Genomic DNA, 113,039 nt, shown 5'->3' with positions numbered 1-113,039 from the left:
CCTTCTTCAGGCTGCGAGGCATTCTCCGTACTCCCTATCAGCGCTTCTTGCCGGTACGCCGACGGCGCACGATGAGCTTGTCGCTCGGCTTGCCCGGGCGACGGGTGCGGCCCTCGGGCTGACCCCAGGGGCTCACCGGGTGGCGACCACCGGAGGTCTTACCCTCACCACCACCGTGCGGGTGGTCGACCGGGTTCATGGCGACACCACGCACGGTCGGGCGCTTGCCCTTCCACCGCATGCGGCCGGCCTTGCCCCAGTTGATGTTGGACTGCTCGGCGTTGCCGACCTCACCCACGGTGGCGCGGCAACGCGCGTCCACGTTGCGGATCTCGCCCGAGGGCATCCGCAGCTGGGCGTAGGGACCGTCCTTGGCGACCAGCTGCACGGAGGCGCCGGCCGAACGAGCGATCTTCGCTCCCCCGCCGGGGCGCAGCTCCACGGCGTGGATGACCGTACCGGTGGGGATGTTGCGCAGCGGCAGATTGTTGCCGGGCTTGATGTCTGCCCCGGCTCCCTGCTCGATCGGGTCGCCCTGCTTCAGGCGGTTCGGCGCGATGATGTAGCGCTTCTCGCCGTCGGCGTAGTGCAGCAGCGCGATGCGCGCGGTGCGGTTGGGGTCGTACTCGATGTGCGCGACGGTCGCGGGAACGCCGTCCTTGTCGTGACGACGGAAGTCGATCACACGGTAGGCGCGCTTGTGCCCGCCGCCCTTGTGACGCGTGGTGATCTTGCCCGAGGAGTTGCGGCCACCGCTCTTGCTGAGCGGACGGACCAGCGACTTCTCCGGCGTCGACCGCGTGACCTCGACGAAGTCGGCGACGGAGGATCCCCGCCGTCCCGGCGTCGTCGGCTTGTACTTACGGATTGCCATTGCTGTGCGTCCTTCTCTCCTCGACGGCCTCAGCCGACCGGTCCGCCGAAGATGTCGATGGTGCCCTCGCGCAGCGTGACGATCGCGCGCTTGGTGTCCTTGCGCTTACCGATGCCGAACCGGGTCCGACGGGACTTGCCCGGGCGGTTCAGCGTGTTCACGTCGGCGACCTTCACACCGAAGATCTTCTCCACGGCGACCTTGATCTCGGTCTTGTTCGCTCGCGGGTCCACCAGGAAGGTGTACTTGCCGACGTCGAGCAGGTTGTTGCTCTTCTCGGTGATGACCGGCTCGAGCAGAACGTCGCGCGGGTCCTTGTCGATGGCGCTCACTTCGCGTCCTCCTTCGCCGTGGTGGCCTCACCGAGGAACGCCTCGAGGGCGGCCTTGGTGAACACGACGTCGTCGTTCACGAGCACGTCGTAGGTGTTGAGCTGGTCCGGCGCGATCAGGTGGATCTCGGGGACGTTGCGCAGGCTGACCCACGCGAGGTCCTCGTCACGGCCCACCACGGCCAGGATGCGACGGGCGTCGGTGACGCCGCGCAGCACGGTCAGCGCGCCCTTGGTGGAGGGCTTCTCGAGCGCCAGCTCGGAGACGACGCCCACGCGGCCGGCGCGTGCACGGTCGGACAGGGCGCCACGCAGGGCGGCGGCCTTCATCTTCTTCGGGGTGCGCTGGCTGTAGTCACGCGGCTGCGGGCCGTGCACGGTGCCACCGCCGGCGAACTGCGGCGCGCGGGTCGAACCCTGACGCGCACGACCGGTGCCCTTCTGGCGGTACGGCTTCTTGCCGCCACCACGGACCTCGGCGCGGGTCTTGGCCTTGTGCGTGCCCTGACGGGCAGCCGCGAGCTGGGCCACCACAACCTGGTGGATCAGCGGCACGTTGGTCGTGACGTCGAACACCTCGTCGGGCAGCTCGACCGAACCGGCCTGCTTGCCCGCGGCGTCGATGACGTTGACGGAGGTCATGTCACGCCCCCTTCACGGCGGTACGGATGACGACGAGGGAGTTCTTGGCGCCGGGGATGGGACCGGCGACGAGCACCAGACCCTTCTCGGCGTCCACGGCCTGGATCGTCAGGTTCTGAACGGTCTTGCGGGCGTTGCCCATGCGGCCGGCCATCCGCAGGCCACGGAACACGCGCGAGGGCGTCGAAGCGCCGCCGATCGAGCCCGGCTTGCGGTGGTTGCGGTGCGCACCGTGCGAGGCGCCGACGCCGGAGAAGCCGTGACGCTTCATCACACCGGCGGTGCCCTTGCCCTTGGTGGTGCCGGTCACGTCGACCGCGTCGCCCGCGGAGAACGCCTCGGCGGTGATCTCCTGACCGAGGGTGAACTCGGCGGCGTTCGCGGTGCGGATCTCGGCGACATGGCGGCGCGGGGTCACGCCGGCCTTGGCGAAGTGGCCCTTGACGGGCTGCGTCACCTTGCGGGGGTCGATCTCGCCGAAGGCGAGCTGGACGGCCTCGTAGCCGTCGGTCTCGGCGGAACGGACCGCGGAGACGACGTTGGTGCCGACCCGGACGACCGTGACCGGGACAAGGCGTCCCTCGGCGTCCCAGACCTGGGTCATGCCCAGCTTGGAGCCGAGCAGCGCGGTGACCGCGCGTGCATTGGTGGTGGAAGTCATGATCGGATCCTCAGAGCTTGATCTCGATGTTGACGTCCGCCGGCAGGTCGAGTCGCATGAGCGAGTCGACGGCCTTCGGCGTCGGGTCAATGATGTCGATGAGGCGCTTGTGCGTGCGCATCTCGAAGTGGTCGCGGCTGTCCTTGTACTTGTGCGGAGAACGGATGACGCAGTACACGTTCTTCTCCGTCGGCAGCGGCACCGGGCCCACCACCGTCGCACCAGCGCGAGTCACCGTGTCGACGATCCTGCGCGCCGAACTGTCGATGACCTCGTGGTCGTAGGACTTGAGCCGGATGCGGATCTTCTGTCCCGCCATGGCTGTCTGACTCTCTCTCTCGTTACCGCTGACAACTACCTGACCGACCCCCGCGCTCGGGCGTGTCGCTTTCGCGACCCACCCGCGCGGTGCACTCGCGTGCTCACGAGTCGGTGCTCGAGTCGGGGTCTACACCCGCGGATCCACCCGGACCGGCAGCGGATTCCTCCGCCCGATGTCCCGGCATTCGTCCGTGGGCATGTTTTGCCTCCGGTCGCGGGTCCGGCTCGCGCAAGGCGCACGCCGAACCCCGCCCCAACGAGGCAACCTGAACAGTCTGCCACATCGGGCCGCACAACGCCAGCCGGATAGCGGCCTGGCCTGGATGACCTGCGGCACAGCGCGCGAAGGCGCACGCCGCTGCCAGACATGGGTGTGGGCCCGGCAGCAACGCTGCCGGGCCCACACTCCTGACGTGCCTGCCCCGTGGGGCGGGTGGCTCAGGCCAGGATCTTGCTCACGGTGCCGGAACCGACGGTACGGCCACCCTCGCGGATCGCGAAGCCCTGGCCCTCCTCCAGCGCGATGGGCTGGATGAGCTCGACCGTCATCTCGGTGTGGTCACCCGGCAGGACCATCTCGGTGCCCTCGGGCAGCTCGATGACACCGGTCACGTCCGTGGTGCGGATGTAGAACTGCGGGCGGTAGTTGGAGTAGAACGGGTTGTGACGGCCGCCCTCCTCCTTCTTCAGGATGTAGACCTGGCCCTCGAACTTCGTGTGCGGGGTCACGGAACCCGGCTTCACGACGACCTGACCACGCTCGACGTCCTCGCGCTTGATGCCACGCAGCAGCAGACCGCAGTTCTCGCCGGCCCACGCCTCGTCCATCTGCTTGTGGAACATCTCGATGCCGGTGACCGTGGTCTTCTGCGCGGCGCGCAGACCCAGGATCTCGACCTCGGAGTTGATCGCCAGCTTGCCGCGCTCGACCTTGCCGGTCACGACGGTGCCGCGGCCGGTGATGGTGAAGACGTCCTCGATCGGCATCAGGAACGGCTTGTCCATGTCACGCACGGGCTCCGGGACGTTCTCGTCCACGGCGTCCATGAGCTCCTCGACGGACTTGACCCACTCCGGGTCACCCTCGAGGGCCTTCAGGCCGGAGACGCGCACGACCGGCGCGTTGTCGCCGTCGAACTCCTGCGAGGACAGCAGCTCACGGACCTCCATCTCGACGAGCTCGAGGATCTCCTCGTCGTCGACCATGTCGGACTTGTTCAGCGCCACGAGCAGGTACGGCACGCCGACCTGACGCGCGAGCAGCACGTGCTCACGGGTCTGGGCCATCGGACCGTCGGTCGCGGCGACCACCAGGATCGCGCCGTCCATCTGGGCGGCACCGGTGATCATGTTCTTGATGTAGTCGGCGTGGCCGGGAGCGTCGACGTGGGCGTAGTGACGCGCCTCCGTCTGGTACTCCACGTGCGCGATGTTGATCGTGATACCACGCTGCTTCTCCTCCGGCGCCTTGTCGATCTCGTCGAACGGCGTGAAGGGGTTCAGCTCCGGGTACTTGTCGTGCAGCACCTTGGAGATGGCAGCGGTCAGCGTCGTCTTACCGTGGTCGACGTGACCGATCGTGCCGATGTTGACGTGCGGCTTGGTCCGCTCGAACTTGGCCTTCGCCACTTTCGTTCCTCCTGGAACTCGGGTAGTTCGTCACCGTGCAGGGTATCTGCAGGCGGTGTCCCTACGGGTCGGTGTATCTGGTTGGTGGAGCTGACGCCCCGTGGGACTACTCGCCCCGGGTCTTCTTGATGATCTCCTCGGAGACGTTCCGAGGAACCTCGGCGTAGCTGTCGAACTGCATCGAGTACACCGCACGACCCTGGGTCTTGGACCGCAGGTCGCCGATGTAGCCGAACAGCTCCGAGAGCGGCACCTGTGCGCGAATCACCTTAACGCCACTCGCGTCCTCCATCGACTGGATGAGGCCACGACGGGAGTTGAGGTCGCCGATGACGTCGCCCATGTACTCCTCGGGCGTACGCACCTCGACCGCCATGACGGGCTCGAGCAGCACCGGGTCGGCGCGCTTGATGCCCTCCTTGACGACCATGGAGCCGGCGATCTTGAACGCCATCTCCGAGGAGTCGACGTCGTGGTAGGCACCGTCGATGAGGGTCGCCTTCACGCCCACCATCGGGTAGCCGGCCAGCACACCCGAACCGAGGGCGTCCTGGATTCCGGCGTCCACACTCGGGATGTACTCACGCGGCACGCGGCCACCCGTCACAGCGTTGGCGAACTCGTACATCTCGCCGTCCGTGGTGTCCAGCGGCTCGAAGGTCACCTGGACCTTCGCGAACTGGCCGGAGCCACCCGTCTGCTTCTTGTGGGTGTAGTCGACCTTCTCGACCTTGCGGCGGATGGTCTCGCGGTAGGCCACCTCGGGCTTACCCACGTTCGCGTCCACCTTGAACTCGCGCTTCATCCGGTCGACCAGGATGTCGAGGTGGAGCTCGCCCATCCCCTTGATCTTGGTCTGGCCGGTCTCCGGGTCGAGCATGACCTGGAAGGTCGGGTCCTCTTCGGCCAGCTTCTGGATGGCCACGGAGAGCTTCTCCTGGTCACCCTTCGTCTTCGGCTCGATGGCGACCTCGATGACCGGCTCGGGGAAGGTCATCGACTCCAGGATGATCGGGTCGGACTGATCGCACAGGGTGTCACCCGTGGTCACGTCCTTCAGCCCGATGAAGGCGTAGATGTGGCCCGCCACGGCCTCCTCGATCGGGATCTCCTTGTTGGCGCGCATCTGGAACAGCTTGCCGATGCGCTCCTTCTTGCCCTTGGTGGCATTCAGCACCTGGGCGCCCGGCTCGACACGGCCGGAGTACACCCGGACGTAGGTCAACTTGCCGTAGAAGGGGTGGACGGCGATCTTGAAGGCCAGCGCGGAGAACGGCGCGGTCTCGTCGGCGGGACGGGTCAGGGTGATCGACTCGTCCTTCACGTCGTGACCGTGCACATTGTCGACGTCCAGCGGGGAGGGCAGGTAGTCGATCACGGCGTCGAGCATGGGCTGGACGCCCTTGTTCTTGAACGCCGAGCCGCACAGCACCGGGTAGGCCTCGGACTTCACCGTGAGCTCACGGATACCGGTCTTGATCTCCTCGATCGTGAGGTCCTCACCGCCGAGGTACTTCTCGAGCAGTTCCTCGCTGGTCTCGGCCACGGCCTCGATGAGTTCCGCGCGGTACTCCTCGGCCTTGGCCTGCAGGTCCGCGGGGATCTCCTCGGTGTCGTAGGTCTCCCCCAGCTTGGTCTCGCCGTGCCAGACCTTCGCGTTCATCTCCACGAGGTCCACGATGCCGATGAAGTCGTTCTCGGCACCGATCGGCAGCTGGATGACCAGCGGCTTGGCCTTCAGACGGGTCTTGATGGTGTCGACCGTGAAGTAGAAGTCGGCGCCCAGCTTGTCCATCTTGTTGACGAAGCAGATGCGCGGGACCTCGTACTTGTCGGCCTGCCGCCACACGGTCTCCGACTGGGGCTCCACGCCCTCCTTGCCGTCGAACACCGCGACCGCACCATCGAGCACGCGCAGCGAACGCTCCACCTCGACGGTGAAGTCGACGTGCCCGGGGGTGTCGATGATGTTGATCTGGTTCTGCTTCCAGAAGCAGGACACCGCGGCCGAGGTGATCGTGATGCCGCGCTCCTTCTCCTGCTCCATCCAGTCGGTGGTCGACGCGCCGTCGTGCGTCTCACCGATCTTGTAGTTCGCCCCTGCGTAGTACAGGATCCGCTCGGTCGTGGTGGTCTTGCCCGCATCGATGTGCGCCATGATGCCGATGTTGCGGACATGGCGTAGGTCGGTACGCACGTCGGTTGCCACAGATGCTCTCTTCTGGTCGTGATGAGCGAAGGACGTGACCGCACGGCGTGCGGTCGGAGGGTGAGGCCGGCGGGGCATGCCCCGCCGAGCGGATCACCAGCGGTAGTGCGCGAATGCCCGGTTGGACTCGGCCATCTTGTGCGTGTCCTCGCGACGCTTCACAGCGGCACCGAGGCCGTTGGAGGCGTCGAGGATCTCGTTCATCAGACGCTCGGTCATCGTCTTCTCGCGGCGCTGCCGCGAGTAGTCCACGAGCCACCGCATCGCCAGCGCGGTCGCGCGGGCGGGACGGACCTCGACGGGCACCTGGTAGGTGGTACCACCGACGCGGCGGGACTTCACCTCGAGCGAGGGACGGACGTTGTCGAGTGCGCGCTTGAGCACGACCGCGGGGTCGCCCTGCGTCTTCTCGCGGACACCCTCCAGGGCGTCGTACACGATGCGCTCGGCGACGGACTTCTTGCCGTCCAGCAGCACGCGGTTGACCAGCTGCGTCACCGTGGGCGAACCGTAGACCGGGTCGACGACGACGGGGCGCTTGGGTGCGGGACCCTTACGAGGCATTACTTCTTCTCCTTCTTGGCGCCGTAGCGGCTGCGAGCCTGCTGACGGCCGCGGACACCCTGGGTGTCGAGCGCGCCACGCACGATCTTGTAGCGGACACCGGGCAGGTCCTTCACACGACCGCCGCGGACGAGCACGATCGAGTGCTCCTGCAGGTTGTGGCCCACACCCGGGATGTAGGCGGTGACCTCGATGCCGGAGGAGAGCTTCACGCGTGCGACCTTGCGCAGCGCGGAGTTCGGCTTCTTCGGGGTGGTGGTGTACACGCGGGTGCACACACCGCGGCGCTGGGGGGACCCCTTCAGCGCCGGCGTGTTCGTCTTGGCGGCCTTGGCCGACCGGCCCTTGCGGACCAACTGCTGGATAGTGGGCACTACATCTCCGTCGTGAGTGGTGATTCGATACGCCCTGGGGTGGGCCGCCGTGTCACGCTGCGCTCGACGCTGGGCGCACCGCGAGGGTCAGGCCGCTCGCCGGGGCGCCGGTGACATCGAGCCACACTGTGACCGCGACCGACGCCCCGAGGGGTACCGTTCAGGCTCGCGTTCACGCGCACACAGAAGCCCGCCGTGGCGGGCACCGGAGGAAACACTACCCGCACCTGGTGACCGCGTCAACTGCCCTCTCCCCGGGCGCGGGTCGCCACCCGGCAGAGACGACGGCGGCCGGCCACCCTGAGGTGACCGGCCGCCGTGCTGGTGTTCACCGGCTGGTGCTCACCGCGCTGCGCGCGGTGGGTGATCAGCGGTAGTCGTCGTACCCGCGACCGAGGTCGAGTTCCTCGAGCTGGACAGCCTCACCCGAGCCGGAACCCATGGGCAGGTAGTCGATCTCGTCGTACCCGAACGCCGGGTAGAGCTCGGCCTTGGCCTCCTCGGTGGGCTCCACCGAGACGTTGCGGTAGCGGGCCAGACCCGTACCGGCCGGGATGAGCTTACCGAGGATGACGTTCTCCTTCAGGCCCAGCAGGGAGTCACTGCGGCCGCTCATCGCGGCCTCCGTGAGCACCTTGGTGGTCTCCTGGAAGGATGCGGCCGAGAGCCAGGAGTCCGTGGCCAGCGAGGCCTTGGTGATCCCCATCAGCTCCGGACGACCGGAGGCCGGCGTGCCACCCTCGGACAGCACGCGACGGTTCTCGTCCTCGAACCGGCCGCGCTCGGAGAGCTCGCCCGGCAGGAGGGCGGAATCGCCCGCCTCCAGCACGGTGACGCGCCGCAGCATCTGCCGCACGATCACCTCGATGTGCTTGTCGTGGATCTCCACACCCTGGCTGCGGTAGGTCTCCTGCACCTGGTCCACGAGGTGGCTCTGCGTGGCCTGGGGACCCAGGATGCGCAGCACCTTCTTCGGGTCCACGGCGCCGGCGACGAGCTGCTGCCCGACCTTGACGTGATCGCCGTCCTGCACGAGCAGGCGCACGCGCTTGGTGACCGGGTAGGCCACCTCCTCGCTGCCGTCGTCGGGGGTGACCACCAGGCGTCGAACGGACTCGCTGTCGTCGACAGCCACGCGACCGGAGACCTCGGTGATCGGGGCCTCACCCTTGGGGGTGCGGGCCTCGAACAACTCCTGGACACGCGGCAGACCCTGCGTGATGTCCTCCGCCGCGGCAATACCGCCGGTGTGGAAGGTACGCATGGTCAACTGGGTGCCCGGCTCACCGATGGACTGCGCCGCGATGATGCCGACGGCCTCGCCGACGTCCACCATCTTCCCGGAGGCCAGCGAGCGGCCGTAGCACTTCGCGCAGGTTCCCACGCGGGAGGCGCAGGTGAGCACGGAGCGCACCTTGATCGTCTCCACCCCGGCGGACACGAGCTTCTCGATCAGCACGTCGCCCACGTCGGACCCGGCCTCGGCGAGCACCTCGCCCTCGAGCACCACGTCCGTGGCGAGGGTGCGGGTGTAGGCACTGGTCTCGACCTTCTCCGAACGCATCGGACGGCCCTCGGAGTCCTTCTCCGCGATCACGGTCACCAAGCCACGCTCGGTGCCGCAGTCCTCCTCGCGGATGATGACGTCCTGCGAGACGTCCACCAGGCGACGGGTCAGGTACCCGGAGTCGGCGGTACGCAGCGCGGTGTCGGCCAGGCCCTTGCGGGCGCCGTGCGTGGCGATGAAGTACTCCAGCACCGAGAGACCCTCGCGGTAGTTGGAGATGATCGGGCGCGGGATGATCTCACCCTTCGGGTTCGACACGAGTCCACGCATACCGGCGATCTGACGCACCTGCATCCAGTTACCGCGGGCGCCCGAGCCCACCATCCGCTGGATGGTGTTGCGCTCGGGGAAGTTCTCCCGCATGGTGTCCGCCACCACGTTCGTGGCCTGGGTCCAGATGTCGATGAGCTCGCTGCGACGCTCCTCGTCGGTGATCAGACCGCGCTCGTACTGACCCTGGACCTTGGCCGCCCGGGCCTCGTAGTCGGCGATGATCGCCTTCTTGGCCTCCGGTGCCACGACGTCCGAGACGGCGATGGTGATCCCGGAGCGCGTGGCCCAGGAGAACCCGGCCTCCTTCAGCGCGTCCAGGCTCGCGGCCACCGCGACCTTCGGGTAGCGCTCGGCCAGGTCGTTGACGATGACCGAGAGCTCCTTCTTGCCCACCACCGAGTTCACGAACGGGTAGTCGGTGGGCAGGGTCTCGTTGAACAGGGCCCGTCCGAGCGTGGTGGTGAACAGCACCGGGGTGCCGGCCTCCCAGCCCTCCGGGGCCTCCCAGCCGACCGGCGGCACGAGGTCGTCCATCCGGATGTCCACCTCGGCGTTCAGGTCCAGCTCGCCGTTGTCGAACGCCATCATCGCCTCGGCCACCGAGGAGAACGCACGGCGCCCGCCGCGCACCGGGTCCTGCGCACCCTTGGCGTCGCTACGGTCGCACGTCAGGTGGTGCAGCCCGATGATCATGTCCTGCGAGGGCATCGTCACCGGACGGCCGTCGGACGGCTTGAGGATGTTGTTGCTCGAGAGCATCAGGATGCGGGCCTCGGCCTGCGCCTCGGCGCTCAGCGGCAGGTGGACCGCCATCTGGTCACCGTCGAAGTCGGCGTTGAAGGCGCCACACACGAGCGGGTGCAGGTGGATCGCCTTGCCCTCCACCAGCTGCGGCTCGAATGCCTGGATGCCCAGTCGGTGCAGCGTGGGGGCACGGTTGAGCAGCACGGGGTGCTCGGTGATGACCTCCTCCAGCACGTCCCACACCACCGAGCGCGCACGCTCGACCATCCGCTTGGCGCTCTTGATGTTCTGCGCGTGGTTCAGATCGACCAGGCGCTTCATCACGAACGGCTTGAAGAGCTCCAGCGCCATCTGCTTGGGCAGACCGCACTGGTGCAGCTTCAGCTGCGGACCCACCACGATGACGCTACGGCCGGAGTAGTCCACACGCTTACCGAGCAGGTTCTGACGGAACCGACCCTGCTTGCCCTTGAGCATGTCCGAGATGGACTTCAGCGGGCGGTTGCCCGGGCCCGTCACGGGGCGACCACGGCGGCCGTTGTCGAACAGCGCGTCCACGGCCTCCTGGAGCATGCGCTTCTCGTTGTTCACGATGATCTCGGGCGCACCGAGGTCGAGCAGGCGCTTGAGGCGGTTGTTGCGGTTGATCACACGGCGGTACAGGTCGTTGAGGTCGGAGGTCGCGAAGCGGCCACCGTCGAGCTGCACCATCGGACGCAGGTCCGGCGGGATCACCGGGATGCAGTCCAACACCATCCCCATCGGGGAGTTGTCGGTGGTCAGGAACGCGTTGACCACACGCAGCCGCTTGAGCGCGCGCGTCTTGCGCTGCCCCTTGCCGGTGCGGATCGTCTCGCGCAACGACTCCGACTCCGCGGCCAGGTCGAAGGTCTCCAGGCGACGCTTGATCGCCTGGGCACCCATGGACCCGGAGAAGTAGTTGCCGTACCGGACCTCGAGGTCGCGGTACAGCAGTTCGTCACCCTCCAGGTCGGCGACCTTCAGGTTCTTGAAGCGGTCCCAGACTCGCTCCACGCGAGCGAGTTCGGCATCGGCGCGCTTGCGCAGCTGAGCCATCTCACGCTCGGCGGAGTCCTTCACCTTGCGTCGGGCATCGGCCTTGGCACCCTCGGCCTCGAGCTCGGCGAGGTCCGCCTCGAGCTTCTGCGCGCGGGCCTCGATGTCGAGGTCACGGCGCTTCTCGATCGTGCCCTTCTCGATGTCGATCTCGTTCTGCAGGCTCGGCAGATCGGCGTGGCGCTTCTCCTCGTCCACGTCCGTGACCATGTACGCGGCGAAGTAGATGACCTTCTCCAGGTCCTTCGGCGCGAGGTCGAGCAGGTAGCCCAGACGCGAGGGCACACCCTTGAAGTACCAGATGTGCGTCACGGGGGCGGCCAGCTCGATGTGGCCCATGCGCTCGCGGCGCACCTTGGAGCGGGTGACCTCCACGCCGCACCGCTCGCAGACGATCCCCTTGAAGCGCACGCGCTTGTACTTGCCGCAGTTGCACTCCCAGTCGCGGGAGGGCCCGAAGATCTTCTCGCAGAAGAGCCCGTCCTTCTCCGGCTTCAGCGTGCGGTAGTTGATCGTCTCGGGCTTCTTGACCTCGCCGTGCGACCAGGTCCGCACCTCGTCGGCCGTGGCCAGGCCGATACGCAGCTCGTCGAAGACATTGACGTCGAGCAAGATGTCCTACTTCCTTCGGTGTGTCACCGGTAAAGAGTTGTGATGATCCGAACCGTGCCCCGGCGCGCCACGTGGCGCGCCGGGGCGAGCGGGCTCAGATCTCGTCGACGCTGCTCGCGTCGGGGCGACGGGACAGGTCGATACCGAGCTCCTCAGCTGCCCGGTAGACCTCCTCGTCGGTGTCGCGCATCTCGATGAGCGTGCCGTCGGCCGAGAGCACCTCGACGTTCAGGCACAGGGACTGCATCTCCTTGATGAGCACCTTGAACGACTCCGGGATACCCGGCTCCGGGATGTTCTCACCCTTGACGATGGCCTCGTACACCTTCACGCGGCCGGGCACGTCGTCGGACTTGATCGTCAGCAGCTCCTGGAGCGCGTAGGCGGCGCCATAGGCCTCCAGCGCCCATACCTCCATCTCGCCGAACCGCTGGCCACCGAACTGGGCCTTACCGCCCAGCGGCTGCTGCGTGATCATCGAGTACGGACCCGTGGAGCGGGCGTGGATCTTGTCGTCCACCAGGTGGTGCAGCTTCAGGATGTACATGTAGCCGACCGAGATCGGGTCCGGGAACGGCTCACCGCTACGACCGTCGAACAGCCGCGCCTTACCGGTGTGGTTGATCATCCGCACGCCGTCACGGTTGATCAGCGTGGAGTCCAGCAGACCCGCCAGCTCGTCCTCACTCACACCGTCGAAGACCGGGGTGGCGACCGGGGTCCCCGGCTCGGCCTTCAGCACGGAGTCGGGCAGGTTCGCGGCCCAGGCGGGGCGGATGCCCGTCTTGGCCTGCTCGATCCCGGCGTCCCAGCCCTGCTTGGAGACCCACCCGAGGTGCGTCTCCAGCACCTGGCCCACGTTCATGCGGCCCGGCACACCCAGCGGGTTGAGCACCACGTCCAGCGGCGTCCCGTCCTCGAGGAACGGCATGTCCTCCACCGGCAGGATCTTGGAGATCACGCCCTTGTTCCCGTGACGCCCCGCCAGCTTGTCACCATCGGTGATCTTGCGGCGCTGGGCCACGTAGACCCGCACGAGCTGGTTCACACCGGGGGGCAGCTCATCGCCGTCCTCCCGGTTGAACTCGCGCACCCCGATGACCGTGCCGGACTCACCGTGCGGCACCTTGAGGGAGGTGTCGCGCACCTCGCGCGCCTTCTCGCCGAAGATGGCGCGCAGCAGACGCTCCTCCGGGGTCAGCTCCGTCTCACCCTTCGGGGTGACCTTGCCGACCAGCACGTCGCCGGCGCCGACCTCGGCGCCGATGCGCACGATGCCGCGCTCGTCCAGGTCAGCGAGGACCTCGTCAGAGACGTTCGGGATGTCCCGCGTGATCTCCTCCGGACCCAGCTTCGTGTCGCGGGCGTCGACCTCGTGCTCCTCGATGTGGATCGAGGAGAGGACGTCCTCCGAGACGAGGCGCTGGGAGAGGATGATCGCGTCCTCGTAGTTGTGACCCTCCCAGGACATGAAGCCCACGAGCAGGTTGCGTCCGAGGGCGAGCTCCCCCTCGTCGGTGGCGGGACCATCGGCCAGCACGGAACCGACCTCGACCCGCTGCCCCTCGTCCACCAGCACGCGCTGGTTGTAGGAGGTGCCCTGGTTGGAACGCTGGAACTTCGCCACCCGGTAGGTGAACGTGGTCGCGTCGTCCTGCTCCACCACGATCGCATCGGCCGAGACCTCGGTCACCACACCCGGCTTGGTGGCCACGATCACGTCGCCGGCGTCCACCGCGGCACGGCGCTCCATCCCGGTTCCCACGAACGGGGCCTCGGAGCGCACCAGCGGCACCGCCTGGCGCTGCATGTTCGCACCCATGAGGGCTCGGTTGGCGTCATCGTGCTCGAGGAACGGGATCATCGCCGTGGCCACCGACACCATCTGGCGCGGGGACACGTCCATGAAGTCGACGTCGCCGGCCGGTGCCAGCACCGCCTCCTCACCGCCGGCGCGCACAAGGACGCGCTCGTCGGCGAAGTGGAAGTCCTCCGTGAGCGGCGCGTTGGCCTGCGCGATGACGTGACGGTCCTCGTCGTCGGCCGTCAGGTAGACCACCTCGTCGGTGACCAGACCGTCCACGACCTTGCGGTAGGGCGTCTCCACGAAGCCGAACGGGTTGATGCGCGCGTAGGTCGCGAGGGAGCCGATCAGACCGATGTTCGGACCCTCGGGGGTCTCGATCGGGCACATCCGGCCGTAGTGCGAGGGGTGGACGTCTCGCACCTCCATGCTGGCGCGGTCACGGGAGAGACCACCCGGGCCCAGGGCCGAGAGTCGCCGCTTGTGGGTCAGACCCGCGAGCGGGTTGTTCTGGTCCATGAACTGCGAGAGCTGGCTCGTGCCGAAGAACTCCTTGATGGAGGCCACGACCGGGCGGATGTTGATCAGGGTCTGCGGCGTGATCGCCTCGACGTCCTGCGTCGTCATCCGCTCGCGGACCACGCGCTCCATCCGGGACAGGCCCGTGCGGACCTGGTTCTGGATGAGCTCGCCCACGGCGCGGATACGCCGGTTGCCGAAGTGGTCGATGTCGTCGGTCTCGACGCGGACCTCGTCCTCGCCGTCGCCCAGCGCGTAGGAGGTCTGCCCCTGGTGGAGCGCGGCCAGGTACTTCACCGAGGCCACGATGTCGGCCAGGCTCAGGACGGACTCCGCGAGCTCGGCGTGCCGGCCCAGCTTCTTGTTCAGCTTGTAGCGACCCACCTTGGCCAGGTCGTAGCGCTTGGGGTTGAAGTAGAAGTTCTCCAGCAGCGCCTGACCGGCCTCCACCGTGGGCGGCTCGCCCGGACGGATCTTGCGGTAGATGTCCAACAGCGCCTCGTCCTGGGTGGACGGGGCATCCTTCTCCAGGGTCTCCAGGACCACCGGGAAGTCGGCGAACTCCTCGCGGATCTCACTCTCGGTCATCCCGAGCGCCTTGAGGAAGACGGTGATGGACTGCTTGCGCTTACGGTCGATGCGCACACCGACGGCGTCGCGCTTGTCGATCTCGAACTCCAGCCAGGCGCCGCGGCTCGGGATCACCTTCGTGGTGAAGACGTCCTTGTCCGAGGTCTTGTCCGCCACCCGCTCGAAGTAGACGCCCGGGGAGCGCACGAGCTGGGAGACGACCACACGTTCGGTCCCGTTGATGACGAACGTGCCGCGGTCGGTCATGAGCGGGAAGTCGCCCATGAACACCGTCTGCGACTTGATCTCGCCGGTCGTGTAGTTGACGAACTCCGCGGTGACGAAGAGCGGTGCGGAGTAGGTGAAGTCCTTCTCCTTGCACTCCTCGGCCGTGAACTTCGGGGGCTCGAACCGGTGGTCGCGGAAGGACAGCGACATGGAACCGCCGAGGTCCTCGATCGGGGAGATCTCCGCGAAGATCTCCTCGAGGCCGCTGGTGGCGGGCACCTGCTGCTTGTGCTTGGTAGCGTCCTCCACACGAGCGCGCCAGCGCTCGTTGCCGAGGAGCCAGTCGAAGGAATCGACCTGGAGGCCGAGCAGGTCTGGGGCCTGCAGCGGCTCGGAGATCTTGGCGAAGGTAACCCTTCGCGAGGCAGTTCGGTTGGCGATGGCGTCAGCGATCGAAGGGTTGCTCGAGGCAGCCAAGAGGGATCCTTCCCTACGATAAGGGTGTTCTCGCGCGCCACCCCGCGACCGCGGCGGTCCGAGCAGCAGGCGCGATCCACACGGATCGAACACGGGCAGGGCAACGCCAGGGGCACAGTGCAGCGCAAAGCGCGAGCATACCGCTCGTGCGAAGCAGAGTCAAACACATGGTCTCGTGCGGCGTGGCACAGTCGGGCCGACGACCGAGACCTAAGGCAAGGCCCGGACCGCGCGGGTGGCGGTCCGGGCCTTACCGAATGCGGCACGTGGCGCCGCAGGAGAAGCGATCAGATCACTTGACGGTGACCTTGGCGCCGGCGCCCTCGAGTGCCTCCTTGGCCTTGTCCGCGGCCTCCTTGGTGGCGCCCTCGAGCACCGGCTTCGGAGCGCCGTCCACGAGGTCCTTCGCCTCCTTCAGGCCGAGACCCGTGATGGCGCGCACCTCCTTGATGACGGCGATCTTGCCGGAGCCGATCTCCTCGAGGATGACGTCGAACTCGGTCTTCTCCTCAGCGGCCTCCTCGGCGCCGCCACCGGCACCCGGGGCGGCCACGGCCACGGCGGCCGGAGCAGCAGCGGTGACCTCGAAGACCTCCTCGAACTTCTTCACGAAGTCCGACAGCTCGATGAGGGTGAGCTCCTTGAAAGCCTCGATGAGCTCGTCGTTGGTGAGCTTCGCCATGATGGGCGTTCCTTCCTAGTCTGGTCGGGCGCACAGCGCGACCCGCCTGATCTGTGTGGGTGATTCCGCCGTCAGGCGGCGTCGGCCTGCTTCTCGCGAAGGGCCTCGATGGTGCGGACGGTCTTGGACGCGGGAGCGTTGAAGAGCGCAGCCGCCTGGCTGAGCTTGGCCTTCATCGCGCCGGCAGCCTTCGCCAGCAGGACCTCGCGCGACTCCAGGTCGGCGAGTCCTTCGAGATCGGCAGGAGCGAGCTCCTTGCCTTCGAGCACACCGGCCTTGAGGACCAGTGCGGGGTTGGCCTTGGCGAAGTCGCGCAGACCCTTGGCGGCGTTGACGGGGTCACCCGTCACGAACGCGATGGCGGAGGGACCCGCCAGCTTGTCCGCGAACTCGGTGTACCCGACCTCGCGCGCCGCGATCGCGGTCAGCGTGTTCTTCGCCACGGCGTAGTGCGTGTCGGCGCCCAGGGCGCGTCGAAGCTCCTGGAGCTGTGCGACCGTCAGGCCGCGGTACTCCGTGAGGACGACGGCGCTGGAGTCGCGGAAGAGCTCAGTGAGCTCAGCGACTGCTGCGGCCTTGTCCGGCCTCGCCATGGCATTCCTTTCGTGTGGACGACCCCAGGACCACAGCGTCGGACCATGAGAAAAGCCCCGCACACAGGGCGGGGCTCACACTCACGGCGCACGGGGCACCACACGGCGGAACTCGCACCTGCGTAGGCTTCCTCACGGAATTTCACCTCACGCAGGGCAGCGTGAGAGACCGACGGTCTTGGGTACGTGTCCGAGAGTACACACCCCCGGCGCGGGCGCCAAATCGTGTCCGGCCGGATCCTCACGCGCCGGTCGCGGTGCCGCCGCGGCCTCCCCGCCCAGGCGCAGGCGCCCGGACGAGCGCCGCACGCCGCGGGGACGACGCAGGCCCGGACCCCCACGGGATCCGGGCCTGCGCTGCAGCGTGGTGCCTCAGGCGGCGTCCTCGCTGGTGAGGTTGCGGGTGCGCGCCACGTCCAGCGGCACACCGGGGCCCATCGTGGTGGAGACGGTGCCCTTGATCAGGTAACGGCCCTTGGAGGAGGCGGGCTTGAGTCGCTGCAGCTCCTCGAACAGCGCGGCGTAGTTCTCGGCGAGCTTCTCCACCGTGAACGAGGCCTTGCCGATGATGGCGTGCAGGTTGCCGTTCTTGTCGACTCGGAAGTCGATCCGGCCGCCCTTGATCTCCCCGACGGCCTTGGCGACGTCCATGGTGACGGTGCCGGTGCGCGGGTTCGGCATCAGGCCGCGCGGACCGAGCACGCGACCGAGACGACCCACCTTGCCCATCAGGTCAGGCGTGGCGATCGCGGAGTCGAAGTCGGTGTAACCCGCCGCGACCTTCTCGATCAGCTCGTCGCCGCCGACCTCGTCAGCGCCCGCGTCCAGGGCCTGCTGCGCCCGCTCACCGACGGCGAACACGAGCACGCGGGCGGTCTTACCGGTGCCGTTGGGCAGGCTGACGGTTCCGCGGACCATCTGGTCCGCCTTGCGGGGGTCGACACCGAGGCGGAAAGCGACCTCGACCGTCTGGTCGAAACCGGTGGACGCTGTCTCCTTGGCGAGGCGGATCGCCGTCGCGGGAGCGTAGAGGGCGGTGCGGTCGATCCGCTCCGCCGCCTTGCGGTAGTTCTTGCCGTGCGTGGCCATGCGTACTGCTCCTTGTGGCAGGTGTGGTGCGGGTCCACGCGGACCCTCCCACGGGGTGAACCCCCCGGGCGGCTGCCCGGGGATCGATTACTCCGAGACCGTGATCCCCATCGACCGAGCGGTGCCGGCGATGATCTTCTCGGCGGCCTCGAGGTCGTTGGCGTTGAGGTCCGCCAGCTTCGTGGTGGCGATCTCCCGCACCTGCTCGCGCGAGAGGTTGGCGACCTTGGCGGTGTGCGGGGTCGCGGAACCCTTGGCCACACCGGCGGCCTTCTTGATGAGCTCAGCGGCCGGCGGGGTCTTCAGGACGAAGGTGAAGGAGCGGTCCTCGTAGACCGTGATCTCCACCGGCACCACGTTGCCGCGCTGCGACTCGGTGGCGGCGTTGTAGGCCTTGCAGAACTCCATGATGTTGACGCCGTGCTGACCGAGCGCGGGGCCGATCGGCGGCGCGGGGTTGGCCGCACCGGCCTGGATCTGGAGCTTGATGAGGCCAGAGACCTTCTTCTTGGGAGGCATGCGAGTTTCCTTCGTGGTGGTGGGCCGACGCCATGGGCGATGACCCGGTTGCATCGGACGGCGGGTCCGCCGCCCGGGTGCTCAGAGCTTGGCGACCTGGCCGAACCCGAGCTCGACCGGGGTGTCCCGGCCGAAGATGGACACGAGAACCTTGAGCTTCGCGGACTCCGCCTCGATCTCGGAGATCGTGGCAGGCATTCCCTCGAAGGGACCGTCGGTGACCGTGATCGACTCGCCGACCTCGAAGTCCACCTCGATCTCGCGGGCGGAGCCCTGGGAACCCGACTCGGCGCCCGTGGCCGCACCGCCGCTCGCCGGCGCCTGCTTCTCCAGCGTGGGCGCGAGCATCGAGATGACCTCGTCCGGCGTGAGCGGGACGGGCTGGTGGGTGTGCCCCACGAACCCGGTCACGCCGGGGGTGTGGCGCACCACACCCCACGACTCGTCGGTGAGGTCCATCCGCACCAGGACGTACCCGGGGATGCGAACGCGCTTGACGACCTTCTGCTGGGCGTTCGCCTTGACCTCCACGACCTCCTCCATCGGCACCTCGATCTGGAAGATCTCCTCTTCCATGTTCAAGGTGGTGATGCGGGTCTGGAGGTTGGACTTCACGCGGTTCTCGTAGCCGGCGTAGGAGTGGATGACGTACCAGTCGCCGGGCATCGCGCGCAGTTCGCGCCGGAACTCCTCGACGGGGTCGACGGCGGCGCCGCCGTCCTCGACGGGCTGCGACTCGGTGGTCTCGGACACGTCCGACCTGCTTTCTGTTGAGAACCTCGCGTGAAACTCGGCTCGGCTGCGTTCAGCCGGCACCCCCTGAGCACCGGCGCACCCGGTGCAAGGGACGGCTCGGATCCGCTACTGCCCGAACGCCCACAGCACGAGGCGGCCGAACACGAAGTCGAGTCCGAACACGAACGCCATCACGATCAGCACGAACACGATGACGACGATCGTGTAGTTCACCAGCTCCGACCGCGTGGGCGTGACGACCTTGCGCAGTTCGGCCACGACCTGGCGGATGAACAGGGCGATGCGCGCAAACAGTCCGGCGCGCTGCTGCGGCGCCTTGCTCGCGCCGGTCGCGGTGGACTCGCTCATCCGTGCTCTTCCTCGCCGTCGTGTCACTGGATCGTTGTGCGCAGGGCAGGCGGGACTCGAACCCACAACCGCCGGTTTTGGAGACCGGTGCGCTACCAATTGCGCCACTGCCCTTCGATGGCCCCGACCCCGCAGCAACGGCGCCACGGGGATTCTCCGGCCGGAGAACCAGCCGCGGTGACGCATGGCTGAGCAGGGCGGTGTAACACCACCGGGGGACTACTGTACGCGACGCGGGGCGCGAGGTCGAACCGGGTCCACCCGCCACGAGATCGCGAGGCCCTCGCACGCTGCCCGCGCGTGGGCCCGGGGCCGCTGTACCCACCCGCAGCGAGCGTGCTCGTGCCACGATAGGACGCGTGAGTACGCCATCGACGGACCCTCAGCCCACCCCCCGCCGCGTCTCGGCCCGGCTCGGCGCGATCGCCGAGTCCGCCACCCTCGCTGTGGACGCCAAGGCCAAGGCGCTGCGCGCGGCAGGCCGGCCGGTGATCGGTTTCGGGGCGGGCGAACCGGACTTCCCCACGCCACCGCACGTGGTGGAGGCCGCGGCGGCAGCGTGCCTCGACCCTGCCAACCACCGCTACTCCCCCGCCGCCGGCCTTCCCGCCCTGCGCGAGGCGATTGCCCAGGCCACGCTGCGGGACAACGGCTACGAGATCGACCCGACCTCGGTGCTGGTGACGAACGGCGGCAAGCAGGCGGTCTTCCAGGCCTTCGCCGCCGTGGTCGATCCCGGCGACGAGGTGCTGCTGCCCGCCCCCTACTGGACCACCTATCCCGAGGCCATCCGGCTGGCCGGCGGCGTGCCCGTGGAGGTGTTCGCCGGCATCGAGGCCAGCTATCTGGTGAGCGTGGACCAGCTCGAGGCGGCCCGGACCCCGCGGACCCGCGCGCTGCTGCTGAACTCCCCCTCCAACCCCACGGGGGCGGTCTACTCACCGGAGCAGATCGCGGCGATCGGTGCCTGGGCACTGCGGCACGGCATCTGGGTGATCACCGATGACATCTACCAGCACCTGACCTACGACGACGCCGTCTTCACCCCGGTGCTGCAGGCGGTGCCGGACCTCGCCGAGACCACGATCGTGTTGAACGGCGTGGCGAAGACCTACGCGATGACCGGGTGGCGCGTGGGGTGGATGCAGGGACCGAAGGACGTCATCAAGGCCGCCACCAACTTCCAGTCGCACCTGACCTCGAACGTCGCCAACGTCTCCCAGCGGGCGGCGATCGCGGCCCTGGCCGGCGGCATGGACGCGGTGGAGGAGATGAAGGTGGCCCTCGACCGGCGACGGCGCGCGATGGTGGCCTCGCTCGACGCCATCGACGGCGTCGACTGCCCGACCCCCCTCGGCGCGTTCTACGCCTACCCGGATGTGCGCGGGGTGCTGGGTCGCACGATCCGCGGGACCACGCCGACCACCTCGGCGCAGCTCGCCTCCCTCATCCTGGCCGAGGCCGAGGTCGCGGTCGTGCCCGGGGAGGCGTTCGGCCCGAGCGGCTACCTCCGCCTCTCCTATGCGCTGGGTGATGCGGACCTGGCGGAGGGTGTGGGGCGCATCGCGGCGCTGCTCGGCGAGGCCTCCTGACCGCAGGCGGCCGGCCACGGCACCACGTCTCTCATCTGCGTCTCATGCAGCGCTGACACACTGCTGGCATGACGGCAGCCGAGGATCCCGCAGCCGACGACGACGCCTCGCCCCGTTCCGGGGCGGGGGTCCGAGGCCGCACGCTGGCCGTGGCCGTGGTGGCGGCGCTCGTACTGGCAGTTGCGGCTCTCGCCGTCGCCGGCGGCCCCGGCCAGGAGGTGCGCGAGGTCGGCGACGCCGTCATTCTGCCGGAGCCAGTCGGCACCGGGACTGCGACCCCCGTCAGCACGCCACCCGCCTCCACGCCGCCCGCCACCACGCCGTCCCCCGCGACCCAGTCCCCCACCGCAGGGTCCCCGGCGCCCTCCTCCCCCACGCCGTCCTCTCTGCCATCCCCCCCGCCCAGGACACCCGTGGCCGTTCCGCCGGCCCCCCACGTCGAGGACGACGACGATGATGACGACGACGACTGGGACGACGACTGGGACGACGACGACGACGACGACGACGGCGACGATGACGACGACTGGGACGACGACGATGACGATGACGATGACGACTAGCCCGCGCACCTTCCCATGAGCGAGGGGTCGTGACCACCGCACCGGACGCGGATCCCGAGCCGGGCACGGCACGCCGCCGATGGTGGGGCTCCCTGCGGGCCCGGATCGTGCTGGCGACGACCGGACTGACCGCGCTCGCCCTGATCTGCGCCGGCGCGGTCCTCTACCTCCTGGAACGGGAGCGACTGGAGACCCAGATCGACGACTCCCTCGAACGCACCGTCGCCGAGGTGCGCGCACTTGCCGAGACCGAGATCGATCCCCGCACGCAGGCGCCCTACGCCTCAGCCCAGGATCTGCTGTATCAGGCCCTGCAACGTTTCGTACCGAGCGCGAACGAGGGTGCCTTCACCATCGACTCCACCGGGGTACTGCAGTACGCCGAACTGAACGCCCTGACGCCGCAGGAGGACATCGGACTCATCGACGCGATCGGCGAGCCGTGGGAGTCGGGCCGGGTGGTCCTGGCCAGCGCCCACACCCCCGTGACCACCTACCGCTACGTCACGGTGCCCATCCAGGTCGGCACGGGCCCGCCGGCCGCCCTGGTGGTGGCCTTCGATGCACAGGCCGAACTCAGGTCGTTGACGACCACCCTGCGCATCTACGGCGCCGTGGCCCTGGCCGCGATCCTCCTCATCGCCGCGGTGAGCTGGACGATCGCCGGGCGGATCCTGCGCCCAGTCGCGCTGGTCAGTCGCACAGCGCGGGAGGTGAGTTCCGGCGACCTGACCCGTCGCGTGCCGGTGGTGGGCAGCGACGACCTGGCTGACCTCACCCGGACCGTCAACGCCATGCTCGCCCGCTTGGAGGGCACGCTCGAGGCCCAACGGCGGTTCATGTACGACGTCGGGCACGAACTGCGTACCCCGCTCACCGTTGTCCGCGGTCACCTGGAGCTGATGGACGCCGGCGATGTGGCCGACGCCACCGCCACGCGCGAACTGGCCCTGGACGAACTCGATCGGATGAACCGGCTGGTGGACGACCTCGCGACGATCGCCCGGGCGGAGCGTCCGGACTTCGTGCGAGCGCAGCCGACCGACGTCGCCGAACTGCTCGACACCGTGCTCGCCAAGGCACGGGGACTCGGGCCCCGCCGCTGGCGGCTGGATGCCCTGGCCGAGGGGACGGCGCTCCTGGACCGCGAGCGGGTGACCCAGGCACTCCTGCAACTCGCCTCCAACGCCGTGCGCTATTCGGCACCGGACACGCACGTGGCCATCGGTTCCGCCTGGGAGGGAGCCGCGCTGCGGCTGTGGGTCCGTGACGAGGGCATCGGGATCCCCCCTCAGGAACACGACCGGGTCTTCGATCGCTTCGTCTCGGGGCGCGGGGCGCCCGCGGACTCCACGGGCCTCGGCCTTGCCATCGTCGCCTCGATCGCGTCCGGGCACGGCGGTGACGTGCACCTAGACAGCGCGCCGGGTCTCGGGACACGCGTCACGATCACGCTGCCGAGCGCGGCGATCGTGGACGGTGCGGGGAGCAGTGGCGACCGTGCGGCGGGCCGGGCGGCCCCCACACAGGAGGAGGAGTAGCGCGTGAGCCAGATCGTGATCGTGGAGGACTCCGAGCGCATCGCGGCGTTCGTGGCGAAGGGCCTACGCGCCGCCGGGTACCAGCCGACCGTGGTGGGCACGGCCGCCGAGGCGGTCGAGGCGGGACTCGGCGGCGCCTTCGACCTGATGATCCTGGACCTCGGCCTGCCCGACGGCGACGGCATGGAGGTGGCGCGGACGCTGCGCCGCCACGGGAGCTCGATCGCCATCATCATGCTGACGGCCCGCGACTCGGTGACCGACACCGTGGCGGGCCTGGAGGGTGGCGCCGACGACTACATGGCCAAGCCGTTCCGGTTCGAGGAACTCCTCGCACGGGTACGACTGCGATTGCGTTCGTCCGCCGTCAGCGAGAGCGATGCCGTCATCCGATGGGGGGACATCGCCCTCGACATGCGCTCCCGCCGGGCGCGGGTCGGGGACCGCGAGGTGGAACTCTCCGCCCGCGAGTTCGCCCTCGCCGAGGTGTTCCTGCGCCATCCCGGGCAGGTCCTCAGCAGGGAGCAACTGCTCTCCCGGGTCTGGGGATACGACTTCGACCCCGGTTCCAACGTGGTCGATGTGTACGTCCGGTACTTGCGACGCAAGCTCGGTACGGAACTCATCACCACCGTGCGAGGGATGGGCTACCGCTGCGGCTGACGCCGGCGCGGGTACCGGCGTCAGCCGGATCGTCAGTCCGCCGACGCGGGGCTGGCCGGCGACGCGGGGCTCACCGGCGACACGGGGCTGGCCGGCGACGCGGGGCTCACCGGCGACACGGGGCTGGCCGGCGACGCGGGGCTCACCGGCGACACGGGGCTGGCCGGCGAGACCGTGCTGACCGGCGACGCGGGGCTGGCCGCCGACGCGGGGCTCACCGGCGAGACGGGGCTCACCGGCGACACGGGGCTCACCGGCGACACGGGGCTCACCGGCGACACGGGGCTCACCGGCGACACGGGGCTCACCGGCGACACGGGGCTCACCGGCGACACGGAGCTCACCGGCGAGACCGGCGAGACCGGGCTCACCGGCGACGCGGGACTCACCGGACTCACCGGACTCACGACGGACGTGACGCTGACTGTCGTGACCGCCGATGTCGGACCCGTCGTGGTCGCAGTGAGGTCGGCCGTCGACGGCGCGGTCTCCATGGCCGCCTCCGTCCGGGTGAGATCACCGCCCGCGGCAGCCCGCGTGGTCCCGGCCGTGGTGGCCGGATCCTCCTGCGCTGCTGCGGTGCCGAAGCCCACGGCGGCGAGAGCGCCGAGCGTGCCGGTGGCGATCCAGATGCGCTTGCTCATGATGCGTCCTTTCGCTGGTGCCCGCGGCGCAGGTACGCGTCCGCGAGGTCGAGAACGGACGGGACGGTCCCGTCCGGGCAGACCCCCGCGAGCGCCAGGATCGACGCCGCGGTCCGGGCGGCGAGCGCCGCCGGGTCGGTGTGGCGCCGCAGCGCCGGGTGCATCGCCTGCCGCCACCACGCCTGGGCGGCAGCCGCCAGGTGGTCGCGGGCCGCGCCGTCGTTCATAGCGGCGCTCACCTCGGTGTGGGCGAGCAGGCAGGCCACGTCGTCCAGGAGGAACCCGGGGCCGCAGCGGTCCACGTCCAGGACGCCGCAGGGCCGACCGGCCGCGTCCACGATGACGTTGTCCCCGTGCAGATCACCGTGTGTGAGCACCACGGGTCGTGGTGCGGCACTCGCCGCCAACGCACCGTGGAGATCCCGGCTGAGGTCCAGCAGGTGGCGGCGCTGCGTCCCGACCACGCGCGGCTCGATCATCCGGACGTGCTCGGACAGCCGCTCCGAGACGGGCGGGACCCTGGGGATCGCCGCGGCCCCCGGGACCGGTGCGCCGATCAGACGCGCCAGCGGCACGGGGGCACCCCCGGCGGCGACCCATGCGGCCAGCGTCCCGCCTGCGAGTGGCTCGAGCGCCAGCACGCCGGGAGCGGGGCTGCCCAGCACCCGGGGAGCCCCCGGGAACCCGCGGTGCCGCAACGCGAGCGCGGGTGCCGCCGCCGGTCGCACCACCTTGAGGTAGGCGAGCGGCCCCTGCCGGCCCGTCACCTTGATCACGGCGCGGCGCAGCGCGCGGTACGTCATCAACTCCAACCCACGGGCCTCGGGCAGCCAGGCGCGCACCCGTTCCAGGTCGCATGCCTCGGCCAGGCCCGGCAATTGGGGGTCGCCCGGGTGCGACCACACGGCCACCCGGAGTTCGTGAGTATTCGTGGTCACCACAACCGGGGCCGTGGCGAGCGCGGCGGGCACCGTGGACGCCATCAGATAGCACCGCCCGACCGGGGCGTCGACCTGATAGCCCACGCTCACGCCGTCGGGGCGGGCCTGCACGCGCTCCACGTGAACCGACAGCGGGGTGGGGCGGCGCAGGTGCAGCGCCGCGCGCACCAGGGCGGTGCGCTCGGCACCGGTCAGGAGGGTGCGGTCCTCGCCTGGGCTGGTCATGGCATCCAGTTCGCCGCACCCGTGTGAGAGGTCGGTGAGGTGCGGATGAGACTCCTCTCATCTCGCGTCAGGCCCCCGGTCGCCGCGTGGGTCCTCGCGCCCCGGCCATGGCCGGCCCTCCCGCGCCCGGCAGAGGGGTGGGGGTTCGGGGTGCGGGGTGCGGGGTGCGGGGTGCGCGAGCCCACCGTGCGCCACCCGGCCTACAGTGGGCCGTGATGCGTGACCTGATCGCCCTGCCGAAGGCGCACCTGCACCTGCACTTCACGGGATCGATGCGTCCGGAGACCCTCGTCCAGCTCGCCGCCGAGCAGGGCCTGCGGCTGCCGTCGGCACTGGTGGACGATGTGCCGGACGTCCCCGCGGACGCCCGCGGCTGGTTCCGGTTCCAGCGGCTCTACGACGCGGCGCGCGCCGTGGTGCGCTCGGAATCGGCGATGCGCCGGATCGTGCGCGAGGCGGTCCTGGACGACGTCGCGGAGGGTTCGCGGCGCCTGGAGATCCAGGTGGACCCCACCTCCTACGCCCCGCACGTGGGCGGCCTGACACCAGCGTTGGAGATCGCGCTCGACGAGGCGCGGAGCGTCTCGTCCCTCACCGACATCTCGGTGGGTGTGGTGGTCGCCTCCTCACGGATGCGCCATCCCCTGGAGGCCCGTACCCTCGCCCGCCTGGCCGCCCGGTACGCGGGCGACGGTCCCGGCCAGGTCGTCGCCTTCGGGTTGTCCAACGACGAGCGGCGCGGCGACACCAGCGCCTTCGGCCCCGCGTTCGCGATCGCCCGACGCGCCGGCCTGCCCGGCGTGCCACACGGCGGGGAACTCCTGGGACCGCAGCACGTGCGCGAGGTGGTGCAGCACCTGGATCCGGTCCGGCTGGGTCACGGAGTGCGCGCCGCCGAGGACCCTGCACTGCTGGAGGACCTGGCGAGACGCGGGATCGCGTGCGAGGTGTGTCCCGCCTCGAACGTCTCCCTCGGGGTCTACCGGGAGAACCGTCAGGTGCCGCTGGGTTCGCTGCGGGAGGCCGGGGTACCGATCGCCCTGGGCGCGGACGACCCCCTGCTCTTCGGCTCCCGCCTCGCGGCACAGTACGAGGCCGCCCGCCACGTGCACCATCTGGACGACGCCGCGTTGGCCGACCTGGCCCGCGACTCCATTCGCGCGAGCCTCGCACCCGAGTCGATGCGCCGCCGCTGGCTGACGGAGGTCGACGCCTGGCTCGCCACCCCCGGCTAGGGCCCCGGTCCAAGGGTCCACGCCAGAGATCCAAGGCCAGAGAGGCGATTCAGTGGGCGCCGCGGCTACAGGCTGACGCCGAGCAGCACGGGCTCCGGCTCCAGGCGCACCCCGAAGGCGCGCTCCACACCGTCGCGCACCTCGCGGGCGAGGCGCACCAGGTCCACTGCACGCGCTCCGCCGCGGTTCGTCAGCGCGAGGGTGTGCTTGGTGGACAGCGCCGCCGGCCCCGGCAGCCCGTGACCCCGCTCGAAGCCGGCGTGGGAGATCAGCCAGGCCGCGGAGGTCTTCACCCGGCCCTCCCCCGCCGGGAACCGGGGGGCGACCTCGGGGAGCCGGGCGGCGTCCTCGGGCGCCAGCAGTGGGTTGGTGAAGAACGACCCGGCGCTCCAGGTGTCGTGGTCCGCGGCGTCCAACACCATGCCCTTACCTGCGCGCAGGCCGAGCACGGCCTCGCGGACGGCGGCGGACTCCACCCGCTCCCCCACCTCCACGCCCAGGGTGCGGGCGAGTTCGGCGTAGCGGACGGGGGCGCTGCGGGTGGCCAGCGGGAGCTGCAGACCCACCTCGAGCACCACGTAGCGGGGGGTCGGTGACCAGGCCCGGCCCTCCTCGTCTGCCGTGAAGGAGCGCTTGAGCAGGGAGGTGCGGTAGCCGAGGTGGAGCTGGGCGTTCGCGAAGGTACGGATCCGGCCCGCGCCGCGGTCCCAGGTGCGCACGAAAGCGAGCACGTCGCCCACCTCCTGCCCGTACGCACCGACGTTCTGCACGGGTGTGGCCCCCATGCTGCCGGGGATGCCGCTGAGCGCCTCGATACCGGACCAGCCCTCGGCGACCGCTCGCACCACGACCTCGTCCCACACCTCCCCGGCCGGGACCACGATGTCGGCGCCACCACAGGCGGAGGACTCCCGCACCCGCACCCCGCGGCGGGTGTCGCGGACGACCACCCCCTCGAAGGCCTCGTCCGAGGCCAGCACGTTGGATCCCCCGCCGAGCACGAGCAGCGGCTCATCGGCGTCGTCGGCCTCGGCGATCACCGCGAGGAGATCTGCCTCGGAGTCGATCTCGACGTAGCGGGCGATCTCGCCCCCGGTGCGCAGGGTGGTCAGCTCGGCGAGTGTCGTCACACCCCGAGCCTACGACCCCCGGGTCGCCCCGTCCGCGGTTGCCGTCACCCGGGGCGGCCGCGCGGCCCCGGTCACGAGCAGGCTGATCAGCAGCGGTACGGCGATCACCAGCAGCGCGTGGCGCAGCCCCACGTGCTCCGCGAGCAGGCCGAGCAGCGGCGGGCCGGCGAGGAACGCCGTGTAGCCGATCGTGGAGACCACCGAGAGCCGGGCCGCCGCGTGGGCAGGCTCGTCGGAGGCCGCCGACATCCCGACGGGGAACCCGAGCGCCGCGCCGATGCCCCACAGCACCACGCCGATGATCGCGAGCCAGGGCACCGGCGCGAGCGTGAAGGCCAACAGGCCGAGGAGAGCCGCGGCGATGCACACCCGTAGCACCAGCACCCGGCCCCAGGCGTCCAGCAGTCGGGTGCCCACCAACCGCATCGCCGTCATCGCCACGAGGAAGACGGCGAGCACCAATGCCCCCTGGGAGTTGTCCAGTCCGAAGGCGTCGATGCTGGCCAGGGTGAGCCAGTCGTTGGCAGCACCCTCGGTCAGCGCCGCGGAGAGCACCATGAGGCCGATGAGCAGGGTGCGCGGCTCCAGCCATGCGGCGAGCGCTGCGCGCGCACCCGCGCCCGCGCGATGGGCGTTCGCTGCCTCGCCGTCATCCCCGAGCCCACCCGTGCCACCACTGTCAGCCGTGCCATGCCCCTCGGGGGCCGCGCTCGGCTGGGGGAGGAAGCGCCGCACCGCCGCCGCCACCAGGAGCACCGCGAGGGCGGCGGCGCCGAGCAGATGGACCGCTACCGGCACGCCCAGGTGTGCCATGAGAGCCCCGAGTCCCGCGCCGAACACCGTTCCGCCGGAGAAGGCCGCATGGTAAGCGGGCATGATCGCCCGGTGCAGGGCCTGCTCCACCCGGGTGCCCTCGAGGTTCATCGCCACGTCCCACGCCGCGATCCCGGCCTGGGTGAGGGCCAGCAGCGCGGCCATCGCCACGACGGATGACGCGCCGAAGGCGATCATCACCCCGAGCAGTCCCACCGATGCGAGCAGGGCGGCGCCCGCCACGGTGCGGGCGGTCCCCCACCGGGTCACCACCGTGCCGGCGAGGGGAAGAGCGATCACCGACCCGAGGGAGCCCACCAGGAGGAGAAGGCCGATGGTCGAGGGCGTGAGGCCGAGGTCGTCCCGGATGGCAGGAAGGCGGGACAGCCAGGAGGCGAACACGAACCCGTTCAGGGCGAAGACGGTCACCGTGGCCCAGGACGCGGCTCGGACGGAGGTGTGCGGCGAGCCCTTCGAATCGATTCGAGACATGTCGACTAGTGTGGGCCACACCTGGGAGCGCGACCACCAGCACGTGCTCCGACCGCCCGGAGGGAGACGGCATGGCGAGAGCCACACTGGCGGATGTCGCTCGCCTCGCGGGGGTCTCCCCCTCGACGGCCTCACTGACGTTCTCCGGCTCGGGGCCCGTCTCCCCCGCCACCCGCGAACGTGTGCTCGCCGCGGCCGCCGAGCTGGGCTACACCGGCCCCGACCCCCTGGCCCGCTCCCTACGGCGCGGCGCGAGCGGCGTAGTGGGAGTCCTCACCCACGGCGAGCTCGCCTCCTCCTTCCGCGACCCGGTGGCCGTGCGCGTGCTCGACGGCATCGCCGATGCGCTGGGCGCGCACGACCTGGGAATGCTGCTCATCCGTGCCTCCTCCTCCCACGAGGGCGCCGCCATCGCCCGGCGTGCGGCCATGGACGCCGCCATCGTGCTGTCCCCCACCGGCGGTGAGAACCCGGTCGTGACCGCGCTGCGCGAACGCGGCCTGGGGGTGGTGCTGGTGGAGGGTGAGGCCCCCGCGAACGCCCCGGAGGTCGTCGTCATCGGCCTGGCCGACACCTCGGCCATGCGGACGCTCGGTGAGGCCGTCCGCGCGCGCGGTCACGAGCGGATCGCCCTGGTGACGATGGCCTGGGACGAGGACGTGCCCTGCGGGCTGTTGCCCGAGGGCACGAACGATCCCACCTACCCGTTCACGGCGCGTCGGCTCGCGGGGGTGCTGCGCGCCGGGATCGAGCCCGCACATGTCTACGTGACACGCGGATCCTTGGTGGAGGAGGGCTATGAGGCGGCGAAGGCGCTGCTCGCCCAGGCCCCACGGCCGACGGCGATCATGGCCTTCTCCGATCTCCTGGCCGCTGGTGTTGTGCTCGCGGCACGCGAACTCGGGCTATCGGTTCCCGGCGACGTCGCGGTGACCGGGTTCGACGGTGTGGACCTGCCCTGGCTCGCGCCGGATGTGGTGGAGAGCATGTCGCAGCCCGCGTTGCAGAAGGGCAAGCTCGCCGCGCGCGCCGCGATCGCCCTGCTGAATGACGAGTCGGCGGACTCGGTGGAGTTGGAGATCACGGCGCGGCCCGGCACGACCCTGGCCGGCTGACCGGGCGGCTCCTGCCGCGCGGGCGGAAGGTCAGGCGCGGGAGACGAACACCTGGGCCTTGGCGAGCACCGTCACGCCAGCAGCCTGCGCCCGCAGGTCGATGCGCACGCAGGGCACGCCGTCGACGTCCGCATCCAGGGCGCCCACGGTCCCGGTGACCGTGAGTTCGACCTCGCCCGTGGCGGGCACGGGGATCGGCCGGGAGAAGCGGGTGCCGTAGCGCCGCACGCGCGCGGCGCCGCCGGGCGCGAGGGATTCCAGCCAGTCGGTGAGTACGGAACCGGCCAGGCCCATGGTGAGCATCCCGTGGGCGATGACACCGGGTAGGCCCACCGAGGTGGCCACCGTGTCGTTGTAGTGGATCGGGTTGAAATCGCCGCTCGCGGCCGCGTAGCGCACGAGCCGGTCCCGCGAGAGGGCCACGGTGCGGGTGAAGACCTCAGCGCCCTGCTCCAGGTGGTCCAGGATGCCGGTCATTCCTGCGCTCCTCGGATCGCCAGGGTGGAACCGACGGTCGCGACGGCTGCGCCGTCCGCATCGGTGATCTCCGTGCGGGTGGTGACCATCGTGAGGCCGCGGCGCTCCACGATGTCGTCCACGTGCACGGCGGCGCCCAGCGCCTGGCCGGCCACGATCGGGCGGTGGTGGGCGAAGGACTCCTCCGCGTGCACCACCCGGGAGAAGTCGATGCCCGAGGCCGGGTCGGCCACGTACTGGGCCTCGGCCTCCTGCGCGATCACGACCGCGAAGGTCACCGGAGCGAGCAGGTCCGGATAGCCCGCAGCCCGGGCCGCCGCGAGATCGCGGTGGACCGGGCTGGTGGCACCCACCACGTCAGCGAACTGCTGGACGTGACGGCGTGAGACCTCGAAGGCGGGCGTGCCGGTGAAGACCGACCCGATCCGCGAGGAGTCGACTGCCACGTGGGCTCAGCGGGTCTCGCGGTGCGCCGTGGAGGTGTTGCAGCGCGCGCAGTACTTCTTCAGCTCGAGACGGTCGGGGTTGTTCCGACGGTTCTTCTTGGTGATGTAGTTCCGCTCCTTGCACTCCGAGCAGGCGAGAGTGATCTTCGGGCGGATGTCAGAGGTCTTGCTGGCCACGGCCGTGTCCTTTTCGTCGCGTTGCTGCCCGGGCTCACCGCTCGCCGGTGCAGCGGCCGACGCGCGGGACGAAGTGCACCCCGGCGGGGCACACGTGGTAGCGGGAGCGGGGCTCGAACCCGCGACCTCACGATTATGAGTCGTGCGCTCTGACCAGCTGAGCTACCCCGCCACGGTCCTGACCACCGCGAGTGCGGTGGCACGACCAGAGCCCCGAAAGGGAATCGAACCCTTGACCTTCTCCTTACCATGGAGACGCTCTGCCGACTGAGCTATCGGGGCAGCCATGCGAGAGTACACAACTTCTGGCCAGACGCGAAATCGGCTCCACGTGGGCCTCGCCACGCCGCTCTAGGCTGAGCACGTGGCCGCTCCCCTCCCCAGCCGCTGGGGCCTTCCCGCCGGCATCTCGGCGTACCTGCTGTGGGGCCTGATGCCCCTGTACATCGCGGCCCTCGCGCCCGCCGGCGCGCTGGAGGTGGTGGGCCACCGCGTGGTGTGGAGCCTGCTGCTGTGCGTGCTGCTGCTGGCCGTGATGCGCTCCTTCTCCCAGGTGCGAGCCGTGCTGCGCAGCCCCCGTCTGATGCGGCTGCTCATCGCCGCCGCCTTCCTGGTCGGGACGAACTGGACGGTGTACGTGATCGCCGTCTCCACCGGCCGTACCGCGGATGCGGCACTGGGGTACTTCATCAACCCGATCGTGACCTCCCTGCTCGCGGTCCTGCTGCTGCGCGAACGGCTGGTCCCGGCCCAGTGGATCGGGCTCGCGTTGACGGCGCTCGCCGTGCTCGTGATCGGTGTGGGATACGGCACATTCCCGTGGATCGCCCTCACGCTCGCGGGAACGTTCGGACTGTACGGGTTGATGAAGAACCGGGTGGGCGCCGATGTCGCCGCGCTGCCCGGGTTGACCGTGGAGACGATGGTGCTCACGCCCCTGGCCCTGGGGTATCTGGTGTTCCTCGCGGTGACCGGACAGGGCGCCTTCGGCGGCCCCGGCCAGAGCACCGGGCCCGGGTGGTACGCCGTGCTGCTGATGCTGTCCGGACCCGTGACGGCGGTCCCCCTCCTGCTGTTCGCCAGCGCCGCTCGTCATCTCCCCCTGGCGACGGTGGGGACCCTGCAGTACATGACGCCGATCATCCAGCTCACCCTGGCGGTGGTGGTGCTCGGCGAGGAGATGCCCGTGGCCCGCTGGGTCGGGTTCGGCCTGGTCTGGGTGGCACTGGTGCTCATCACGATCGACGGCGCCCGCCGGGTGCGCGCCGAGCGCGCGCTGCGCCGCGCCGAGCGCGCCCTGCACCGCGCCGCCCGCGTCGCGGGTGCGGGCGCGGGCGCGGGTGCGGGCGCGGGCGCCGCGGTCGGTCCTTCGGGCACCCCGGCGGGTGGCGCGCCGGGCGCATGAGGCGACCTGCGCCGTCGTGGATTTCGCATCTCGGGCTCTCGGGGGCTATGATCGACCGGCCCGCGAGGGCACTGGCAGGTTGCCCGAGCGGCCAAAGGGAGCTGACTGTAAATCAGCCGCGGAATGCTTCGGGGGTTCGAATCCCTCACCTGCCACGCCAGGCCCGGACCGCAAGGTCCGGGCCTTCTGCGTTCCCCCACCCCCGCCGACCAGGCCCTTAGGCAGCCCGCCAGCGCGCGAACCCTGCGCAACCACACCCTCGGCGAGGTGGGTGGTGCGCAACCACACCCTCGGCACACCACACCCCCGCCGACCGTGCCCTTAGGCAGCCCGCCAGCGCGCGAACCCTGCGCAACCACACCCTCGGCGAGGTGGGTGGTGCGCAACCACACGCTCGGCGCGCACGGGGGCCGCCTGAGCGCGAGGACGACTACCGTGGGTGGCCACAACCCATCGCGCAGCACGCGTGACCAGCCCAGCCCAAGGAGGCACGAGATGGCCGACTCCTCGTTCGACGTCGTCAGCAAGGTCGACCGCCAGGAGGTCGACAACGCCCTGAACCAGGCCGCCAAGGAGGTGTCCCAGCGCTACGACTTCCGCGGTGTGGACGCCTCGATCGCCTGGAGCGGGGAGAGCATCCTCATCCAGGCGAACTCCGCCGAGCGCGTCACCGCGGCACTGGACGTGCTGGAGACCAAACTCGTGAAGCGGGGCGTGTCCCTGAAGTCGATCGACTTCGGCGAGGACAAGGAGCCCACGCTCTCCGGGAAGCTCTATCGGCTCGCGGGCTCCCTGCGGGAGGGCCTGGGCTCGGAGAACGCCAAGAAGGTCGGCAAGCTCATCCGCGACGAGGGCCCCAAGGGCGTCAAGGCGCAGATCCAGGGAGATGAGGTCCGGGTCAGCAGCAAGAGCCGTGACGACCTGCAGGCCGTGCAGCAACTCCTGCGGGGCGCCGACCTCGACTTCGCGGTCCAGTTCGTCAACTACCGCTGAAACCCTGACCGCAGACACGACGACGCCCGGGAACCGAGGTTCCCGGGCGTCGCGTGGTTCGTCAGCAGGTCAGGCGGCGGCCTTCTCGGTCGCGGCCACCTTGCCGGCGTGACGCAGACCGAACACCCCGAGGATGGCCAGGGCGACGGCGCCGACGAAGCAGACGACCGCGGCGATACCGGCGATGGAGCCGATGGTGGCGAACGCGTACCCGTACAGCAGCAGCCCGCGCAGCGTGTTACCCGTGAAGAGCGTGTCCATCCGGAAGTCGGAGACGGCCTGGGTGGCTTCGGCCTTCACGTCGTCGGACAGGGACTCGTCGGCCTCGATCGCGCTGGAGACGGTTCCGGCGCTGGAGTAGGTGAGCGGGAGCTCCCAGGCGGAGGTGTCCACGCCCATCTCGGACACGGTGGCCTCGAGGCCGTAGGAACCGGCGTTCATGTGGGCCTGGATGTAGTGGTCGGCGTAGGCGCGGGCCGCGGGGCCGGTCACCATCTCCTTGCCGGCGAACGGGTACAGCGCGTCGGCGTCCTCCTGGCTGAGGCGGCCGCTCTCGAGCTGGGCGTCGATGGCCTCGGAGGTGGGCATCGTGATGTCCTGCGCGGAGAGCTGGCTGTTGACCTGGTCACCGACGAAGACGGAGGCCCAGGTCAGCAGGCCACCGGCGACGAGGAGGACGGCGGCCATGCCGAGGCCGGTCCAGGAAATGAGCTTGTCGAATGCGGAACGCATGAGGTGGTTCTCTTTCTAGAATGGGGGCCGGAGTGTCAGTGGTGGATTGCTCAACCACTGACGTCCACGCTATTGGCCGCATCCGCCCACCGCCTGGGCCATGGGTCCCAGACGGATAACTTTTGGGTCACGGTGTCGTGACCTGCCGCACACCGAGGGTCGCTACCGGACGCCGGCCTGGGACTCCAGTCGCGCAATGCGGTCGGCCATCGGAGGGTGCGTGGCGAACATCCGGCTCATGCCACCGCCGCGGAAGGGGTTGGCGATCATGAGATGGGAGACGTTCTCCGTCTGCTGACTCGCTCGCATCGGCGCGGCGGACACCCCTGCCTCGATCGCCCGCAAGGCGGACGCGAGGCCGAGCGGGTCACCCGTGAGGCGAGCACCGTCCTCGTCGGCGTCGTACTCCCGGGTACGGGAGATCGCGAGTTGGATCATGGAGGCCGCGAACGGGGCGAGCAGGGCTGCCAGCAGCATCCCGATCATCGCGATCGGATTGCCCTGGCGGTCCCGGCCACCGCCCCCGAAGAACAGCATGAACTGCGCCACCGAGGTGATGACGCCCGCCACGGCCGCGGCAACGGATGAGGTCAGGATGTCCCGGTTGTACACGTGCATCAGTTCGTGGCCCAACACCCCGCGCAGTTCGCGCTCGTTCAGCAGCCGCATGATCCCCACCGTGCAGCACACGGCAGCGTTGCGTGGGTTGCGGCCCGTCGCGAACGCATTCGGGGTCTCGGTGGGCGCCACGTACAGGCGCGGCATCGGCTGCCCGGCCCGGGCGGAGAGCTCCTCCACGATCCGGTAGAGCGTGGGCGCCTGCTCCCGCGTGACGGGCTGCGCGCGCATGGACCGGATCGCGATCTTGTCGGAGTTCCAGTAACTGTAGGCGGTCGAGAGCAATCCGATACCGGCGAAGACCCAGATGAACGCGGAGTTGCCGGTGCCCCCTGCCAGGAGCGCGCCGAGCACAAGGAGCACCGCCCAGAGCGCACCGAACAGCAGCGCGGTCTTGGCAGCGTTGTGGTGGGAGTGGCCGGGTGCGAAGGGGGTGGTCACCCTGCCATTGTGCGGCAGGAATGCTGGGAGTCCCCTGGAGGCGGGCGGTCCGTGGGCAGACGGCGCTACTCGCCGGCGCCCACCGGGGCGCCGGCGCGGGAGATCGCCACCATCTCCTCGCGGGGAACCACCTTGATGCGCTCGCGACCCTCGGCCTCACCGAGCGCCCTCTCGTGCGCCTCGAGCAGTTCCCAGCCCTGCCAGGTCGTCACCTCGACGCCGCGCTCCGCCAGGAGGGCGAGCACGTCGGCATCGTCCTCGGAGCCTTCGACCACCGGGCGCAGACCGATTCCCTCACGCAGGTCGGCGACCAGGTGGCTCACCGTCTCCCGCGCATCGGACTTGGTGGAGCCGATGAGCCCGACCGGGCCGCGCTTGATCCAGCCGGTGGCGTACATCCCGGGGATCGGCGACCCGTCGGCGCCCAGCACCCGCCCACCATCGTTGGGAATGACACCGCGCGTCTGGTCGAAGGGAACATCGGGCAGCGGTGAGCCGAAGTAGCCCACGGCCCGGTAGAGCGCCTGGACCGGCGTGGTGACCATCTCACCGGTGCCCGTGACCGACCCGTCGCCCACGAGGACCGTGCGCTCGGTGACGAGTCCCGCCACGTGACCGGCACCGTCGGAGACGACCTCCACCGGACGGTGCAGGAAGTGCAGGTGCAGCCGGCGGGAGGCGGTGGACTCCGCCGGGTCGTTCAGCGCCCAGTCGGTGAGGGTGGTGACCACCTGGCGGACCTGATTCGACTCCTCCATCGCCGCCTGGGAGCCCTCGTCGAAGTCGAAGTCCTCGGGGTAGACCACCACGTCCACGTCCGGGACGTGGCCCAGCTCTCGCAGCTCCAGCGGCGTGAACTTGGCCTGTGCGGGCCCGCGCCGGGCGAAGACGTGCACATCGGTCACCGGGGAGGCCGCCAGACCCTGCGCCACGTTCGCCGGGATCTCGGTGGACGCGAGGTCCTTCGGGTGCTTGGCCAACATCCGCGCCACGTCCAGCGCCACGTTCCCCGCGCCGATCACCGCGATCTCCCGTGCCTCCAACGGCCACGTCCGCGGGTAGTCCGGGTGGCCGTCGAACCAGGAAACGAAGTCGGCGGCACCGAAGGAGCCGGTCAGGTCGATACCGGGGATGTCCAGCGCCGCGTCATGGATCGCCCCGGTGGCGAAGATCACGGCGTCGTAGTGCGCCGCCAGGTCCGCCTGCGTCAGGTCGGTGCCGATATCGACGTTGCCCAGCAGGCGGATGTCACCGCGGGCGAGCACTTTGTTGAGCGCGGACACGATCCCCTTGATGCGCGGGTGGTCGGGTGCGACGCCATAGCGCACGAGACCGTAGGGTGCCGGGAGACGGTCGAACAGATCGATCGCGATCCCCGGGATCTCGCGGGAGAGGATGTCGGAGGCGTAGATGCCGGCGGGACCGGCTCCGACAACGGCGACACGCAGACTCAAACGGAACTCCTAGCAGACGGGCATCGGGCGACTGACCACGGGTGGAGTCTACGCGCCGCAGGCAAGGTAACCCTCACCTGGGCCGGCCGAGAGGTCAGGCCATTCGCTCCACGACGAGGTCCGCGAACTCCTTCATCGCGTCCTTCGTGGCGGATTCGGGCAGCACGTCCAGTTGCGCGACCGCGTCACGCGACCACTGCCGCGCCATCTCGCGGGCCTCCTCCATGACAGGGTGTGCGGACAACCGCGCCACCACGTCCGCCAGCACCGCGGGCTGCGCCAGATCGCCGGACTCGCCATCCAGGGCAGCCAGGATGGCCACGCCCTCGGCGTCCCCTGCATCCGCGCCGCTCGCCGCGATACGGCGCCGCAGGAGCAGGACCGGCATCGTGGGAACACCCTCGCGCAGATCGGTGCCGGGCGTCTTCCCGAGCACCTCGGCGGAGGAGGTCAGATCGAGCACATCGTCGGCCAACTGGAAGGCGACGCCCACCCGCTCGCCGTACTCCACCACGGCCCGCAGCGCGTCCCCGGTCACGCCAGCGAACAGCGCGCCGTAGTGCGCGGAGGCGGCGATCAGCGATCCCGTCTTCCCGGCGAGCACACCGATGTGGTGCTCCACCGGGTCGGTCTCGCCCTGCGGCCCGATCGTCTCGTGCAGCTGCCCCACGCACAGCCGCTCGAACGTCTCCGCCTGGATCCGCACCGCCACCGGGCCCAACCCCGCCACGGTCTGGGAGGCACGGGCGAACAGCAGGTCACCGGCCAGGATCGCGACCGAGTTCCCCCACACGTGGTGGGCGCTCGGGGCGCCGCGCCGAGTGCTCGCGGAGTCCATGACGTCGTCGTGGTACAGCGAGGCCAGGTGAGTGAGCTCGACCCCGACCGCGGCCTCGAGGACCTCCTCGGATGTGCCGGTGCCGAGCTGGGCGGCCAGCAGCGCCAGCGCCGGGCGCATGCGCTTGCCGCCCGCGCTCAGCAGGTGGCTGGAGGGCGCATCGTCCAGGACGCTGGTCCGGCTGACCGCCACGGCCAGCCGCCTCTCGATCTCCGCCAGTCCCTCGACCAGGATGTCCTCGAGACCCGGGTCGTGCAGCGGCAGGGGTGTGGTGCTCACACCACGAACATAACTGCCCGGGAGAGCAGATCGAGAACCGGCGCCGGGAACACACCGAGAATCAGCGTCAGCGCGGCGCACACCGCCACCGTGGTGGTGGTGAGCGCCGAGGGCGCCACGACCGTGGCCCCGGGCATCTCCGACTCCTCCGGCTGGGTGAAGAACATCAGCACGATCACCCGCACGTAGAAGAACGCGGCTGCCGCGGAGGCGAGCACGGCGACGAGCACGAGCGGCCAGGCTCCGCCGTCCGCAGCCGCGCTGAACGCCTCGAACTTCCCGATGAAGCCCGCGGTGAGCGGGATCCCCGCGAAGGAGAGGAGGAACAGCCCCATGGCGGAGGCCAGCATCGGGTGCCGACGCCCCAGACCCGCCCACTGCGACAGGTGGGTGGCCTCACCACGCACGCTGCCGGTCTCGTCCTGCTCCCGGACCACGGTGATGACCGCGAACGAACCGACTGTCGCCACCCCGTACGCGAGCAGGTAGAACAACAGTGCTGTGGGGCCCTGCGCCGAGAGCCCCACGAGGGCCACGAGCGCGAAGCCGGCGTGAGCGATCGAGGAGTAGGCCAGGGTGCGCTTGATGTCCGTCTGGACGATCGCGAGCACGGTGCCGAACACCATCGAGAGGATCGCCACGCCCCACAGCAGCGGCGCGAGGTCCCACCCGAGACCAGGTGCGGCCACGTACAGCACGCGGGCGATGGCGGCGAAGGCTGCAGCCTTGGTGGCGGCGGCCATGAAGCCGGTGACCGGGGTGGGTGCGCCCTGGTAGACGTCGGGCACCCACGCGTGGAAGGGCACCGCGCCCACCTTGAACAGCAGGCCGACCAGGAGCAGCACGAAGCCGACAACGGCCATACCCTCCATGCCGGCCGTAGCGCTGGCCGCGGTGGCGAGGTCGCCGTAGATCAGCGAACCGGAGTAGCCGTACAGCAGCGCGATGCCGAACAGGAAGATCGCCGAGGAGAACGCCCCGAGCAGGAAGTACTTCAGCGCAGCTTCCTGGGAGAGCAGTCGACGACGGCGTGCCAGGGCACTGAGCACATACAGCGGCAGGGAGAGCACCTCGAGAGCCACGAACAGCACGAGCAGGTCGTTGGCCATCGGGAACACGAGCATCCCGGTCAGGCTGAACAGCAGCAGCGGGAACACCTCGGTCTGCTGCAGCCCGGCGCGGTTGGCGGCCTCCTCGTAGTCCGACCCGGGAGGCGCGGCGCCCTGCGGCGCGAACGCCTCCTCACCACCCACGCGGGCCGCCACGACGGCGAAGCCCACCAGTGCGATGACGAGGATCACGAGCTGGGCGGCCAGGGCCGGACCGTCCTCGGCGAGCTGGCCGGCGGCGATCACCGACTCCCCGGTGCCCACCACGACCACCCAGCGCCACACCACGAGCAGCAGTGCCACCACCGTGGTCAGGAAGGTCAGAGCGACCTGGATGTCCCGGCGGATGCCGGCTGGTACGAAGACCGCGACGAACACCGCGATCACGCCGCCGAGTGCGGTGGCGATCACCGGGGCGAGTGCACCCCAATCGATGTCGGGGGCGACGAAGGTGGTCACTGGGCGCCTCCCATCACGAGCACCTGCGAGATCGGCGTCAGCACGTCCAGCACCGGACCCGGCACGAAGCCCAGGACCAGCATGGCGGCGACGATCGGAATGAGGGCCCAGCGTTCCCGCGCGAGCAGGTCACGCAGCCCACCGGAGGAGACCTCGGCCACCCGGTCCGGCGGCGGGGGTCCGGTGAACACCCGCTGGTAGACCAGCAGGAAGTAGAGCGCGGCCAGCACGACGGCCAGCGTGGCCACGACCGCGGCGGGGATCGAGACCTGGAAGGAGCCCATCAGCACGAGGTACTCCCCCACGAACCCGGACAGGCCCGGCAGGGCCACGCTCGCGAGACCGGATACCAGGAACAGGCCCGCCAGCACCGGGGTCACCCGCTGCCAACCGCCGTAGGCGTCGATGCGCCGCGAGCCGCCCCGCTCAGCGAGGAAGCCCGCGAGCAGGAACATCCCGGCGATCGAGAGTCCGTGAGCGAGCATGTAGAACATCGCCCCGGTCATGGCGACCTCGGACCCGATGAAGATGCCGAGCACGATGAAACCGAAGTGCGAGACGGACGTGAACGCGGTGAAGCGCATCAGGTCCTGCTGCCCCATCGCCACCAACGCGCCGTAGAGAATCGAGATCAACGCCAGCACCACGATGACACCCGCGGCGTCGGCGGCGGCCTGCGGGAAGAGCGGCAGGCACAGCGCGATCATGCCGAAGGTACCGACCTTGTCCAGCACACCCACCAGCAGGGTGGAGGTCCCCGGTGTGGCGGCGGCGGTGGCATCCGGCAACCAGGTGTGTACCGGCCACATCGGCGCCTTCACCGCGAAGGCCACGAAGAACGCCACGAACAGCCACATCTGCAGCGTCGGATCGGTGATCGAGCCGGCGAGGTTGTCCAGCAGGAAGCCCTGCTCACCACGGGGCCCGTTGAGGTAGGTCACCACCACACCGAGCAGCATCACCAGCCCGCCCGCGAGGGAGTAGACCAGGAACTTCACGGCCGCCTGGCGCCGGTTCGTGCCCCCGAACATCCCGATCAGGAAGTACACCGGGAGCAGCATGACCTCGAAGACCACGTAGAACAGGAACAGGTCCCGCGCGGCGAACACCGCGACCATGAGCCCCGCGAGCATGAGCACGAGGGACACGAACGTGGCCTGGCGCCGGTCGCTGAGGTCACCGTCGTCGGGGACGGCGTTCCAGTCGGCCGCGATGACGATCGGCACCAGCGCGGTGGCGAGCAGCACCATCACCAGCCCGAGACCGTTGAGCCCGACGGCGTAGCTCACCCCGATCTGTGGGATCCACGCCGCCAGCTCGGTGAACTGGTGGCTCGAGGCATCGGCGATGTCGAAGGACGCCGCCATGATGACGGCCACGGCGAGCACGACCAGGGAGACCGTCAGTCCGATGGCGCGTGCGTGCTTGTGCAGGACCGGCAGCACCCACAGGGCGATGGCGGTCAGCACCGGGACAGCAATGAGGACCGTGATCCACGGGAACTCGCTCACGTCTCCTCCGCTCACATTCTCACGAGGTGCAGGACGATGCCGGCGACGACGACGCCGGCCAGGATCAGGGCGGCGTAGCTGCGCACGTAGCCGTTCTGCAGCTTGCGCCAGGACCTGCCCAGGGAAACGGTGCCGCGCGCCAAGCCGTTGACGGAGCCGTCCACCACGGCGGTGTCGGCGTACACCAGGGTTCTGGTCAGGTGCTGACCTGGTCGCATCGTGAGGGCCTCGTTCACATCGTCGGCGTAGAAGTCGCGGCGGGCCGCGCGGGTGAGCACGGAACCGTGCGGGGGCGTGAGCGGTACGGGGTTCATCCCGTACTGGCGCCAGGCCAGCAGGATCCCGAGCGCCACCAGGGTCAGGGTGGTGGTCATGATGAGCCACAACGGCATGACCGGTTCGGCGTGATGCAGCTCGGACTCCCCGACCACCGGCGCGAGCCAGTGCTCGATCGCGGAGTCCCAGGCGAGCAGCATCCCGAGGAAGGTCGCTCCGAGCGCGAGCACGATCATCGGGATCGTCATGACCAACGGGGATTCGTGCGGGTGGCGCACCGGCCGCGGGTCGTCCGGTCCGAGCTTCTCGGCGGAGTCCACCCAGCGCTCCTTGCCGAAGAAGGTCATGAAGAACATGCGGGACATGTAGAACGCGGTGATCCCGGCGCCGATCAGCGCTGCGCCGCCCAGCACCCAGGGCTGCCAGCCGGAGCCCACGAACGCGGCCTCGATGATCTTGTCCTTGGAGTAGAACCCGGAGAAGGGTGGCACGCCCATGATGGCGAGCCAACAGGCCGCGAACGTGAGCCAGGTGATCATCATGACCTTGCGCAGGCCACCGTAGTGGCGCATGTCGGTGGAGTCGTCGTTCGCGTGCATCAGCGATCCCGCACCGAGGAAGAGCCCGGCCTTGAAGAAGCCGTGCGTGACCAGGTGGAAGATCGCGAACGCGTACCCGATCGGTCCGAGGCCGGCGCCGAGCACCATGTAGCCGATCTGGGACATCGTCGAACCGGCGAGGGACTTCTTGATGTCGTCCTTCGCGCAGGCGATGAAGGCACCGAGCAGAAGCGTGAAGGCACCGATCACGGCCACCACCAGCCGGGCGTCCGGCGCCGCGGAGAAGATCGCGTCCGAGCGCACGATGATGTACACCCCGGCGGTGACCATGGTCGCCGCGTGGATCAGCGCGGAGACCGGTGTCGGGCCCGCCATCGCGTCACCGAGCCACGCCTGCAGTGGGAACTGTGCGGACTTACCCACCGCCCCGAGCAGTAACAGGAGTCCCATGGCGGTCAGGACACCCGCGGAGAGGCCGGGCACCGCGGCGTCGACGTCGGCGAAGCTCACCGAGCCGACGTTCGCGGCCATGAGCCCCATCGCGATGATGAGGCCCATGTCCCCCACGCGGTTCATCACGAACGCCTTCTTGGCCGCGACCGCGTTCTCGGTGTGCTGGTTCCAGAAGCCGATCAGCAGGTAGGACGCCAGGCCGACGCCCTCCCAGCCGAGGAACAGCCCGGCATAGGAGTTGGCGAGGACCAGCGTGAGCATCGCGGCGACGAACAGGTTCAAGTAGGCGAAGAAGCGCCGCTTGTCCGCGTCGTGCTGCATGTAGCCGAGCGAGTAGACGTGGATCAGCGTGCCGACGAATGTGATGAGCATCACGAACGTGAGCGAGAGCGGGTCGATCCGCATCCCGAGGTCCACGGAGAAGTCCCCGGCCGGCAGCCAGCTGTACAGCGTGACGTCGTGGATGCGGTTCTCCGCCTCCTCGCCCAGCACGGTGAACAGGGTCAACAGCCCGACCACGAAGGAAGCGGTGCTCGCGGCGATGGCGAGGTAGGGCCCCCAGGCGTCGCTGCGACGCCCGAGCAGCAGCAGGACGGCGGCGCTGAGCGCCGGAATGGCGACGAGCAGCCAGCTCGCGTCGATCATCGTGGTGCCCCTCCTAGTTCTTCAGCAGGCTGGGCTCGTCGACGGAGACCGTCCGACGCGAGCGATAGAGGGACACGATGATCGCCAGCCCCACCACGACCTCGGCGGCGGCGACGACCATCACGTAGAAGGCCATCACCTGCCCCTCGAGGCCGCCGTGTACGCGGCTGAACGTCACCAGGGCGAGGTTGCAGGAGTTGAGCATGAGCTCCACCCCCATGAACGCGAGGATCGCGTTGCGGCGGGTCAGCACCGTCACGGCGCCGACGGCGAACAGGATGCTGGCCAGCACCAGGTAGTGCACGAGGCTCACCGGTCGGTCTCCTTGTCCAGATCGGTCCCGGTATCGGGGGCGCCATCGCGATCGGCCCGTGGCTGCAGGAACGCGCCCCGGGAGATCTCACGGACGTGACCATCGACCTCGGCGGGCGAGACCTCCTGGCCGCGGATGCGCAGCACACGCGGCACCGAGGACTCGATGGGCTTGCCGTGGGCGTCCATCGCGGGGACATCGGCCGCGTTGTGTAGGGCGTAGACACCGGGTGCCGGCGGCGGGGTGAGCACCTCACCGCCCTCACCGCGGGCGTAGGCCTGCATCCGCAGCGTGACGGTCTCGCGCTGGTCCAACACGGGTCCGAGCCGCTCGCGGTGAGTGAGGGTGATGGCGCCCAACGCGGCCACGATCAGCAGCACGCCCACGAGCTCGAGTGCGAAGACGGTCTGGCCGAAGATGACGTACGCGACCCCGACCGGGTTGGTCACGGCGTTGGCTGCGTCGAGGCCGGTCGCGTCCGGCATCGTCGCGGTGAGGATCACCCCGCCCAGCACGACCACCAGGCCGGCGCCGAGCAGGAACGCGATCCACCGTTGTCCCTTGATCGTCTCGGCCACCGAGTCGGCGGCGTCGACGCCCACGAGCATCAGCACGAAGACGAACAGGATCATGATCGCGCCGGTGTAGACCACCACCTGCGCGACGCCGAGGAACGGCGCCTCCAGCGCGGTGTAGAGGAAGGCCATCCCGATCATCACGAAGATCAGTCCCACGGCGGCGTGCACCGGCTTGCGCGCGAACAGGAGCGCGAGGGAGGCCAGCACCATGAGCGGCCCGATGATCCAGAAGAGCACCTGCTCCCCACCGGACCCTACGACGTCGGTCATTTCACGCCCTTCCCGCTGGTCGCTGCGCGGCGCGCTGCCTCGAGGGTGGGCTCATCGGGACGATGCTCGGCGACCCAGTCCACCTGCGTCTGCGTCGGCCCGGTGACCTCGCCCCGGTAGTAGTCGTCGTCTGTGGTGCCCTCCACCATCGGGTGCGGCGCCGCGAGCATCCCCTCGTTCAGGGGTGCGAGCAGTTCCTCCTTGGTGAAGATCAGTCCCTCACGCGTGGGCCCGGCGAGCTCGAACTCGTTACTCATCGTCAGCGCCCGGGTGGGGCACGCCTCGATGCACAGCCCGCAGAAGATGCACCTCAGGTAGTTGATCTCGTACACCCGCCCGTACCGCTCCCCCGGGGAGTGCTGCTCATCGGCCGTGTTGGAGGCGCCCTCCACGAAGATCGCATCGGCCGGGCACGCCCAGGCGCACAGCTCGCAGCCGATGCACTTCTCCAGGCCGTCCGGGTAGCGGTTGAGGTGGTGCCGGCCGTGGTAGCGGGGGGCTGTGGGGTGCTTCACGAAGGGGTACTGCTCCGTGACCATGGGTCGGAACATGTTCGAGAAGGTCACGCCGAAACCGGCGACGGGGGCGAAGAAGTCGCCCAGGGCCTTGCCCAGTCCCCCACGCTCGGGGGTCGACTCCTGCGGGTCAGCCATCGGAGTTCTCCTTCGGTGCCTCGGGTGCGGGATCGGCGTCTGTGGCGGTGGCGGAGCCGGCCTGGACCGAGACCCGGCGGCGCCGCGGTGCCTCCGGCATCACCTGACCTGGCAGCGGCGGTACGGGGTAACCCCCCGCGAACGGGTCGAAGACACTCGCCTCTGGATCGGGCTCGCTCTCGGGCGGCTTGCGTGCGGGCCAGACCAGCAGGATCACCACCAGCACACCCAGCGGGATCCCGATCCACAGGAGCAGTTCGTTCAGGGGCACGTCGGCGAACTGCCGCACCGCCTGCACACCGGCCACGAGCACGAGCCACACCAGGGCGACGGGCATGAGGACCTTCCACCCCAGGTTCATGAACTGGTCGTACCGGAAGCGCAGCAGGGTTCCGCGGACCCAGAAGAAGAAGAACATGAGCGTCCACATCTTCAGGAAGAACCACAGGAAGGGCCACCAACCCTCGTTGAACATGCCGTCGTTGATCGCGGAGATCGGCCACGGCGCGCGCCACCCACCAAGGAAGACGGTGACGGCCACCGCTGAGACGTTGAACATGTTGATGTACTCCGCCAGGAAGAACCAGGCGAACTTCATCGACGAGTACTCCGTCATGTGACCCGCCACTAGTTCGCCCTCGGCCTCGGGGAGGTCGAAGGGCAGGCGGTTGGTCTCGCCGACCATCGAGATGATGTAGACGACGAACGCGGGCAGCAGTGCCAGCGCCCACCAGAAACTCGTCTGTTCCTCCACGATCCGGGAGGTGGACATCGATCCGGTGACGATGAAGACGCTGACCAGCGCCAGACTCATCGACAGTTCGTAGGAGATCACCTGTGCGGTCCCGCGCACGGAACCCAGCAGTGGGTAGGTGGAGCCGGAGGCCCACCCGCCCAGCATGATCCCGTAGAAGCCGAACGAGGCCACCGCGAGGATGTAGAGGATCGCGACCGGCAGGTCGGTCAGCTGGATCGGCGTCACGACGCCGAACATGCTCACCTCCGGGCCCATCGGGATCACCGCGAACACGAGGAGCGCGGAGAACACCGTGATCAGCGGCGCCAACAGGTACACGAAGCGGTCCGCGGCGCGGACGGTCATGTCCTCCTTCAGCAGCAACTTCATCGCATCGCCCAGGGACTGCAGCAGCCCGAGCGGGCCGTGCACGTTCGGGCCCGGGCGAATCTGCATGCGCCCGAGGATCCGGCGCTCCGCCCAGATCGCGATCAGCACGTTCAGCAGCAGGAACACCAGGATCCCGACGGCCTTGATGACCCAGATCCACCAGACGTCGTTCGAGAAGTCCGCCGCAACGTCGTGGTTCATCGCACGACCTCCACCATCTCACCGATCCTGACGCCCAGTGCGGCGATCGGCGCCGCGTCCTCCCGCGGGTTCGCGGGCACCCACACCACACCGTCGGCCACGTTCGTGACCAGCAGCGGGTAACTCGTCTCGCCCGCCGGCCCGCGCAGCGTGACGCGCTCGGCGCCTTCGACCCCGAGGTCGGCTGCCGTGGTCGGCGACATCATCGCGACGGACCGCCGCGCGGTCCCTGCCAGGTGCGGTTCGAGGTCCTGGCCGCGCGCACCGTCGAGCATGAGGCGCCAACTCGCCAGGATCGCCCGTCCAGGCCCTGGGGAAGGTGGCGGCGGCGCGCTGACCGACGGCTTGGCGACCCGGGTGCCGCGCCAGGCGGTGGCCGGGGCGGTCCCGAGGGTCACGCCGAGTTCGTTCGCCAGCATGGCGAGTGCGTCGGCGTCGCTCTGTGCGGGCGTGTCGAAGACTGCCTGGAACGAGCGGGGACGGCCCTCCCAGGTCAGGAAGGTCCCGGACTTCTCCACGGGTGGCGCGACGGGGAAGACCACGTCAGCCAACTCGGTGACCTCGCTGGCGCGCACCTCCAGGGACACGATGAGACCACCGGCCTCGCGCACCGCGAGCAACGCCTCGCGCGCCGCCACGGGATCGGGCAGGTCGCCCAGTTCCACGCCGCCGACCACGACTCCGGCGAGTGCGCCGGAGCGCAGCGCGGCCAGGATCCCCGCGAGATCGCGTCCGGGTTCGGTCGGGATGTCCCCACCCCACGCCTCGGCGACCTCGGAGCGCGCCGCGGTCTGCGTCACCGGGCGTCCGCCCGGCAGCAGCGAGGGCAGCAGCCCCGCTTCCACGGCGGCGCGGTCGCCGGCGCGGCGCGGCACCCAGGCCAGCTTGGCGCCGGTGCGCTGCGCGAGTCGCAACGCCGCGGTGATGGCACCGGGCGCGGCGGCGAGCCGCTCCCCCACCAGGATGATGCCGGGCTGCTCGGCGCTGCCGAGGGAGGCCACGGCGTCGAGCACCTCCGCCTCGGTGCCGGGCACCGAGGCGAGCAGGTCGGCGCGCATCTTGGTGGCGCCACGGGAGCGCAGTGGCGCCACGGTGGTCACGCGCGCCGTGCCGGCAAGGACACCCTTGCGCAGGCGGAGGAAGATCGTCGGGGCCTCCTCCTCTGCCTCCAGGCCGGCGAGCAGCACGTGGGCGTGCTCCAGGTCGCCGTAGGTGACGGTGAGGCCGGATCCGGCGACGTGCGAGGCGAGCAGTGCTTCCTCCTCGCGACCGCCGTAGGCGCGGGAACGGAAGTCGACGTCGTTGGTCCCCAACACCCGACGGGTGAAGGCGCTCCAGGCCTGGGCATCCTCCAGGGTGCCGCGTCCGCCCGGGAGTGCGGCCAGGGAGCCGCGGCGCGAGGCCAGTTCCGTGGCGGCGACGTCCAGGGCGTCGGCCCAGCTGGTCTCGACCAGTTCGCCGCCATCGCGCACCATCGGCGCGGCGAGCCGATCGTGCGCCGCCTGCCAGCGGAAGGCGAACCGGTCCCGGTCGCTGGTCCACTCCTCGTTGACCGCCGGGTCCTCACCCGCCATCCGGCGCACCACCACGCCGCGGCGGTGGTCGATCCGGATCGCGGCGCCGCAGGAGTCGTGCTCACCGATCGAGGGGGTGGAGACCAGGTCGAAGGGCCGCGCGCGGAACCGGTACGCGGCCGAGGTCAGGGCCCCGACGGGGCAGATCTGAATGGTGTTCCCCGAGAAGTAGGAGGCGAACGGGGCGCCGGCGGCGTCGAGCTCGCTGGCCCCCACCGGGGCCTCGCCGGTGAACCCGAGAACGGTCTCGTCGAATGTGCCGATCTGCTGGCGAGCACCACGCATCTGCAACTCGATGAACGGGTCGCCGGCGATCTCGTCGGAGAACCGGGTGCACCGCTGGCACAGGATGCAGCGCTCGCGGTCCAGCAGCACCTGGGTGGAGATCGCCAGGGGCTTCGGGTAGGTGCGCTTGACGTCGTGGAACCGGGTGACCGGGCGGCCGTGCTCCATCGCCTGGTTCTGCAGCGGGCACTCCCCACCCTTGTCGCAGATCGGGCAGTCCAGCGGGTGGTTGATGAGCAGGAACTCCATCACCCCGCGCTGCGCCTTGTCGGCGGTCTGAGAGGTGAGCTGGGTGTTGACGACCATGCCTGGTGCCACGGTCATCGTGCAGGAGGCCTGCGGCTTGGGCATCGGGCGGACGTTGCCCTCCCGATCCGGCATCGCGACGTCCACGAGGCACTGGCGGCAGGCCCCGGCCGGCTTGAGCAGCGGGTGGTCGCAGAACCGCGGGATGGCGATCCCGAGGTCCTCCGCGGCGCGGATGATCAGCGTGCCCTTCGGCACCTCGGTCGTGATGCCGTCGATCGTCACCTCGACCAGGGGCACCGGGGCGGTGGCGCCCGGCGAGGGCTGGGTGGTGGTCATGCCGGGACCTCCTGGCTGGCCGCGGGGACGATGAGGGACGCACGGGGCGGGAAGAGTTCGTCGGCCGGGGTGTGGGTCCCCGCCTCGAACTCCTCCCGGAAGTACTGCAGGCCACTCTGGATCGGGGTGGCCGCGGCGTCACCGAGGGCGCAGAAGGAACGGCCCAGGATGTTGCCGGCGGCGTCGGAGAGGGTCTCGATGTCCTCCGCCGTGCCCTTGCCTGCCACGAGCCGGTGCATGATCTGCTGCAGCCAGAAGGTGCCCTCCCGGCACGGGGTGCACTTCCCGCAGGACTCGTGCTTGTAGAAGTCGATCCAACGCGCCACGGCACGCACCACGGAGACCGTCTCGTCGAAGATCTGCAGCGCACGGGTGCCGAGCATCGACCCGGCACCGGCCACACCCTCGAAGTCCAGCGGCACGTCGAGGTGCTCGGCCGTGAGGATCGGGGTGGAGGAGCCGCCGGGGGTCCAGAACTTCAGTTCGTGTCCCTCCCGGATGCCGCCGGCGAGCTCGAGCAGTTCGCGCAGCGTGATGCCCAGCGGCGCCTCGTACTGCCCGGGACGGGTGACGTGACCGGACAGGGAGAAGATGCCGTGGCCCGTGCTCTTGGCGGTGCCCATGCCGGAGAACCACTCCCCGCCGCCGAGCACGATGCCGGGTACGGAGGCGATGGACTCCACGTTGTTGACCACGGTGGGCCGGGCGTACAGGCCCGCCACCGCGGGGAACGGCGGCTTGAGTCGCGGCTGACCGCGACGGCCCTCGAGGGAGTCCAGCAGGGCCGTCTCCTCACCGCAGATGTAGGCCCCGGCGCCGGCGTGCACGGTGATCTCCAGCGACCCGAGCAGGCCCGCCTCCTTCGCCTCGCGCACAGCCGCGAGCAGGCGGCGATAGACGTGCACGACCTCGCCGCGCAGGTAGATGAATGCGTGGTCACAGCCGATCGCGTGGCTGGTGATCGCCACGCCCTCCACCAGCACGTGGGGATTGGCCATCATGAGCGGGACGTCCTTGCAGGTGCCCGGCTCGGACTCGTCCGCGTTGACCACGAGGTAGCGGGGTCCGCCGTCCGGGGCGGGCAGGAAGCTCCACTTCAGGCCGGTGGGGAACCCGGCGCCGCCGCGGCCGCGCAGGCCGGAGCCCTTGACGGCGTTCACGAGGTCCTCGGTGGACATCCCCCGCGCCTTGGCCAGTGCCCGGTAGCCGCCGCGGTCGCGGTAGACCGGCAGCGTCCAGGCCCGGGGCACGTCCCAGGAGTCGGTGAGGATCGGGGTGAGCCGGTCGGTCATGACTGCGTCCCTTCCTGGTGGTCCGCGGAGGAACCGGGCTCCCCCACGGCCTCGGTCCCGGCCGTCGGGTCGGCCTCGGGTGCGCCCGGGTAGGCGGGGGCGCGCCAGCCGTGCTCGCGGGCGATCTCCAGACCCACCAGGCTCGCGGGTCCGGCGGTGGGACCGGAGTCCACCAGGCCGTCCTCGAAGCCGGCCAGCACCCGGGAGACCGCGCGGAAGTCCTGCACCACGGGGCCACGGGAGGCGGTGACCTCACGGCCCGCCTGCAGGTCGTCCACCAGCGAGATCGCGCTCGCCGGGGTGACGTTGTCGAAGAACTCCCAATTGACCATCACCACGGGGGCGTAGTCACAGGCGGCGTTGCACTCCACGGCCTCGAGCGTGATCGCGCCGTCGCTCGTGGTCTCCTCGTTGCCGATCCCGAGGTGCTCGGACACGGCGCCGAAGATCTCGTCCCCGCCCATGACTGCACACAGCGTGTTCGTGCACACTCCGACCGTGTAGCGCCCGTTCGGCTTGCGCTTGTACTGGGAGTAGAACGTGGCCACCGCGGAGACCTCGGCACGGCTGAGGTCGAGGGCCTCGGCGCACCAGGCGATCCCGCGCGGCGAGACGAAGGAGTCCACCGACTGGATCAGGTGCAGCAGCGGCAACAACGCGGAACGGGAGTCCGGGTAGCGCGCGATCACCTCGCGCGTGTCCGCCTCCAACTGCGTCGCGACGTCGTCGGGGAACAGGGCCAGCGCGGCCGGCCTCGGTTCGGCGGTCATCGGTCCACACCTCCCAGCACGGGGTCGATCGAGGCGACCGACACCACCACATCGGCGATCTGCCCGCCCTCGCACATGGCTGAGAGCGCCTGCAGGTTCGTGAACGACGGATCGCGGAAGTGCGCCCGGTAGGGGCGAGTGGCGCCGTCGGAGACCAGGTGGACGCCGAGGACCCCCTTGGCGTGTTCCACCTCGGTGTGCACCTGCCCGGCCGGGACCCGAAAGCCCTCGGTGACGAGCTTGAAGTGGTGGATGAGGGACTCCATCGACTCGCCCATGATCTCGCGGATGTGCGCAGCGGAGTTGCCCTGGCCGTCCGGCCCGATCGCGAGCTGCGCGGGCCAGGCGATACCGGGGTCGTCGACCATCACGGGGTGGCTCTGCCCGCTCTTGTCCTGCTTCTCCAGGCGGTCCAGGACCTGGCGAACGATCCGAACCGACTCATCGATCTCCGCGAAGCGCAGCATCACCCGGGAGTACACGTCGGAGTCGGTGCTGGTCGGGACGTCGAACTCGTAGGTCTCGTACCCGCAGTACGGGTCGTCCTTGCGCAGGTCGAACGGGAGACCGGCCGAGCGCAGCACGGGCCCGGTCACACCGAGCGCCAGCGCCGTGGCCAGCGGCAGGTGGCCGATGCCGACCGATCGTCCCTTGAAGATGGGGTTGGCGGCCACCAGCATCCGCAGGTGCTTCACGTGCTGTTGCATCCGCGGGATCATGTCCCGCACCGCGTCCACGGTTCCCGGCGGGATGTCCTGCGCGAGACCACCGGGGCGGACGTAGGCGTGGTTCATCCGCAACCCGGAGATGAGCTCGAAGATCTTCAGGATCTCCTCACGTCCCTGGAAGCCCTCGATCATCATGGTGGTCGCGCCCAGTTCGTTACCGCCGGTGGCGATCGCGACCAGGTGGGAGGCGATGCGCTGCAGTTCCATCAGCAGCACCCGCACCAGCGTGGCGCGCTCGGGGACCTCGACACCGAGCAGCTTCTCCACGCCGAGGCAGTACCCGACCTCCTGGAAGAACGGGGCGACGTAGTCCATACGCGTGCAGAACGTCACGCCCTGGGTCCAGGTGCGGTACTCCATGTTCTTCTCGATGCCGGTGTGCAGGTAGCCGATGCCGACCCGCACCTCCCGCACCGTCTCGCCGTCGATCTCCAGGATCAGACGCAGCACGCCGTGCGTGGAGGGGTGCTGCGGACCCATGTTCACGACGATGCGTTCCTCACCCAGCCGGGCCGCCTCCTCGGCGATCGAGGCCCAGTCGCCGCCGGTGGCGGTGAAGGTGGGGACGCCGTCCAGCTCCTCCTCGATGGTGGTCATCGGTAGGACCTCCGCTGATCGGCCGGGGGCACCGTGGCGCCCTTGTACTCCACCGGAATGCCACCCAGTGGATAGTCCTTGCGCTGGGGATGCCCCACCCAGTCGTCGGGCATCTCGATACGAGCGAGCGCCGGGTGACCGTCGAACACGATCCCCATCAGGTCCCAGGTCTCGCGCTCGTGCCAGTTGTTCGTGGGGTACACGTCCACGAGCGAGGGCACATGCGGGTCGTCCTCCCCGGCCACGACCTCCAGCCGCAGCACGCGCGGACCGTTCGTGATGGAGCGCAGGTGGTACACGGCGTGCAACTCGCGGCCGGTGTCATCCGGGTAGTGCACCCCGCTGACGCCGAGGCACAACTCGAAGCGCAGGTCCTGCTCGTCCCGCAGCATCCTCGCCACGGCCACCAGGTGCTCGCGGGCGATCTCGAGGGTCAACTCACCCCGGTCGACGACCACGCGGCGCACCACGGCGTCGTAGGACAGGCCGGCGTCCTCGATGACCTCGGCGAGGATGTCGACCACCTCGTCGAACCAGCCGCCGTACGGGCGCTGCGCGGGTTCGCCGATCACGACGGTCGTGACGAGCCCGCCGTAGCCGGAGGTGTCGCCGGAACCGGCGCTGCCGAACAGGCCCTGGCGTCGAGCGACCAGGTCGCCCATGTCCTGACCGCCGTCACGCGCGGGCACCAGGCCCAGGTCCGCACGGCCCTCGGCATCGGGTGTCCCGGTCACGCGAGCAGCCCCTTCTGGTCGGAGGTCGGCGTTGCCATCAGCGCGGCGGCCTCAGCGGCCCGGGCAATCTCCACTCGGTTCGCGCCGAGCGGTTCCTTACCGACCTGCTTGTGCAGTTCGAGGATCGCGTGCAGCAGCATCTCCGGTCGTGGCGGGCAGCCAGGCAGGTAGATGTCGACCGGCACCACGTGGTCGCAGCCCTGCACCACCGCGTAGTTGTTGAACATCCCGCCGGAGGAGGCGCACGCACCCATCGAGATGACCCACTTGGGCTCGCTCATCTGGTCGTACACCTGGCGGACCACGGGGGCCATCTTCTGCGAGAGACGACCCGAGACGATCATCAGGTCGGCGTGGCGCGGGGAGGCGCGGAAAACCTCCATCCCGAAGCGGGAGATGTCGAAGCGGGCACCGCCGGTGGCCATCATCTCGATCGCACAGCAGGCCAGGCCCATGGTCACGGGCCACATGGAGGTCTTACGGGCGAGCCCGACCAGATCCCCGATGGTACCGAGCATGAAGCCCGGCGCCTTCTCCTCGAGTCCCATGACGACCTCCTAGTCGAAACTCAGGGCGCCACGGCGCCACTCGTAGATGTAGGGCACGGTGATCAACGCGATGAAGGTGAGCATCGCCACCACGCCGAAGACCGCGAGATCGGTGAACGCGACCGCCCACGGGTAGAGGAAGACCACCTCGATGTCGAAGACGATGAACGTCATCGCCACCAGGTAGTACTTGATGTTCAGGCGGCCGTGCCCGATGGCCTGAGGCGTGGGCATGATGCCGCACTCGTAGGCCTCCAGCTTGGCGCGGTTGTACACCTGCGGCCCGATGTGGCGGCTCGCGGTCAACCCGCCGACGCCCAGCAGGAGGGCGACGGCCATCATGATGAGGATCGGCACGTAGGGATTGGTCATGCCGCTGGCACCACCTTCGTCAGTGCAGTGATGATCCGGTCCATGGCGTCGCCACCCGTCCGGTCATAGGAGTCGGACAACAGTTTGTGCACGAACTTCATCAGCAACGGCCGCGGGAGGCCGTACTTCGTGCAGATCCGCATGATCGTGGGGTGCTCGATGATCCTCACGAACACCGAGCCCAGGCGGTAGTAGCCGCCGAGTTCCTCGGTCATCAGCCGCGGGTAGGCGGCCATGGCGCGCTCCCGACCGAGTGCCGTGGGCCGAGCCAGCGCCTGGGCGATGGTCTCGGCGGCGAACCGGCCGGCCTGCATGCCGTAGGCGATCCCCTCACCGTTGAACGGGGAGACCATGCCGCCGGAGTCACCCACCAGCAGCAGTCCGTCGGCATACAGCGGCTTGCGGTTGAAAGCCATCGGCAGCGCCGCGCTGCGCACCGGACCCACCTGGTTCTCAGGGGTGAAGCCCCACTCCTCGGGGACGTTCTCCATCCACCGCGCGAAGATGTCCTTGTACTTGATCTGCGTGGAGCGCGCGTTGGAACTCACGCTGCCCAGGCCGACGTTGACCAGGCCGTTGCCGAGCGCGAAGATCCAGCCGTAGCCGGGCAGCAGATCGCTCTCGCCCGGTTTTCCGTCCCACAGTTCCAGGTGCGACTCCATCATGTCGTCGTCGTGGCGGGGGCTGCGGAAGTAGGTGCGTGCAGCCACGCCGAGAGGCCGGTCGTCGCGCTTCTCGCGCCCCACCTTGGTGGCCAGGCGCGCGGAGACCCCAGCGGCGTCGACGACATACGGGGCGGTGAAGGTGCGCTCGGCCTCCCCGGTGGCGCGTCCGCGGCCGTCGACGGGCTTGACCGTCACCCCCACCACACGGCCGTCCGGGTCGAGCACGGGACCGGTGACGCTGTGCCCCTCCAGGAGCTTGGCGCCGGAGGCGACGGCGTGGCGCGCGAGCGTCTCGTCCAGGTCGGTCCGGGCGCGCGCGAGGCCGAAGTTCGGGACCGTCTCCAGGTCCGGCCACGGCATCTCGATCTGGTGACCGCCCCCGAGCACCCGCAGGCCGGTGTTGCGGATCCAGCCGTCCTCCTCACGGATGGGGATGCCCATGGAGATCAGTTCAGCCACGGCGCGGGGTGTGAGACCGTCCCCGCAGACCTTGTCCCGCGGGAAGGTGGACTTCTCCAGCAGCAGGACCTCGAGCCCCCGTTGGGCGAGGTAGTGGGCGGTGGCGGCCCCCGAGGGGCCTGCGCCGACGACGATCACATCGACGTGATCCGTCGAAGCCATCGTCTTCACCTCACTGTCGTCATGCCACGTGCGCGTCAAGCACGCGCACGCCAAACCTCACTCTACAAACGCCGCCATGGGGTGTCTGCCAAGGCACACCTAACCTGTCCGGGGCGATGAGACCCTGCTTCGCACGAGCAGGTCAACGGCGTGGAATCATCGCCTCCACTCTATGGGGTTGAGTGCCTCCTCGCCGCTCGAGAACGCCGGCTGCTTCAGCGGGCCACACTGGCAGCACCGGGGTCGCTGCGCCACGCTAGGGGCATGGCGACGAGCATCGATCCCCCGGCGTCACGCCCGGGCACGGCCCCCCGACGCCAGCGGGATCGCCTGCTGATCCCGGACGTGCTGCGTGGCGTCGCGCTGCTGGCGATGGTGATCGCCCACATCGACCCCTTCGTGCGGGAACCCCTCGCCGGATGGGCCTTCCTCTCCGCGCAGATCAACGACCTCGCCTCCCCCCTGTTCGCGCTGGTGATGGGGATGTCGGCGCAGATCATGCTGCGAGCATCCGGCGGTACCACCCGCGCGGTGTGGGTGGTGATCACCCAGAACGCCGTGCGCGGCACGGTGCTGATCGCCCTCGGCCTCTGGCTGGAGACCTGGGGCACCTGGATCGCCATCGTGCTGGCGTTCCTGGGTGTGCTGTTGATCGTGGGCACCCCGCTGGTGGTGCTCGGCACGCGCGCGTTGCTCGTGGTCACGGCCCTCGTGTGGCTGGTCAGCGGCGCCGTGGTCGCCTGGGCCAACGCCTCGCTCGGGACGAGCGCCCTCCCGCCGGTGCTGGACCGCCTCGTCGAGTGGACTCTCCTCGGGCGCAGCTACCGACTGGCGAATCTCCTGCCGTTCTTCCTGCTCGGGGCGTTGCTCCTGCGGCACGGCTTCCAGCGAGATCGTCTGCTGCTGGGAATGGCCATGCTCGCGCCGATCGCCTACCTCGCCCGTCCGATCGCCGAGCGGGTGCTGGGCACCGAGCAGTTCTCCGGCAGTTATCTCGACACGCTGCACGACGTCGGGCTGGTGTTCACCGCCTACGTGGTGGTCGTATGGGCCGCCACCGTGCCCTCCGGGTCCGCGCAACGCGCGCTCGGCTGGGTGTTCACGCCGCTGCGCGCAATCGGTTCCGTGGCCCTGAGCCTGTACGTCCTGCACACAGCGCTCGTGCGCTGGGGCATGCAGCACGCCGCTCAGGACCCCACCACGCTGAACCACATGCTGCCGTGGACGCTCGTGCTCGTGGTGACGCTCGCGGTGGGTGTGCTGTGGTGGCGGTTCGTGGGGCGGGGGCCGATCGAGTGGCTCACCGGGGTGATCTCCGGCCGCTACCGCCTCACCGCGCGCCGGAAGCGGGTCGTGACCTGACCAACCCGCGGGCGGCCCGGACGCGAGGACGGGGCCATCACCCGGATGGGTGACGGCCCCGCCTCGATCCGATGGTGCGATCTCGCGCCGTGGTCAGTCCTGCGTGGACGCCTGATCCGGCGCGTCATTCGCGACGCCGACGCTCACCACGCCGTCCAACCGAGGATCGTCGCGGTCCACGCCCGAGAAGGTGAACTCCCCGAGCAGACCCTCACCGGTCGCATCGACGATGACCTTCTGGCCAGCCTTCAGTTCTCCGAACAGGATCTTCTCGCTCAGGTTGTCCTCGATCTCGCGCTGCAGCGCCCGGCGCAGCGGTCGCGCGCCGAGCACCGGGTCGTACCCGCGCTCGGCGAGCAGCGTCTTGGCGGCCAGGGTCAACTCGATGGACATGTCCTTGTCCTCCAGCCGCTCCGCCAGACGCGCCACCATGAGATCGACGATCTGGAAGATCTCCTCCTGGTTGAGCTGCGGGAAGACGATCACGTCATCGACACGGTTGAGGAACTCCGGGCGGAAGTGCTGCTTGAGTTCCTCGTTGACCTTGACCTTCATCCGGTCGTAGTTGGTCGAGAGGTCACCGCCGGCCTGGAACCCGGTCTGCACGCCCTTGGCGATGTCCCGCGTACCGAGGTTCGTGGTCATGATGATCACGGTGTTCTTGAAGTCCACCACCCGGCCCTGGGAGTCGGTCAGTCGACCGTCCTCCAGGATCTGCAACAGCGAGTTGAAGATGTCCGCGTGCGCCTTCTCCACCTCGTCGAACAGCACCACGGAGAACGGCCGACGCCGCACCTTCTCGGTGAGCTGGCCGCCCTCCTCGTAACCCACGTAGCCGGGAGGGGACCCGAAGAGCCGCGAGACGGTGTGCTTCTCGGAGAACTCGGACATGTCGAGCTGGATCAGCGCGTCCTCGTCCCCGAACAGGAACTCCGCGAGCGCCTTGGCGAGCTCGGTCTTCCCGACCCCGGTGGGACCGGCGAAGATGAACGAGCCTCCCGGGCGCTTGGGGTCCTTCAGGCCGGCGCGGGTGCGCCGGATGGCCTGGGAGAGTGCCTTGACCGCGTCCGCCTGACCGACGATCCGCTCGTGGAGCGCATCCTCCATCTTCAGCAGCTTGGTGGACTCCTCCTCGGTCAGTTTGAACACCGGGATCCCGGTGGCCACCGCCAGCACCTCGGCGATCAGTTCCTCGTCCACGGTCGCGACCGTGTCCATGTCGCCGGACTTCCAGGCCTTCTCCTTCTCGACACGCTCGGAGGAGAGCTTCTTCTCGTCGTCGCGCAGGCGGGCGGCCTTCTCGAAGTCCTGGTCGTCGATCGCGGACTCCTTGGCGCGGCGCGCCTCGGCGATCCGCTCGTCAAGTTCACGTAGCTCCGGCGGCGCCGTCATCCGGCGGATCCGCAGTCGCGCGCCTGCCTCGTCGACCAGGTCGATCGCCTTGTCCGGCAGGTAGCGGTCGTTGATGTACCGGTCGGCGAGATTCGCCGCGGCCACGAGCGCCGGGTCGGTGATCGTCACGCGGTGGTGCGCCTCGTAGCGGTCCCGCACACCCTTGAGGATCTCGATGGTCTGCGAGAGGTTCGGCTCGTTGACGGTGATCGGCTGGAACCGGCGCTCCAACGCCGGGTCCTTCTCGATGTGCTTGCGGTACTCGTCCAACGTGGTGGCGCCGATGGTCTGCAACTCACCGCGGGCCAGCATCGGCTTGAGGATGCTGGCGGCGTCGATCGCGCCCTCGGCGGCACCCGCACCCACGAGGGTGTGGATCTCGTCGATGAACAGGATGATGTCGCCGCGGGTGCGGATCTCCTTGAGGACCTTCTTCAGTCGTTCCTCGAAGTCACCGCGGTAGCGGGAACCGGCGACCAGCGCACCGAGGTCGAGGGTGTAGAGCTGCTTGTCCTTCAGGGTCTCCGGCACCGTGCCGCGCACGATGTCCTGCGCGAGGCCCTCCACCACGGCGGTCTTCCCGACACCGGGCTCGCCCACGAGGATCGGGTTGTTCTTGGTGCGGCGGCTCAGCACCTGCATCACGCGCTCGGTCTCGGTCTCGCGGCCGATCACCGGGTCGAGTTTGCCCTCGCGAGCATGCTGGGTGAGGTTGCGCCCGAACTGGTCCAGCACGGCCGAGCCGGAGGGCGCACCCTCCTGCGGTCCACCTCCCGGGGCCACCGCCTCCTTGCCGCCCTGGCCCTGCAGGAGTTGCAGCACCTGCTGGCGCACGCGCCCGAGGTCCGCCCCGAGGTTGCCCAGCACCTGCGCGGCGACGCCCTCACCCTCGCGGATGAGCCCGAGCAGGATGTGCTCGGTGCCGATGTGGTTGTGGCCGAGCTGCAGGGCCTCGCGCAGCGAGAGCTCCAGCACCTTCTTGGCGCGCGGGGTGAAGGGGATGTGCCCCGTGGGGGCCTGCTGGCCCTCCCCGATGATGTCCACCACCTGCTGGCGCACGACGTCCAGCGAGATCCCGAGCGACTCCAGCGCCTTCGCGGCGACGCCCTCCCCCTCGTGGATCAGACCGAGCAGGATGTGCTCGGTCCCGATGTAGTTGTGGTTGAGCATGCGAGCCTCGTCCTGCGCGAGGACGACGACGCGACGTGCACGGTCGGTGAATCTCTCGAACATGGCGCACCTTCTTTCCGGCTTCGTCGGTCGCATCGCACGACCGTCGGGGCGGCTTGACGTACAGGCTAACCGTGCCCGTTGCCTCGGGATGCCCGTGTTCGCCCCCGGCAGAGTCGGGGCGGCGCGGGCGATGAGTTCTCCCGGTGCGCACGGTCATTCCCTCAGGCGCGTCACCAACGAGGCGCCCCGAGGAGAGGATGCCCATGTTCTTCCCCAACCTGCAGGTCGCGGACGTCGCGCGCACCCGTGAGTTCTGGACCGCGCTCGGCTACTCGTTCAACGAGACCTACAGCGCCGAGAACCTGCCGAGCCGTGACGCGGTGGACACCCTGGTCGAGGGCGTGCTCGCCGGCGGTGGTGCGGCCGCACGCCCCATGGAGGACCTGGGCTTCGTGGACACGCGGGCCTTCCGCGACCTCGACGGGCACATCTGGGAGCCGTTCTTCATGGATGCCTACCGGTTCCCCAGCGCCTGAGGGAGTGGCTCAGACGTCCAGCACGAGCGTGGTGGGACCGTCGTTGACCAGCGAGACCCGCATGTCGGCGCCGAAGCGCCCGGTCGCGACCGCCACGCCGCGCTCGCGCAGGGCAGCGATGACCTCCTCGACCAGAGGCTGCGCCACCGGGCCCGGGGCGGCGGCGCTCCAGGTGGGTCGTCGCCCCTTGCGGGCGTCGCCGTAGAGCGTGAACTGGCTGACCACGAGCACCCCGGCGCCCGCCTCGCTCACCGACCGCTCGCCCCGCAGGATCCGCAGCTCGGCGATCTTGCGGGCCAGCGTGGCCGCGTGGGCGGGTGTGTCCTCATGGGTGACCCCCACCAGCGCCAGCAGCCCCTCCCCCTCGACGGCGCCGGTCACCTCGCCGTCCACCGTCACCTGGGCGGAGTCGATCCGCTGCAGGACCGCGCGCACCTACCAGCCGCCGGAGGAGCGGGGCGGGCGGCGCGTGAAGCGCGCGACCTCGGGCTTGACGTCAGCGAGGTAGATCGCGGCGGGCAGCACCGCGAGGATCATGAACAGGCTGCCACCGAGCCCCGCTCCGAGCACGATCGGCCCGAGCGGGATCGCGGGTAGCGCGAGGTAGCCGAAGAACAGGCCGGCGGCCAGCAGAAGCGACCAGAATGTCTTCGTCCGCTTGTCCGCGGCGGTGAAGGTGTCCGGGGACCGGCGCACGGCATCGATCAGTGCACGCACCTCGATCACCACGGCAACGGCGCCGAGCATCACCCAGACGCCGTAGTTGATGTAGTACGCGATCACCCCTCGAGGGTAACCGGAGCGCGCCCGATCCCGTGAACGATGCTCAGGTCCGGGTGAAGGCGCGGGTGGCCTCGGCCTCATCGGCCCCCGCCGCGCGCAGCAGGTCGAACACCACCGAGCGCAGCAGCGAGAGCACCGTGTGCCGCACCGGGTCCCGCTCACCGGAGGTGCGCAACCGCACGGCGATCGCCTGCAGGTCCCCTCGCACCTGGACCCCCTCGCGGCCGGCGCCGATGTGGGCCGCCAACCGTCGGGTCGCGATGGCGAGTTCCTCCACCAGGCCCGCCAGTTCCTCGTCGCGCCAACCCTCCCGGGCGAGCACGACCTGGCGACGCGCCAGCACCCGGGTGGAGCGGATGGCTCGATCGGTGAACTCGCACGCGGCGGTCAGCCGAGTGAGTTCGGGCAGGAAACGCCGCCAGGCGGGAGAGAGCCGCACCGTGGAGCGTGCGGCCTCGTCCGCTTGCTCCCAGGTGGCCAACTGCCGCCCGGTCGCGCGCGCCCTCGCCAACGCGTCCAGGACCTCGGCCTCTTCGGGAACCCGCAGCGCCGCGCCGAGCGAGGTGAGCACCTCCCCGAGTTCCGCGATCGTGCTGCGCGCCAGCGAGCGGGGACGCTTGCGGGGGTCCTTCGGGATGAAGATCGAGAAGACCAGTGCGACGGCGCCGCCCACCAGGGCGTCGGTCCAACGCCCGACCGGCCCGCCCGTGGCCGCGACCGCAGGCAGGCCGAGCACGACGATCGCCTGGACCACGGACTGGGTGGTGAGCACCGGGGAGGGGTCGAGGAACCGTGCGATGACGGCCGCCACGAACACCACCACGCCGATCTGGATCGGGCCGGAGGAGAAGTGGTACTGCACCAGTTCGCCCATGCCCACGCCCAGGGTGATGCCGATGGCGACCTCCCCCACCCGCCGGGGATGCACATCGGGGCTGAAGCCGAGCGCAGAGAAAGCCGCGACGGCCGCGAAGAACGGGTAGGCGTGCCCGAGCATCGCGCCGGCGACGGCGTAGGCGACCCCGGCCGCCAGGCTCACCCAGGCGATCGGACCGAGGGCGGAGGCGACGCGCGCGTACCCCAGGCGGGCCCCGATCCCCCGCTCCCGCCAGAAGGCCTGCCAGCGCGTGTCCTCGCGCGCGGAGGTCACGGTCAGAGGGTGCGGCGGCGCAGCCCGCCGGCGAGCGGCCCGCGCGGTTGCGGCCGGCCCTCACCCAGGCCGTCCGGGGAGACGATGACCTCCTGAGAGGCCGCGATCGCGCCCCCGGGACCGGCGACCTGCACCTCGGCGGCGGCATCGGTGGACCGCTTGAGGACCGCCAGGGCGATGGGCCCCAGCTCGTGGTGCCTGGCCACCGAGGTGACCCGGCCCACCACCTTCTCCCCCAGCGCCACATCGGCGCCGGCCTCCGGGATCAGGTGCTCGGAGCCATCCAGGTGCAGCATCACCAGGCGGCGCGGCGGCCGTCCGGTGGAGAACGTCCGCGCCACGCCCTCCTGGCCGCGGTAGCAGCCCTTGTTCAGGTGCACGGCGGTGCGCAGCCAGTCCAGTTCGTGCGGGAGACTGCGGTGGTCCACCTCGCGGGCCAGGCGCGGGCGCCAGGCCGCGATCCGCAACGCCTCCCACGCCATCGTTCCCGCGATTGCGCCACCCGCCCGCTCCACGGCGGCGACCGCGTCCTCGAGCGCGTCGGCGGGGAGCAGCACGAGCGCACCCGGCGTCTGGCGCCCCGGGTGGGTGGCGTCGTCGGGGAGCAGGGCGTACCTGGTCCCGCCGGGGACCACCCCGGGCCACGGGTCCCGCCAGATCCCGTGGACCTGCACCGGTGGGTCCGGCGCGGCAAGGACGGCGAGCGCGGCGCCGTCCCCGGCCGCGATCGTGCCCAGGACCGCGACGTCCTCGCGCACGGTGACCTGGACATCGAGCATGAACCGCATGGAGTCGAGGAACTGAGCGAGTGGCTCGGCCCGGCCGGACTCCGTGACCAGCAGCGTGGTCTCGCCGTCGTCCAGGAGTGCCGCGGCGTGCTCCACCCGTCCGTTCGGGTCCAGCAGCAGCAGCTCGGCGCCGACGCCGGGGGCGAGGTCGCGCAGCCACTGGCTGGAGAGCGTGTCGAGCCAGGTGAGCCGATCCCGGCCGGTGACGGCGAGGACGCCGAGGTGGCTCAGGTCCACCACGGCCGCACCGCGCACGAGCGCGCGCTGCTCGCGCATCGGATCGCCGTAGTGCGCCGCGACGCCCCCATCCGGGGCGGTCGCCGCCACGGCGCCACTGCGGCCGAGCACGGCGCTCACGCCGTCGGGTCGTCGAGGCGCATCAGGCGCCCGGTGGCGTAGGTCTGCAACTCGTGGCCGAAGGCCGCCAACTCGGTGGACCAGAAGATCTGGCCGCGCACCCACCCGTACATCCGGCGCTGCGCCACGACCTCCGACGCGGTGGCGGTGCGCGCGATGTGATGTGAGGCGAGGTCGATCCGCGGGCCCTGGGCGGTGCCGACATGAACGGAGACGTGGCCACTGGCCTCGGCCAGCAGCACCTCGATGCCGCTCGGGTCCGGGGCGTCGGCCGGCGCGCCGGCCACCGGCTGCGCCTCGCCCTCGGACGCGGGCCGCCAGAATCCGGACTCCGCCGACCAGACCTCGCCCACCTCCAGCGCGCGGGGGTCGAACGGCTGATCGGGCGGCGGCACCTCCCCCTCCAGGAGCGAGAGGGTTGCCGAGTAGATCAGGTACGGCCCGCCGTCGTGCGTGAGCGAGAGGTCGGCGACGATGCCGCGCTCGGGGATGTCGGGGTAGGACAGCACGCCGGGGCCGCGCCAGGTCCCCACCATCCAGGCCAGCGGGTACAACTCGGGTCCCAGGCCGTCGGGCAGGACGAAGGAGGACATCAGGCGGTGCGCTTCAACAGTCGGTAGACGACGTACCCGGCGAACCACGTGGTGGCCAGTGCGACCGCGATCACCAGCCCGGTGAAGATGATGTGCAGCATGGTCCTACCCTACCCGGGCGGCTACAGGAAGTACTCCCCGATCACCCAGATCGGCAGACCGACCACGAGCACCGGCATCACGGCTGCCGCCAGGGCAGCGGAGACTCGACCCGAGGCCGGGAAGCGCCCGAGCAACTCGTGCAGGGTGGCCACCATGGCACCCGTTCCCGCACCGATCAGCACGCCGATCACCGGGCCGATCGCGGGCAGTGCGAGGCCCGCACCGAGACCGATCAGAGTGGCGACGGTGATCGCCAACGCCGCGTGGGGCCACGGGCGCATGTGCAGCGCTTCGCAGGCCGAGCCACCGGCGATCGCACCGGCGGCCGCCACCACCAGCGCGAGTGAGAGCGGCTCGTCCGGGATGCTCAGCCATCCCGCAGCGGCCAACACGGCCACCGAGCCGGCCACGGTGCCGGAGAGCGACTCGACCAGTCGCGGCCGGCCGTCGCGCCGGAGGAGCTCGGCCACGATCGCGGCCACCACGCCGAGCGCGGCGACCAGCACGAGGTCGCCGGGGGCGCCACCGAGGGCGAGCACGGCGAAGGAGGCGATGGCGATCGCGCCCAGGACGACGCGGCTACCCAGCAGCGCGGGCAGACCGAGCAGTCGTGGCCAGCCGACCGCGAAGGCTCCTGTAAGCACCGCCACCAGCACCAGGGCGGCGGGCCACGCCAGGTAGGCGAGCACGACGACGAGCGCGGCCGCCACCGTGCTGGTGATGGCGCGCAACGACGGGCTCAGCAGCGTGACCACGTGGCTCATTCTCCCGGGGCGGCAAGACGGTCTGGACCTGTCTTCCACGCTACTGCAATAAGGTGGTCACAGTTCTCCCCTCGTCGATAACCGGAGGAACTGTGGCGGAACTGCTCGTTCTGACGTCGGAGCCCGGTGGGTCATCGCAGGTGCTACCCGCGCTCGCGCTGCTCAATCACCGGGTCCGCGTCCTGCCGGTCGAGCCCTCCGCTCTCCTGGACGCGCCGGATTCCGACATCGTGATCCTCGACGCGCGTCGCGACCTGGCAACGGCACGCACGACCTGCCGCCTGATCCGCACCACGGGCCTGACGGTGCCTCTCCTGCTGGTGCTCACCGAGGGCGGGTTGACGGTGGTCGGCGCCGACTGGGGCAGCGACGACATCGTGCTGGACACCGCCGGGCCCGCGGAACTGTCCACCCGGCTGCGTCTGCTCGCCGAATCGGGCAGCACGCATCGCGCTGCGGCGGAGGACAGCGAGATCGAGGCCGGCGACCTCATGATCGACCCCAGCGGCTACACGGTGCGGTTGCGCGGTAGGGCCCTGGACCTGACCTACAAGGAGTTCGAACTCCTGAAGTACCTCGTCCAGCACCCCGGCCGGGTCTTCACCCGGGCGCAGCTGCTCCAGGAGGTCTGGGGGTACGACTACTACGGCGGCACCCGCACCGTGGACGTGCACGTGCGGCGGCTACGGGCCAAGCTCGGCAGCGAGCACGAGGGCCTGATCGGGACGGTGCGTAACGTCGGGTACCGGTTCGAGCCGCCGCGTGAGCGGCGCGAACCCGATTCCCAGCAGGACGGCGCCGCCTCACCGGCCTGAGGCTGCGCCGTCAACGCCCGATTGACACGACCGCGCCACTGCCCGTCCCACCCTGAGTCCCGGGCTCACCCCGGCGTCAAACGGGCGTCATCCTGCGCGATAAGGTGACGCGAACGTCCATCCCCCCGGGCGTCCCGCCCAGCGAACTGGAGGCCCTGTGCGCTTGCGTCTGACCCCGCGCGACGCGGTGATCTTCCCGCTGTTGCGCGCTCAGGCGGCCCTGCCGTCGGTGGCCTGCGGCCTGCTGGTGACCATGATCGGGAGCACGGTCGCTGAGCGGAGCGAGATCCTGGAGCGGATGCGCGCGGTGGAACGGGACGCCGCCCAGGCGCGCAGCGCGGTGCTGGACCGCGTCGTCGCCTCGTTCGTCACGCCCTACGATCGGGAGGACCTGTACCGCCTCGCCACCGCGCTGGACGCCTGCGTGGACGAGATCGCACGAACCGGCGATCGCGTGGCCGCCGCTCGCCTGCCGCGGCTGCCCGAACCCCTGGTGGCACAGGTGGAGTCCATCCAACGCTGCAGCGAACTCGTGGACTCCGCCGGTGGGGAGTTCTCGCGCATGACCGCCCTGCGCGATGTGTGCGTGCAGCTGTCCGGGCTCGTCTCACACAGCCGGCGCGCTCACGAGAGGTTCGTGGCCGACCTATTGGCCGGACACAGCGACGCCGGTATCGACCCGCTCGAGATGATCCGGCTGTCCATGCTGGCGGACGCGCTCGTGCGTGCGCTCGAGCGCTTCCGCGATCTCGCGCAGATCGTGGAGACGATCGCCGTCAAGGAAGCGTGAGCGTGGAGGTCGCCCTCCTGGTCCTGGTGGTGACCGTCGCTCTCACCTTCGGGTTCACCAACGGGTTCCAGGACACCTCCAACGCGATCGCCACCTCGGTGACCACGCGGGCGCTCACCCCGCGTACCGCCATCATCCTGGCGAGCGCGATGAACTTCGTGGGAGCCCTCCTCGGCACAGGTGTGGCCGAGACGGTCGCCACCGGCATCATCTCGGTCGATCCCACCAGTCAGGGCGGAGCGGTGGAGGCGTTGACGGTGATCCTGGCGGCGCTCCTGGGCGCGATCGCCTGGAATCTCCTGACCTGGTGGCGCGGCTACCCCTCCTCCTCCACCCAGGCCCTCGTGGGTGGCCTCGTGGGGGCGGGGATCGCGGGATCCTTCGCCATCCCATGGCACGACGTCGGCTCGGACGTCGTCTTCCCGATGCTCCTGTCCCCCCTCGTCGGATTCGTCCTGGCCTACCTGGCCATGGCAGCGCTGTTGTGGGCGCTGCGCGGACGACCCCGTGGCCGCACACAGCGCGGCTTCGGCCTCGCGCAGACGGTCTCGGCCGCCGCCGTCGCCCTCGGGCACGGCCTACAGGATGCGCAGAAGACGATGGGCGTGATCCTGCTCGCTCTGTTCGCCACCGGGTCGCTGGAACGCGACTCCGGGGTTCCCGTGTGGGTCAAGCTCGCCGCCGCAGCGGCGTTGAGCCTGGGCACCTACGCCGGCGGGTGGCGGATCGTTCGCACCCTGGGGCGCCGCCTGATCCGACTCGACCCGGCGCGCGGGTTCGTGGCCGAGACCGTCTCCGCTGCCGTCCTGTACGTCATGGCCATCGGCCTGCACGCCCCGATCTCGACGACCCAGACGATCACCTGCGCGATCCTGGGGACCGGCACCACCCAGCGGGTCTCCGCCGTGCGGTGGGGCGTCGCGGGCCGGATCGGTGGGGTCTGGCTCGTGACGCTGCCGGCCGCCGCTGTGCTGGGTGCCGCGGGCTACGGGGTCATCGCGGGGGTCGTCGCCCTCCTCGTGTGACGTCGCCCCCACACGGCGTGCGGTCAGACCCGGGCGCGGTGCAGTTCCACAGCCACGATCCTCAGGCCCCGGCGGTGCCGCGGCAGCACGTGCGCCACCAGCACCTCGCCGGTGCGCAGATACGGATTGGCCTGCGGCAGGCGTGCCCGCACCCGGTTGGGCGCCACCGCCGCGAGCGCCTGCAGCACCGTGGGCAGCACCGGCCGATGGGTGCACAGCACTGCGCCGATCGGCGCCTCCTGCCTGCGGCGGAAGAGAGCGAGGATCTCCGAGACCGAACGCCGTGCCCGCCGCGGGGAGGCGGCATCCGCCGCCTCCGTCAGAGTCGGTACCGTCACCGCTGCCACGCCCGCGGCCTGAGCGTAGGGTGCGACCGTCGCCGCGCACCGCTCCCACGGACTGGTGAAGACCTGCTCGGCGCCGAAGGCAGAGAGGGTCTCCGGGAGATGACTGGCCTGCCGCAGGCCGACCGCGGTCAGGGGCCGCGTCTCCTCGCCGCCCGGCCACGCGCTGCGTTTCTTCGCCCGCGCGTGGCGCAACACGACCAGGGCGTGCGTGGCCAGGTGGCCGTCCTCGAACAGGTCCACCAGGGCATCCAGCGGTGCGCGGTCGGATGGACTGGTCAGCATACGCCGCGCCTGGGAGGCCGACACCCAGCGGGCCTCGTCCACCTCCGCCTCGTCGCACGGCGGCACCCCCCCGCGCGCCGCGGCCGCCGGTGAGGAGTGATCGAGCGCCCGGGCCGACCAGTAGTGGCAGATCTTCGCCCGGCCGTCCGGGAGCCGGTAGCGCACGGCGGGCAGCGGCTGCCCGAGCGCGACCACCACCCCGGTCTCCTCGGCGATCTCCCGCACAGCGCAGGCCGGGAGCGTCTCGCCCGCCACGATCTTCCCCTTCGGCCACGACCAGTCGTCGTACTTGGGGCGATGGATGAGCAGTACCTCCAGGGCGCGCCCGACCACCCGCCAGACCACGGCGCCCGCAGCGTGAACCGCGGGCGCCATCAGCGCACCGTTCGAGGCGTCAGCGAGCGCGGCGCGCTGCGCCGTCCCCGTTCCCCCTGCGGCCATGCTCCACCCCCGTTGCCGCGAGCGGTCACCGCACCCGCGCGCGCTGGCGCGGGGTGAGGGAGGCCTGCAGGTCCAGCAGCGGCTGACCCGCCTCGTCCTTGGCGTGGCGCACCCAGCGCTGCTCGCCGTCCTGGTGCACCTGGTGCCAGGAACTGGTGGTGTCCGCGAGCGACACCTCGAACAGCCGCGCGAGCTGCGCCTTGTGATCGGGGTCGGTCAGCCGCACCAGCACCTCGACCCGGCGGTCGAGGTTGCGGTGCATGAGGTCGGCGCTGCCGATGAAGTACTCCGGGTCGCCGTCGTTCGCGAAGGAGTAGATCCGGGAGTGTTCGAGGAATCTGCCCAGGATCGAGCGCACGGTGATGTTCTCACTCATGCCGGGCACGCCCGCCTTGAGCGCGCAGATCCCGCGCACCACCAGGCCCACCGGCACCCCGGCCTGCGAGGCTCGGTAGAGGGCATCGATGGTGGCCTCGTCCACGATCGAGTTGACCTTGATGTTCACCCACGCCGGGCGACCCGCCTGGTGGTTGGCGATCTCCCGCTCGATACGGGAGACCAGCCCGGTGCGGATGTCGCGTGGCGCCACGAGCAGGCGGTGGAACCGGCTCTTCGGGGCGTACCCGGAGAGCTGGTTGAACAGCCGAGTCAGGTCCTGCGCGACCTCGCCGTCGCAGGTCAGCAGGCCCAGGTCCTCGTACAGCCGCGCGGTCTTGGGGTTGTAGTTCCCGGTGCCGACGTGACAGTACCGGCGCAGCCCGTCGTTCTCCTGACGCACCACGAGCGAGAGCTTGCAGTGCGTCTTCAGCCCCACGATGCCGTAGACCACGTGCACCCCGGCGCGCTCCAGTTTGCGTGCCCAGGAGATATTGGCCTGCTCATCGAAGCGGGCCTTGATCTCCACGATCGCCAGTACCTGCTTACCGGCGTCTGCGGCGTCGATCAGGGCGTCGATGATCGGCGAGTCGCCCGAGGTGCGGTAGAGGGTCTGCTTGATCGCCAGGACCGCCGGATCGGCCGCCGCCTGGGCCAGGAACTGCTGCACGCTGGTGGAGAACGCGTCGTAGGGGTGGTGCAGCAGGATGTCGCGCTCACGGATCGCCGCGAAGAAGTCCGTGGGGCTGGCGCTCTCCACCTCCGCCAGGGCACGGGGGGTGCGGCCCGCGAAGCGCGGGTACTGCAGATCGGGCCGGTCGGTGTCGGCCACCACGTTCAGGCCGGTGAGGTCCAGCGGGGCGGGCAGCTCGTACACCTCGTGCTCCTGCACGCCCAGTTCGCGCACCAGGAGACGACGGATCTGGTGGGACATGTCGGGTGCCAGCTCGAGGCGCACCGGGGGGCCGAACCTGCGGCGCAGCAGTTCACGTTCGAGGGCCTTGAGCAGATTCTCCGCGTCGTCCTCCTCCACCTCGAGGTCCTCGTTCCGGGTGACCCGGAAGGTGTGGTGCTCCACCACCTCCATGCCCGGGAAGAGGTAGTGCAGGTGCGCCGCCATCAGTTCCTCGAGGGAGATGTAGCGCGTGGTGGTCTTCTCCACCTCACCCTTGGCCACGGCGTCCTCCACCGCGATCATCCGGGGCAGCGACGGCGGCACCTTCACTCGAGCGAAGTGCTCCTTCTCGGTGGCGGAGTTGCGCACGACGACCGCCAGGTTCAGGGAGAGCCCCGAGATGTAGGGGAACGGGTGAGCCGGGTCCACCGCGAGGGGCGTCAGCACCGGGAAGATCTGCTTGCGGAAGTACTTGTGCAGCCGCTCCTGCTCGCTGGGCGAGAGGTCGGCCCAGTGCACGAATGTGATCCCCTGCTCCGCCAGCGCCGGCTGCAGCAGGTCCGGCAGCACCCGTGCGTGCCGCTCCATCAACTCATGGGCGCGCAGCGAGATCGCCTCGAGCACCTGCCGCGGTGTGAGCCCCGAGGCGGCCGTCACGGCCAGCCCGGTGGCGATGCGGCGCTTCAGGCCGGCCACCCGCACCATGAAGAACTCGTCCAGGTTCGAGGCGAAGATCGCCGCGAACCGGCACCGCTCCAGCAACGGCAGGTCCGGGTCCTCCGCCAGCTCCAGCACGCGCTCGTTGAAGGCGAGCCAGGAGAGTTCACGGTCGGCGAACCGATCGGCGGGCAACTCCGGCTGTTCCGGGCTGGGGGAGGTCTCGGCGACGGCCTGTTCGGTCATGGGGCTATCGTGTCACCCCACCGCCGGGAATGCGACGACGGAACGCACCCGGCACCGCCTGGTCACCTGCTCACCCGGTCGCCGCCACGTACTGGACATCCCGCGTTTCCACCGCGAATCCCTGTCCCTCGTAGAGGCGGACCGCGGCCAGATTTGCGCCGTCCACGTACAGTTCCACCTCGCGCCAGCCACGCCGCGCGACCTGCGCGAGGGCCTCCGCGAGCACCCGGGTGCCCACCCGTCGCCCGGCCTGCTCGGGGTCGACCGCGAGGACGTAGATCTCGGCGCGCTGCGGTGCCTCCGCCTTCACCCACACGCTGGCCGCGGGTCGCGGCGCCACCTCGCCGCTGGCGCTGCGTGGGTAGGCCAGCCACATCAGGGCGGGTTCGAACCACGCCTCCGCCTCTCGGGCCGCGAGGTCGTCCTGGCCCCACCGGCCCTGCTCGGGATGGTCGGCGAACGCGCGCCGGTTGAGGTCCAGCCACAGCGCGCGATGGCGGTCGGGGTCGGTCGCCTCATCGAGCGCGACCAGGTCCAGGGTGACACCGTCCGCTGCATCCACGGCACCGCCCTCGCGTGCCTGCGCCTCCCCCAGTGCACGGGACATCTTCAACAGTTCACGGACCGGCCGCAGGCCGGCACTGGCGGCCAGCGCACGCGCACCGGGCAGATCACCGTGTGCCCACAACCGCGTCTCGGGCTCCTCGGCGAGCACCTCCCCCAGCGCCTGGCTACCCCACCCCAGGCGGCGATGGGCGGGGTCGACCATGAGCTCCACGGCGTCGTGCGCCCGTGCCGCGAGGGCCACCAGGGCCCCGTCCCCACCGCGCCACGCCAGGTGCCCGGGCCTGCCGCCCTCCAGCGCCAGGCGGTGGTCCTCCGAGAGCGCGGCCACGCCGTCGTGCTCGGCCACCCGTGCGGCCAGCGCAAGAGCCTCCGCCACCTCGATGCTCGCCTCGGCCCCGCTCATTCCAGTACTCCCGCCCGGGCGGCGCGTGCCGCCGTCTGCAACTCGGTGGCGGTGCGCGCCAGGCGCCCCGCTCGCTCGGTCGTCTCGCGCGCCTGCTCGCCGTGCGGCAGACCATGCAGATCGGCCCCCAGCGCGGCCCCGGTGGCGACCACGCGGTAGAAGGCCGCGGCCCGGTCCAGGGCCACGTCGAGGTCGGAGGTCACCGCCCCGGAGAGCACGGCATCGGCCAGGTCCGCCACCTCCGCGGGTCCCGGTGGCGAGGCGACGCCCGCCACCGCGTCCGCGACGACGGCGCGCTGCGCCCCCAGCCCGTAGGCCTCGGCGACCTCCCGAGGATCGGTGCGTATCCACTCCCTCATGGCGTACAGCCGCCACAGCGCGCCGGGCAGGGAGTGCGGCGTCGCATCCGCCCACAGCGCCGCCACCACCTCCAGGCCCTCGGTGTCCACCAGTGTGACCACCCGGCGCACCACCTCGGGATCCAGGTCACCCTCGCGGGAGACCACGGCCTGCGCCGTGACGTGGGCGACCTGCACCCGGTCGGCGGGGTCCACCCCGCCCGGGAGTTCTGCGGCCTCGATCGGGTCCAGGGAGGCCGGACGCCTGGGCCGGTGTGCGCCGTCGTGCATCACCCCATTGTCACCCCTGTGTGCCGCGACCCCCTGTGGCGAGGCCCGGACGCCCCGTAGGCTCGGGGGGTGCTTCGCCATGTCACCTCCGCCATCGACCTGACCCTGGGCGACGGCGCTGCCTCCCTGGCCTTCATGGTCGCCCTCGCCCGGGTGCCCGGGCTGCGCATCACCGAGGAGCTGACCCTGCGCGTGGGGGACGAGGAGGTGGTCCCCGAGGAGATCCCGACCGCGCACCACGGCGTCATCCACGCGCTCGAGGTCGCACCGGAGCTCTCCGGGACCCCGCTGAGCCTGCGCTACCGGGCCACGGTGGAGTCCACGTGGGACGAGATCGACGCCGCGCACGACGACGAGGACGGCACCGAGATCATCGGCGAGGCCGGCGGACCGGTGGACCTGCTGATGTACCTGCGACCCAGCCGGTACGCCGAGGCCGACCGCCTGATGGGCATGGCGAAGGCGGAGTTCCCCGGCCTCTCGGGCGAGGAACTCGTGCTCGCGGTGGGCCACTGGGTGTGGGAGTACCTCTCCTACACCCCCGGCTTCAGTCGCGTGACCGACGGCGCGGTGGAGTGCCTCCTGGCGCGGCAGGGCGTCTGCCGCGACTTCGCGCACGTGGTGGTCGCGATGCTGCGCGCCCTGGACATCCCCGCCCGCGTCGCGGCCGTGTACGCCCCGGGCCTGGACCCGATGGACTTCCACGCCGTGGCCGAGGCCTGGGTGAACGGCGCCTGGCACGTGATCGACGGCACCCGCCTGGCACCCCGCCAGTCCTTGGCCCGGATCGCCACCGGCCGCGACGCCGCCGACACCGCCTTCCTGACCAGTCACGGCGCGTGGCTGCGGCTGGACTCCCTGTCCGTCTCCGCCGTCTCCGATCCGTACCTGCCCAAGGACGCCCACGGGCACCTTCTGCGCATGCCGTAGGCCACGGACGTCTCGCGGCTGCGCCTCCTGGCACCCACCTACTGCGCTAATACGGCTCGACGGTGGTGCGCTCCTCGATCGGCAAGTCGCCGGGGAGGATTAGCCAGATGAAGTCACCGATCACGATCCCGCCGTACGTGTCGACCAGCTCGAGGTAGTCGCTCAGATCCGCACTACACAGCGCTCGCAGGCGCTCCCGGGCCCAACCCGTGACGGCGTTGCGCGGCGGGTCAGGCACCGGGAGCACCCGGGCGAGGTCAGTCATCGCTGCCATCCACCGGGAGTGCGCAGACGGAGCTGGATCGTGGCCGGCGCCGGTCGCAGCGCCGCGTTCGGCAGCACGCCGGGGCCACACGCGGCGGTCCCCAAGCCGTGCTGCGCGGCATCCAGGTGCAGGTGCAGCAGCCCGTCGGGCGCCACCTCGTGCGGGTGCGCGGCGGCGTCCAGGGCCCCATCCGACCACGGCCGTGCGCTGAACTCGGCGCCCTCGATCACGCGCGTGCCCAGGGTGACGTCGCCGACCTCCAGCTCGAGGTCGCCGCCCGCCAGACCCAGGCGCACCTGGGTCACGCCGCGCCGGGCGCCGTTCTCCTGCGGCACCGAGTAGGTGGTCTGGAGCTCATCGACCGTGTGGGCGTAGCGCCCGTGCAGCGCCGCCCGGGTCGAGTCCGCATAGGACTCCCCCGGCCCCTGCCCGACCCACTCCACCGCGACCGAACCGGCCTCTGCCTGCTCCAGCGCCAGCCACCAGCCCAGCCGAGCCACGGGACCCGGCCACACACCGTCGGGCACCACACTCACGCTCACCTCCGCGGTGCGCTCGTCCACGACGCGCCAGGTGTAGCGCACGGCGAGTCCGCAGTCGGTCCCGGCCCCGGCGGTACGCCCGGTGACCACCAGCGCCCCGGCCACCAGTCCGGCGTCGTCCAGCCGCTCGTGCAGTCGGGACAGCCCCGCCCGTTCCCAGACCTCGCCGTCGGCGGGTATCGGTACGACCTCGCCCCCGGTCTGCCCGCCGGGCCGCCGGTCGTTGTCGGTGCGGGCGCGCCAGGCATCGATGCGGGAGTCCGCGACGGCGGTGTCGCCGATGCTGACCGGCCGGCCCGCGCCGTCCAGTCGCACCGGGCCCACCTGCCAGCCGTCGGCCAGCGCGACCACCTCACCGGTCGGCGTCTCCAGCCCGGCATGCGGGCTGAGCATGACCTGCCCGGCCCCGAGCACGAAGTCCTCCGGCTCCCACTCGGCGCGCGACTCGGGACGCACCTGCGCCCACATCCGCCACCACACGGCCGGCCCCTCCGGCATTAGGGGGATCTCGGCGCCGACCGCCTCCGGGGTCAGCAGCAGCGACTCGCCCGGTGCGATGACCTCGGCGTCGACCTCGCCCGTGGCGAGCTCCTCGCCGTCGGCCAGCAGCGCCCATGTCAGCGCGACGTGCTCGGTGCTGCGGAAGGCGTACCGGTTGCGCACCTCGATCGTGCCTGGGAGCTGCTCGATCGCCTCGATGCGGATCGGGGCGTACACGGCCGCCATCTCGACCATCCCGGGCGAGGGCGTGCGGTCGGGCAGCAGGAGCCCGTCCACGATGAAGGAGCCGTCGTGCAGTTCCTCCCCGAAGTCGCCGCCGTAGCCGAAGGAGGGCGTGCCGTCGGCGGCACGGGTGGCGATCCCGTGGTCGATCCACTCCCACACGAACCCACCCATCAGGCGCGGGTGGGCCTCGAAGAGGTCGTCGTAGTCGGTGAAGCCGCCGGGGCCGTTGCCCATCGCGTGCACGTACTCGCACTGCATGAACGGCATCGCGCGGCGGCGCGCGTCCAACTCGCCGTCGCCGAGGGCGGGCTCCTCGCCGCGGCCGATCAGCGCCACCTCGTGGGTGGAGGCGTACATCCGGGAGTAGACGTCCACGTGCTCACTGGACCAGTCGCCCTCGTAGTGCAGCGGTCGGGAGTCGTCCAGGCCACGGATCGCCTCCGCCATCGCGGCCAGGTTGCGCCCCGTGCCCGCCTCGTTCCCCAGCGACCACATGATGATGCTGGGGTGGTGGGCATCGCGCCGCACCATCCGGGTCACCCGGTCCACCAGCAGCGGGGTCCACGCGGGGTCGTCGGTGGGGTTGCCGCGCCAGCCCTGCAACTCGAAGCCGTGGGTCTCCAGGTCGTTCTCGTCGATGACGTACAGCCCGTAGGCGTCACACAGTTCGAGGAAGGCCGGGTGCGGCGGGTAGTGACTGGTGCGCACCGCGTTGACGTGGTGCCGCTTCATCAGCAGGACGTCCTGCAGCATGGTCTCCGCGGTGACCGCGCGCCCGCGCGTGGGCTCGAACTCGTGCCGGTTCACGCCGTAGAGCTTCACCGGGGCGCCGTTGACGGTGAACACGCCGTCGGTGATGGCGATCGTGCGGAACCCGATCCGGACCTGGACGGTCTCCGCGGGCGTGGACACCGTGGCGGTGTACAGGCGGGGCGTCTCCGCGCTCCAGGGCTCGACGGCGACGCTCACCTGCTCCCCGGCGCTCACCTCGAGGCCGAGCTCGGGCACACGCACGACGGGGGCCTGTGCGGCGTCGGTCGTCTCCGCACTGATGCGCAGGGTGCCGAGGCCGGAGACGTGGTCGTACTCGGCGCTGACCTCGACGTGCTCGATGCCGCCGGCGGGTCGGTGCTCCAGGGTGACCTCGCGGAAGATCCCAGACAGCCACCACTGGTCCTGGTCCTCCACGTAGGTCTGCGCGGACCATTGCGTCACGCGCACCGCCAGCAGGTTCTCCCCCGGGCGAACGAGCTCGGTGACGTCGATCTCGGTAGGCAACCGTGACCCGTGCGAGGTGGCGCACGGCACCCCGTTGACGGCGACCTCGAACCAGGAGTCGACGCCCTCGAAGCGCAGCACGAGGCGGCCGTCGGCGGTCTCCTCGGGCGCGACGGCGAAGGTGAGGCGGTACTCCCCGGTCGGGTTGGCGCGGGGAACCCGGGGCGGATCGACCGGGATCGGGAAGATCACGTTGGTGTAGGCGGGCTTACCGTAGGGCCAGGCATCGGGCGCCTGCGCGAGTTGCCAGTGACCCGGCACGGTCAGTTCGTCCCAGCCCGCGCCGTCGTCCGCCGGATCGGCGCCGGTGGCGGCCTCGGGGAAGAGGCGGAAGCGCCAGGTGCCCGAGAGATCGCGGCGGGAGGCGTTGCGGTCGTACCACCGCGCCGGGCGCACGCCGACCGGCACCTCGAGGCTCTCGTGGCCCGGTAGTTCGGTGCTGGGGGCATCGGTGGTGGATGAGGTAGGAGTAGCAGACACGGTGGCAGTCCTCGTCGTCGGGGCACCGGATGGTGACGTCATCACAGCCTACCGCGGGAGGTCGACCGCGCGCACGGGCCGGATCCGCGCCCTAGGCTCAGATCCTTGACTACCCCCGAGTCTCGGGCTCATGGAAAGAGGACCATCGATGGCCGCTCAAGTGCTGCGCCATGTTCTACCGGAGGCCCAGCGGCGCACGCTGGAGGAACTGAAGGACTCCCTCGACCTCTCCTCAGGGGATCACCGGCCGAAGAAGTCGGCCTACTGGACGATGCTCACCCTCTCCGCGGTGATCGCCTCGGCGGGCGTGCTCTCGGATTCCACCGCCACGGTGATCGGCGCCATGATCATCGCCCCGCTCTCCACGCCGATCATGGGCTTCGCGCTCGGCCTTGCGACGGGTCGCCTCCAGGGAGGGCTGCGATCCTCCGTGCACTTCACGGTGCTCGGGGCGCTGTTGGTGATCGGCATCGGCGTGGCGTTCTCCCTGGTGCTGCCCGGCACCTACAACCTGACCGCGAACGAGCAGATCGCCGGGCGCACCTCCCCCGGGTTGCTGGACCTCATCGCCGCGATCGCCACGGGTTTCGCCGGGGCGATCGCGTTGGCGCGGCGGGACGTCGCGGCCGTGCTTCCGGGTGTCGCGATCTCCATCTCGCTGGTGCCGCCGCTCGCCGTCGTCGGGGTGTGCCTCGGGGAGGGCTCCTGGGGCCTTGCCGTCGGCGCCCTGACGCTGTTCATCTCCAACCTGCTGGCGCTGGTGCTGGCCGGGACCCTCGTGTTCACGGCACTGCGCCTGAACGAGCACGTGGTGCGACCCCAGCGCCGAGTGGTGTTCGCGATCAGCGCGTTGCTGGTCGTGGTCGGCATCCCGCTCGCCACGAACACCGCCTTGACCTACTTGCTGGCGGTCTACACCGACCGCGTGCACTCGGCCGCCGTGCAGTGGCTCGAGGACGACCCCACGGCTCGGGTGACCGAGGTACAGGTGCATTCCAACGACATCGTGGTGGACGTACGTACGGCGGGTGAACTGCCCGAGATCGACGAGCTCGTGGCGATCCTGGACGGCCGGGTGCCGCCGGGGTACGAGGTCGTCGTCGCGACGACGCAGGGCGAACGGATCGAGGCGGGCTTCACCTCGTAGGTGCATCGCTGCCACCGCCTGGGTCGTCGCCGCACGGGTCTCCGCGGCCAGTGTCACCGCCGCGTGGGGCCCATCTCCGGGGTCGGGCCTGCCACCTGGCGCTGGACCCCCTGCGGGGTCGGGCCTGTCTCCGGTGCCACTGCCCGCGGGTCCGCGGCATCCTGGGCCCTCGCCCGCGCCGGGCCTTCCCGCGGGGTCGGGCCGATCGCCGGGGTCGAGCCGTTGGTTGGTGTGCCTGCGCTCGTGGTTCGGGTTGGTGGGTCGGCGCTTGGTGTTCGGTGGTGGCGGGGTCAGGAGGTGGTCGTGGGTGCGGGTGGTGGCGCCCAGGGGGATGCCGGTGGGGGTCGTGAAGGTGAATCCGGTGGGGGTGCGGGTGATGGTCAGGTGGCGGGTGTGGGTCTCGTGATGGTGGTGGCTGCACAGGGAGATGCCGTTGGCCAGGCACGTGTCGCCGTGGTTGTCCCATTCCAGGATGTGGTGGACCTCGCACCATTCGGCGCGCATGGTGCAGCCGGGGTATTGGCAGTGCCGGTCGCGGACCATGACCGCGCGGCGTAGCTCCCCGGTGAAGGTGCGCTGGGCGCGCCCGATGTCCAAGGGTGCACCGGTGGGGTCCAGCACGAGGCGCTGCACCATCGCGTCACATGCCAGGACCTCCAGGGCGGCGTAGGGGATCAGGGTCCCATCCAGCAGTTGCGCCAACGGGGGCGGTGAGGTGAGCCCGCTGGCGGTGAAGGCGCTGCTGCTGGCGCGGGTGATCGCCGCGCCGGGGCAGGTGGCTTGTCGGCGGCGGTGGCGCAGCAGCAGCCAGGTGTCTTCCCGGATGAGGATGTTCAGGTGGGGGCGTACCTGCGCACCTGGCTTGTGCTTACCGCTGCTGAGGGCGTGGTCGGCGAGCATCACCAGGGCATCGGCGTGTCGTTGCTGCCCACTGCGGGTATCCCCCAGGGCGGGGGTGGGGGTCAGTGCCTCCAGGGCGGTGCGCACCTTCGCGCCGGCGACGGGGTCCAGAAACCCCTCCAGGGCAAGGCCCCCGCCTCGGGGGCGCAGCCGCAGGTGCCGCTGGGAGCGAGCGGCCTCGAAGGAGGCGTCGGCCTTGTCGGCTTCCAACGCCGCGGCCTGGGCCTGCAGTTCCCGCCGCAGCTCCGGGACGCTGGCCTGCTTGGCACGTTGCAGGATCATGCCCTCCCGGGAGGCGAACTCCTCGCGCACCGCGGGCGCCAGGCCGCCCAGGACGCTGCTGATCGCACGCACGTGCCCCTCGCTGACCTGCCCGGTCGTGGCGGCCTGCCGCACCTGCGGCAGCAGCCGCAGGGTCGCGCCGGCCTGAGCCTCGGCACGGGCGGACCCCAGGCCCTGACGGGAGGAGGCCGCGCGGTCGGTGACCGCATCACGCGCATCGCGCCCACCTCGCTGCGCCACCGTGGAAGCGATCCCCGCCAACCGGGTGCGTGTCACTCCCAGGACCGAGGCGCAGGTGTCCACCAACGCCAGGACCTCGCCCAGGCTCATCCCACCCGCACCATCCACCCCGCCGGGGTCCAGCACCGCACTCGGACCGGCACCGGCCTCGACCAGCGCCTCCGCCCGCGCCACAACCTGCGCCAGCTCCCCCACCACACCCCGCGCCCGCACAGCCGCGCTGGCGAGATCAGGTGGACTGGCGGGGACGGCAGCAGTGTCAGGGGCGGCAGGGCTAGCAGGAGCCGCAGGTGCGGCAGGCGCCGCAGGTGCGGCAGGCGCCGCAGGTGCGGCAGGCGCCGCAGGTGCGGCAGGCGCCGCAGGTGCGGCAGGCGCCGCAGGGCCACCAAGGGCGGAAGGATCGGCTGGGGACGGGGGCGATGTCGCGGGCCCAGCAACGCTCGCGACGGGGTTGGCGCCACCATCACGAGCGCTCGTGGTCTGCGGCGCCGCGCTCGGCGCGAGCTCTGCGACCATCCCCTCTCACCCCCTGACTGAGATCAGTGATTCGAACTGATGTAGCCAGACTAGAACCAGGGACTGACATCCTCCACCCGCACCGAGTCCCTGTGGACAACCACACCGGAGCCACCACCCCGCGGGGACGTGGCTCCCCGGGGAGGGGGGGGAGGAGGAGGAGGAGGCGTGAGTCTCACGGCGAGATGATTCGCTGGTCGAGCGGGCGGAATCAGGCCGTGAGCCTCTCCAGCAGGACGCCTTCGCCACCCGTGAACTCGACTCCGAGGAACACTGGACCTCGCTCGATCTCGCGGAAACCACACGAGCGGTGCAGCGCGAGGGAAGCGAGGTTGCGGGCGTTCACGATGCTGCGCAGCAGTCCGGCATTGCCCGGGCGGTGCTCATCCAGGGTGGCGAGGAGGAGCCGGGCGACACCACGCCGTCGGACATCAGGGAGGACGGCGAGTCCTCCGACGTACCACCCGTTCGGTGCGTCCTCGGGTTCTCGGAACCTGGCCGAGGCCCAGCCGATCACGCCCTCGCCGGCGGCGCCGAGGTCGGTGAGCACGGCGACGAGCAGGATGGTGCCGTGCCTGCCCATCAGCGCCCGGAGCGCCTCGAGGAATCCCGCCGGGGCCATGCCGCGCGCGGCGCGTTCGACCTCCACGATCGCTGTCACGTCGTCGACGTCGGCGGCTCGCACATCGACGTCGAGCGTCCGGGCAGGGCGGGTCGTCGCCGGTCGGTACTCGGCGTATCCGGACATTGCCGCAGCTCCCCGATGGTTGGAACGACGGGCTCGCGAATCACGAAACCGGGGCCTGTGGGGGACGCGACTGCCTCGCGAAGGGGACGCAACTGCCTCGCGAGCGCGAGGGAACAGGCCCCACCAAGGCACCGCAGCCTGCCGCCCCTCAGGCAGCCACCCGCGGGCTCACTCGGTCGGGTCGTAGCGCAGTTCCACACCCTCGCCCGTGAGCACCAGCCCGCCGTCCTCTACCGATCCTTCGCTCACGCCCTCGAGCGCAGTGGTGTAGGCGTACTCGGCCGTCATCACAGCCTCGTCGCAGGCCATCATGGTCTGCATCAGCGGTCCGAAGGTCACCGCGTTGCCCTCGACGGTTGCGGTGCCGTTGTAGGTGTTGCAGCCCGAGTTGCCGTGCACGGTGCCCTGCCCGTCCACCTCCAGGGTGATCGGGGACCCCTCCACGGGCTCCACCGCCCCGTTCGGCCCCTCGCCGGAGGTCAGCGTCCAGTTCCCCTGGATGCTGAACGCCTCCAGGTCCCCGCTCTCGCTGGACGTGCTGCACGCACTGAGCGCGACCATCAGGCCGAGTGCGGCAGCAACGGAGAAGGGACGGGACGGGCGCATGGGGAACCTCCGGGGACACAGGGTGAGTCAGCGATCCACGTGACATCGAACCACGCGTGCGCAGGCCGCGCGAATGCTCGCTCGCGGCGAGGCGATTACCCTGCGCGCAGGCAGGGCCGTACCCTGGTCGGGCACAGCACGGTGACCGACCAGTGGCCGGGATCCGCCGCGAGCGCGGGCCTCTAGCTCAATTGGTAGAGCAACGGACTTTTAATCCGTGGGTTGTGGGTTCGAGCCCCACGGGGCCTACTGCGACCCACACGCACCTCCCCCCTCGGCGACTCGCGCCCTCAGATCGTGCCAGACTGCGTTCACCAACCATTCACCCCGTCGGCAGGCGGGGCGCTGCGGGGTGGGCGAGAATCCTAGGGCCGGTGACCGCGACCCGGGAAGGCACCCATGCGCAGCGCAACTCCCCCACCCACCACACTCGACCTGCATCAGGCGATCGCCCTGGGCACCCCGAAGGCGATCGAACTCTGGCTCGACCTGGTGGACGACCCCGTCGATCGGGCGGACCAGCTCACCGACCTCACCCGTGAGGAGGTGGTGCAGCTCGCGCGCACCATCCCCCCCGCCCAGGCCGCCGACCTCGTGGACACCCTCGACCTGCACGTGGCGGTGGACGCCACCCGCATCGCGCCGCCGGAGAACGCCGCCGCGATGCTGACCCGGATGGAGTCCGACCGGGCCGCCGCGCTGCTGCGTGAACTGGACCCCCCGGAGCGGGAGCGACTGCTGGCGGCCATGCCCACCGAGCGGGTCCAGGTACTGCGCGGACTGCTGCAGTGGCCGGAGGGCTCCGCGGCCGCGCACATGGTGCCGGATGTCGTCACGGTGCAAGATTCCGCCACGGCCCGTGAGGCGATCCACGAGGTGCGCACCCACAAGGCGAAACTGCGCCAGGACTCCCACATCGGCGCCTACGTCTTCGCGGTGGACGACGAGCAGCACCTGCACGGCGTGGTCTCCTTCCGCGACCTCGTGCTCGCCGACCCCGATGTGGTGGTCCACAACCTGGTGGAGCACGACGTGATCACCGTGGAGGCCCTCACCGATCAGGAGGAGGCCGCCAAGGTGCTGGTGAAGCACCGCCTGCTGGCCCTGCCCGTGGTGGACGGCGACAACCGGCTGCTGGGCGTGGTGACCTCCGACGACGTCTCGGACATCGTGGAGGAGGAGGCCACGGAGGACGCGGAGCGGCAGGGCGGGTCCCAACCGCTGGAGGTGCCGTACATGCGCGCCTCCCCGTGGCTGCTGTGGCGCAAGCGCATCGTGTGGCTGCTCGTGCTGTTCGTGGCCGAGGCCTACACCGGGACCGTGCTACAGGCCTTCGAGGACGAGCTGGACGCCGTGGTGGCCCTCGCCTTCTTCATCCCCCTGCTCATCGGCACCGGCGGCAATACCGGCACCCAGATCACCACCACCCTGATCCGCGCCATGGCCACGGAGAACGTACGACTGCGGGACGTGGGCCGGGTGATCAGCAAGGAGCTGACCACCGGGGTCTTCATCGCGGCGGCGATGGCCACCGCCGGGTTCATCCGGGCGTGGACCCTGGGTGTGGAGTCCCAGGTCATGATCACCGTGGCCGTGGCACTGGCCTGCATCGTGCTGTGGTCCTCGCTGATCGCCTCGATGATCCCGCTGCTGCTGAAGAAGCTGCGCGTGGACCCCGCCGTGGTCTCCGGGCCCATGATCGCCACGGTCGTGGACGGCACCGGGCTGCTGATCTACTTCGAGGTGGCCAGGTGGCTGCTGCCGGAACTGGGCGGCTGATCACGCCCGGCTCGAGGCCGGGTGGCAGGGTTTCCCGACGGCGCAGCCACCTGTGGCGCCATGCCCACCATCGGCAGCACACTGGAGGGCATGACCGCCACGGACTACGACGACGTCGCCATCTCCCATCGCCCGGAGCGGCAACGCTACGAGCTCGCGATCGGCGATGAGGTCGTCGGGATCGCGGCCTACGACGTGATCGACGGCGTCACGGTGTTCAACCACACGGTCGTGCGCGATGCCCACGAGCGGCACGGGCTGGCCGGACGACTGGTGCAGGCCGCCATCAGCGATGTCACCGGGCAGGGCGGCACCTTCGCCGCCACCTGCTCCTACGTGCAGCACTGGCTGGAGAAGAACCACCAGTTCGACGACGCCCTGGTACCGGTGCCCACGCCCTGACGGCACCCGGCGCTACCGGCGTCAGCGCCGTCGAACCGGAACGACCTCCAGTCGGCGCCAACTCCACCACGCCACGAGCGCCGCAGCGATCGATCCCGCGCTTGCGAAGGCCTGGGCCTCCATGAGGACCCGGTAGTCCGGGGAGTCGTTCGCCCCAACGAGCACATCGGTCGTCTCCAGCAGGATCCCGGAGGCGAGGGCCGCGAGCGCGCCGATGCCCATGACGGCCACGAACACGACCCGCAACACGCGAGACCGACCACGTCATCACCAGTGCCATGGCCACCCCGCGCCACCCCCAGGGAACCACCACGAGGACCGCGACCGTGACCGTCATCGCGATCGTGGTGTGACCGGAGGGGAAGGAGTTGTGCGCGATCGGCTGATCCGCGCCGATGAGATCGGGGCGTGGCAGCACGAAGCGCTTGAGGACTTCCGCCGCACCGAGCCCCACCGCGATGATGCCCACACCGGCGGCAGCGAGCCGCATGCCCCCGCGGATCAGGCCGATCACACCGATCAGGGCCATGGCGACGGCGAGGCTCACCTTGGTGATCGCGTCCAGGGTGTCATCGGCCACGGCACGCTCGTCCGTCGGGACATCTGCGGAGCCGGCGAGCGCCGCGTTCTCCCAGCGTTGACCGGTGTCGGTGAGCACCGCCAGCACGTACACGAGCGCGAAGAGCACCAGGGCGGCTACGGCGATCCCTACCCAGCGCGCACGGGCGCGGCGCAGGGTCGCCCTCGGGGCGGGGTGGGTCACGTGGCTCACCCGGCCATCGTCACACCCGGTACGGCCGAGCGCCTACGACTCGCCCTCGCGACCGGGGTCCAGGTCGTCCTCCCAGTGCGCACCGTCCTCCGGCACGTACAGGGCCGACTCGAGCGGGTACTGGTCGTCATGGATCGGGTAGCCGGCCTCGTCCCCGGCCCCGAGGTCCGGGGCATCGGCGGACCGCTGCGTCTCGCCCCCGGCGCCTACCGGATCCTCGCGGCCAGGCACCTCCCGCCCCTCCACCACCCCGGGCCCCGACCAGCCCTGGTCGATCTGCTCGACCTGCGGATCCTGCGCGTACGGGTACAGCGAGTCATCCGGCTGCTCCGGAGAGACCGGGGCCGACGTCGAGGCTGCGTCGCCGGCCGCGGGGGTCTCGTGCAGCACGGGGGCAGCGCCTGCGAGCGCGGGGGCCACGGTGCGCCGCCGGCGCCGGACCGTGCCGCGCAGCAGCACCTGGCGCGGCGCGGTGCCGATGCGCCGCGCGAGGAACTCGCCCAGGGTCACCCCGGCGGCCAGCCCCAGAGCGATCATCGCCGCATCCAGCAGCAAGGCGGCACCGCCGGTCCCCGGGTTGGAGTCCACGAATGCCAGCAGCCCGCGGTAGATCGCGAGACCCGGCAGCAGCGGCACGATCCCGCACACGGAGGTCACGACCGAGGGCACCTTGAGCTTCCCGGACATCGACTCCGAGACGAACCCCACCACCAGCGCGGCCAGCGCCGAGGCCACAGCCGCGCCGAGGTTGGCGTCCAGGCCGGCGGAGTAGACAGCCCACGCGATCGAGCCGATCCCGGCGGCGATCAGGGTGATGCGCCACCCGGCGTGGCAGGCCAAGGCCCACATGGCGGCCACCACGGCCGCGGCGATCAGTTCCACCACCAGCGGCAGCGACACCCCGGGCAGGTCCACCAGGTCCAGGGCGACCCCACGCCGCCGCGCAGCCGCCAGGACCCCGCCCACACCGATCGCCAGACCGAGGGTGAGGACGAGCACCTCCACGGCGCGCGCGGAGGCCGTGAGCGGATATCCGTTCACCGCATCGCCCACGGCACCCACGAAGGACATCCCGGCCAGCAGCACCACGATCGTGGAGCCGACCACGACCGAGGGCCGCACGTAGTTGAACGCCTCCGGCATCCAGGACTGGTCAGCGAGCAACACCACCGCCACCGCGGTCACCAGGCCCGCCCCGGCCATCTGGGTGAAGAAGGCCGGCAGGCCCCACTTGCTGAGCGAGGTCACGAGGGCGTCCAGCGCACCCGCGGCCACCACGGAGATCAGGACCACGAGCCAGGTACCGCCGAGCAGCACGGCCACGGCCCCGGCGAGGACCGCCATCTGCACCGTGACCAACGAGCGGCGGTACTTCACCGGCTGGGAGATGATCGCGTCCAGCTCGCGGTGGGCCCGCTCCAGGTCGACACGGATGGCCGTGTAGTCCTCGTCCGTGGAGTCGGCGCGAAGCCGCGGACCCTCGCGTTCCACGATCTCGTAGGCCAGGGTGCTGGCGGCGGCGAGTCGGCCGTAGTCGGCGCTGCGGATCTCCACCACGCGCATCATCGTCACCGGCGGGCGGGAGGCCCCGGGGTCGTAGGCGACGACGAGCGAGGTGAAGGTCAGGTCGACCTGCAGTTCCAGTCCGTACGCGCGGCCGATGCGGCGCACGGCGTCGGTGACGTCGGCGGCATCGGCGCCGAGCGAGAGCAGCGCCTCGCCTACTCGCACGCACAGTTCGAGGATCCCGTTGACCACCACCTTGGGGTCGATTCCAGCCTCCGTGCGCCTGCCTGCGGGCGCGACAGGGACCCCGCCGGACAGGAGGCGGGAGACACCACTGACGAGTCGCCGGGCACGCACCCCACGAGGCTATCCGCACGGGGCGTGCGCACGCTCACGGCCCCGGTGTCAAGGCCGGGACGAGTATTGCGGGGGCCTTGGACCGGGACGTTCCGGCGGTGTCATCCTGGCGCTTCAGCACCACGAAAGGGGAGATACATGGGCATCATCGGTTGGATCGTGTTGGGTCTCATCGCCGGAGCGATCGCGAAGGCGATCCTGAAGGACCGTGCGCCCGGTGGGCTGCTCGCCACGCTCCTGCTCGGGGTGATCGGAGCGGCTGTCGGGGGCTTCCTCGGCAGTGCGATCTTCGGTGTGGGACTCGAAGAGTTCTGGAGTATCCAGACTTGGCTGTTGGCGATCCTGGGATCGCTGCTCGTGCTGGCGATCTACGGGGCCTTGGCCAAGCGCAGGGCCTGACCCGAGGCGGGTCGTCGTGCCCGGTGCGCCGAGGTCTGGCGCACCGGGCACGTCGCTCGGGGCCATGGGGCATGCCGCGCGGGTGAGTCGCACCCTCCCCCACCGCACGCTGCCCGCCCCGCTAGCACCGGTCGCTAGTTGTGAATCACTCATATCTGTGATGTAGTCATGGGTATGGAGATGACGGTGAGTCAGGAAGGCGCGGCCATGCTGCGCGCCGCCGGGCTGCGCGTCACCCAGCAGCGCCTGGCCACGATCGCCGCGCTGGCCGAGCGGCCCCACGCCGACACCGAGGACGTGCACCGCGCCGTGCGCGCCACGCTGCCGACCATCACGGTGCAGTCCCTGTACGTGGTGCTCGCGGCCCTGACCGAGGCGGGCCTGATCCGCCGCATCGAGCCGGCCGGGTCCCCCGCCCGCTACGAGCTGCGCACGGGCGACAACCACCACCACGTGGTGTGCACCCGCTGCGGCGCGATCGCGGATGTGGACTGCGCCGTCGGGCACGCCCCGTGCCTGACGCCCTCGCACGACCACGGTTTCGCCATCGCCTCCGCCGAGGTGACCTACTGGGGCCTGTGCCCCACCTGTGCCCGGACCGACCCGGACGCGGCACCCGGCCCGGCCACGCCGTCGGGCACCCCTGCGCCCGCCTGAGCGCCCCAGACCCCCACTGTCCAGTTCCACCCCTATTGGAGGCATGCCATGACCCAGCCCCACACGACCACCAACGCCGGCGCCCCCGTCGCCAGCGACGCCCACTCCCAGAGCGTCGGCAACGACGGCTCGATCGCGCTGGTCGACCACTACCTGGTGGAGAAGCTCGCCCAGTTCAACCGCGAGCGTGTGCCCGAGCGCGTGGTGCACGCCAAGGGCGGCGGCGCGTTCGGCACGTTCGAGGTCACGCACGACGTCAGCGCCTACACCCGCGCCGCCGTCTTCCAGCCCGGGACCACCACCGAGACCCTGCTGCGCTTCTCCTCCGTGGCCGGCGAGCAGGGCTCCCCCGACACCTGGCGCGACCCGCGCGGTTTCGCGCTGAAGTTCTACACCTCCGAGGGCAACTATGACCTCGTGGGGAACAACACCCCGGTGTTCTTCATCCGCGACGGCATCAAGTTCCCCGACTTCATCCGCTCCCAGAAGCGCCTGCCGGGCAGCGGCCTGCGCGACCACACCATGCAGTGGGACTTCTGGACGCTCTCCCCGGAGTCCGCGCACCAGGTGACGTGGCTGATGGGTGACCGCGGCCTGCCCAGCTCGTGGCGCCACATGGACGGCTTCGGCTCCCACACCTACCAGTGGACCAACGCCGCCGGTGAGCGGTTCTGGGTGAAGTACCACTTCGAGACCCGTCAGGGGAACGAGACCCTCACGCAGGCGCAGGCCGACCAGATCGCCGGGGAGGACGCGGACTTCCACCGCCGCGACCTGCACGCCGCGATCGAGGGCGGCGACTTCCCGCAGTGGGACCTGTTCGTGCAGGTGATGCCGTACGAGGACGCCAAGGACTACCGGTTCAACCCGTTCGACCTCACCAAGGTGTGGCCCAAGGGCGACTACCCCCTGATCCCGGTGGGCGTGCTCACGCTGAACCGCAACCCGGAGAACTTCTTCGCGCAGATCGAGCAGGCCACCTTCGCGCCCTCGAACTTCGTGCCCGGCATCGGCCCGAGCCCGGACAAGATGCTGCAGGCCCGCATCTTCAGCTACGCCGATGCGCACCGCTACCGCGTGGGCACCAACCACGCCGACCTGCCGGTCAACGCGCCCCGGAACGAGCGCCACTCCTACTCCAAGGAGGGCTCGATGCGGTACAGCTTCACCCCGGCGCACTCCCCCGTGTACGCGCCGAACTCCCTCGGTGGCGCGCACGCCGACCCCGCCGCCGCGGGCGACGCCGGGAACTGGGCCAACGACGGTGAGATGGTGCGCGCCGCCGCCACCCTGCACCCCGAGGACGACGACTTCGGTCAGGCCGGCACGCTGGTGCGCGAGGTGATGGACGACGCCGCCCGCGACCGGCTGGTGAGCAATATCGTCGGCCACGTCTCCCAGGTGGAGCGCCCGGAGTTGTTCGAGCGGATCTTCGCCTACTGGAGCAACGTGGACGCCGACCTCGGGGCACGCGTGGCGGCCGGGGTGCGTGAGATCACGCCCGCGGCTCGCGAGGGCGCGAGCGTCTGAGCCCCTCGCCCACGCAGACCGGCTGAGTCGGTCGCCCTAGCCGGGTGGTAGTTCCGACGGCGGTCCCTCCTTCGATGGAGGGGCCGCCGTTCGCGTCGCCAGTGCCACCGCCACGCTGATCGCGAGCAGTCCCGCGAGTTCCCCCAGGCTCGGGAGCTGGCCGAGCACCACCAGCCCGATGAGCGTCGCGGTCGCCGGCAGCAGGGCGGTGAGCAGCGCGAACGTGCTCGCGCTGAGCCTCGTGAGCGCCACCTGGTCCAGGGTGTAGGGCAACACACTGGAGAGGATCCCCACGCCGATGACCGCCAGGATCAACGTCCAGTTCGCCGTCATCGCGCTCACGCCCCCGATGCCGAGCGGGGCGTATCCCAGGGCCGCGGCGGCCATCCCGATGCTGAGGGAGGCCACGCCGTCGCGTTGGGCGGCGATGCGGCGCCCGAGCACCATGTAGACCGCCCAGGACGCACCGGCGGCCAGCGCGGCGAGCAACCCGATGGCGGCGATCGCATCCCCCGACCAGTCCACCCCGGTCAGGCTGATGGCGGCGACCCCGAGTACCGCGAGCACCAGCGCGAGGGCGGAGCGCCGGGAGCCGCTGCCCCACGCGGCGACCACCACGGGACCGGTGAACTCGATCGCGACGGCCACCCCGAGCGGCAGGTAGTCGATCGCCACGTAGAACAGAAGGTTCATCCCGCCGAGCACCAGCCCGAACACGGCCGAGCCGATGAGCTCGGCGAGGGTCCACCGCAGGCGCCAGGGGCGCACGATCAGCAGCAGCACGACGGCGGCCACCGCCATCCGCGCCCAGCCCACCTCGGTGGCGCTCGCCACCGCGAACAGGCCCACCGCCAGCGCCGACCCCAGGTACAGCGACAGTCCGGAGGCCAGGAAGATCGCCGGGGCGGGGGTGCGATCCAGGGCGCGCGCAGCAACACTCACCGGGCCATTCCAGCACCCACCGGGCGCCGCGCGGTGCACGGGGTCCGGCTGGCCCCGACTCAGGCGAGCAGGGCCGCCGCGAGCAACACCACCGGCACCGAGAAGATGGTGGTGACCAGCACGCTCTCGCGCGCCAGCATCACACCGCGGTCATACCGCATCGCGTAGGTGAAGACGTTCTGCGCCGTCGGCAGGGCGGCGATCACCACGGCCGCCAGCAGCACGTCGCCCTCCAGCCCGACCGCCCGGCCGACACCGTAGGCGAGCAGCGGCTGCACGAACGACTTCAGGATCACCACCACCAGCAGCTGGGCCTTCATCTCCGAGCGGCCGGGCATCGGGGACCCGCGCAGCGAGATCCCGAACGCGAGCAGCATGGCGGGGACGGCGAGCCCGCCGAGGGTCTCGATCGGCGCCATCACCAGTTCCGGGGGCTGCCAGCCCACGACGGCGCTGATCGCCCCCGCGGCCGAGGCCAGCAGGAGGGGGTTGAGCAGGGGCGCGAACGCGCGGCGCCAGCGCCCGGGTGTCCCGCGGTGTTCCAGCGCGTCGAGCACCAGGAAGGAGGTCGGCGCCAGGATGACGAGTTGGAAGATCATCGTGGGCACCGCCGCCTCGGCGCCCCCGAGGGCGTACACGGCGATCGGGATCCCGAGGTTCCCCGCGTTGACGTACCCGGAGGAGAGTCCGCCGATCACGGTCTCCCCCGCGGGCCGGCGCATGCCGAGCCGCGCGATCAGCACGTACGCCAGGATCATGGCCGCCGAGGTGCCGTAGGACACCAGCGACCGCGCATCCACCAGCGCGGAGACCTCGGCCCGGCTGAGCGTGACGTAGAGCAGCGCGGGGGCGCCGACGAAGAACGCCAGCCGGCTCAGGACCGCACCGGCCTCCTCGCCGAGGCTGCCGGTGCGGCCGAGGAGGTAGCCGACGGCGATGATCGCGCCGATGAGCGCGAAACCCTCCAGGACACCGGTCACCCCGCCACCGTAGCGACGGTGCGCCCGCCGTTGCGTAACGGTCCGCCCAGCGGGAAGAAGCCGGCCCGCCGCCGCCCGTGGGCGCAGGGCGGCGGGCCGTGCCGCTCACTCCTCGTCTGCGGCGAAGCTCAGAGCGATCGAGTTCATGCAGAACCGGTCCCCGGTGGGGGTCTGCGGCGCATCGTCGAACACGTGCCCCAGGTGGGAACCACAGGCGGCGCAGCGCACCTCGGTGCGCACCATCCCGAGGCTGCGGTCCTCGATCAGTTCCACGGCGTCGGAGTCCTGCGGGGCGTAGAAACTCGGCCAGCCGCAGTGGGAGTCGAACTTCGTCTCGGCGCGGAACAGTTCGGCGCCGCAGCCACGGCAGGAGTAGATCCCCTCCCGCGTCTCGTCCAGCAGTTCGCCGGTCCAGGCGCGCTCGGTGGCCGCCTCACGCAGCACCGCGAACTCCTCCGGCGCCAGCAGGCTGCGCCACTCCTCGTCGCTCTTCCAGACCTGGTAGTCCATGACCTCTCCTCGTTCGGTGACTGCTCCAGAGTCAACCAGGGTGTGGACGCGACTGTTCCAGGAGCGGCGCCCCGCCCACAATGGGAGACGTGAAGATCCTCCTGCCCACGAACGTGCCCCTGGACCCCGTGCTGCCCGACGGCGTGGAGGCGGTGCCCTACGACACCCGCGCTCCCCTGCCCGAGGCCTCCCGCGACGCGGAGGCGATCGTGCTGTGGGCCTCCTCCCCCACCTGGATGGCGCAGGCGGCGCGCGACCTGCCGAACCTGAGGTGGATCCAGAGCCTGTCGGCGGGCATGGATGCGATCGTGGAGGCGGGATTCGGCGAGGACGTGGTGATGTGCTCCGGCAACGGCCTGCACGACGTGCCGGTCGCTGAGCACGCGCTGGGCTTGATCCTCGCCGCGGCGCGGCGCCTGGACGTGGCGGTGCGCGCCGTCGACGACCACCGGTGGGCGCGGGAGCTCGGCGTCAACCAGCCCCTGGACAACGCGGGGCGCTTCAGCCTGATCTCGGGTGCCAACGTGGTGATCTGGGGCTTCGGCGGGATCGGTCAACGCCTGGCCGGCTACCTGCGGCCGATGGGCGCCAAGATCGTCGGGGTCGCCACCCGTGCCGGTGAGCGGGGTGGCTACCCGGTGATCACCCCGGCGGAACTGCCGGGGATCCTGCCGCACACCGACGTCCTGGTGAACATCCTGCCGGCCACCCCCGCCACCACCGCGGCCGTCTCGGCCTCGACCTTCGAGGCCATGGCGGACCACGCCTGGCTCGTGAACGTGGGGCGCGGCGCCACCGTTGACCAGGAGGCCCTCATCGCGGCGCTGCACGCCGGGAGGATCGGGGGCGCCGCGCTGGATGTGATGACGCCGGAGCCGCTGCCCAGCGATTCACCGCTGTGGGACGCGCCGAACCTCATCCTCACCCCGCACAGCGCCGGAGGCCGTCCGCTCGGTGCGGACGACCTGATCGCCGCGAACACGCGAGCCTTCCTCGAGGGACGCCCACTGCGCAACGCGCTCGGGTAACTGCGCAACGCGCTCGGGTCACGGCGCGCACCGGGCCACCGACCCGCTACAGCCCGAGGTCCTCCACGAGCAACGCGTTCCCGTCCCCACCGCGCAGCACCCGCACCGAACCCGGCACCTGAACCCGGCCCTCGGCCTCCTCGCGGGTCTGCGGGGCGCCCGTCACCAGGTGCTCCACCGGCGTGAGGGTGCGGATCGCGACGGTCTCGACGCGGTCGGGGTAGGCACGCGCGAAGGAGGAGTAGGTCTCGGGGTCGTGCTGCCCGTCGTCGCCCACGAGGCGCCACCGGATCTCGGGAAACTCGTGGGTCAGGCGCCGCAGCTGGGTGCGCTTGTGCTCCGTGCCGGAGCGGAAGAACCGCTGCGCGGAGGGACCCCAGTCGGTCATGAGCAGGGCGCCCGGGGGGAAGTGATGGCGCTTGAGGAAGGCCTCGATGACCGGTGCGTAGTTCCACGCGCCCGTGGAGAGGTAGACCATCAGGCCCGTGTCGGCGGCCTGCGAGCGCAGGAACTTCGCCATCCCGGGCACCGGGCGCCGCTCCACCTCCTGCATCACGAACGTGTTCCAGAACGCGCGCAGCGGCTTGGGCAGCAGGGTGATCATCGCGGTGTCGTCGATGTCACTGACCAGGCCGCGGGCCACGTCCGGATCGACCACGTGCACGACCCCGCGCGCCATCGCCCCACCGGGCGCCTCGACCACCACGTCGTGCTGTCCGAGCGGGAGGTCGGCCTCCAGGCGCAGATCGAGGTAGCCGCCCGCGGCGGTGCGCACCCGGTGCACGCGCTCATGCGGCCCATCGGCGCCGATGCGCACAATCACCTCCACCCCGGCGACGGGCGCGGTGAAGTAACGGCGCCAGCCTCGCGAGAGCCCGTCCCGGGCGTGCGAGCCGCCCTCGGCACTGCGCGGGAGCATCAGCACCCGGCACAGCACGCGCGCCCATCCCCCGCCCTCGACCCCGGCGCTGCGGGCGTAGGAGTTGAACACCACCGGGGTGGGCCGCCAGCCCCGACGTCCGCAGACCCGCACGAGCAGGTGCTCCCAGCGCGCGTCCAGCGCGGCTGCGAGGCGTGGGCCCAGGCGGCTCTGGCTCGTCATACCCCTAGCCTGCCGGACATCGGCCTCCCGCGTGCACCCTGTCAGGAATCCGGCCTAGGCTCAGCGACGAGAGGGCCGGGAGGGCCGGCCCGCGCACACCCGGGGGGACCCATGACCACCGCACCGAGCCCGATCGCCGAGTTCATCGACGCCGTCAACCGCCACGACGAGGAGGCGTTCCTCGATGCGTTCACCACCGAGGGCTTCGTGGACGACTGGGGCCGCATCTTCACCGGCCGAGAGGCCATCAAGGGCTGGTCCGACAAGGAGTTCATCGGTGCGGTCGGCACCCTGACCGTCACCGAGGTCGCCGAGGAGGGTGACCGCATCGTGGTGACCGGTGACTGGCGCAGCAATCATGCCAACGGGCTGAGCATCTTCAGCTTCGAGACGCAGGGTGATCAGATCGCCTCGATGACGATCCGCGCCGGGCACTGACCGCCGGGCGGCCGATCAACGAGCACAGCCCCTCCACCCCGGTCGGGTGGAGGGGCTGCGCCGCGTCCAGATCAGGTCAGCGGTCGGACATCTGCACGAATGCACCGCGCGAGGTGGATCCGCTGGAACTGGTGGTGTAGGAGACCGGGGCGCGGCCCCGGCCCTTGCCGCGGGAGGCGGGCTGTCCGGACTTGCCGGAGGACCCGCGGCGTGGGCGCTGCCCACCCGAGCGGGGGTCCGAGGCGGCCGACTGAGAGTGGCCACCGCTCGCCGTCGCTGCGCGAGCACCCGACCGGGAGCCGGAGCGAACGCCCTGTGTCGCACCGGATCGTCCGCCCGACCGGGGCGCTCGGGCACCGGCCTTGGCACCGGCCTTCTTGCGTGTCGGCTGCGCCTGGGGCTTGCGTGCCGCGCCCTCGGGCAGCTCGCCCTCGGCCACCCGCGGAGCCACCTCGCCGACCAGGCTCACCAGCGCGGTGGCCCCCGGCGTCACCCGCTGCGGGGTCGCGGTGATCTTCGCGGCACGGGCCAACTGGCGCATGTCCGCGCGCTGCTCGGGCAGCACCAGGGTGACGACGTCACCGCTCGCCCCGGCGCGCGCCGTGCGCCCCGAGCGGTGCAGGTAGGCCTTGTGCTCGGCAGGCGGGTCCACGTGCACCACCAGGTCCACCTCGTCCACGTGGATCCCGCGCGCGGCGATGTCGGTGGCGACAAGCACGCGGATCGCACCGGAGTGGAAAGCCCCCAGGTTGCGCTCACGTGCGCCCTGGGACAGATTGCCGTGCAGGTCCGCCGCGGGGATACCCACACTGGTCAGGCGGCGTGCCACCTGCCGGGCCTGGTGCTTGGTCCGCGTGAACAGCACCCGGCGGCCGGTGCCGGAGGCCAGGTGCTCCACGATCTCCTTCTTCGCGCCGGCGTCGGCGACCTCGAGGATGTGGTGCGTGGCGGAAGCCACGGGCGCGCTGGCCGGGTCCACGGAGTGGGTGACCGGGGAGGACATGAACTGCTTGACGAGCTTGTCCACGCCGTTGTCCAGCGTGGCCGAGAACAGCAGGCGCTGCCCGCCGGCCGGGGTGGCCTTCATGATCCGGGTGACGCCGGGCAGGAACCCGAGGTCGGCCATGTGGTCGGCCTCGTCCAGCACGGCGACCTGCACGGCGTCCAGCCGCACGTGCCCCTGGCCCATGAGGTCCTCCAGTCGGCCGGGGCAGGCCACGAGGATGTCGACGCCGGCGTTCAGTGCCTCGACCTGCTTGCCCTGCCCGACCCCTCCGAACACCGTGGTCAGGCGCATCCCGGCGGCGCGCGCCAGCGGGGTGATGGTCTCGGCGATCTGACTGGCGAGCTCCCGGGTGGGGGCGAGCACGAGGCCACGAGGGCGACCCGGACTGCGGCGGCCACCGGCCAGGCGGGCCACCAGCGGGAGGCTGAAGGCGAGCGTCTTGCCGGAGCCGGTGCGGCCACGGCCGAGCACGTCACGCCCGGCGAGGCTGTCGGGCAGCGTGGCCGCCTGGATCGGGAACGGCTCGGTGAAGCCGCGCTCGGTCAGGGAGTCGAGCAGCATGCTGGGCACGCCGAGGGAGGCGAAGGTGTGCTCGACGGCGTCGATCGCCCCCGTGCTGGCCGGGCCCGTGGGCTCATCGGCGGGTGCGTGCTGCCGCGCAGCCTCACCGGCTGCGGGCGGTGCGCTCTCCTCCACAGGGCGCGGGGCGCCGGCCGGGCGGGAGACTCCTCCACGGCCGCGGCCGCCGCGGCGGCGGCGCGGCCGACTCGCGGCTGCGGAACCGCCTGCTGAATCGGGACGAGAAGTGCTGGGCGCGCCAGAGGGCGCGGACGTCGAAGACGACAAGGAAGTCCATTCGGTAGGTGCGGCGCATTCTCCTGCGCCGTGCGGCCGGGGCCGCGGAAGGCGATCGCTGCATCCTGGCCCGGCCGAACGACCGGGACCCGGAGCGCTGAGAGCGTCTCGCGGCACGGCGCCATCGGGCACCGTCCCCCTCAGTGTGACACAGTGCGGGACGTTCGGTGCGCGCAGGTGTCCCAGATCACCAGTAGCCTCGGGAGCGGCGGATCATCGCCGCAGTCATCGCGGGGCCGCATTGGCGCGCTCCAGGGAGGAGAACCATGTCCTGGCTTGTCACGGGAGGCGCCGGCTACATCGGCTCGCACGTGGTGCGGGCGTTCGGCGAGGCGGGGATCGACGTCGTCGTGGTGGACGACCTCTCCTCGGGGCACCGCGACTACGTCCCCGCGCACGTCCCGTTCCTCGAGGCCAGCCTGCTGGAGACCGACGTCCTGACCGAGGCGATGACCGAGCACCGGGTCGCCGGCGTGGTCCACCTGGCCGGGTTCAAGTACGCCGGCGTCTCGGTGCAGCGTCCGCTGCACACCTACACCCAGAACGTCACCGGCACGATCAGCCTGCTGAAGGCCATGAGTTCGGCCGGGGTGGACCAGGTGGTGTTCTCCTCCTCGGCCGCCTGCTACGGCACACCGGAGACCGACCTGGTCACCGAGCAGACCCCGACCCGCCCGGAGTCCCCCTACGGCGAGAGCAAGTTGATCGGGGAGTGGCTGTTCGCCAACGCCGGCCGTGCCCTCGGCATCACCCACACGAGCCTGCGCTACTTCAACGTGGTCGGATCCGGCACGCCGCAACTCGCCGACACCTCCCCGCACAACCTCTTCCCGCTGGTCATCAAGGCGCTCGAGGACGGCCGCACGCCGCGCATCTACGGCGCCGACTACGCCACCCCGGACGGCACCTGCGTGCGCGACTATGTGCACGTATCGGACCTGGCGACCTCACACGTCGCCGCAGCCACCGCCCTGGCGCAGGGCCGCACCCTGGAGCCGGTGTACAACCTGGGCTCCGGGGACGGTTCCTCGGTGCGCGAGATCATGGACGCCTTCGCCGCGGCGACGGGGATCGACTTCACTCCCGAGATCGCTCCGCGACGGGCCGGCGACCCGGACCGGATCGTGGCCGACGGCACGCTGGCCGCCCGCGACATCGACTGGCAGATGCGCCACACCCTGCAGGAGATGGTCACCTCGGCCTGGGATGCCCGCCCCCGCGGGTGAGGGTCGCCCCGATCAGTCCCAGCCGAGTTCGTGCAGCCGCTCGTCGCTGATACCGAAGTGGTGAGCGATCTCGTGCACCACGGTCACGGCCACCTCCTCGGCCACGTGCTGGGCGTCCTCGCAGATCGCCAGCGTCGGCAGCCGGAAGATCGTGATGCGGTCCGGCAGCGATCCCGCACCCCACCAGCCGTCCCGCTCCGTCAGCGGCGTCCCGTCGTAGAGCCCGAGGAGGTCGGCCGGCTCGCCGGGCGGCGGGACGTCCTCCACGAGCACCACCACGTTGTCCATCAGCGCGGTGAGCTCCTCCGGTACGAGGTCGAGCCCGTCGGCCACGCACTCCTCGAACGCCTCGACGCTCATCTCCACGGCCATCAGCCGCGCCCCGGCGCCCACAGCGACGGTGGCCCGCTCGCCCCGGAGGCCGCCAGCGCGGCGCCCTCGAGGCGGTCCCGGTAGGAGGCCCACGCCCCCTCGGGTTGCTCGGGAAGGTTGCCGTCGCCGTTCCCGGCACCGCCGTCGAGCAGTTCGCGCAGGATGTCCGCATGGCCCGCGTGGCGGGCGTACTCGACCACCAGGTGCAGCATGATCTCCCGCAACGTGACCTCGCGCCCGTGCGTGCCCCACCACGGCACGCGCCCCACGGCCTCCAGCGGGTGGGCGGCGAAGGTCGCCTCCGCCTCCCGCTCGGCGAGGTCCGCGAGGGCGAGGATCTCCTCCCTGCTCTCCTGCGCCGTCGCCCACATGTCGGCGTTCACCTCGGCCTCGTCGGCGAACCACGGCAACTCCGGTTCGGGCCGACCGAACACGACGGTGACGTACCCGAGCTCCACCGAGGCGGTGTGCTTGAGCAGACCGAGCAGGTTGGTCCCGGTCCGGGTCAGCGGCCAACGCACCTGCACCTCGCTGAGCCCATCCAACTTGGCGCGCACCTGCGAGCGCGACTGCCGCAGGTGGCGGTTCAGTTCGGCCTTCTCGTCCATGCTCTCAACCTAGCCAGGCAGAACGACATCGTGCGGACCCGGCAGCACGCTTGCGCCCGCGAGCCGCGGAATCCCGCCGATTTGGGGATACCACCCATCCTCGCGTATGCTTCATGAGGTTCTGGGGCGCCACGGCGTCGCGGGCACTGAGAAGTCAGAGGCCCCCATCGTCTAGCGGCCTAGGACACCGCCCTTTCACGGCGGCAGCACGGGTTCGAATCCCGTTGGGGGTACGGATTCGTGCAGTGTGAAAACGCATGGTACGGTCTCGCAGGCAACATCATCGAGGCCCCGTGGCGCAGTTGGTTAGCGCGCCGCCCTGTCACGGCGGAGGTCGCGGGTTCAAGTCCCGTCGGGGTCGCGGAAACGTTCGGCCGGTCACTTCGGTGGCCGGCCGAACGTTCAAGGCTCTGTAGCTCAGTTGGTAGAGCGCACGACTGAAAATCGTGAGGTCACGGGATCGACGCCCGTCGGAGCCACCAGGTCATCACAAAGCCCCACCCCGCCTCGGCGGGGTGGGGCTTTGTCGTGTACCGGCGGGCCCGGTCCAGCGTCACACCGGCAACGGGGATGGCCGCAGCCGGTGCCCGGGAGTCGCGCCCGCTCCCATGCGGGCGCTGTCCACCCGGTAGCCGACGCCGCGCACCGTGACCACCGCCCCGTGCATCCCGATTCGCCGTAGCTTGTGTCGGATCCGGGCCACCACGGCGCTCAGCGCGCTCGGGGCCGAGGGTGACCCCGGCCAGTGTCGCGCCGCGAGGGTGGCCCGGGACACCACGTGGTCGGGGTCGCTCGCGAGAGCGTGCAGCACCTCGAACTCCACGGGGCCCAGTCCCACCCACACCCCCTCCACGCGGGCGTCGTAGGCGCGCACGTCCAGCGTGAGGTCTCCCACTCGGGTCACCGGGGCGATGCCCTCTCCCCGATCCGCGACCCAGGCGAGCACCTCACGGACGAGACCCTCCTCGTCCAGGACCGGGTGTGCCCCGGCAAGGACGGCCTCGGTAAGCGCCTCGGCCCGGTCCGGCGCGAACCACAGCAACACGCGCATGCCGTACTCGTCATGCGCCACCCGCACCAGCGGGGCCAGGAGGTCCTGCGCGATGCGATCCCCGAGCGCGAGGACGCCCGCCCCGTGATCGCCCGCCCATGCCACCGCCGCAGCGGCATCCTCGTGGAACACCCGCGTGGCCACCCCGGAACCGGAGAGCTCCCGGTGTACGCGAACGGCGCGCGGATGGTCGTGACCCACCACGACCACGCGCGCGCCGCCGTCGACATCCAGGAGCGACCCGATGAGAGCCTGTGACACCGTTGTCACCCGATGCTCAGCCGAACCGGCCGGCGATGTAGTCCTCGGTTCGCTGATCGTGCGGGCTCTGGAAGATCGTGTCGGTCGTGTCGAACTCGACCAACAGGCCGGTGCGGTCCCCGGTGCCCTCGTCCACTGCGGCCGTGAAGAACGCCGTGCGGTCTGCCACACGGGCCGCCTGCTGCATGTTGTGCGTCACGATGACGATCGTGTAGCTGTCGCGCAGCTCCACCATCAGTTCCTCGATGCGCAGCGTGGCGATCGGGTCGAGCGAGGCGCACGGCTCGTCCATCAGGATCACGTCCGGCTGGACGGCGATCGTGCGGGCGATGCACAGACGCTGCTGCTGGCCTCCGGAGAGCCCGTAGGCACTCTGCTTCAGCTTGTCCTTCACCTCGTCCCACAGCGCGGCGCGGGTGAGCGCCTCCTCCACCAGGTCGTCCATGCTGGAGACCTTCATCCCCGTGACCCGCGGGCCGTAGGCGATGTTGTCGTAGATCGACTTCGGGAACGGGTTCGGCTTCTGGAAGACCATCCCGATCCGGCGGCGGACCTCGATCGGGTCCACGCCGTCGCCGTAGATGTTCTGACCCCAGTAGTTGATGGCGCCGTCGACGCGGGCGCCGGCCACGAGGTCGTTCATCCGGTTGAGCGATCGCAGGATGGTCGACTTGCCACAACCGGACGGGCCGATGAGGGCGGTGATCTCGTTGTGGCCGATGCTCATCGAGACGTCACGCACGGCCTGGAAGTCGCCGTAATAGACCGAGACGTTGTCACAGTCCAGCACGGTGGTGGCGGCCGTGTCGGCCACGTGGCGGTGGCTGGCGTTGAACTCGGGAGTAGGTGCGTGGCTCGGCTCGGCGTGCGCCGGGGCGCTCTGCTCGGCGGACGTCATGGCGCCGCCGCCCTGGGACGGTGTGCTCATATCGGGACTCAACTCTCTACCAGCGCTTCTGGAACTTGTTGCGGATGATGATGGCGACTGCGTTCATGGCGATCAGGATCCCCACCAGGAGGATCGAGGCGGCGGCCGCGAGCTGGTGGAACTCCACCTGCGGTGCGCCCGTCCACGCGAAGATCTGGATCGGCATGGTGGTGAACCCGCTCAGGAGCCCGTTGGGGTCGAAGGAGATGAACACCAGGCCACCCAGCAGCAACAGTGGCGCGGCCTCGCCCAGGGCTCGCGAGAGCGCCAGGATGGTGCCGGTGGAGATGCCGGGGACGGCGGCGGGCAGTGTGATCCGCCAGGTGGTCTGCAACTCGGTGGCGCCGAGGGCCAGCGAACCCTGACGCAGCTCGCGCGGGACGGCGCGCAGCGCCTCACGGGTGGCCATGATGATGACCGGCAGGATCAGCAGCGCCAGCGCGAGAGCACCACCCACCACGATGTTCTTGTCGCCCACGCCCAGCAGGGACAGGGTGCCGATCGCCAGCATGCCGTAGATGATCGACGGGATCGCGGACAGGTTCTGGATGTTCAGTTCCACGAAGCGGTTGAACCAGTGCTGGCGGTCCGCGAACTCCTCCAGGTGAACCGCCGCAGCCACCCCGAGCGGGATCGCCATCACGGCGGTGGTCCCGATGACCCACAGCGACCCGAGGATTGCGGGGCGGGCCCCGGCCTCCTCCGGCCGCGAGGACGGGTACTCGGTGAAGAGACGCGAGTCGAGCCGGCTCCAGCCCTCCACGACCGTGGTCGCGATGAGCACCACGAGGGTGGCGAACGCGACGAACAGGCTGAGCCACAGCAGGAACAGGAAGACGATCGAGGCGGTCGATCGCTCGCGCGAGGAGCCCGTCTTCAGGCGCTCCGGCGCCGGACGGGAGACGGTGGTGTCGATGGCCATCTCAGTACTCCTGACGGAACTTGCGAACGAGCCGGATGCTGACGGCGTTGACGGCCAGCGTGATGATGAACAGCAGGAGGCCGACCGCGAAGAGCGTGTTGTACTCCAGCGAACCCACGCGGGAGTCACCCAACGCCATCCGCGCGATGAAGCCGGTCATGGTGGAGCCGGCCATCGTCGGGTCGGTCACCATCTGCGCCTGGGCGCCCGCGGCGATCGCCACGATCATGGTCTCCCCGATCGCCCGGGAGATGCCCAGCACGATCGCGGCCACGATCCCCGAGAGCGCGGCGGGGAAGACGACGCGGATGGTGGTCTGCATGCGGTTGGCACCCAGCGCCGCGGACCCCTGCCGCAGGGCCATGGGCACCGCGGACATGGCGTCCTCGGACAGGGAGGCGATCGTCGGGATGATCATCACGCCCATCACCAGTCCCGCGGACAGGATGGAGAAGGTGCCGATGTCCAGCCCGAACCAGCCCTTGAGGATCACCGGGGTGACCCAGGTGAGGGCGAAGAAGCCGAAGACCACCGTGGGGATCCCGGCGAGGAGCTCGAGCACCGGCTTGAGCACCTTGCGCACGCCCGGCGTGGCGTACTCCGCGAGGAAGATCGCCGCACCCAAGCCGAACGGCACCGCGACCAGCAGCGCGATGAAGGTGGTCCAGGCCGTGGCCGTCACCAGCGGGAGCACCCCGAAGGAGGCGTCCGCGAACTGCGGCGCCCAGCGGGTCCCCGTGAGGAACTCCCAGACCGGGACCTCGCTGAAGAAGGACAGCGCCGGCACCAGGAGCGAGAAGACGATACCGATCGTGATGGCCACCGAGAGCCACGCGGAGATGCGCAGCAGCAGCTTCACGACGGCCTCGACGGGGCGGCGCCGGTGGTGCGTGATGGCGGCCGCCGCAGCGTGGGGCCCCGCGTGGCCCGGGGGAACCGGGCCACGCGGGGTAGTCACTGTGGACATCGAGGAGGTCCTCAGCCGATCAGCGAGTCGAGCTCGGTACGCGCGGTCTCGGCCTGCTCGTCGGTGAGGTCGATGAACAGCGCCTCCTCGGCGATCTGCTGCTCGTTCTCCAGGTAGAAGTCCACGAACGTCTGCAGGGCCTCGTTCTCGGCGTACTTGGTGTTGTTCACGTAGATGAACAGCGGACGCCCGAGCGGCTCGTAGGAGCCGTCCTGGACGGTCTCCTTGCTCGGCACCACGCAGCCCTCGCCGTTGTCCACGGCGAGCAGCTTCACGGAGTCGGCGTTCTCCTCGGCGTAGCTCAGGCCGAAGAAGCCCATGGCGCCGGCGGAGCCGGAGACGCCCTGGACGGTGAGGTTGTCGTCCTCGGAGGGCGAGTAGTCGATGCGGATGGCGCCCTCCTCACCGTTGATCGCCTCGGTGAAGTAGTCGAACGTGCCGGAGTCGGTGCCCGCGCCGTACAGTTCGAGTGCCTCGTCCGGGTAGGAGGAGTCGACGTCGCTCCAGCTCATCACGGTGCCCTCGGACTCCGGACCCCAGATGGTGGCGAGCTGCTCGGTGGTGATGCACTCCACCCAGTCGTTCTCGGGGTTGACCACCACGGAGAGACCGTCGTTGGCGATGACGATCTCGGTGTACTCCACGCCGTTGTCGGCGCAGGTGGTGACCTCGTCCTCGGCGATCGGCCGGGAGGCGTCGGAGATGTCGGTCTCGCCGTCGCAGAAGCGCTGGAAGCCGCCGCCGGTGCCGGAGGTGGCGACCGTGACGTTGACGCCGGGCTCGACGTCGCGGAACAGCGTGGCGGCGGCCGAGCTCAGCGGCTCGACCGTGGAGGAACCGTCGATGACGACGTCACCGCTCAGGCCGCTGCCCTCACCGGCCGCCTCCTCGGTCGCGCCGTCGGTCGTGCCCGACTCGTCGCTGGAGCTGGACTGGCCGCCGCAGGCGGCGAGGGTGAGCGCGAGCGCGGTCGCACCAGCAACCGAACCCATGCGGAAGAGTGTCTTGGTCACGCGTGTGATCCCATCGTCGTGGCGAGAACTCGCCGTGTGTCATCAGGCATAAGCCATCGTCAGGGGGCCAGGTGAATGCCCGATGAACGGCGAGTGATACCCGGAGGATCGTTCCGCGATCTTCACGTGACCCGGCGAGTGCACGTGCCCGAGACGCACACGGGCCCGGCGGGCGCACTGGCCCGCCGGACCCGATGGGCCACGCTGCGCGCTACATGAGCTTGGTCGAGGCCAACGACCGCTCGACCCACTCGTTGAAACCGATGAGAGGCTTGCGCAGCACCAACCCCAACAGCAGCATCGGCACCACGAAGGCCACCAGCCATCCCAGCGACACCCAGTAGTCGGCGTGGTAGATCCCCGCCAGCGCGGCCCGGAAGGCGTCGATCGCGTGCGTGGCCGGCAGGAACGGGCTGACGTGCTGGAACCACTCCGGCAGCAGGACGAGCGGATAGGCCCCGCCCGCACCGGCCACCTGGATCACCAGGAGGAAGACCGCGAGGGCCTTGCCCGCGTCGCCGAAGGAGACGATGAGGGTGTAGATGATGAAGGTGAAGACGAGCGAGCTCGTCCACAGCGTCAACATGAGCAACAGCGGGTGCACCGGGTGGAGACCAACCAGCACGATGTTCCCCAGGCCCACCAGGGTGCTCTGCGCCAGGCCGAACATCGCGAAGATGAGGTAGCGGCCGAAGAAGCGCTGGTTCAGGCTCAACTCCTCCCCCTCCTCGCTCGCTCGTGAGGGGGAGGCAACCCGGAGGGTGACTCCCATCAGGAGCGCCCCGACCCACAGCGACAGGGTCGTGTACAGCGGCGCCATACCCGCACCGAAACTGACCACGGGGTAGACCGGGATGCGGTCCAGACCGATCGGCTGGGAGATCGCCGCGGCCAGGACAGAGGGGTCCGACCCGATGATCTGACCGACCTCGCTGAGGTCGCCGGTGTCGTTGGCCCGAGACACGGCCTGAGCCACCTCGTCCATCTGGTCGGCGGCATCGCTGAGAACGGCGGCGGCCGCCTGGTTGTCGGCTGCCGCGGTCTCGAGCACAGGAACGATCCCGTCGGAGGCGCTCGTGGCCGACGTCACCTGATCGGAGATCGCCCCCAGTGCGGACTGCGCGGCACCCAGGGTGGCGGCGAGCTGGTCCAGCGTGGGCCGCAGGTCGTTCTCGTAGACCGCACCTGCGCTCTCGAAGGAGGCCACCGCGTCCGCGAGCTGGTCCTGGAGGTCGTCTCGGAACTGCTGGACGTCCTCGTTGCCCGTTGCCAAGCCGGCGGCGGCCGCGTCCAGGAGGTCCTTGAGTTCGGTCTCTGCGGCGATGGCCCGGTCGAGTCCGGCAATGACCGCGTCCAGCGTCCGCTGCGAGGTGTCGGGGGTCGGTTGAGTCACATCGGGTGTCGGATCGGGGTCCTGCGGCGTCGGATCCCCGTCCTCGGACGTCGGATCCCCGTCCTCGGGCGTGGGGTCGGGCTCGGGCGTGGGGTCGGGATCCGGCGCCGGGTCGGGATCCGTGGGGAGCGTGGGGCTGACCTGGTTGGCCAGTGTGTCGCGCAGCGTCTCCTGCTCCGCGATCAACTGGCCCAGGTCGTCCGAGACGTCCCGAAGACGATCGACACTGCCGTCGACGTCGTTCTCCAGGGCGTCGAGGATCGCGTTGATGTCCTCATTGAAGGCAGCGACCCGCGTCCGGCTGGCAGCCAGGGCAGCGCCCAGCGCCTGACCGGCGTCGGTGATGGAACCCTCGGCGGTTGCTGCGGCGGACAAGCCCTCCTGGACCTTGCCGGTCGCGTCGGAGAACTCCGACCCCGCGGAGGCCAGCAGACCCGAGGCACCGTCGACCAGCGGGATGCTCGCCTCGATGACCGCGGTGAACATCGAGGCGGTCTGCGAGGCGGTGCGCAGTTGGACGGCCACCGCGCTGATGTTGGATTCGACCTCGCTCAGCGCAGCCCCGGCATTGCCCTCGGCCAGCGACGTCGAGAGCCCCGAGATGAGGCTGAGCGCGACGTTACTGAGTTCGTCCATGAACTGGGCGTTGATCTGCGCCGAGAGGTCGTCGGCGCCCTCGGAGGTGATCAGCGGGGCCAGCGGGTTGGACTTGTCGTTCATGTAGTAGTCGATGTGGGTCGGTTCGGCGCCCGGGGCGTAGAACGTCAGCATCCGCTCGCTGAAGTCCTTCGGTAGGACCATGGCGGCGTAGTACTCCCCCGACGTGGTGCCCTCGATCGCCTCCTCCTCGCTGGTGATGATCCAGTCGAGGTCATGGTTGGCCCGCAGGGCGGACTCCACCATGCTGCCGACGTTGACGTGCAGCGGGAAGAGCGGGCTGGTGTACCCCTCGTCGACGCTGGCCACCGCCACCTTGAGGTTCTTCGTGTTGTCGAAGGGCTCCCAGCTGCCGATCACGTTGAACCACGTGAAGGCAGAGGGAATCACCACCAGGCCGGCGAGGACGATCATCGCCATCACGTTGCTGCTCGCTCGCCGCAGGTCGCTGCGGAACAGCTGCCACACGCCCCTCATCGCTGAGCCTCGAGTTCGGTCAGTTCACTCTTGAGTTCAGTCTCGGACATCTGGCCCACCTTGGTCGACAGTTGCAGGCTGAACCGTAGGTACTCGAGCGTCACCAAGGCAGCGAACACGAGGATCAGCCACAGGATCCACAGGCCCACGAGCGTGACCTTGGCATCGGGGAACGCAAGCCCCAGGAACGGCAGCGCGAGGGCACCCACGACGCCGCTGGCCACCAGGGCGCGCTGTGCCGTGCCGTAGACGCGCCCGAAGCGCCTCACCCGCCGCGCAAGGGCCTCGTTGTACCCCGCGCGGTTGGCCAGAGCCCCCAGCACGTGGCCGATCCGGAAGCCCGGCCCGTCCGGTTCGCCGCTGTCGGAGGTGAACAGTTCCGTGCGGGCTACCTGCTGGGTGAAAAGTCGGGTGAGATTGGCGACATGCCTGCGCAGGACCAGTCCCAGGAGGAACGCGACCGCCACGAACACCAGCAGCATGCCGGTGTAGCGCCAGTACGCGAGGCCGGCGAAACCACTGATCACCTCACGCATCGCATCGATTCCATAAGTGAACGGGAACCACGGGTACAGCGCCTGGAAGAACTCCGGCATGAGCTGGATCGGGTAGATCCCCGAGGCGCCCGGGATCTGCATGATCACCAGGATCACCGCCAATCCCTTCCCGATGTAACCGAATGTCACCGACAATGCGAAGATGACGCTCAGATAACTCAGCCCGATGAAGATCGAGGTCCCGAACAGGGCGATCGCGCTCGTGTGCTGCACGCCGATGATGAGATTCCCGATGGTCAGGGTCGTGGCCTGGGCCACGGTGAGCGCCGCGAAGAGCAACCACCGCCCGAGATAGGCCTGGCGCTGCGTCAGCCCAGGAACACCGTCCTTGTCCACATCGGTCCGCAGGATGACGACGAGCACAAAGGCTCCGATCCACAGCGAGAGATTGATGAACAATGCGGCCATCTGCGACCCGTAGGTCTTCGTCTCGAACAGCGTGTGTTGGTCCACCTCGACCGGCGTCGCCATGAAACTGGCGATCTGCTCCGGGTCGAGCGAGGTGAGCGCATCGAGGTCCTGCCACAGGGCGGCGCCACTGAGTGCCCTCACATCGGCGATGGCCACCCCCATGTCGTCCTGCACCGCGCCCAGATCACCCTCCAGGGCCGACAGCGCACCGCCGGTCTCCTCGAGCTGATCCTCCAAGCCACGCAGGAGGGTCTCGGCCTCTCCCACGAGCGTCTCCTGAGCCTGAACGGACGCCGCGAGCGAGGCGACCGCCGCACTCACCTCGCCGACCCCGGCGAGGACGCCGGAGGTGGCCTCCCCCACACCTGTCGCGCCGAGCAGGGAGCCCGTGGTCGTCACCCCCGCAAGGCGGATGAGCTCGGACTGCGCCTGTGCGGCGAGGGAACTCGCGCTGTTGAGAGTCCCGGTGAGATCGCCCAGCGCGCGCTCCACACTCTCCAGCGCCGTCACATCGCCCTCGACATCACCCACCGCCGCCGCCAGGTCTGCCTGCAACTGCACGAGTTGCTCGCGCGCCTCGCCGATCACATCGGCCGCATCCTCCAGGTCCGCGATGACCGAGTCCTGCAGGTCGAGCAGTTCCTGCTCGACCTCCCCCCCGCCCTCGCGGACGGCGGTCGCCACGGCGTCGGCCACCTGCTGCGTGAACGCGTCGACCATCTGGGTCTGCACCGTGGTGGCACCGGTATCGGTGATCTCCGGTGCCACACCATTGAGCTTCTCGTTCACGTAGTAGAGGAGCTCCGGGCGCGTGAAGTCGCCCGTCGTGAGGCTCAGCAGATCCTTGCTGAAGGAGGCCGGGACAACGAACGCGGCGTAACTCTGACCGCTACGGACCGCGTCCAACGCCTCGTCCTTCGTCGAGAAGAAATGCCAACCAAGATCGTGGTTGTCCTTGAGCTGATCGATCAATTGCTCACCCACATTGACGTCACCCGCCAACGAGTTCGAGGCCCCTTCGTCGAGACTCACTACCGCGATATCCAGATTCCGCGTGTTGTCGAACGGGTCCCAGAACGCGACGATATTGAACCACGCGTACAGGGCGGGGGTGACGAGCGCACCCCCCACGATCACCGCCGCGATGGGAACTCTCAGGATGCGCAGGAGGTCCCGCTTGAATACTGTCCAGACGTTTCGCATATCACGTACCCTTGTGGTTACCAATCTCGCGGGCACCACAGGGGTGCATGGTCGGCGCGGCCAGGGTGGTGTTCATTTCCTGCATTTCAGCCATGGGGGGAGAAGATCACGTCCCGACGAGCGTAGCCCCTGGCCACCTCGGACTGCGAGCGGTTGGGCACCGGCGCCCGCGCCGTCGTGGTGAGAGGGAGCCGGACACCACGGAGGCCCCGCTCGGATCATCCGAGCGGGGCCTCCGTCACCGCCGATACTGCCGCGGTCGCAGTGCGTGATCTCAGGTCAGCAGGTCCAGTGAACGGCCGTGGGGGACGCCGCTGGCGAAGCCCACCGGCTGCGGTTCGGATCGGGGCGCCTCCGGGGTGCCGCCGCAGCAGCCACCCGAGCCCGCGGCGTCCGCCTCGGCCTGCCCCGCCTCCTCGGCGAGGTCCGTGGAGCACACCCCGGTCGCCGGAAGACTCAGGGAGACCCGGCCCGCCGCCTCGCTGTCACCGGCGAGCGCCGCGGCCACGGAACGCACCTGCTCGTACCCCGTCGCGAGCAGGAAGGTGGGCGCACGCCCGTAGGACTTCATCCCGACGAGATAGAAGCCGTCGTCCGGGTGACGCAGCAGCGGCTCACCGTGCGGCGGCACGGTGCCGCAGGAGTGCTGGTTCGGGTCGATGAGCTCGGCCAGGCCGGACGGGGACTCCACGACCGCGTCCAGGTCGAGCCGGACCTCACGCAGCATGTCCAGGTCGGGCCGGAAGCCGGTAGCGTCCACGATCGAGTGGACCGTGACCTCGAAGGCCTCCTCACGGGCGAGGCCACGCACCCGGGTGCCCTCCCCCTCGGGCGCCATCTGCGTGATGGTGACCCACTTCATCAGGGTGAGGCGACCGGACTCGGTGGCCTCCTTGAGCTTGGTGCCCAGAAGTCCGCGGGCGGGCAGTTCGTCGTCCGCGCCGCCGCCGAAGAGCCGGCGGGCGGATCCGCCGCGGATGGCCCACAGGATCCGGGTGCCCTCGGCCTGCTCGGCGAGTTCCACGAGGGACAGCAGCGTGTTGGCGGCCGAGTGACCCATGCCGACCACGAGGGTGGTGCGACCTGCGAACCGTTCCCGGTCGGCGGCGAGCACGTCGGGCAGCGGACCCACGACGGCGCCGCGCGCCCGGGCGTCGGCCTCGCCCGGGGCGAGGATTCCGCCGTCGCCGACGGGGTTGCGCTGACCGTAGGTACCGGAGGCGTCCAGCACGTGGCGGGCACGCACGTCGACCGTCTCACCCGCCGCGGTCACGGCACGCACCAGGTAGGGACGGCGCTCGCGGCCGAGGGAGCGGGTGCGGTCGGCGCCCTCCCGGGTCACCGCGATCACGCGGTGGCCGTACCGGATCCGGGGCGCGAGCTCGGCGGTCGCAGCCAGCGGCGCCACGTAGTCGCGGACCAACTCGGCGCCGGTGGGGTTCTCCTCCAGGTCGGGCTCGACCCAACCGGTACCGTCGAGCAGGCGGCGCGCCGCGGCGTCGATGTTGTACCGCCACGGGGAGAAGAGGCGCACGTGGCCCCAGTCGGTCACGGCGGCGCCCGCCGCCTGGCCCGCTTCGAGGATCACGACCTCCAGGCCGCGCTCACGCAGGTGTGCCCCGGCGGCCAGACCCACGGGTCCCGCTCCGATCACGACCACGGGCAGTTCGTCCCGACGGACCATCACACGCTCCTCATATAGACGTACATCAATTCGATCACTATATCCATGACCGTCGATACGTGGCAAGATGGCGGGATGACCGCCGCACCGAGCCGCGAGGCAGGCACCACCGTCGCAGCCGCCACATCGGGGAGCGCCCCCTCCTGCTGCGGCACCACGACTGCGATGCCCGCGGCTCACGCTGCCGAACTCGCCACCGTCTTCAAGGCCCTCGCCGATCCCACGCGCCTTCGGCTGGTCTCCCTGGTGGCGAGCGCGAGCGCCGGCGAGGCCTGTGTCTGCGATCTCACCGAGCCGATCGGCCTCGCGCAACCCACCGTCTCCCACCACCTCAAGGTGCTGGTGGACGCCGGGATCCTCACCCGGGAGCAACGCGGCCGATGGGCCTACTACGGACTCGCCGCGCAGGCGCACACCGCTCTGTCCGCCCACGTGGACACCCTCCTGGCTCCCTGAGCCCCGCCCGCATCCCGACCGGCGGGCGTGGGTGCCGGGCAAGGCCCGGACCTGACAGACTGTGTCGATGGACGGTGTGCGGATACTGCGCGGCCTCGCGGTCGCCGCGTTCGCTGTCCTCGTCGCACTCACCGCCCACGTTCTCGCGGGCGGCAGCATGGCGAGCCCCCTCGGTGTCGTTCTGCCACTGCTGCTGACATGGGTGCTGGCCTCGGCGCTCATCGGGCCCCGCCCCCGCCTGGTACCGGCGATGCTCGCCGCGAGCGCCGCCCAGGGCCTCTTCCACCTCACCTTCTCCCTCGGCACCGCGAGCCCGTCCGCCGCCCAGCAGACCCCGTCGGGACACGCGGCCCACACCGCGGCGGGCATCCGCGCGGCACTCGATGCTGCGGGCGCCTCCCACACCGCTCACCAGGTCGAGTCCAGTGCGCCGATGCTGCTGGCACACGTCGCGGCCGCCTGCATCACCGCGGCGGCCCTGCACCACGGCGAGGTGCTCCTGCGCACCGCTGCCCGCCTGACCCGGCCCTTCGCCGTCCTCCGCCTGCTGCGGGCCTGGCGGCCCGTGACCCCCGACGCCGGCGCCACGATCCCCACGGCGCCGCCCGTGATGCTGACCGGTGCGCTACTCGTGCGCACGCGCCCGGGCCGTGGTCCACCCGCTGTGCTGCTGACCGCCTGACCTCACGCCCTCCGGGCGTCCTCCCGAGAGAAGCAGCCATGCCCGCACGCCTGTGGCGGGCGGTGCGCACGACCCTCGGCCTCGGCGTCCTCGCCGCGGCCTCGCTCGTGCTCGCCCCCGCCGGCCTTGCCCACGACCAGCTCATCGCCTCCACTCCGGCCGCCGGGGAAGCACTCCCGACGCCGCCGGCCGAGGTGGTCCTCACGATGTCCGGGGACGCCCTGGACATCGGGACCACGGTCATGGTCACCGACCTCGACGGCGCCGATCACGCCGGTGCGATCACGATCGCCGGCCCCGATGTCAGGGTCGAGGTCGCAGACCTGGAGGACGGCTTCTACGACGTGCGCTGGCGCATCGTCTCCTCCGACGGACACCCGGTCTCGGGCGTCGTCCCCTTCTCCGTGGGTGACGTCGGCGATCGGCCGACGGCGCAGCCCGACACGGGCCCGGCGGAGGCCTCTGGTCAGGCAACAGCAAACCCCCCACCCTCCGGCGACCACGACGACGACCAGTCCGACGACCGTTCCGACGCGGCTGCCACCCAGGCGGCCACGGGCACCATCGGCCCGCTCCCGCCCCTCGCACGCACCCTCGTGGTCGGCGGCGGCGGTGCACTCGCGGGCCTCGGTGCCCTTGCCCTCATCCTCGCGGTCCGGCGCATCCGCCACCGCACAACCCGAATCGAGACGACATGACCCTCCTTCGCACCCGCCACGTGACCGCCACAGCCGGCGCCGCCCTGCTGGCACTGACCCTCGCCGCCTGCTCCTCCGGCGAGTCCAGTGCCGACGGCGCCGAGGCGACCGAGACCACCGAGTCCGCGCAGCCCACCGAGTCCACCGATGACGCCGGTGAGGCGACGGACGCCACCCTGACCTTCCAGGACGCCTGGACCAAGGCGGCCGAGACGGGCATGACGGCGGCGTTCGGCACCCTGGTGAACCCCACGGACGCCGACCTCCAGGTGATCGGGGTCTCCTCCCCGGCCGCCACCACCATGGAGCTGCACGAGACCGTCATGAGCGAGGACAGCATGATGATGCAGCAGGTCGAGGGGTTCACCATCCCGGCCGGTGGGGAGCTCCTCCTCGAGCCGGGCGGCAACCACCTGATGTTCATGGGCCTGACGGAGCCGATCCTTCCCGGTGACGAGGTCGAGGTGACCCTGGAGCTGCAGGACGGCTCCACCGTCACCTTCGTGACCTCTGCCCGGGAGTTCACCGGCGCCGATGAGGAGTACGCCGGTGAGGACATGGACATGGACCATGACCACGAGGACGGCGACGACCACAGCGACCACGACCACTGATGTCCTACCCCGCTGACCACGATGCACGGCGGGGTCCCAGCCGTCGGCGGTTCCTCCTCGGGGGAGCCGCCGCCGGCTGGGGCGCAGCCATCGCCCTCGGCGCCGACGCCATTGCCAGTCCTGCCAAGCCCGCCGACACCACCGGCTCCGGCCCGGCCGAGCCCACGCAGGACACGGCGGGACTGCGAGGTTCCGCCGTCGTCCCCTTCTACGGTGCGCACCAGGCCGGGGTGAGCGTCAGCCCACAGGCCCACTCCACCTACCTCGCCCTGGACCTGCACGAGGGCGTGGATGCCGAGGCACTGGGCCGTCTCATGCGCCTGCTGACCTCGGACGCCGAGCGGCTCACCCAGGGGCGGGGCGCGCTGGCGGACATGGAGCCCGAACTCGCGCAGAACCCCTCGCGGCTCACGATCACCTTCGGGTTCGGGCCCGGCCTGCTCGAACGTGCCGGGGCGGCATCGCCCGCCTGGCTGGCGCCGCTGCCCGCGTTCGGGATCGACGCGCTGCGGGCGGAGTGGAGCGACGGCGACCTGCTCATCGAGGTCGCCTCGGACGACCCCGTCACGATCGCGCACGCCACCCGCTCGCTGCTCAAGAGCGCCCGCTCCTTCGCCACCCAGCGGTGGCAGCAGCACGGTTTCCGGCACGCCTACGGCAGCCGGCCGCAGGGCAGCACCATGCGCAATCTGTTCGGCCAGGTGGACGGCACCGTGAATCTGGTCCCCGGCACGGAGGACTTCGCCGACCTGGTGTGGATCGCCGACGGGCCGCTCGCGGGCGGGACGTCACTGGTGATCCGGCGGATCGCGATGGACATGGAGACCTGGGATGACCTCGCCCGCGAGGGCCGGGAGGAATCGGTGGGCCGCACCCTGGAGACCGGGGCGCCGCTGACCGGAGTCGCCGAGCACGACGAGCCGGACTTCGAGGCGGTCGGCCCGCTCGGGTTCCCGGTGATCGCCGCGGAGGCGCACATCCGGCGGGCACGATCGGCTGACACCTCCCAGCGCTTCTACCGGCGCGGGTACAACTACGACGAGACCCCGGGCCCGGGTGAGACCTCGCGCTCCGGGTTGATCTTCACCACGTACCAGGCCGACCCGGTGGCGCAGTTCGTGCCCGTGCAGCAGCGCCTCGACGAGCTGGACCTGCTGAACCAGTGGACGACGCCGATCGGTTCCGCCGTGTTCGCGATCCCGCCCGGGTGCCGCGAGGGCGGCTACATCGGCGAGACCCTCTTCTGAGGAACGGCTCCGGGGCGCCCTCGCCGCTGGGCGTACCCTGCTGCCATGGTCCCCGTGGACACCCTGCTGACCTTCGTGCTCGCCTCCGTGGTGCTCATCCTGATCCCCGGGCCGAGCGTGCTGTTCATCGTCGGTCGCTCGATCGCCTACGGTCGGCGCGCGGGGGTGCTGAGCGTGCTCGGGAACGCCCTCGGGGCACTGCCCGCGATCCTCGCGGTGGCCTTCGGCGTGGGGGCGGTCGTCGCCGCATCCGTCACGGCGCTGACGGCGGTGAAACTCGTCGGTGCCGCATACCTGATCTGGCTGGGCATCCAGGCGATCCGGCACCGCGACGCTCACTTGCCAGGAGCCACCCGCACCCCCGCGACCTCCGCAGCGCTGCTGCGCCAGGCGTTCGTGGTCGGGGTGACCAACCCGAAGACGATCGCATTCTTCGTGGCCGTCCTGCCGCAGTTCGTGGACCCCGCCGCCGGGCCGGTCTGGGCCCAGTTGCTGGTGCTGGGGCTGATCTTCCAGGCGATCGGCGTCGTGTGCGACGGCGCGTGGGCGCTGGCGGCCGGGACGGCGCGCACCTGGTTCGCTCGGTCCCCGCGCCGGGTCTCGGCGATGGGCGCGACGGGCGGCACCATGATGATCGGCCTGGGCGGGGCGCTCGCGCTCAGCGGATCCAAGACGTAGCGCCCGGCCTGGCCTCCACTCCCGCTCCGGGCCGGTAGCGTGGCCCGGCGTGAGCCACTCCCCCGCGCCCTCCGCCACCGCCAGCGCCACGCAGACCATTGCGCCCGCCGACGCCGTCGAACTCGCCGTGGTGGAACGCTCCGGATTCGTGGAGTCCCGGCACCTGGGCGCCGCGATCCTGCTCGACCCCGACGGCGCCGTCGCGCGCTCGCTCGGGGACGTGGCGGCACCGATCTTCCCCCGCTCCACCATCAAGCCGGTGCAGGGCGCCGTGGCCCAGTCCCTCGGCGCCGATGCCCGCGACGAGGCGGCCGGTCTGGCCATCGCCTCCCACGGC

106 protein-coding genes, 8 tRNA genes and 1 pseudogene (2 of these 115 only partly in view) are annotated in these 113,039 nt (G+C 70.4%); 35 read left to right on the top strand and 80 right to left on the bottom strand.

Annotated elements, in window-relative coordinates:
- From rpsS to ATL40_RS02310, 19 genes are all read right to left on the bottom strand, one after another.
- On the bottom strand, window positions 1-22 hold the 5' end (the start) of the coding sequence (gene rpsS, locus ATL40_RS02400; RefSeq protein WP_098468146.1) for a 30S ribosomal protein S19. The gene continues 260 nt to the left of window position 1, outside the view; the window shows 22 of its 282 coding nt (coding positions 1-22); it begins with the start codon at window positions 20-22; the stop codon falls past the left edge of the window.
- Between the two features lie 15 nt (window positions 23-37).
- Window positions 38-874, bottom strand: a complete 837-nt coding sequence (gene rplB / locus ATL40_RS02395) for a 50S ribosomal protein L2 (RefSeq protein ID WP_098468145.1) — start codon at window positions 872-874, stop codon at window positions 38-40.
- 29 nt (window positions 875-903) lie between these two features.
- Window positions 904-1,206, bottom strand: a complete 303-nt coding sequence (gene rplW, locus ATL40_RS02390; RefSeq protein ID WP_098468144.1) for a 50S ribosomal protein L23 — start codon at window positions 1,204-1,206, stop codon at window positions 904-906.
- Entirely contained in the window at window positions 1,203-1,847 is a 645-nt protein-coding gene (gene rplD / locus ATL40_RS02385; protein WP_098468143.1) for a 50S ribosomal protein L4, read from the bottom strand. The genes rplW and rplD overlap by 4 nt, the downstream gene beginning before the upstream one ends.
- 1 nt (window position 1,848) lies before the next feature.
- Window positions 1,849-2,508, bottom strand: a complete 660-nt coding sequence (rplC, locus tag ATL40_RS02380; RefSeq protein WP_098468142.1) for a 50S ribosomal protein L3 — start codon at window positions 2,506-2,508, stop codon at window positions 1,849-1,851.
- Between the two features lie 10 nt (window positions 2,509-2,518).
- On the bottom strand, window positions 2,519-2,827 hold the full coding sequence (rpsJ, locus tag ATL40_RS02375; RefSeq protein WP_098468141.1) for a 30S ribosomal protein S10: 309 nt from the start codon (window positions 2,825-2,827) through the stop codon (window positions 2,519-2,521).
- A gap of 440 nt (window positions 2,828-3,267) precedes the next feature.
- A complete protein-coding gene (tuf, locus tag ATL40_RS02370) occupies window positions 3,268-4,458 on the bottom strand; it encodes an elongation factor Tu (RefSeq protein ID WP_098468140.1) in 1,191 nt (396 codons plus the stop codon).
- A gap of 106 nt (window positions 4,459-4,564) precedes the next feature.
- Window positions 4,565-6,667, bottom strand: coding sequence for an elongation factor G (gene fusA, locus ATL40_RS02365; RefSeq protein ID WP_098468139.1), 2,103 nt, complete (start codon window positions 6,665-6,667; stop codon window positions 4,565-4,567).
- 93 nt (window positions 6,668-6,760) lie between these two features.
- Window positions 6,761-7,231, bottom strand: coding sequence for a 30S ribosomal protein S7 (gene rpsG / locus ATL40_RS02360; RefSeq protein WP_098468138.1), 471 nt, complete (start codon window positions 7,229-7,231; stop codon window positions 6,761-6,763).
- Window positions 7,231-7,605 (bottom strand): 30S ribosomal protein S12, encoded by a 375-nt coding sequence (gene rpsL, locus ATL40_RS02355; RefSeq protein WP_098468137.1) that lies wholly within the window; start codon window positions 7,603-7,605, stop codon window positions 7,231-7,233. The genes rpsG and rpsL overlap by 1 nt, the downstream gene beginning before the upstream one ends.
- A gap of 367 nt (window positions 7,606-7,972) precedes the next feature.
- On the bottom strand, window positions 7,973-11,878 hold the full coding sequence (locus tag ATL40_RS02350; RefSeq protein WP_098468136.1) for a DNA-directed RNA polymerase subunit beta': 3,906 nt from the start codon (window positions 11,876-11,878) through the stop codon (window positions 7,973-7,975).
- Window positions 11,879-11,972: 94 nt separating this feature from the next.
- Entirely contained in the window at window positions 11,973-15,476 is a 3,504-nt protein-coding gene (gene rpoB, locus ATL40_RS02345) for a DNA-directed RNA polymerase subunit beta (RefSeq protein WP_098468135.1), read from the bottom strand.
- A 292-nt stretch (window positions 15,477-15,768) separates the two neighbouring features.
- Window positions 15,769-16,158 (bottom strand): 50S ribosomal protein L7/L12, encoded by a 390-nt coding sequence (gene rplL, locus ATL40_RS02340; RefSeq protein WP_098468134.1) that lies wholly within the window; start codon window positions 16,156-16,158, stop codon window positions 15,769-15,771.
- A 71-nt stretch (window positions 16,159-16,229) separates the two neighbouring features.
- Window positions 16,230-16,751, bottom strand: a complete 522-nt coding sequence (rplJ, locus tag ATL40_RS02335; RefSeq protein WP_098468133.1) for a 50S ribosomal protein L10 — start codon at window positions 16,749-16,751, stop codon at window positions 16,230-16,232.
- Between the two features lie 372 nt (window positions 16,752-17,123).
- The gene (rplA, locus tag ATL40_RS02330) at window positions 17,124-17,840 is read right to left on the bottom strand and encodes a 50S ribosomal protein L1 (RefSeq protein ID WP_098468132.1); all 717 of its coding nucleotides are present in this window, start codon (window positions 17,838-17,840) and stop codon (window positions 17,124-17,126) included.
- An 87-nt stretch (window positions 17,841-17,927) separates the two neighbouring features.
- Window positions 17,928-18,359, bottom strand: coding sequence for a 50S ribosomal protein L11 (rplK, locus tag ATL40_RS02325; RefSeq protein WP_098468131.1), 432 nt, complete (start codon window positions 18,357-18,359; stop codon window positions 17,928-17,930).
- Between the two features lie 81 nt (window positions 18,360-18,440).
- Window positions 18,441-19,175: a transcription termination/antitermination protein NusG gene (gene nusG / locus ATL40_RS02320; RefSeq protein WP_425443340.1), complete on the bottom strand. Its 735-nt coding sequence runs from the start codon at window positions 19,173-19,175 to the stop codon at window positions 18,441-18,443.
- 45 nt (window positions 19,176-19,220) lie between these two features.
- On the bottom strand, window positions 19,221-19,463 hold the full coding sequence (gene secE, locus ATL40_RS02315) for a preprotein translocase subunit SecE (RefSeq protein WP_098468129.1): 243 nt from the start codon (window positions 19,461-19,463) through the stop codon (window positions 19,221-19,223).
- A 41-nt stretch (window positions 19,464-19,504) separates the two neighbouring features.
- Window positions 19,505-19,577, bottom strand: a tRNA-Trp gene (locus tag ATL40_RS02310).
- A gap of 245 nt (window positions 19,578-19,822) precedes the next feature.
- On the opposite strand from ATL40_RS02310, the gene ATL40_RS02305 reads away from it, so the two are divergent.
- From ATL40_RS02305 to ATL40_RS02290, 4 genes are all read left to right on the top strand, one after another.
- A complete protein-coding gene (locus tag ATL40_RS02305) occupies window positions 19,823-21,055 on the top strand; it encodes a pyridoxal phosphate-dependent aminotransferase (RefSeq protein WP_425443339.1) in 1,233 nt (410 codons plus the stop codon).
- A 68-nt stretch (window positions 21,056-21,123) separates the two neighbouring features.
- Window positions 21,124-21,618: a hypothetical protein gene (locus ATL40_RS02300; protein WP_169925858.1), complete on the top strand. Its 495-nt coding sequence runs from the start codon at window positions 21,124-21,126 to the stop codon at window positions 21,616-21,618.
- Window positions 21,619-21,647: 29 nt separating this feature from the next.
- Window positions 21,648-23,159 carry a sensor histidine kinase gene (locus ATL40_RS02295; RefSeq protein WP_098468126.1) on the top strand — a complete coding sequence of 504 codons (1,512 nt, stop codon included), beginning with the start codon at window positions 21,648-21,650 and terminating at the stop codon, window positions 23,157-23,159.
- 3 nt (window positions 23,160-23,162) lie between these two features.
- Window positions 23,163-23,822, top strand: coding sequence for a response regulator transcription factor (locus ATL40_RS02290; RefSeq protein WP_098468125.1), 660 nt, complete (start codon window positions 23,163-23,165; stop codon window positions 23,820-23,822).
- 32 nt (window positions 23,823-23,854) lie between these two features.
- Here the strand turns inward: ATL40_RS02290 and ATL40_RS15140 are convergent, their stop codons facing one another.
- Both ATL40_RS15140 and ATL40_RS15135 read right to left on the bottom strand, forming a co-directional pair.
- Entirely contained in the window at window positions 23,855-24,466 is a 612-nt protein-coding gene (locus ATL40_RS15140) for a hypothetical protein (RefSeq protein ID WP_098468124.1), read from the bottom strand.
- Window positions 24,463-25,632 (bottom strand): aminoglycoside phosphotransferase family protein, encoded by a 1,170-nt coding sequence (locus ATL40_RS15135; protein ID WP_098468123.1) that lies wholly within the window; start codon window positions 25,630-25,632, stop codon window positions 24,463-24,465. The genes ATL40_RS15140 and ATL40_RS15135 overlap by 4 nt, the downstream gene beginning before the upstream one ends.
- Window positions 25,633-25,847: 215 nt before the next feature.
- Here ATL40_RS15135 and ATL40_RS02275 point away from each other — a divergent pair, with 215 nt between their 5' ends.
- Window positions 25,848-26,867 carry an adenosine deaminase gene (locus tag ATL40_RS02275; RefSeq protein ID WP_098470222.1) on the top strand — a complete coding sequence of 340 codons (1,020 nt, stop codon included), beginning with the start codon at window positions 25,848-25,850 and terminating at the stop codon, window positions 26,865-26,867.
- A gap of 65 nt (window positions 26,868-26,932) precedes the next feature.
- Here ATL40_RS02275 and ATL40_RS02270 read toward each other — a convergent pair whose 3' ends face one another.
- Together ATL40_RS02270 and ATL40_RS02265 are read right to left on the bottom strand one after the other, a co-directional pair.
- Complete coding sequence (locus ATL40_RS02270; protein WP_098468122.1) at window positions 26,933-27,997, bottom strand: UDP-N-acetylmuramate dehydrogenase; 1,065 nt, start codon at window positions 27,995-27,997, stop codon at window positions 26,933-26,935.
- A 9-nt stretch (window positions 27,998-28,006) separates the two neighbouring features.
- Window positions 28,007-29,302: an MFS transporter gene (locus ATL40_RS02265; RefSeq protein ID WP_098468121.1), complete on the bottom strand. Its 1,296-nt coding sequence runs from the start codon at window positions 29,300-29,302 to the stop codon at window positions 28,007-28,009.
- A gap of 71 nt (window positions 29,303-29,373) precedes the next feature.
- On the opposite strand from ATL40_RS02265, the gene ATL40_RS02260 reads away from it, so the two are divergent.
- Window positions 29,374-30,417: a LacI family DNA-binding transcriptional regulator gene (locus ATL40_RS02260; protein WP_098468120.1), complete on the top strand. Its 1,044-nt coding sequence runs from the start codon at window positions 29,374-29,376 to the stop codon at window positions 30,415-30,417.
- A gap of 30 nt (window positions 30,418-30,447) precedes the next feature.
- Here the strand turns inward: ATL40_RS02260 and ATL40_RS02255 are convergent, their stop codons facing one another.
- The 5 genes from ATL40_RS02255 to ATL40_RS02235 form a co-directional block, all read right to left on the bottom strand.
- A complete protein-coding gene (locus ATL40_RS02255; RefSeq protein WP_211283045.1) occupies window positions 30,448-30,894 on the bottom strand; it encodes a MaoC/PaaZ C-terminal domain-containing protein in 447 nt (148 codons plus the stop codon).
- Window positions 30,891-31,340 carry an FAS1-like dehydratase domain-containing protein gene (locus ATL40_RS02250; RefSeq protein WP_098468119.1) on the bottom strand — a complete coding sequence of 150 codons (450 nt, stop codon included), beginning with the start codon at window positions 31,338-31,340 and terminating at the stop codon, window positions 30,891-30,893. Before ATL40_RS02250 ends, ATL40_RS02255 begins: the two co-directional genes overlap by 4 nt.
- Before the next feature lie 6 nt (window positions 31,341-31,346).
- Window positions 31,347-31,517, bottom strand: a complete 171-nt coding sequence (gene rpmG / locus ATL40_RS02245) for a 50S ribosomal protein L33 (RefSeq protein WP_098468118.1) — start codon at window positions 31,515-31,517, stop codon at window positions 31,347-31,349.
- 95 nt (window positions 31,518-31,612) lie between these two features.
- Window positions 31,613-31,689: transfer RNA gene (locus ATL40_RS02240), tRNA-Met, on the bottom strand.
- Between the two features lie 37 nt (window positions 31,690-31,726).
- A tRNA-Thr gene (locus ATL40_RS02235) sits at window positions 31,727-31,799 on the bottom strand.
- A gap of 82 nt (window positions 31,800-31,881) precedes the next feature.
- Here ATL40_RS02235 and rarD point away from each other — a divergent pair.
- The 3 genes from rarD (at window position 31,882) to ATL40_RS02220 (ending at window position 33,915) form a co-directional block, all read left to right on the top strand.
- On the top strand, window positions 31,882-32,922 hold the full coding sequence (gene rarD / locus ATL40_RS02230; protein ID WP_245866615.1) for an EamA family transporter RarD: 1,041 nt from the start codon (window positions 31,882-31,884) through the stop codon (window positions 32,920-32,922).
- 73 nt (window positions 32,923-32,995) lie between these two features.
- Window positions 32,996-33,077: transfer RNA gene (locus tag ATL40_RS02225), tRNA-Tyr, on the top strand.
- 340 nt (window positions 33,078-33,417) lie between these two features.
- Window positions 33,418-33,915, top strand: a complete 498-nt coding sequence (locus tag ATL40_RS02220; protein WP_098468117.1) for a YajQ family cyclic di-GMP-binding protein — start codon at window positions 33,418-33,420, stop codon at window positions 33,913-33,915.
- A gap of 69 nt (window positions 33,916-33,984) precedes the next feature.
- Here the strand turns inward: ATL40_RS02220 and ATL40_RS02215 are convergent, their stop codons facing one another.
- The 19 genes from ATL40_RS02215 to ATL40_RS02125 form a co-directional block, all read right to left on the bottom strand.
- Window positions 33,985-34,647 (bottom strand): hypothetical protein, encoded by a 663-nt coding sequence (locus ATL40_RS02215; protein WP_098468116.1) that lies wholly within the window; start codon window positions 34,645-34,647, stop codon window positions 33,985-33,987.
- 162 nt (window positions 34,648-34,809) lie between these two features.
- On the bottom strand, window positions 34,810-35,706 hold the full coding sequence (htpX, locus tag ATL40_RS02210) for a zinc metalloprotease HtpX (RefSeq protein ID WP_098468115.1): 897 nt from the start codon (window positions 35,704-35,706) through the stop codon (window positions 34,810-34,812).
- Between the two features lie 65 nt (window positions 35,707-35,771).
- Window positions 35,772-37,154, bottom strand: coding sequence for an FAD-dependent oxidoreductase (locus tag ATL40_RS02205; RefSeq protein WP_098470219.1), 1,383 nt, complete (start codon window positions 37,152-37,154; stop codon window positions 35,772-35,774).
- A 100-nt stretch (window positions 37,155-37,254) separates the two neighbouring features.
- Window positions 37,255-38,277 carry a polyprenyl synthetase family protein gene (locus tag ATL40_RS02200; protein WP_098468114.1) on the bottom strand — a complete coding sequence of 341 codons (1,023 nt, stop codon included), beginning with the start codon at window positions 38,275-38,277 and terminating at the stop codon, window positions 37,255-37,257.
- Window positions 38,274-39,845: an NADH-quinone oxidoreductase subunit NuoN gene (gene nuoN / locus ATL40_RS02195; protein WP_098468113.1), complete on the bottom strand. Its 1,572-nt coding sequence runs from the start codon at window positions 39,843-39,845 to the stop codon at window positions 38,274-38,276. The genes ATL40_RS02200 and nuoN overlap by 4 nt, the downstream gene beginning before the upstream one ends.
- Window positions 39,842-41,356, bottom strand: a complete 1,515-nt coding sequence (locus tag ATL40_RS02190) for an NADH-quinone oxidoreductase subunit M (RefSeq protein WP_098468112.1) — start codon at window positions 41,354-41,356, stop codon at window positions 39,842-39,844. Before ATL40_RS02190 ends, nuoN begins: the two co-directional genes overlap by 4 nt.
- A gap of 11 nt (window positions 41,357-41,367) precedes the next feature.
- A complete protein-coding gene (gene nuoL / locus ATL40_RS02185; protein WP_098468111.1) occupies window positions 41,368-43,290 on the bottom strand; it encodes an NADH-quinone oxidoreductase subunit L in 1,923 nt (640 codons plus the stop codon).
- A gap of 13 nt (window positions 43,291-43,303) precedes the next feature.
- Complete coding sequence (gene nuoK, locus ATL40_RS02180) at window positions 43,304-43,603, bottom strand: NADH-quinone oxidoreductase subunit NuoK (RefSeq protein ID WP_098468110.1); 300 nt, start codon at window positions 43,601-43,603, stop codon at window positions 43,304-43,306.
- Entirely contained in the window at window positions 43,600-44,451 is an 852-nt protein-coding gene (locus tag ATL40_RS02175) for an NADH-quinone oxidoreductase subunit J (protein ID WP_098468109.1), read from the bottom strand. The genes nuoK and ATL40_RS02175 overlap by 4 nt, the downstream gene beginning before the upstream one ends.
- Complete coding sequence (gene nuoI, locus ATL40_RS02170; RefSeq protein WP_098468108.1) at window positions 44,448-45,104, bottom strand: NADH-quinone oxidoreductase subunit NuoI; 657 nt, start codon at window positions 45,102-45,104, stop codon at window positions 44,448-44,450. Before nuoI ends, ATL40_RS02175 begins: the two co-directional genes overlap by 4 nt.
- Window positions 45,097-46,431, bottom strand: coding sequence for an NADH-quinone oxidoreductase subunit NuoH (nuoH, locus tag ATL40_RS02165; RefSeq protein WP_098468107.1), 1,335 nt, complete (start codon window positions 46,429-46,431; stop codon window positions 45,097-45,099). Before nuoH ends, nuoI begins: the two co-directional genes overlap by 8 nt.
- On the bottom strand, window positions 46,428-48,875 hold the full coding sequence (locus tag ATL40_RS02160; RefSeq protein ID WP_098468106.1) for an NADH-quinone oxidoreductase subunit G: 2,448 nt from the start codon (window positions 48,873-48,875) through the stop codon (window positions 46,428-46,430). The genes nuoH and ATL40_RS02160 overlap by 4 nt, the downstream gene beginning before the upstream one ends.
- Entirely contained in the window at window positions 48,872-50,167 is a 1,296-nt protein-coding gene (gene nuoF / locus ATL40_RS02155; protein WP_098468105.1) for an NADH-quinone oxidoreductase subunit NuoF, read from the bottom strand. Before nuoF ends, ATL40_RS02160 begins: the two co-directional genes overlap by 4 nt.
- Entirely contained in the window at window positions 50,164-50,937 is a 774-nt protein-coding gene (gene nuoE / locus ATL40_RS02150; protein ID WP_098468104.1) for an NADH-quinone oxidoreductase subunit NuoE, read from the bottom strand. Before nuoE ends, nuoF begins: the two co-directional genes overlap by 4 nt.
- Window positions 50,934-52,262 (bottom strand): NADH-quinone oxidoreductase subunit D, encoded by a 1,329-nt coding sequence (locus ATL40_RS02145; RefSeq protein WP_098468103.1) that lies wholly within the window; start codon window positions 52,260-52,262, stop codon window positions 50,934-50,936. Before ATL40_RS02145 ends, nuoE begins: the two co-directional genes overlap by 4 nt.
- The gene (locus tag ATL40_RS02140) at window positions 52,259-52,924 is read right to left on the bottom strand and encodes an NADH-quinone oxidoreductase subunit C (protein WP_098470218.1); all 666 of its coding nucleotides are present in this window, start codon (window positions 52,922-52,924) and stop codon (window positions 52,259-52,261) included. Before ATL40_RS02140 ends, ATL40_RS02145 begins: the two co-directional genes overlap by 4 nt.
- 68 nt (window positions 52,925-52,992) lie before the next feature.
- Window positions 52,993-53,544, bottom strand: a complete 552-nt coding sequence (locus ATL40_RS02135; RefSeq protein ID WP_098468102.1) for an NADH-quinone oxidoreductase subunit B — start codon at window positions 53,542-53,544, stop codon at window positions 52,993-52,995.
- Between the two features lie 9 nt (window positions 53,545-53,553).
- Window positions 53,554-53,916 (bottom strand): NADH-quinone oxidoreductase subunit A, encoded by a 363-nt coding sequence (locus ATL40_RS02130; protein ID WP_098468101.1) that lies wholly within the window; start codon window positions 53,914-53,916, stop codon window positions 53,554-53,556.
- Window positions 53,913-55,202, bottom strand: coding sequence for a geranylgeranyl reductase family protein (locus tag ATL40_RS02125; RefSeq protein ID WP_098470217.1), 1,290 nt, complete (start codon window positions 55,200-55,202; stop codon window positions 53,913-53,915). Before ATL40_RS02125 ends, ATL40_RS02130 begins: the two co-directional genes overlap by 4 nt.
- 264 nt (window positions 55,203-55,466) lie before the next feature.
- On the opposite strand from ATL40_RS02125, the gene ATL40_RS02120 reads away from it, so the two are divergent.
- Entirely contained in the window at window positions 55,467-56,564 is a 1,098-nt protein-coding gene (locus ATL40_RS02120) for a DUF418 domain-containing protein (protein WP_098468100.1), read from the top strand.
- A 93-nt stretch (window positions 56,565-56,657) separates the two neighbouring features.
- Here ATL40_RS02120 and ATL40_RS02115 read toward each other — a convergent pair whose 3' ends face one another.
- Window positions 56,658-59,189: an ATP-dependent Clp protease ATP-binding subunit gene (locus tag ATL40_RS02115; protein ID WP_098468099.1), complete on the bottom strand. Its 2,532-nt coding sequence runs from the start codon at window positions 59,187-59,189 to the stop codon at window positions 56,658-56,660.
- Window positions 59,190-59,392: 203 nt separating this feature from the next.
- On the opposite strand from ATL40_RS02115, the gene ATL40_RS02110 reads away from it, so the two are divergent.
- Window positions 59,393-59,665 carry a VOC family protein gene (locus tag ATL40_RS02110; RefSeq protein WP_245866611.1) on the top strand — a complete coding sequence of 91 codons (273 nt, stop codon included), beginning with the start codon at window positions 59,393-59,395 and terminating at the stop codon, window positions 59,663-59,665.
- Window positions 59,666-59,674: 9 nt separating this feature from the next.
- Here the strand turns inward: ATL40_RS02110 and dtd are convergent, their stop codons facing one another.
- From dtd to ATL40_RS02080, 6 genes are all read right to left on the bottom strand, one after another.
- The gene (gene dtd / locus ATL40_RS02105) at window positions 59,675-60,100 is read right to left on the bottom strand and encodes a D-aminoacyl-tRNA deacylase (RefSeq protein ID WP_098468097.1); all 426 of its coding nucleotides are present in this window, start codon (window positions 60,098-60,100) and stop codon (window positions 59,675-59,677) included.
- Window positions 60,101-60,448, bottom strand: a complete 348-nt coding sequence (locus tag ATL40_RS02100) for a DUF2516 family protein (protein ID WP_245866609.1) — start codon at window positions 60,446-60,448, stop codon at window positions 60,101-60,103.
- 43 nt (window positions 60,449-60,491) lie between these two features.
- Window positions 60,492-61,598 carry an FUSC family protein gene (locus ATL40_RS02095; RefSeq protein ID WP_098468095.1) on the bottom strand — a complete coding sequence of 369 codons (1,107 nt, stop codon included), beginning with the start codon at window positions 61,596-61,598 and terminating at the stop codon, window positions 60,492-60,494.
- 2 nt (window positions 61,599-61,600) lie between these two features.
- Window positions 61,601-62,743 carry a CAF17-like 4Fe-4S cluster assembly/insertion protein YgfZ gene (gene ygfZ, locus ATL40_RS02090; RefSeq protein WP_245866607.1) on the bottom strand — a complete coding sequence of 381 codons (1,143 nt, stop codon included), beginning with the start codon at window positions 62,741-62,743 and terminating at the stop codon, window positions 61,601-61,603.
- A complete protein-coding gene (locus ATL40_RS02085) occupies window positions 62,740-63,336 on the bottom strand; it encodes a heme-binding beta-barrel domain-containing protein (protein WP_098468094.1) in 597 nt (198 codons plus the stop codon). The genes ygfZ and ATL40_RS02085 overlap by 4 nt, the downstream gene beginning before the upstream one ends.
- A 122-nt stretch (window positions 63,337-63,458) precedes the next feature.
- Complete coding sequence (locus ATL40_RS02080) at window positions 63,459-64,193, bottom strand: hypothetical protein (protein ID WP_098468093.1); 735 nt, start codon at window positions 64,191-64,193, stop codon at window positions 63,459-63,461.
- 101 nt (window positions 64,194-64,294) lie between these two features.
- Here ATL40_RS02080 and ATL40_RS02075 point away from each other — a divergent pair, with 101 nt between their 5' ends.
- From ATL40_RS02075 to ATL40_RS02065, 3 genes are all read left to right on the top strand, one after another.
- Complete coding sequence (locus ATL40_RS02075; protein ID WP_098468092.1) at window positions 64,295-65,017, top strand: winged helix-turn-helix transcriptional regulator; 723 nt, start codon at window positions 64,295-64,297, stop codon at window positions 65,015-65,017.
- 163 nt (window positions 65,018-65,180) lie between these two features.
- Window positions 65,181-65,807 (top strand): DUF47 domain-containing protein, encoded by a 627-nt coding sequence (locus ATL40_RS02070; RefSeq protein ID WP_169925857.1) that lies wholly within the window; start codon window positions 65,181-65,183, stop codon window positions 65,805-65,807.
- A 2-nt stretch (window positions 65,808-65,809) separates the two neighbouring features.
- Window positions 65,810-66,832: an inorganic phosphate transporter gene (locus tag ATL40_RS02065; protein ID WP_098468090.1), complete on the top strand. Its 1,023-nt coding sequence runs from the start codon at window positions 65,810-65,812 to the stop codon at window positions 66,830-66,832.
- Between the two features lie 23 nt (window positions 66,833-66,855).
- On the opposite strand, the gene ATL40_RS02060 is transcribed toward ATL40_RS02065, so the two are convergent.
- From ATL40_RS02060 to ATL40_RS02045, 4 genes are all read right to left on the bottom strand, one after another.
- Window positions 66,856-67,902, bottom strand: coding sequence for an NUDIX hydrolase (locus tag ATL40_RS02060; RefSeq protein ID WP_245866604.1), 1,047 nt, complete (start codon window positions 67,900-67,902; stop codon window positions 66,856-66,858).
- 25 nt (window positions 67,903-67,927) lie between these two features.
- The gene (locus tag ATL40_RS02055; protein WP_098468089.1) at window positions 67,928-70,075 is read right to left on the bottom strand and encodes an RNA degradosome polyphosphate kinase; all 2,148 of its coding nucleotides are present in this window, start codon (window positions 70,073-70,075) and stop codon (window positions 67,928-67,930) included.
- Between the two features lie 70 nt (window positions 70,076-70,145).
- The gene (gene mshD, locus ATL40_RS02050; protein ID WP_098468088.1) at window positions 70,146-71,045 is read right to left on the bottom strand and encodes a mycothiol synthase; all 900 of its coding nucleotides are present in this window, start codon (window positions 71,043-71,045) and stop codon (window positions 70,146-70,148) included.
- Window positions 71,042-71,674, bottom strand: a complete 633-nt coding sequence (locus ATL40_RS02045; RefSeq protein ID WP_098470214.1) for a hypothetical protein — start codon at window positions 71,672-71,674, stop codon at window positions 71,042-71,044. Before ATL40_RS02045 ends, mshD begins: the two co-directional genes overlap by 4 nt.
- A 69-nt stretch (window positions 71,675-71,743) precedes the next feature.
- Here ATL40_RS02045 and ATL40_RS02040 point away from each other — a divergent pair, with 69 nt between their 5' ends.
- Window positions 71,744-72,604 carry a transglutaminase-like domain-containing protein gene (locus ATL40_RS02040; RefSeq protein WP_245866601.1) on the top strand — a complete coding sequence of 287 codons (861 nt, stop codon included), beginning with the start codon at window positions 71,744-71,746 and terminating at the stop codon, window positions 72,602-72,604.
- 46 nt (window positions 72,605-72,650) lie between these two features.
- Here the strand turns inward: ATL40_RS02040 and ATL40_RS02035 are convergent, their stop codons facing one another.
- Both ATL40_RS02035 and ATL40_RS02030 read right to left on the bottom strand, forming a co-directional pair.
- On the bottom strand, window positions 72,651-72,869 hold the full coding sequence (locus ATL40_RS02035) for a hypothetical protein (protein WP_098468087.1): 219 nt from the start codon (window positions 72,867-72,869) through the stop codon (window positions 72,651-72,653).
- Window positions 72,866-75,895, bottom strand: a complete 3,030-nt coding sequence (locus ATL40_RS02030) for a glycoside hydrolase family 2 TIM barrel-domain containing protein (RefSeq protein ID WP_245866599.1) — start codon at window positions 75,893-75,895, stop codon at window positions 72,866-72,868. Before ATL40_RS02030 ends, ATL40_RS02035 begins: the two co-directional genes overlap by 4 nt.
- A 148-nt stretch (window positions 75,896-76,043) precedes the next feature.
- Between ATL40_RS02030 and ATL40_RS02025 the strand changes: the two genes are divergently transcribed.
- Window positions 76,044-77,042: a DUF389 domain-containing protein gene (locus ATL40_RS02025; RefSeq protein ID WP_098468085.1), complete on the top strand. Its 999-nt coding sequence runs from the start codon at window positions 76,044-76,046 to the stop codon at window positions 77,040-77,042.
- 543 nt (window positions 77,043-77,585) lie between these two features.
- Here the strand turns inward: ATL40_RS02025 and ATL40_RS15660 are convergent.
- The 3 genes and pseudogenes from ATL40_RS15660 to ATL40_RS02010 all read right to left on the bottom strand — a co-directional run.
- Window positions 77,586-78,554: pseudogene (locus ATL40_RS15660) on the bottom strand (DUF222 domain-containing protein); the annotation flags it as partial.
- Window positions 78,555-79,191: 637 nt separating this feature from the next.
- Window positions 79,192-79,728, bottom strand: a complete 537-nt coding sequence (locus tag ATL40_RS02015; RefSeq protein ID WP_098468084.1) for a GNAT family N-acetyltransferase — start codon at window positions 79,726-79,728, stop codon at window positions 79,192-79,194.
- Between the two features lie 168 nt (window positions 79,729-79,896).
- Entirely contained in the window at window positions 79,897-80,334 is a 438-nt protein-coding gene (locus tag ATL40_RS02010; protein ID WP_098468083.1) for an META domain-containing protein, read from the bottom strand.
- A gap of 176 nt (window positions 80,335-80,510) precedes the next feature.
- Here ATL40_RS02010 and ATL40_RS02005 point away from each other — a divergent pair.
- The 3 genes from ATL40_RS02005 (at window position 80,511) to ATL40_RS01995 (ending at window position 82,515) form a co-directional block, all read left to right on the top strand.
- Window positions 80,511-80,583: transfer RNA gene (locus tag ATL40_RS02005), tRNA-Lys, on the top strand.
- Between the two features lie 150 nt (window positions 80,584-80,733).
- A complete protein-coding gene (gene mgtE, locus ATL40_RS02000; RefSeq protein WP_098468082.1) occupies window positions 80,734-82,113 on the top strand; it encodes a magnesium transporter in 1,380 nt (459 codons plus the stop codon).
- Window positions 82,114-82,203: 90 nt separating this feature from the next.
- Complete coding sequence (locus ATL40_RS01995) at window positions 82,204-82,515, top strand: GNAT family N-acetyltransferase (RefSeq protein WP_169925856.1); 312 nt, start codon at window positions 82,204-82,206, stop codon at window positions 82,513-82,515.
- A 21-nt stretch (window positions 82,516-82,536) separates the two neighbouring features.
- Here ATL40_RS01995 and ATL40_RS01990 read toward each other — a convergent pair whose 3' ends face one another.
- Both ATL40_RS01990 and ATL40_RS01985 read right to left on the bottom strand, forming a co-directional pair.
- Window positions 82,537-82,764 carry a hypothetical protein gene (locus tag ATL40_RS01990; RefSeq protein ID WP_098468080.1) on the bottom strand — a complete coding sequence of 76 codons (228 nt, stop codon included), beginning with the start codon at window positions 82,762-82,764 and terminating at the stop codon, window positions 82,537-82,539.
- 556 nt (window positions 82,765-83,320) lie between these two features.
- Window positions 83,321-85,150 carry a threonine/serine exporter family protein gene (locus tag ATL40_RS01985; RefSeq protein ID WP_098468079.1) on the bottom strand — a complete coding sequence of 610 codons (1,830 nt, stop codon included), beginning with the start codon at window positions 85,148-85,150 and terminating at the stop codon, window positions 83,321-83,323.
- A 138-nt stretch (window positions 85,151-85,288) separates the two neighbouring features.
- Here ATL40_RS01985 and ATL40_RS01980 point away from each other — a divergent pair, with 138 nt between their 5' ends.
- The 3 genes from ATL40_RS01980 (at window position 85,289) to ATL40_RS01970 (ending at window position 87,736) form a co-directional block, all read left to right on the top strand.
- Window positions 85,289-85,549 carry a GlsB/YeaQ/YmgE family stress response membrane protein gene (locus ATL40_RS01980; protein WP_098468078.1) on the top strand — a complete coding sequence of 87 codons (261 nt, stop codon included), beginning with the start codon at window positions 85,289-85,291 and terminating at the stop codon, window positions 85,547-85,549.
- A 180-nt stretch (window positions 85,550-85,729) separates the two neighbouring features.
- Window positions 85,730-86,206 (top strand): Fur family transcriptional regulator, encoded by a 477-nt coding sequence (locus ATL40_RS01975; protein WP_098470212.1) that lies wholly within the window; start codon window positions 85,730-85,732, stop codon window positions 86,204-86,206.
- A gap of 48 nt (window positions 86,207-86,254) precedes the next feature.
- Window positions 86,255-87,736 (top strand): catalase, encoded by a 1,482-nt coding sequence (locus ATL40_RS01970; RefSeq protein ID WP_098468077.1) that lies wholly within the window; start codon window positions 86,255-86,257, stop codon window positions 87,734-87,736.
- Between the two features lie 36 nt (window positions 87,737-87,772).
- Here ATL40_RS01970 and ATL40_RS01965 read toward each other — a convergent pair whose 3' ends face one another.
- The 3 genes from ATL40_RS01965 to msrB form a co-directional block, all read right to left on the bottom strand.
- The gene (locus tag ATL40_RS01965; RefSeq protein ID WP_098468076.1) at window positions 87,773-88,678 is read right to left on the bottom strand and encodes an EamA family transporter; all 906 of its coding nucleotides are present in this window, start codon (window positions 88,676-88,678) and stop codon (window positions 87,773-87,775) included.
- A gap of 59 nt (window positions 88,679-88,737) precedes the next feature.
- Window positions 88,738-89,658, bottom strand: a complete 921-nt coding sequence (locus ATL40_RS01960; RefSeq protein WP_098468075.1) for an AEC family transporter — start codon at window positions 89,656-89,658, stop codon at window positions 88,738-88,740.
- Window positions 89,659-89,763: 105 nt separating this feature from the next.
- Window positions 89,764-90,168, bottom strand: a complete 405-nt coding sequence (gene msrB, locus ATL40_RS01955; protein WP_098468074.1) for a peptide-methionine (R)-S-oxide reductase MsrB — start codon at window positions 90,166-90,168, stop codon at window positions 89,764-89,766.
- A gap of 80 nt (window positions 90,169-90,248) precedes the next feature.
- On the opposite strand from msrB, the gene ATL40_RS01950 reads away from it, so the two are divergent.
- A complete protein-coding gene (locus ATL40_RS01950) occupies window positions 90,249-91,196 on the top strand; it encodes a phosphoglycerate dehydrogenase (protein ID WP_342747592.1) in 948 nt (315 codons plus the stop codon).
- 46 nt (window positions 91,197-91,242) lie between these two features.
- Here the strand turns inward: ATL40_RS01950 and ATL40_RS01945 are convergent, their stop codons facing one another.
- A complete protein-coding gene (locus tag ATL40_RS01945) occupies window positions 91,243-92,298 on the bottom strand; it encodes an App1 family protein phosphatidate phosphatase (protein ID WP_098468073.1) in 1,056 nt (351 codons plus the stop codon).
- Window positions 92,299-92,409: 111 nt separating this feature from the next.
- On the opposite strand from ATL40_RS01945, the gene ATL40_RS01940 reads away from it, so the two are divergent.
- The gene (locus tag ATL40_RS01940) at window positions 92,410-92,736 is read left to right on the top strand and encodes a nuclear transport factor 2 family protein (protein WP_098468072.1); all 327 of its coding nucleotides are present in this window, start codon (window positions 92,410-92,412) and stop codon (window positions 92,734-92,736) included.
- Window positions 92,737-92,812: 76 nt separating this feature from the next.
- On the opposite strand, the gene ATL40_RS01935 is transcribed toward ATL40_RS01940, so the two are convergent.
- Complete coding sequence (locus ATL40_RS01935; protein WP_098470210.1) at window positions 92,813-94,303, bottom strand: DEAD/DEAH box helicase; 1,491 nt, start codon at window positions 94,301-94,303, stop codon at window positions 92,813-92,815.
- 560 nt (window positions 94,304-94,863) lie between these two features.
- On the opposite strand from ATL40_RS01935, the gene galE reads away from it, so the two are divergent.
- Window positions 94,864-95,823, top strand: coding sequence for a UDP-glucose 4-epimerase GalE (galE, locus tag ATL40_RS01930; RefSeq protein WP_098468071.1), 960 nt, complete (start codon window positions 94,864-94,866; stop codon window positions 95,821-95,823).
- Window positions 95,824-95,835: 12 nt separating this feature from the next.
- Here galE and ATL40_RS01925 read toward each other — a convergent pair whose 3' ends face one another.
- Entirely contained in the window at window positions 95,836-96,195 is a 360-nt protein-coding gene (locus ATL40_RS01925; RefSeq protein WP_098470209.1) for a metallopeptidase family protein, read from the bottom strand.
- Window positions 96,195-96,803 (bottom strand): DinB family protein, encoded by a 609-nt coding sequence (locus ATL40_RS01920; protein WP_098468070.1) that lies wholly within the window; start codon window positions 96,801-96,803, stop codon window positions 96,195-96,197. The genes ATL40_RS01925 and ATL40_RS01920 overlap by 1 nt, the downstream gene beginning before the upstream one ends.
- A 160-nt stretch (window positions 96,804-96,963) precedes the next feature.
- Between ATL40_RS01920 and ATL40_RS01915 the strand changes: the two genes are divergently transcribed.
- The 3 genes from ATL40_RS01915 to ATL40_RS01905 all read left to right on the top strand — a co-directional run bounded on the left by ATL40_RS01915 (window position 96,964) and on the right by ATL40_RS01905 (window position 97,285).
- Window positions 96,964-97,036 (top strand) — tRNA-Glu (locus ATL40_RS01915).
- 54 nt (window positions 97,037-97,090) lie between these two features.
- Window positions 97,091-97,164 (top strand) — tRNA-Asp (locus tag ATL40_RS01910).
- A 45-nt stretch (window positions 97,165-97,209) separates the two neighbouring features.
- A tRNA-Phe gene (locus ATL40_RS01905) sits at window positions 97,210-97,285 on the top strand.
- Window positions 97,286-97,356: 71 nt separating this feature from the next.
- Here the strand turns inward: ATL40_RS01905 and ATL40_RS01900 are convergent.
- The 8 genes from ATL40_RS01900 to ATL40_RS01865 form a co-directional block, all read right to left on the bottom strand.
- On the bottom strand, window positions 97,357-98,115 hold the full coding sequence (locus ATL40_RS01900) for a helix-turn-helix domain-containing protein (RefSeq protein ID WP_098468069.1): 759 nt from the start codon (window positions 98,113-98,115) through the stop codon (window positions 97,357-97,359).
- 16 nt (window positions 98,116-98,131) lie between these two features.
- On the bottom strand, window positions 98,132-99,043 hold the full coding sequence (gene pstB, locus ATL40_RS01895) for a phosphate ABC transporter ATP-binding protein PstB (protein ID WP_342747591.1): 912 nt from the start codon (window positions 99,041-99,043) through the stop codon (window positions 98,132-98,134).
- A 16-nt stretch (window positions 99,044-99,059) separates the two neighbouring features.
- The gene (gene pstA / locus ATL40_RS01890) at window positions 99,060-99,965 is read right to left on the bottom strand and encodes a phosphate ABC transporter permease PstA (RefSeq protein WP_098468068.1); all 906 of its coding nucleotides are present in this window, start codon (window positions 99,963-99,965) and stop codon (window positions 99,060-99,062) included.
- A 1-nt stretch (window position 99,966) separates the two neighbouring features.
- Entirely contained in the window at window positions 99,967-100,932 is a 966-nt protein-coding gene (gene pstC, locus ATL40_RS01885) for a phosphate ABC transporter permease subunit PstC (protein ID WP_098468067.1), read from the bottom strand.
- A gap of 11 nt (window positions 100,933-100,943) precedes the next feature.
- The gene (locus ATL40_RS01880) at window positions 100,944-101,945 is read right to left on the bottom strand and encodes a PstS family phosphate ABC transporter substrate-binding protein (RefSeq protein WP_245866595.1); all 1,002 of its coding nucleotides are present in this window, start codon (window positions 101,943-101,945) and stop codon (window positions 100,944-100,946) included.
- A gap of 211 nt (window positions 101,946-102,156) precedes the next feature.
- The gene (locus tag ATL40_RS01875) at window positions 102,157-104,472 is read right to left on the bottom strand and encodes a YhgE/Pip domain-containing protein (RefSeq protein ID WP_098468066.1); all 2,316 of its coding nucleotides are present in this window, start codon (window positions 104,470-104,472) and stop codon (window positions 102,157-102,159) included.
- Window positions 104,469-106,643: a YhgE/Pip domain-containing protein gene (locus ATL40_RS01870; RefSeq protein WP_098468065.1), complete on the bottom strand. Its 2,175-nt coding sequence runs from the start codon at window positions 106,641-106,643 to the stop codon at window positions 104,469-104,471. The genes ATL40_RS01875 and ATL40_RS01870 overlap by 4 nt, the downstream gene beginning before the upstream one ends.
- A 274-nt stretch (window positions 106,644-106,917) precedes the next feature.
- Window positions 106,918-108,327, bottom strand: a complete 1,410-nt coding sequence (locus ATL40_RS01865; protein WP_098468064.1) for an NAD(P)-binding domain-containing protein — start codon at window positions 108,325-108,327, stop codon at window positions 106,918-106,920.
- A 75-nt stretch (window positions 108,328-108,402) separates the two neighbouring features.
- On the opposite strand from ATL40_RS01865, the gene ATL40_RS01860 reads away from it, so the two are divergent.
- The 7 genes from ATL40_RS01860 to ATL40_RS01835 form a co-directional block, all read left to right on the top strand.
- The gene (locus ATL40_RS01860; protein ID WP_245866592.1) at window positions 108,403-108,783 is read left to right on the top strand and encodes an ArsR/SmtB family transcription factor; all 381 of its coding nucleotides are present in this window, start codon (window positions 108,403-108,405) and stop codon (window positions 108,781-108,783) included.
- Window positions 108,784-108,850: 67 nt separating this feature from the next.
- Window positions 108,851-109,465, top strand: coding sequence for a hypothetical protein (locus tag ATL40_RS14935; RefSeq protein WP_169925855.1), 615 nt, complete (start codon window positions 108,851-108,853; stop codon window positions 109,463-109,465).
- A gap of 38 nt (window positions 109,466-109,503) precedes the next feature.
- A complete protein-coding gene (locus ATL40_RS14930) occupies window positions 109,504-110,163 on the top strand; it encodes a copper resistance CopC family protein (protein WP_169925854.1) in 660 nt (219 codons plus the stop codon).
- Window positions 110,160-110,777, top strand: coding sequence for a copper chaperone PCu(A)C (locus ATL40_RS01850; RefSeq protein ID WP_098468061.1), 618 nt, complete (start codon window positions 110,160-110,162; stop codon window positions 110,775-110,777). Before ATL40_RS14930 ends, ATL40_RS01850 begins: the two co-directional genes overlap by 4 nt.
- The gene (locus tag ATL40_RS01845; RefSeq protein ID WP_098468060.1) at window positions 110,777-112,024 is read left to right on the top strand and encodes a Dyp-type peroxidase; all 1,248 of its coding nucleotides are present in this window, start codon (window positions 110,777-110,779) and stop codon (window positions 112,022-112,024) included. Before ATL40_RS01850 ends, ATL40_RS01845 begins: the two co-directional genes overlap by 1 nt.
- A 45-nt stretch (window positions 112,025-112,069) precedes the next feature.
- Window positions 112,070-112,702, top strand: coding sequence for a LysE family translocator (locus ATL40_RS01840; RefSeq protein ID WP_098468059.1), 633 nt, complete (start codon window positions 112,070-112,072; stop codon window positions 112,700-112,702).
- Between the two features lie 49 nt (window positions 112,703-112,751).
- On the top strand, window positions 112,752-113,039 hold the start of the coding sequence (locus tag ATL40_RS01835; protein WP_098468058.1) for an asparaginase. 738 nt of this gene lie beyond the right edge of the window; 288 of the gene's 1,026 nt are visible here — the first part of the coding sequence; it begins with the start codon at window positions 112,752-112,754; the stop codon falls past the right edge of the window.

Origin of the sequence: Serinibacter salmoneus, from assembly GCF_002563925.1 — a bacterium.
Taxonomy (GTDB): domain Bacteria; phylum Actinomycetota; class Actinomycetes; order Actinomycetales; family Beutenbergiaceae; genus Serinibacter; species Serinibacter salmoneus.
Note: the sequence above shows the minus strand (reverse complement) of the source record. Positions and strands in the feature narration are given on the sequence as shown.

What these genes read in the sequence shown, in the direction of transcription:
- ATL40_RS02300 (WP_169925858.1), top strand. Translation starts at nt 21,124, where the DNA reads ATGACGGCAGCCGAGGATCCCGCAGCCGACGACGACGCCTCGCCCCGT.
- ATL40_RS02110 (WP_245866611.1), top strand. Translation starts at nt 59,393, where the DNA reads ATGTTCTTCCCCAACCTGCAGGTCGCGGACGTCGCGCGCACCCGTGAG.
- rplL (WP_098468134.1), bottom strand. Translation starts at nt 16,158, where the DNA reads ATGGCGAAGCTCACCAACGACGAGCTCATCGAGGCTTTCAAGGAGCTC.
- ATL40_RS02135 (WP_098468102.1), bottom strand. Translation starts at nt 53,544, where the DNA reads ATGGGACTCGAGGAGAAGGCGCCGGGCTTCATGCTCGGTACCATCGGG.
- ATL40_RS02255 (WP_211283045.1), bottom strand. Translation starts at nt 30,894, where the DNA reads ATGACCGGCATCCTGGACCACCTGGAGCAGGGCGCTGAGGTCTTCACC.
- ATL40_RS02275 (WP_098470222.1), top strand. Translation starts at nt 25,848, where the DNA reads ATGCGTGACCTGATCGCCCTGCCGAAGGCGCACCTGCACCTGCACTTC.
- ATL40_RS02115 (WP_098468099.1), bottom strand. Translation starts at nt 59,189, where the DNA reads ATGTTCGAGAGATTCACCGACCGTGCACGTCGCGTCGTCGTCCTCGCG.
- nuoF (WP_098468105.1), bottom strand. Translation starts at nt 50,167, where the DNA reads ATGACCGACCGGCTCACCCCGATCCTCACCGACTCCTGGGACGTGCCC.
- rplC (WP_098468142.1), bottom strand. Translation starts at nt 2,508, where the DNA reads ATGACTTCCACCACCAATGCACGCGCGGTCACCGCGCTGCTCGGCTCC.
- rplK (WP_098468131.1), bottom strand. Translation starts at nt 18,359, where the DNA reads ATGCCTCCCAAGAAGAAGGTCTCTGGCCTCATCAAGCTCCAGATCCAG.
- pstA (WP_098468068.1), bottom strand. Translation starts at nt 99,965, where the DNA reads ATGGCCATCGACACCACCGTCTCCCGTCCGGCGCCGGAGCGCCTGAAG.
- secE (WP_098468129.1), bottom strand. Translation starts at nt 19,463, where the DNA reads ATGAGCGAGTCCACCGCGACCGGCGCGAGCAAGGCGCCGCAGCAGCGC.
- rpsG (WP_098468138.1), bottom strand. Translation starts at nt 7,231, where the DNA reads ATGCCTCGTAAGGGTCCCGCACCCAAGCGCCCCGTCGTCGTCGACCCG.
- pstC (WP_098468067.1), bottom strand. Translation starts at nt 100,932, where the DNA reads ATGTCCACAGTGACTACCCCGCGTGGCCCGGTTCCCCCGGGCCACGCG.
- nuoE (WP_098468104.1), bottom strand. Translation starts at nt 50,937, where the DNA reads ATGACCGCCGAACCGAGGCCGGCCGCGCTGGCCCTGTTCCCCGACGAC.
- mshD (WP_098468088.1), bottom strand. Translation starts at nt 71,045, where the DNA reads ATGAGCGGGGCCGAGGCGAGCATCGAGGTGGCGGAGGCTCTTGCGCTG.
- ATL40_RS01845 (WP_098468060.1), top strand. Translation starts at nt 110,777, where the DNA reads ATGTCCTACCCCGCTGACCACGATGCACGGCGGGGTCCCAGCCGTCGG.
- ATL40_RS02055 (WP_098468089.1), bottom strand. Translation starts at nt 70,075, where the DNA reads ATGACCGAACAGGCCGTCGCCGAGACCTCCCCCAGCCCGGAACAGCCG.
- pstB (WP_342747591.1), bottom strand. Translation starts at nt 99,043, where the DNA reads ATGAGCACACCGTCCCAGGGCGGCGGCGCCATGACGTCCGCCGAGCAG.
- ATL40_RS02260 (WP_098468120.1), top strand. Translation starts at nt 29,374, where the DNA reads ATGGCGAGAGCCACACTGGCGGATGTCGCTCGCCTCGCGGGGGTCTCC.
- ATL40_RS02085 (WP_098468094.1), bottom strand. Translation starts at nt 63,336, where the DNA reads ATGTCCTCCTTCGTCCTGCCCGACGGCCTGGGACCCGAGTTGTACCCG.
- rplJ (WP_098468133.1), bottom strand. Translation starts at nt 16,751, where the DNA reads ATGGCGAGGCCGGACAAGGCCGCAGCAGTCGCTGAGCTCACTGAGCTC.
- ATL40_RS01950 (WP_342747592.1), top strand. Translation starts at nt 90,249, where the DNA reads ATGGGAGACGTGAAGATCCTCCTGCCCACGAACGTGCCCCTGGACCCC.
- nuoL (WP_098468111.1), bottom strand. Translation starts at nt 43,290, where the DNA reads ATGATCGACGCGAGCTGGCTGCTCGTCGCCATTCCGGCGCTCAGCGCC.
- ATL40_RS14930 (WP_169925854.1), top strand. Translation starts at nt 109,504, where the DNA reads ATGCCCGCACGCCTGTGGCGGGCGGTGCGCACGACCCTCGGCCTCGGC.
- ATL40_RS01840 (WP_098468059.1), top strand. Translation starts at nt 112,070, where the DNA reads ATGGTCCCCGTGGACACCCTGCTGACCTTCGTGCTCGCCTCCGTGGTG.
- ATL40_RS01850 (WP_098468061.1), top strand. Translation starts at nt 110,160, where the DNA reads ATGACCCTCCTTCGCACCCGCCACGTGACCGCCACAGCCGGCGCCGCC.
- ATL40_RS02140 (WP_098470218.1), bottom strand. Translation starts at nt 52,924, where the DNA reads ATGGGCGACCTGGTCGCTCGACGCCAGGGCCTGTTCGGCAGCGCCGGT.
- ATL40_RS02045 (WP_098470214.1), bottom strand. Translation starts at nt 71,674, where the DNA reads ATGCACGACGGCGCACACCGGCCCAGGCGTCCGGCCTCCCTGGACCCG.
- ATL40_RS02215 (WP_098468116.1), bottom strand. Translation starts at nt 34,647, where the DNA reads ATGCGTTCCGCATTCGACAAGCTCATTTCCTGGACCGGCCTCGGCATG.
- ATL40_RS01940 (WP_098468072.1), top strand. Translation starts at nt 92,410, where the DNA reads ATGACCACCGCACCGAGCCCGATCGCCGAGTTCATCGACGCCGTCAAC.
- ATL40_RS01875 (WP_098468066.1), bottom strand. Translation starts at nt 104,472, where the DNA reads ATGAGGGGCGTGTGGCAGCTGTTCCGCAGCGACCTGCGGCGAGCGAGC.
- nuoH (WP_098468107.1), bottom strand. Translation starts at nt 46,431, where the DNA reads ATGAACCACGACGTTGCGGCGGACTTCTCGAACGACGTCTGGTGGATC.
- ATL40_RS14935 (WP_169925855.1), top strand. Translation starts at nt 108,851, where the DNA reads ATGGACGGTGTGCGGATACTGCGCGGCCTCGCGGTCGCCGCGTTCGCT.
- ATL40_RS02265 (WP_098468121.1), bottom strand. Translation starts at nt 29,302, where the DNA reads ATGTCTCGAATCGATTCGAAGGGCTCGCCGCACACCTCCGTCCGAGCC.
- ATL40_RS01945 (WP_098468073.1), bottom strand. Translation starts at nt 92,298, where the DNA reads ATGACGAGCCAGAGCCGCCTGGGCCCACGCCTCGCAGCCGCGCTGGAC.
- ATL40_RS01925 (WP_098470209.1), bottom strand. Translation starts at nt 96,195, where the DNA reads ATGGCCGTGGAGATGAGCGTCGAGGCGTTCGAGGAGTGCGTGGCCGAC.
- ATL40_RS02145 (WP_098468103.1), bottom strand. Translation starts at nt 52,262, where the DNA reads ATGACCACCATCGAGGAGGAGCTGGACGGCGTCCCCACCTTCACCGCC.
- ATL40_RS02010 (WP_098468083.1), bottom strand. Translation starts at nt 80,334, where the DNA reads ATGCGCCCGTCCCGTCCCTTCTCCGTTGCTGCCGCACTCGGCCTGATG.
- ATL40_RS02160 (WP_098468106.1), bottom strand. Translation starts at nt 48,875, where the DNA reads ATGACCACCACCCAGCCCTCGCCGGGCGCCACCGCCCCGGTGCCCCTG.
- msrB (WP_098468074.1), bottom strand. Translation starts at nt 90,168, where the DNA reads ATGGACTACCAGGTCTGGAAGAGCGACGAGGAGTGGCGCAGCCTGCTG.
- ATL40_RS02060 (WP_245866604.1), bottom strand. Translation starts at nt 67,902, where the DNA reads ATGGCCGCAGGGGGAACGGGGACGGCGCAGCGCGCCGCGCTCGCTGAC.
- ATL40_RS01935 (WP_098470210.1), bottom strand. Translation starts at nt 94,303, where the DNA reads ATGCTGCTCGACTCCCTGACCGAGCGCGGCTTCACCGAGCCGTTCCCG.
- rplD (WP_098468143.1), bottom strand. Translation starts at nt 1,847, where the DNA reads ATGACCTCCGTCAACGTCATCGACGCCGCGGGCAAGCAGGCCGGTTCG.
- ATL40_RS02120 (WP_098468100.1), top strand. Translation starts at nt 55,467, where the DNA reads ATGGCGACGAGCATCGATCCCCCGGCGTCACGCCCGGGCACGGCCCCC.
- ATL40_RS02130 (WP_098468101.1), bottom strand. Translation starts at nt 53,916, where the DNA reads ATGACCAATCCCTACGTGCCGATCCTCATCATGATGGCCGTCGCCCTC.
- ATL40_RS15140 (WP_098468124.1), bottom strand. Translation starts at nt 24,466, where the DNA reads ATGAGCAAGCGCATCTGGATCGCCACCGGCACGCTCGGCGCTCTCGCC.
- ATL40_RS15135 (WP_098468123.1), bottom strand. Translation starts at nt 25,632, where the DNA reads ATGACCAGCCCAGGCGAGGACCGCACCCTCCTGACCGGTGCCGAGCGC.
- ATL40_RS02125 (WP_098470217.1), bottom strand. Translation starts at nt 55,202, where the DNA reads ATGGCTTCGACGGATCACGTCGATGTGATCGTCGTCGGCGCAGGCCCC.
- ATL40_RS01865 (WP_098468064.1), bottom strand. Translation starts at nt 108,327, where the DNA reads ATGGTCCGTCGGGACGAACTGCCCGTGGTCGTGATCGGAGCGGGACCC.
- rplB (WP_098468145.1), bottom strand. Translation starts at nt 874, where the DNA reads ATGGCAATCCGTAAGTACAAGCCGACGACGCCGGGACGGCGGGGATCC.
- ATL40_RS02025 (WP_098468085.1), top strand. Translation starts at nt 76,044, where the DNA reads ATGGCCGCTCAAGTGCTGCGCCATGTTCTACCGGAGGCCCAGCGGCGC.
- ATL40_RS02035 (WP_098468087.1), bottom strand. Translation starts at nt 72,869, where the DNA reads ATGACTGACCTCGCCCGGGTGCTCCCGGTGCCTGACCCGCCGCGCAAC.
- ATL40_RS02175 (WP_098468109.1), bottom strand. Translation starts at nt 44,451, where the DNA reads ATGACCGACGTCGTAGGGTCCGGTGGGGAGCAGGTGCTCTTCTGGATC.
- ATL40_RS02220 (WP_098468117.1), top strand. Translation starts at nt 33,418, where the DNA reads ATGGCCGACTCCTCGTTCGACGTCGTCAGCAAGGTCGACCGCCAGGAG.
- mgtE (WP_098468082.1), top strand. Translation starts at nt 80,734, where the DNA reads ATGCGCAGCGCAACTCCCCCACCCACCACACTCGACCTGCATCAGGCG.
- ATL40_RS01975 (WP_098470212.1), top strand. Translation starts at nt 85,730, where the DNA reads ATGACGGTGAGTCAGGAAGGCGCGGCCATGCTGCGCGCCGCCGGGCTG.
- ATL40_RS01920 (WP_098468070.1), bottom strand. Translation starts at nt 96,803, where the DNA reads ATGGACGAGAAGGCCGAACTGAACCGCCACCTGCGGCAGTCGCGCTCG.
- ATL40_RS02015 (WP_098468084.1), bottom strand. Translation starts at nt 79,728, where the DNA reads ATGTCCGGATACGCCGAGTACCGACCGGCGACGACCCGCCCTGCCCGG.
- ATL40_RS01980 (WP_098468078.1), top strand. Translation starts at nt 85,289, where the DNA reads ATGGGCATCATCGGTTGGATCGTGTTGGGTCTCATCGCCGGAGCGATC.
- galE (WP_098468071.1), top strand. Translation starts at nt 94,864, where the DNA reads ATGTCCTGGCTTGTCACGGGAGGCGCCGGCTACATCGGCTCGCACGTG.
- nuoI (WP_098468108.1), bottom strand. Translation starts at nt 45,104, where the DNA reads ATGGCTGACCCGCAGGAGTCGACCCCCGAGCGTGGGGGACTGGGCAAG.
- ATL40_RS01860 (WP_245866592.1), top strand. Translation starts at nt 108,403, where the DNA reads ATGACCGCCGCACCGAGCCGCGAGGCAGGCACCACCGTCGCAGCCGCC.
- ATL40_RS01970 (WP_098468077.1), top strand. Translation starts at nt 86,255, where the DNA reads ATGACCCAGCCCCACACGACCACCAACGCCGGCGCCCCCGTCGCCAGC.
- rpsJ (WP_098468141.1), bottom strand. Translation starts at nt 2,827, where the DNA reads ATGGCGGGACAGAAGATCCGCATCCGGCTCAAGTCCTACGACCACGAG.
- ATL40_RS01870 (WP_098468065.1), bottom strand. Translation starts at nt 106,643, where the DNA reads ATGCGAAACGTCTGGACAGTATTCAAGCGGGACCTCCTGCGCATCCTG.
- rplA (WP_098468132.1), bottom strand. Translation starts at nt 17,840, where the DNA reads ATGGCCACGCACGGCAAGAACTACCGCAAGGCGGCGGAGCGGATCGAC.
- ATL40_RS01995 (WP_169925856.1), top strand. Translation starts at nt 82,204, where the DNA reads ATGACCGCCACGGACTACGACGACGTCGCCATCTCCCATCGCCCGGAG.